Source organism: Hahella sp. CCB-MM4 (assembly GCF_002260525.1).
GTDB lineage: Bacteria > Pseudomonadota > Gammaproteobacteria > Pseudomonadales > Oleiphilaceae > Hahella.
In genome coordinates this window covers 346028-461370 of sequence record NZ_MRYI01000003.1, presented here as the reverse complement: position 1 = coordinate 461370, position 115343 = coordinate 346028, and the positions used below count along the sequence as shown (strand labels likewise).

General features: G+C 50.1%; 97 protein-coding genes and 1 riboswitch (2 of these 98 running past the window's edge). Of the genes, 48 read left to right on the top strand and 49 right to left on the bottom strand.

All coding sequences use genetic code 11. The features are described from left to right. On the top strand, positions 1-597 hold the 3' portion of the coding sequence (xdhC, locus tag BTA51_RS09170; RefSeq protein ID WP_094707130.1) for a xanthine dehydrogenase accessory protein XdhC. The gene continues 288 nt to the left of window position 1, outside the view; 597 of the gene's 885 nt are visible here — the last part of the coding sequence; its start codon lies beyond the left edge, outside the window; its stop codon occupies positions 595-597. Positions 598-747: 150 nt separating this feature from the next. Here xdhC and BTA51_RS09165 read toward each other — a convergent pair whose 3' ends face one another. Both BTA51_RS09165 and BTA51_RS09160 read right to left on the bottom strand, forming a co-directional pair. Beyond that, positions 748-1401 carry a TetR/AcrR family transcriptional regulator gene (locus BTA51_RS09165; protein WP_094707129.1) on the bottom strand — a complete coding sequence of 218 codons (654 nt, stop codon included), beginning with the start codon at positions 1399-1401 and terminating at the stop codon, positions 748-750. Between the two features lie 185 nt (positions 1402-1586). Continuing rightward, complete coding sequence (locus BTA51_RS09160) at positions 1587-1967, bottom strand: hypothetical protein (RefSeq protein ID WP_094707128.1); 381 nt, start codon at positions 1965-1967, stop codon at positions 1587-1589. A 70-nt stretch (positions 1968-2037) separates the two neighbouring features. Here BTA51_RS09160 and BTA51_RS09155 point away from each other — a divergent pair, with 70 nt between their 5' ends. The 5 genes from BTA51_RS09155 to BTA51_RS09135 all read left to right on the top strand — a co-directional run bounded on the left by BTA51_RS09155 (position 2038) and on the right by BTA51_RS09135 (position 13362). After that, positions 2038-2475, top strand: a complete 438-nt coding sequence (locus BTA51_RS09155; RefSeq protein ID WP_141215566.1) for a hypothetical protein — start codon at positions 2038-2040, stop codon at positions 2473-2475. A 393-nt stretch (positions 2476-2868) separates the two neighbouring features. After that, entirely contained in the window at positions 2869-4197 is a 1329-nt protein-coding gene (locus tag BTA51_RS09150; RefSeq protein ID WP_168188110.1) for a diguanylate cyclase, read from the top strand. Positions 4198-4591: 394 nt separating this feature from the next. After that, a complete protein-coding gene (locus BTA51_RS09145) occupies positions 4592-8428 on the top strand; it encodes a G8 domain-containing protein (RefSeq protein ID WP_094707125.1) in 3837 nt (1278 codons plus the stop codon). 221 nt (positions 8429-8649) lie between these two features. Next, on the top strand, positions 8650-9486 hold the full coding sequence (locus BTA51_RS09140) for an ABC transporter substrate-binding protein (protein ID WP_094707124.1): 837 nt from the start codon (positions 8650-8652) through the stop codon (positions 9484-9486). Positions 9487-9690: 204 nt separating this feature from the next. Next, complete coding sequence (locus BTA51_RS09135) at positions 9691-13362, top strand: hypothetical protein (protein WP_094707123.1); 3672 nt, start codon at positions 9691-9693, stop codon at positions 13360-13362. 129 nt (positions 13363-13491) lie between these two features. On the opposite strand, the gene BTA51_RS09130 is transcribed toward BTA51_RS09135, so the two are convergent. Next, on the bottom strand, positions 13492-14076 hold the full coding sequence (locus tag BTA51_RS09130; protein ID WP_094707122.1) for a cupin domain-containing protein: 585 nt from the start codon (positions 14074-14076) through the stop codon (positions 13492-13494). A gap of 141 nt (positions 14077-14217) precedes the next feature. Here BTA51_RS09130 and BTA51_RS29895 point away from each other — a divergent pair, with 141 nt between their 5' ends. Beyond that, positions 14218-14649 (top strand): hypothetical protein, encoded by a 432-nt coding sequence (locus BTA51_RS29895; protein WP_141215565.1) that lies wholly within the window; start codon positions 14218-14220, stop codon positions 14647-14649. Positions 14650-14666: 17 nt separating this feature from the next. After that, positions 14667-16115 carry a mannan-binding protein gene (locus BTA51_RS09125; RefSeq protein ID WP_094707121.1) on the top strand — a complete coding sequence of 483 codons (1449 nt, stop codon included), beginning with the start codon at positions 14667-14669 and terminating at the stop codon, positions 16113-16115. A 165-nt stretch (positions 16116-16280) separates the two neighbouring features. On the opposite strand, the gene BTA51_RS09120 is transcribed toward BTA51_RS09125, so the two are convergent. Beyond that, positions 16281-16889, bottom strand: coding sequence for a hypothetical protein (locus BTA51_RS09120; protein WP_094707120.1), 609 nt, complete (start codon positions 16887-16889; stop codon positions 16281-16283). Positions 16890-17496: 607 nt separating this feature from the next. On the opposite strand from BTA51_RS09120, the gene BTA51_RS09115 reads away from it, so the two are divergent. The 4 genes from BTA51_RS09115 (at position 17497) to BTA51_RS09100 (ending at position 21110) form a co-directional block, all read left to right on the top strand. Then, positions 17497-18177 (top strand): CatA-like O-acetyltransferase, encoded by a 681-nt coding sequence (locus tag BTA51_RS09115; RefSeq protein WP_094707119.1) that lies wholly within the window; start codon positions 17497-17499, stop codon positions 18175-18177. A 70-nt stretch (positions 18178-18247) separates the two neighbouring features. Next, positions 18248-18667 (top strand): DUF3574 domain-containing protein, encoded by a 420-nt coding sequence (locus BTA51_RS09110; protein WP_168188109.1) that lies wholly within the window; start codon positions 18248-18250, stop codon positions 18665-18667. 199 nt (positions 18668-18866) lie between these two features. Beyond that, entirely contained in the window at positions 18867-20294 is a 1428-nt protein-coding gene (locus BTA51_RS09105) for a pyridoxal phosphate-dependent aminotransferase (protein WP_094707117.1), read from the top strand. A gap of 3 nt (positions 20295-20297) precedes the next feature. Beyond that, entirely contained in the window at positions 20298-21110 is an 813-nt protein-coding gene (locus BTA51_RS09100; RefSeq protein ID WP_094707116.1) for a hypothetical protein, read from the top strand. A gap of 220 nt (positions 21111-21330) precedes the next feature. On the opposite strand, the gene BTA51_RS09095 is transcribed toward BTA51_RS09100, so the two are convergent. After that, positions 21331-22137, bottom strand: a complete 807-nt coding sequence (locus BTA51_RS09095) for an iron-containing redox enzyme family protein (protein ID WP_094707115.1) — start codon at positions 22135-22137, stop codon at positions 21331-21333. Between the two features lie 507 nt (positions 22138-22644). On the opposite strand from BTA51_RS09095, the gene BTA51_RS09090 reads away from it, so the two are divergent. The 3 genes from BTA51_RS09090 to BTA51_RS09080 all read left to right on the top strand — a co-directional run bounded on the left by BTA51_RS09090 (position 22645) and on the right by BTA51_RS09080 (position 25268). Next, positions 22645-22956, top strand: coding sequence for a hypothetical protein (locus tag BTA51_RS09090; RefSeq protein ID WP_094707114.1), 312 nt, complete (start codon positions 22645-22647; stop codon positions 22954-22956). A 195-nt stretch (positions 22957-23151) separates the two neighbouring features. Beyond that, on the top strand, positions 23152-24612 hold the full coding sequence (locus tag BTA51_RS09085; RefSeq protein ID WP_094707113.1) for a B12-binding domain-containing radical SAM protein: 1461 nt from the start codon (positions 23152-23154) through the stop codon (positions 24610-24612). Further along, on the top strand, positions 24609-25268 hold the full coding sequence (locus BTA51_RS09080) for a sugar transferase (protein WP_246840981.1): 660 nt from the start codon (positions 24609-24611) through the stop codon (positions 25266-25268). Before BTA51_RS09085 ends, BTA51_RS09080 begins: the two co-directional genes overlap by 4 nt. Here BTA51_RS09080 and BTA51_RS09075 read toward each other — a convergent pair. Continuing rightward, a complete protein-coding gene (locus BTA51_RS09075) occupies positions 25211-26251 on the bottom strand; it encodes an AraC family transcriptional regulator (RefSeq protein ID WP_094707111.1) in 1041 nt (346 codons plus the stop codon). The two genes, BTA51_RS09080 and BTA51_RS09075, sit on opposite strands and share 58 nt — an antisense overlap. Before the next feature lie 256 nt (positions 26252-26507). On the opposite strand from BTA51_RS09075, the gene BTA51_RS09070 reads away from it, so the two are divergent. The 6 genes from BTA51_RS09070 (at position 26508) to BTA51_RS09045 (ending at position 34804) form a co-directional block, all read left to right on the top strand. After that, positions 26508-28220, top strand: a complete 1713-nt coding sequence (locus tag BTA51_RS09070; protein WP_094707110.1) for an FAD-binding oxidoreductase — start codon at positions 26508-26510, stop codon at positions 28218-28220. 8 nt (positions 28221-28228) lie between these two features. Next, positions 28229-29935: a glycerol-3-phosphate dehydrogenase/oxidase gene (locus tag BTA51_RS09065; RefSeq protein WP_094707109.1), complete on the top strand. Its 1707-nt coding sequence runs from the start codon at positions 28229-28231 to the stop codon at positions 29933-29935. Next, on the top strand, positions 29932-31494 hold the full coding sequence (locus BTA51_RS09060) for an FGGY-family carbohydrate kinase (protein WP_094707108.1): 1563 nt from the start codon (positions 29932-29934) through the stop codon (positions 31492-31494). Before BTA51_RS09065 ends, BTA51_RS09060 begins: the two co-directional genes overlap by 4 nt. 147 nt (positions 31495-31641) lie before the next feature. Next, positions 31642-32226, top strand: a complete 585-nt coding sequence (locus BTA51_RS09055; RefSeq protein WP_094707107.1) for a cysteine hydrolase family protein — start codon at positions 31642-31644, stop codon at positions 32224-32226. Positions 32227-32237: 11 nt separating this feature from the next. Beyond that, complete coding sequence (locus tag BTA51_RS09050) at positions 32238-33395, top strand: iron-containing alcohol dehydrogenase (protein WP_094707274.1); 1158 nt, start codon at positions 32238-32240, stop codon at positions 33393-33395. Positions 33396-33538: 143 nt separating this feature from the next. Then, positions 33539-34804 (top strand): hypothetical protein, encoded by a 1266-nt coding sequence (locus BTA51_RS09045; RefSeq protein WP_094707106.1) that lies wholly within the window; start codon positions 33539-33541, stop codon positions 34802-34804. Positions 34805-34853: 49 nt separating this feature from the next. Here the strand turns inward: BTA51_RS09045 and BTA51_RS09040 are convergent, their stop codons facing one another. The 3 genes from BTA51_RS09040 to BTA51_RS09030 all read right to left on the bottom strand — a co-directional run bounded on the left by BTA51_RS09040 (position 34854) and on the right by BTA51_RS09030 (position 39568). Next, a complete protein-coding gene (locus BTA51_RS09040; protein WP_094707105.1) occupies positions 34854-35930 on the bottom strand; it encodes a hypothetical protein in 1077 nt (358 codons plus the stop codon). Positions 35931-36033: 103 nt separating this feature from the next. Further along, the gene (locus BTA51_RS09035) at positions 36034-37647 is read right to left on the bottom strand and encodes a D-arabinono-1,4-lactone oxidase (protein WP_094707104.1); all 1614 of its coding nucleotides are present in this window, start codon (positions 37645-37647) and stop codon (positions 36034-36036) included. A gap of 46 nt (positions 37648-37693) precedes the next feature. Then, a complete protein-coding gene (locus BTA51_RS09030) occupies positions 37694-39568 on the bottom strand; it encodes a carotenoid oxygenase family protein (RefSeq protein WP_094707103.1) in 1875 nt (624 codons plus the stop codon). Between the two features lie 542 nt (positions 39569-40110). Here BTA51_RS09030 and BTA51_RS09025 point away from each other — a divergent pair. Next, positions 40111-40509, top strand: a complete 399-nt coding sequence (locus BTA51_RS09025; protein WP_094707102.1) for a VOC family protein — start codon at positions 40111-40113, stop codon at positions 40507-40509. A gap of 44 nt (positions 40510-40553) precedes the next feature. On the opposite strand, the gene BTA51_RS09020 is transcribed toward BTA51_RS09025, so the two are convergent. Then, positions 40554-43262 carry an MHYT domain-containing protein gene (locus BTA51_RS09020; RefSeq protein ID WP_094707101.1) on the bottom strand — a complete coding sequence of 903 codons (2709 nt, stop codon included), beginning with the start codon at positions 43260-43262 and terminating at the stop codon, positions 40554-40556. A 357-nt stretch (positions 43263-43619) separates the two neighbouring features. Between BTA51_RS09020 and BTA51_RS09015 the strand changes: the two genes are divergently transcribed. Beyond that, positions 43620-44546, top strand: a complete 927-nt coding sequence (locus BTA51_RS09015) for a glutaminase (protein WP_094707100.1) — start codon at positions 43620-43622, stop codon at positions 44544-44546. Positions 44547-44564: 18 nt separating this feature from the next. Here BTA51_RS09015 and BTA51_RS09010 read toward each other — a convergent pair whose 3' ends face one another. Beyond that, positions 44565-45317, bottom strand: coding sequence for a GMP synthase (locus tag BTA51_RS09010; RefSeq protein ID WP_246840980.1), 753 nt, complete (start codon positions 45315-45317; stop codon positions 44565-44567). 20 nt (positions 45318-45337) lie between these two features. Next, positions 45338-46252 carry a MurR/RpiR family transcriptional regulator gene (locus BTA51_RS09005; protein ID WP_094707099.1) on the bottom strand — a complete coding sequence of 305 codons (915 nt, stop codon included), beginning with the start codon at positions 46250-46252 and terminating at the stop codon, positions 45338-45340. A 289-nt stretch (positions 46253-46541) separates the two neighbouring features. Here BTA51_RS09005 and BTA51_RS09000 point away from each other — a divergent pair, with 289 nt between their 5' ends. The 4 genes from BTA51_RS09000 (at position 46542) to BTA51_RS08985 (ending at position 51362) form a co-directional block, all read left to right on the top strand. After that, a complete protein-coding gene (locus BTA51_RS09000; RefSeq protein ID WP_094707098.1) occupies positions 46542-47912 on the top strand; it encodes a glutamine synthetase family protein in 1371 nt (456 codons plus the stop codon). A gap of 194 nt (positions 47913-48106) precedes the next feature. After that, a complete protein-coding gene (locus BTA51_RS08995; protein WP_094707097.1) occupies positions 48107-49510 on the top strand; it encodes an aldehyde dehydrogenase family protein in 1404 nt (467 codons plus the stop codon). 2 nt (positions 49511-49512) lie between these two features. Continuing rightward, positions 49513-50685, top strand: a complete 1173-nt coding sequence (locus BTA51_RS08990; RefSeq protein ID WP_094707096.1) for an iron-containing alcohol dehydrogenase — start codon at positions 49513-49515, stop codon at positions 50683-50685. A 386-nt stretch (positions 50686-51071) separates the two neighbouring features. Then, positions 51072-51362: a hypothetical protein gene (locus tag BTA51_RS08985; RefSeq protein ID WP_094707095.1), complete on the top strand. Its 291-nt coding sequence runs from the start codon at positions 51072-51074 to the stop codon at positions 51360-51362. 440 nt (positions 51363-51802) lie between these two features. On the opposite strand, the gene BTA51_RS08980 is transcribed toward BTA51_RS08985, so the two are convergent. Further along, the gene (locus BTA51_RS08980; protein ID WP_094707094.1) at positions 51803-52789 is read right to left on the bottom strand and encodes a response regulator; all 987 of its coding nucleotides are present in this window, start codon (positions 52787-52789) and stop codon (positions 51803-51805) included. Between the two features lie 427 nt (positions 52790-53216). On the opposite strand from BTA51_RS08980, the gene BTA51_RS08975 reads away from it, so the two are divergent. Both BTA51_RS08975 and BTA51_RS08970 read left to right on the top strand, forming a co-directional pair. After that, complete coding sequence (locus BTA51_RS08975) at positions 53217-53702, top strand: YajQ family cyclic di-GMP-binding protein (RefSeq protein ID WP_094707093.1); 486 nt, start codon at positions 53217-53219, stop codon at positions 53700-53702. A 108-nt stretch (positions 53703-53810) separates the two neighbouring features. Continuing rightward, complete coding sequence (locus BTA51_RS08970) at positions 53811-55385, top strand: MFS transporter permease (RefSeq protein WP_094707092.1); 1575 nt, start codon at positions 53811-53813, stop codon at positions 55383-55385. A 55-nt stretch (positions 55386-55440) separates the two neighbouring features. Here BTA51_RS08970 and msrA read toward each other — a convergent pair whose 3' ends face one another. From msrA to ribB, 3 genes are all read right to left on the bottom strand, one after another. Then, positions 55441-56061: a peptide-methionine (S)-S-oxide reductase MsrA gene (msrA, locus tag BTA51_RS08965; protein ID WP_094707091.1), complete on the bottom strand. Its 621-nt coding sequence runs from the start codon at positions 56059-56061 to the stop codon at positions 55441-55443. Further along, entirely contained in the window at positions 56058-56582 is a 525-nt protein-coding gene (gene msrB, locus BTA51_RS08960) for a peptide-methionine (R)-S-oxide reductase MsrB (protein WP_094707090.1), read from the bottom strand. Before msrB ends, msrA begins: the two co-directional genes overlap by 4 nt. Before the next feature lie 240 nt (positions 56583-56822). Next, on the bottom strand, positions 56823-57482 hold the full coding sequence (gene ribB / locus BTA51_RS08955; protein WP_094707089.1) for a 3,4-dihydroxy-2-butanone-4-phosphate synthase: 660 nt from the start codon (positions 57480-57482) through the stop codon (positions 56823-56825). Between the two features lie 106 nt (positions 57483-57588). Next, positions 57589-57732, bottom strand: a riboswitch (FMN riboswitch). A 189-nt stretch (positions 57733-57921) separates the two neighbouring features. Here ribB and BTA51_RS08950 point away from each other — a divergent pair. Further along, the gene (locus tag BTA51_RS08950; RefSeq protein WP_094707088.1) at positions 57922-58839 is read left to right on the top strand and encodes a hypothetical protein; all 918 of its coding nucleotides are present in this window, start codon (positions 57922-57924) and stop codon (positions 58837-58839) included. Between the two features lie 73 nt (positions 58840-58912). Here BTA51_RS08950 and BTA51_RS08945 read toward each other — a convergent pair whose 3' ends face one another. The 9 genes from BTA51_RS08945 to tssA form a co-directional block, all read right to left on the bottom strand. Next, positions 58913-59602: an SPOR domain-containing protein gene (locus BTA51_RS08945; protein ID WP_168188108.1), complete on the bottom strand. Its 690-nt coding sequence runs from the start codon at positions 59600-59602 to the stop codon at positions 58913-58915. Between the two features lie 281 nt (positions 59603-59883). Further along, entirely contained in the window at positions 59884-62580 is a 2697-nt protein-coding gene (gene tssH, locus BTA51_RS08940) for a type VI secretion system ATPase TssH (RefSeq protein ID WP_094707086.1), read from the bottom strand. 178 nt (positions 62581-62758) lie between these two features. After that, positions 62759-63907: a type VI secretion system baseplate subunit TssG gene (gene tssG / locus BTA51_RS08935; protein ID WP_094707085.1), complete on the bottom strand. Its 1149-nt coding sequence runs from the start codon at positions 63905-63907 to the stop codon at positions 62759-62761. Beyond that, a complete protein-coding gene (gene tssF / locus BTA51_RS08930) occupies positions 63871-65700 on the bottom strand; it encodes a type VI secretion system baseplate subunit TssF (RefSeq protein ID WP_094707084.1) in 1830 nt (609 codons plus the stop codon). Before tssF ends, tssG begins: the two co-directional genes overlap by 37 nt. After that, entirely contained in the window at positions 65700-66191 is a 492-nt protein-coding gene (gene tssE, locus BTA51_RS08925; RefSeq protein ID WP_094707083.1) for a type VI secretion system baseplate subunit TssE, read from the bottom strand. The genes tssF and tssE overlap by 1 nt, the downstream gene beginning before the upstream one ends. A gap of 39 nt (positions 66192-66230) precedes the next feature. After that, positions 66231-67730 (bottom strand): type VI secretion system contractile sheath large subunit, encoded by a 1500-nt coding sequence (gene tssC, locus BTA51_RS08920; RefSeq protein ID WP_094707082.1) that lies wholly within the window; start codon positions 67728-67730, stop codon positions 66231-66233. 89 nt (positions 67731-67819) lie between these two features. Next, positions 67820-69310, bottom strand: coding sequence for a type VI secretion system contractile sheath large subunit (gene tssC, locus BTA51_RS08915; protein WP_094707081.1), 1491 nt, complete (start codon positions 69308-69310; stop codon positions 67820-67822). Beyond that, on the bottom strand, positions 69310-69843 hold the full coding sequence (gene tssB, locus BTA51_RS08910) for a type VI secretion system contractile sheath small subunit (RefSeq protein ID WP_094707080.1): 534 nt from the start codon (positions 69841-69843) through the stop codon (positions 69310-69312). The genes tssC (BTA51_RS08915) and tssB overlap by 1 nt, the downstream gene beginning before the upstream one ends. Positions 69844-70026: 183 nt before the next feature. Further along, entirely contained in the window at positions 70027-71280 is a 1254-nt protein-coding gene (tssA, locus tag BTA51_RS08905) for a type VI secretion system protein TssA (RefSeq protein ID WP_094707079.1), read from the bottom strand. 382 nt (positions 71281-71662) lie between these two features. Here tssA and BTA51_RS08900 point away from each other — a divergent pair, with 382 nt between their 5' ends. From BTA51_RS08900 to BTA51_RS08885, 4 genes are all read left to right on the top strand, one after another. After that, a complete protein-coding gene (locus BTA51_RS08900) occupies positions 71663-72553 on the top strand; it encodes an alpha/beta fold hydrolase (RefSeq protein ID WP_094707078.1) in 891 nt (296 codons plus the stop codon). Positions 72554-72914: 361 nt separating this feature from the next. Continuing rightward, positions 72915-74807: a caspase family protein gene (locus BTA51_RS08895; protein ID WP_246840979.1), complete on the top strand. Its 1893-nt coding sequence runs from the start codon at positions 72915-72917 to the stop codon at positions 74805-74807. Between the two features lie 165 nt (positions 74808-74972). After that, positions 74973-76526, top strand: a complete 1554-nt coding sequence (locus BTA51_RS08890) for a serine/threonine-protein kinase (RefSeq protein ID WP_094707077.1) — start codon at positions 74973-74975, stop codon at positions 76524-76526. Further along, positions 76523-77371: an SDR family oxidoreductase gene (locus BTA51_RS08885; protein ID WP_094707076.1), complete on the top strand. Its 849-nt coding sequence runs from the start codon at positions 76523-76525 to the stop codon at positions 77369-77371. The genes BTA51_RS08890 and BTA51_RS08885 overlap by 4 nt, the downstream gene beginning before the upstream one ends. Positions 77372-77422: 51 nt before the next feature. Here BTA51_RS08885 and BTA51_RS08880 read toward each other — a convergent pair whose 3' ends face one another. Next, positions 77423-78799, bottom strand: coding sequence for a DUF1329 domain-containing protein (locus BTA51_RS08880; RefSeq protein WP_094707075.1), 1377 nt, complete (start codon positions 78797-78799; stop codon positions 77423-77425). A 237-nt stretch (positions 78800-79036) separates the two neighbouring features. On the opposite strand from BTA51_RS08880, the gene BTA51_RS08875 reads away from it, so the two are divergent. Both BTA51_RS08875 and BTA51_RS08870 read left to right on the top strand, forming a co-directional pair. Further along, positions 79037-79489 carry a DUF6586 family protein gene (locus tag BTA51_RS08875; RefSeq protein ID WP_094707074.1) on the top strand — a complete coding sequence of 151 codons (453 nt, stop codon included), beginning with the start codon at positions 79037-79039 and terminating at the stop codon, positions 79487-79489. 91 nt (positions 79490-79580) lie between these two features. Next, a complete protein-coding gene (locus BTA51_RS08870) occupies positions 79581-79832 on the top strand; it encodes a hypothetical protein (protein ID WP_094707271.1) in 252 nt (83 codons plus the stop codon). 103 nt (positions 79833-79935) lie between these two features. Here the strand turns inward: BTA51_RS08870 and lexA are convergent, their stop codons facing one another. Continuing rightward, complete coding sequence (gene lexA / locus BTA51_RS08865; RefSeq protein WP_094707270.1) at positions 79936-80529, bottom strand: transcriptional repressor LexA; 594 nt, start codon at positions 80527-80529, stop codon at positions 79936-79938. A gap of 347 nt (positions 80530-80876) precedes the next feature. On the opposite strand from lexA, the gene BTA51_RS08860 reads away from it, so the two are divergent. Continuing rightward, complete coding sequence (locus BTA51_RS08860) at positions 80877-82133, top strand: hypothetical protein (RefSeq protein WP_094707073.1); 1257 nt, start codon at positions 80877-80879, stop codon at positions 82131-82133. Between the two features lie 100 nt (positions 82134-82233). Here BTA51_RS08860 and BTA51_RS08855 read toward each other — a convergent pair whose 3' ends face one another. Beyond that, the gene (locus BTA51_RS08855) at positions 82234-82509 is read right to left on the bottom strand and encodes an acylphosphatase (RefSeq protein ID WP_094707072.1); all 276 of its coding nucleotides are present in this window, start codon (positions 82507-82509) and stop codon (positions 82234-82236) included. A gap of 155 nt (positions 82510-82664) precedes the next feature. Here BTA51_RS08855 and BTA51_RS08850 point away from each other — a divergent pair, with 155 nt between their 5' ends. Further along, a complete protein-coding gene (locus tag BTA51_RS08850) occupies positions 82665-83390 on the top strand; it encodes a glutamine amidotransferase (RefSeq protein WP_094707071.1) in 726 nt (241 codons plus the stop codon). Between the two features lies 1 nt (position 83391). Here the strand turns inward: BTA51_RS08850 and BTA51_RS08845 are convergent, their stop codons facing one another. Beyond that, positions 83392-83874 carry a DUF6231 family protein gene (locus BTA51_RS08845; protein ID WP_094707070.1) on the bottom strand — a complete coding sequence of 161 codons (483 nt, stop codon included), beginning with the start codon at positions 83872-83874 and terminating at the stop codon, positions 83392-83394. 249 nt (positions 83875-84123) lie between these two features. Between BTA51_RS08845 and BTA51_RS08840 the strand changes: the two genes are divergently transcribed. Beyond that, a complete protein-coding gene (locus BTA51_RS08840; protein ID WP_094707069.1) occupies positions 84124-84681 on the top strand; it encodes a hypothetical protein in 558 nt (185 codons plus the stop codon). A gap of 79 nt (positions 84682-84760) precedes the next feature. Here BTA51_RS08840 and pdxH read toward each other — a convergent pair whose 3' ends face one another. From pdxH to BTA51_RS08795, 9 genes are all read right to left on the bottom strand, one after another. Further along, a complete protein-coding gene (gene pdxH / locus BTA51_RS08835) occupies positions 84761-85399 on the bottom strand; it encodes a pyridoxamine 5'-phosphate oxidase (protein ID WP_094707068.1) in 639 nt (212 codons plus the stop codon). A gap of 168 nt (positions 85400-85567) precedes the next feature. After that, positions 85568-86164: a HupE/UreJ family protein gene (locus tag BTA51_RS08830; protein ID WP_094707067.1), complete on the bottom strand. Its 597-nt coding sequence runs from the start codon at positions 86162-86164 to the stop codon at positions 85568-85570. A 97-nt stretch (positions 86165-86261) separates the two neighbouring features. Continuing rightward, positions 86262-86879 carry an urease accessory protein UreG gene (gene ureG, locus BTA51_RS08825; protein ID WP_094707066.1) on the bottom strand — a complete coding sequence of 206 codons (618 nt, stop codon included), beginning with the start codon at positions 86877-86879 and terminating at the stop codon, positions 86262-86264. Positions 86880-86932: 53 nt separating this feature from the next. Further along, a complete protein-coding gene (locus BTA51_RS08820) occupies positions 86933-87616 on the bottom strand; it encodes an urease accessory protein UreF (protein WP_094707065.1) in 684 nt (227 codons plus the stop codon). Positions 87617-87629: 13 nt separating this feature from the next. After that, complete coding sequence (ureE, locus tag BTA51_RS08815; protein ID WP_094707064.1) at positions 87630-88250, bottom strand: urease accessory protein UreE; 621 nt, start codon at positions 88248-88250, stop codon at positions 87630-87632. 37 nt (positions 88251-88287) lie between these two features. Then, positions 88288-89991 (bottom strand): urease subunit alpha, encoded by a 1704-nt coding sequence (ureC, locus tag BTA51_RS08810; RefSeq protein WP_094707063.1) that lies wholly within the window; start codon positions 89989-89991, stop codon positions 88288-88290. A gap of 37 nt (positions 89992-90028) precedes the next feature. Continuing rightward, a complete protein-coding gene (locus tag BTA51_RS08805) occupies positions 90029-90334 on the bottom strand; it encodes an urease subunit beta (RefSeq protein ID WP_094707062.1) in 306 nt (101 codons plus the stop codon). A gap of 153 nt (positions 90335-90487) precedes the next feature. Continuing rightward, positions 90488-90790, bottom strand: a complete 303-nt coding sequence (gene ureA / locus BTA51_RS08800; RefSeq protein WP_094707061.1) for an urease subunit gamma — start codon at positions 90788-90790, stop codon at positions 90488-90490. Between the two features lie 142 nt (positions 90791-90932). Then, entirely contained in the window at positions 90933-91946 is a 1014-nt protein-coding gene (locus BTA51_RS08795) for an urease accessory protein UreD (RefSeq protein WP_094707060.1), read from the bottom strand. A gap of 559 nt (positions 91947-92505) precedes the next feature. On the opposite strand from BTA51_RS08795, the gene urtA reads away from it, so the two are divergent. The 5 genes from urtA (at position 92506) to urtE (ending at position 98417) form a co-directional block, all read left to right on the top strand. Next, on the top strand, positions 92506-93795 hold the full coding sequence (gene urtA / locus BTA51_RS08790) for an urea ABC transporter substrate-binding protein (RefSeq protein WP_094707059.1): 1290 nt from the start codon (positions 92506-92508) through the stop codon (positions 93793-93795). 107 nt (positions 93796-93902) lie between these two features. Then, entirely contained in the window at positions 93903-95567 is a 1665-nt protein-coding gene (gene urtB / locus BTA51_RS08785; protein ID WP_094707058.1) for an urea ABC transporter permease subunit UrtB, read from the top strand. 31 nt (positions 95568-95598) lie between these two features. Further along, a complete protein-coding gene (gene urtC / locus BTA51_RS08780; protein ID WP_094707269.1) occupies positions 95599-96825 on the top strand; it encodes an urea ABC transporter permease subunit UrtC in 1227 nt (408 codons plus the stop codon). Between the two features lie 136 nt (positions 96826-96961). Continuing rightward, the gene (gene urtD / locus BTA51_RS08775) at positions 96962-97720 is read left to right on the top strand and encodes an urea ABC transporter ATP-binding protein UrtD (RefSeq protein WP_094707057.1); all 759 of its coding nucleotides are present in this window, start codon (positions 96962-96964) and stop codon (positions 97718-97720) included. Between the two features lies 1 nt (position 97721). Further along, on the top strand, positions 97722-98417 hold the full coding sequence (urtE, locus tag BTA51_RS08770) for an urea ABC transporter ATP-binding subunit UrtE (RefSeq protein WP_094707056.1): 696 nt from the start codon (positions 97722-97724) through the stop codon (positions 98415-98417). 117 nt (positions 98418-98534) lie between these two features. Here urtE and BTA51_RS08765 read toward each other — a convergent pair whose 3' ends face one another. The 3 genes from BTA51_RS08765 to BTA51_RS08755 all read right to left on the bottom strand — a co-directional run bounded on the left by BTA51_RS08765 (position 98535) and on the right by BTA51_RS08755 (position 101195). Next, positions 98535-99110 carry a YceI family protein gene (locus BTA51_RS08765; RefSeq protein ID WP_094707055.1) on the bottom strand — a complete coding sequence of 192 codons (576 nt, stop codon included), beginning with the start codon at positions 99108-99110 and terminating at the stop codon, positions 98535-98537. A 165-nt stretch (positions 99111-99275) separates the two neighbouring features. Beyond that, positions 99276-100106, bottom strand: a complete 831-nt coding sequence (locus BTA51_RS08760; protein WP_094707054.1) for an MBL fold metallo-hydrolase — start codon at positions 100104-100106, stop codon at positions 99276-99278. Positions 100107-100346: 240 nt separating this feature from the next. Further along, complete coding sequence (locus tag BTA51_RS08755; protein WP_094707053.1) at positions 100347-101195, bottom strand: sulfurtransferase; 849 nt, start codon at positions 101193-101195, stop codon at positions 100347-100349. A gap of 169 nt (positions 101196-101364) precedes the next feature. Here BTA51_RS08755 and BTA51_RS08750 point away from each other — a divergent pair, with 169 nt between their 5' ends. Next, positions 101365-102363, top strand: coding sequence for a threonine/serine dehydratase (locus tag BTA51_RS08750; protein ID WP_094707052.1), 999 nt, complete (start codon positions 101365-101367; stop codon positions 102361-102363). Positions 102364-102491: 128 nt separating this feature from the next. On the opposite strand, the gene BTA51_RS08745 is transcribed toward BTA51_RS08750, so the two are convergent. The 5 genes from BTA51_RS08745 to BTA51_RS08725 form a co-directional block, all read right to left on the bottom strand. Further along, positions 102492-104414: an EAL domain-containing protein gene (locus BTA51_RS08745; RefSeq protein WP_094707051.1), complete on the bottom strand. Its 1923-nt coding sequence runs from the start codon at positions 104412-104414 to the stop codon at positions 102492-102494. Positions 104415-104739: 325 nt separating this feature from the next. Continuing rightward, positions 104740-105534 (bottom strand): ABC transporter ATP-binding protein, encoded by a 795-nt coding sequence (locus BTA51_RS08740; protein ID WP_094707050.1) that lies wholly within the window; start codon positions 105532-105534, stop codon positions 104740-104742. Continuing rightward, positions 105531-106427, bottom strand: coding sequence for an ABC transporter permease (locus tag BTA51_RS08735; protein ID WP_210404791.1), 897 nt, complete (start codon positions 106425-106427; stop codon positions 105531-105533). The genes BTA51_RS08740 and BTA51_RS08735 overlap by 4 nt, the downstream gene beginning before the upstream one ends. Before the next feature lie 119 nt (positions 106428-106546). Further along, positions 106547-107506 (bottom strand): ABC transporter substrate-binding protein, encoded by a 960-nt coding sequence (locus BTA51_RS08730; RefSeq protein WP_094707048.1) that lies wholly within the window; start codon positions 107504-107506, stop codon positions 106547-106549. Between the two features lie 140 nt (positions 107507-107646). Beyond that, a complete protein-coding gene (locus BTA51_RS08725) occupies positions 107647-108066 on the bottom strand; it encodes a hypothetical protein (RefSeq protein WP_094707047.1) in 420 nt (139 codons plus the stop codon). 268 nt (positions 108067-108334) lie between these two features. On the opposite strand from BTA51_RS08725, the gene BTA51_RS08720 reads away from it, so the two are divergent. Beyond that, a complete protein-coding gene (locus tag BTA51_RS08720) occupies positions 108335-110008 on the top strand; it encodes an AMP-binding protein (protein ID WP_094707046.1) in 1674 nt (557 codons plus the stop codon). Between the two features lie 115 nt (positions 110009-110123). Here the strand turns inward: BTA51_RS08720 and BTA51_RS08715 are convergent, their stop codons facing one another. Together BTA51_RS08715 and BTA51_RS08710 are read right to left on the bottom strand one after the other, a co-directional pair. Then, entirely contained in the window at positions 110124-111797 is a 1674-nt protein-coding gene (locus tag BTA51_RS08715) for an iron ABC transporter permease (protein ID WP_094707045.1), read from the bottom strand. Between the two features lie 13 nt (positions 111798-111810). After that, positions 111811-112839, bottom strand: coding sequence for a Fe(3+) ABC transporter substrate-binding protein (locus BTA51_RS08710; protein ID WP_246840978.1), 1029 nt, complete (start codon positions 112837-112839; stop codon positions 111811-111813). Between the two features lie 206 nt (positions 112840-113045). On the opposite strand from BTA51_RS08710, the gene BTA51_RS08705 reads away from it, so the two are divergent. After that, positions 113046-113621: a hypothetical protein gene (locus tag BTA51_RS08705; protein WP_094707044.1), complete on the top strand. Its 576-nt coding sequence runs from the start codon at positions 113046-113048 to the stop codon at positions 113619-113621. A gap of 290 nt (positions 113622-113911) precedes the next feature. Next, positions 113912-115240, top strand: coding sequence for an HD-GYP domain-containing protein (locus BTA51_RS08700; RefSeq protein WP_094707043.1), 1329 nt, complete (start codon positions 113912-113914; stop codon positions 115238-115240). A 12-nt stretch (positions 115241-115252) separates the two neighbouring features. On the opposite strand, the gene BTA51_RS08695 is transcribed toward BTA51_RS08700, so the two are convergent. Further along, on the bottom strand, positions 115253-115343 hold the final stretch of the coding sequence (locus BTA51_RS08695) for a hypothetical protein (RefSeq protein ID WP_094707042.1). It continues 929 nt past the right edge of the window; the window shows 91 of its 1020 coding nt (coding positions 930-1020); its start codon lies beyond the right edge, outside the window — the gene reads right to left on this strand; it ends in the stop codon at positions 115253-115255.

Genomic DNA, 115343 nt, shown 5'->3' with positions numbered 1-115343 from the left:
CTGCTGGAGTATATTCCTGGGTGCCGTTTTCGGGTCGCACTCTATGGTGCAGGCCACGTGGCAAAATCGTTAGTGACTATTCTGGGTGGCTTGCCGTGTAAAGTGTCCTGGTTTGATGAGCGATCTGATCAGTTTCCTCAGACCTATCCTGACAATGTGACTCCGATGATCTCCATGGCACCAGTGGCTTCAGTGAAAGATCTGCCGATAGGCAGTGATATGTTGATTTTGACCCATAACCATCAACTGGATTTCGAGCTATGCAAAGCTGCGCTGGATCATGGCGGTTTGCGCCATATTGGATTAATCGGCTCCGAAACCAAAGCGGAACGGTTTGCCATGCGCCTGGATAAAGCCGGATACAGTCAGGAGCAGATTGAGCGAATTGTATGCCCGGTGGGGTCTTTGGATGTGCCCGGCAAACTTCCCATGGAAGTGGCTGTTTCCATTGCGGCACAACTGATAGCCATTGAAAACGCCGGGGCGGAGACGCCGGTTCGGAGAGGATTGAGCTGGAATCATCTGAAAAACCAGCTTGGGACTCAGCCGGGAGCCCGGCAGAAGGGGTTAGCCGTCACTCTATCGAAAGATTTCTGACAGACACTGATACACCAATAAAAACACCTGTCGATATACACATAATAAACTTTCAAGCTGTCGAGGGTCCCCTAGTCCTCAAATCCTCGACAGCTTTTTTTCATGCGTTTTCTAGATCCATGTATTTTGTTTTAGATATTCGCGGGCCGATTATTGAGGTGATATTCCACAGCCCCGCAGAATGATCTGAGTCATGCTGTCAGCAATGTGTTCAAAGTCTTCATCCGACAGATCTTCTTTATCCATGGCTGCCCGGACCTGCACGCCGAAGTCCGCATAGTGCTGGGTAGCTCCCCAGATCAGAAACAGCAAATGAATCGGCTCAATCGCTGCCATTTTCCCCTTATCGATCCAGCTTTGAATGACCTGGGTTTTCAGTTTGACCCATTCCCGAAAGTCGGTCTGGAGATATTCCATAAGATAAGGGGCGCCATGAATGATCTCACTGGCAAAAATTCGCGATGCGGTAGGATTGGTCTTGGAAAACATGACTTTAGCGCGAATATACGCTGACATCGCCGTATAAGGGTCATCGTCTTCGTTGATCAAGTCAAAGCTGTTGTTCCAGAGCTCGACAATATCGCTCAGAACGGCCCCATAGAGGTCCAGCTTGTTCTTGAAGTAGTAATGGATATTCGCACGAGGCAACTCTGCACGCTCAGCAATACGCTTCATGGAAGCGCCTTTGAAACCGAAATCCAGAAACTCTTGTTCCGCCGCCGAAATAATCACCGGCTCGTTTTTCTGACGCACACGCCCGCCCGGTACCAGGCGCTTCATTTTTAGAATATTGGTTTCGCTCATAACGCTCTTATACCTATAGTGTGGCGTAATGGTATCCGAAGCGGGGCGGATGATAAAGAAAAGGCGGTGCCGGGTAGAATTAAGCGAAGGGTAGGGGAGAGTAATCTATATTCGAGGTTGTGGTTTGCTATCGGACGCAAAGAGAACGAACGGCCGGTGCTGAAGGTGCAGTGTAGATTGGCTTGTTATATGTTCTTGCACCTTCGAACACCTCTAGCTTGAACTTGTTCTTCAACAATCTCATTTACAAGATCTCTGCTCGGTTCAAATTTGAATACGTCACAGTGGCTCATATCGACAGGCTCTTGGTACCTGCCACGGCCAACCAAGTGGGCACATCCTCCGCCAATATCTCTGCCGTCACCATATGACTCACATTTAGCCATCGCCCTCCAGTATTCGGCCATCTCAACAGACTTCTTACAGCGGGCAAATGAATTGTCATTGCCGTACACAATTTCACGAGCTTCTTTTCTTATCGCATTGTATTCATCCGTTACAATACAATTCTCCGAAGAGTGTGATACCTGTGAAAACAGCAGTAAAAGGGTAACTAGATATTTCATACCAATACATGTAATAACGCGTAATCGATTCCAAAGAGTTCAACATAATACCAGACAAGAAGACAATGTTTTGAAAAAACCAAGTACTATGAAACGCTTAAAATATTCTTTGCTTTCAATGCTATTACTGGGTTGCTCAGATGAGGAATATGGCTTCAAGCCTTCTGATGATGTTCTTGCGAACAATTATTTTGAGCAATATCTGAAAGATGCTGGGATTCCGTATTCAAAGAATCCTGATGGATTTTTTCTTTCAGACAAAAATAACATCGAAAGAATGCGTCCTTTGGCCTCTAAAGCCAACGAGAAAGTATTGTCAACCAGTAGTGTACGCATTAGTGGTGAGTGTGAAGAATCTATAGTCATGTCGATGATTAAGGATACTGATTTGATCTACGACTGGAGTTCGGACGGTGATGCTGCTGTTATAAGGACGAACAAAGCGGATGCAGATAGGGCTAATCTCCTGGGGATTATAAGCATCGCTAAAAGGGATTGTACCGACTAAAAATATACTAAATGGCATTGATACACTCTTCACTGGCGGCTTATGCAGTTAACCATACTTAATGGAATCGTTGAGGAGTCTCAAGCATGCGAGAAGAGGGATTGCTTCTAATTCATGAGTTGTCTCTGGAAAAATTCCTGAATCCAATATAGAAACCTCCCCCTGAATTTAACGCTTTAAGTGTCTCTCCGGTGTAGGTCTATTCAAACATATAAGCCTTTCAATTGTTCATTTATTAATGTTTAATTCTATGAAATATAAGGAATATTACCTCTATTGTTGAGGGCTGAACGCATAATTTGCCGAATAGGTATAGACTTAATAAGGAGTTATCATCTTTGACGGATGCGCCAATGCGCTTCAATCGTCGAAAGCCCCTCGAGCGGTGGTGGTATGAGCAAAAAGCTAGAAGAAGAAAATAAAAGACTGGCCGGGCAGGTTCAAACGCTTCAGGAAACGCTTGACCATATCGGTGCTTATGTCTTTATGAAAGATACCGAGGGACGATATACCTTTGCCAATAAGCTGGTGTGTGAACTATTCGAACACACACTGGAAGAGATTGTTGGACAGGATGATTCAAAATTCTTTTCTCTGGATATTTCCGATGATTTGAAACAGAACGACAGGGTGGTTTTGGAAGAAGGCCGGACCATCGAGAACGTTGAACGTAACATCATTGCCAGTACCGGAGAGACGCGTTATTACATCTCAGTGAAAAAGCCACTGAAAGACAAGGATGGCAAGATTGTCGGTATGTTCGGGGTCTCCACTGATATTACCGATCGCAAAAGGATGGAAATGGAGGTCCGGAGAAAGAATGAGATGCTGGACAGTATTCTCAGTAATCTCGATGCCTTCGTTTATATGAAGGACAGAGAATATCGGTTTCTGTATGTGAATCAAAAGACGGCCGCACTGTTTGGAAAGGAGCCTTCTGAGATTATTGGTAAGACCGATGAAGAAGCCGTTTCAGCTGCGGGCACATCCGAATTTCGTGAGATGGACGAAAAACTGTTTCTCACTGGAGAGAAACAGGAAGGGGAAGAAACCCTGGAGCTGGCCAATGGTGAAACCAAGTATTATTGGTCAATCAAGATACCTTTAAAGGACGACCAGGGAGAAGTCTCCAGCTTTATTGGCTTTTCCACTGACATCACTGAACTTTCCATACTGCGAAACCGTTTGGAACAGCAGGTTCAGGAAGAGATTATTAAGCGGCTGAAGCATGAGCGACTGGCGATCACCGATCCTCTTACCGGCATCTATAACCGGCTGAAACTGGATGAAACTCTTGAGCATGAATTGCAACGGGCCAAACGCTCAAAACATACGTTTGGTATTATTCTTCTGGATGTCGATTACTTCAAAAGTGTGAATGATACCCACGGCCATCAGACCGGTGACCGCACGTTAATCGAGATCGCGAACCTGATAAAAGATAATGTCCGGGAGATCGATACGGTTGGCCGCTGGGGAGGCGAGGAATTCCTGATTGTCTGCCCTGAAACCAATCAGAGAGGCACCGTGAATTTGGCGGAGAAACTTAGGAATGTGATTGAACAACACGAGTTTCCCGTTGTAGCACATAAGACTGCGAGCTTTGGTATTGCGACTTATAAGAGTGGCGATACGATCAACGAAATGGTATCCAGAGCTGATGTAGCGCTTTATCGGGCAAAGGGAAGTGGGCGTAATCGGGTCGAGGTGTTTGGAAAGTAAATATTGTCGTCCTGAGTTCACTTTGTGAATGAATCCCGGTCTTACTCAAAAGACACCCAGGAAGCTTCTCATGTAGGGGCGGACACGCAGGTTCGCCCCTACATATTTAGGATGTAATAGAAAATCTGGCTAGTCCTTGAACACTAGCCAGAAAGGTATATCAACCTTCTCCTGTTTTCCCGATTCATTTGGGTGTCCATTTAAGACAGACTATCCCGTATCTTGGCGGCGATGTTTTCCTGTCTCTTTCCATCGTTTCATTTCTCTAAAGTCTATCGAACGACCGAGCTATTTTCGCACTCGATCAGACCCCCAGAGGGTTGACCTTCGCTGCTGCACAGGGAAATTGTGCTTCCTCCTTGTTGGTGGAAGTGTTGTACCAGAGGACATCAACTTGAATAACAATGATCTAACTATCGCATTATCTATTCGAAAAATTCTGGCTTTTCTGGCATGCAATGTATTGGCGGGCCAAGTGTATGCTGTGACTGCGTCGGGTGTTTCCACTCAGGTTCCTATCAATGGAAGTGGGTTTGAATTGCCGGACTTAGGAGCACAGGATTTTCAATATACCCCTGACGATGGGGAGTGGACCTATACCGGCGGAGCGGGTGTCTCCGGCAACGGTTCTCCTTTCACGAACTGCAACCCTGCAGCGCCGCAGGGGGAGCAGGTACTTTTCCTTCAGCAGACCGGTCGGGTTCAGAAAGAGGTCGATATTCCGCAGGATGGAGTCTATCGAATCAATTTCCGTGGGGCACAAAGAGGGTGTATCAATACGCCTCAAGGTCAGTCTGTTCGCGTTTCCGTGGCAGGGAAAACATGGGGAACGATCAAACCTGCGGGACAGGCCTACCAACTGCTTCACTCGGCCGTTGTATGGATTTCCAAGGGGCGATACACGCTTCAGCTGCAGGGCATGAATAGCGATGGAGATAACACGGCATTCATAGACGATGTGCAGTTGGAAAGGCTTCCATTATGGTCGGACGCTGAAACATGGATGGAAGGGACACCACCCGAGTTTGGAAGTGAAGTCGTAATACCGGCCGGCGCCACCGTGGTGATGGATAATGCCAATGCATCGAGTGTCATCAGAGTCAGCGGCATCCTGACAACTCCATTGAACAGGGACTTTTCTCTCAATGCTAACGAAGTGCATATTCTGAGTGGCGGGCTATTAGAGCTGGGCAGAGCCGATGCACCATACCTAGGGAAAGGAACTGTAACCCTGCAGGGGGATAATCCTGCGGCAGATTCAAAGCTCATTCACAGCAGGTCCGGTGGGCGGATAGAACTGCATGGCTCTCCGCAGAAATCCTGGACGCAGCTGGGAGTAACGGGCGTAATCGGCGATAACACTATTACGTTGAAGGAAGCGGTCAATTGGAAGGCCGGGGATCGAATTGTCATCGCATCCACCGACTTCGATATGAATCACGCAGAAGAATTTACCATCATCAAAGTCAGCTCTGATCAACGCACACTGACCCTGAATGAACAGATGTCCTATCGCCACTATGGTGAGCTTCAGCAATACAGTGATAACGGCCAGAGCTGGACGCTGGATGAACGGGCCGAAGTCGGTTTGCTCTCCCGTAATCTCACGATACAGGGGGATGAGGACAGTGAGCGCCTGGCCTATGGCGGCAATATCATGGTGATGAACGGTGCGGTTGGTCATGTCTCCAATGTGGAGCTGACCAGAATGGGGCAGCGAAAGAAACTGGGGCGTTATCCTTTCCATTGGCACCTGGCTGGGAATGCGTCCGGGCAATATATTCGTAATTCGAGTATTCACCATACCTATAACCGGGCTATCACCATTCACGGCACAGACAATGCGCTGGTGGCTGACAATGTGCTCTATGACAATCCCGGTCACGCGGTGTTTATGGAAGACGGCAATGAAACCGGCAATACCATTGTCCGGAACCTGGGATTGGTGACCCGGAAACCACCTGCCCAGTTTGCATTATTGCCCAGTGATACCACCAACGGCAGGCTGAGAAATGCCAGTGGACCCGCGACCTTCTGGATTACGCACCCGCACAATATCGTCAGAAATAACCATGCAGCAGGCTCTGATGGTTCCGGATTCTGGTTTGCGTTTCATCAGAATCCCAACAGTCCGGTGTTAGAGCCGGGGCTGAATCCCAATGTATTGAACCTGCCTGCGGGAGCTATTGATAACAACACAGCTCATTCCAGTTTTCACGGCTGGCTGCTGGGAATGGCGCCGATGCCGGGCGATATATCCCAGAGTCCGAATCTTAACAATGACTATATGCCCACGCAGGAGCCTGTGGTGAACGGCCTGACGGTCTACAAAAACTATCTGGGAATGTACTCCCGGGTAGGGGGCAACGGTCTGAAGAGTACCTATAACAATCTGATTGTGGCGGATAACTATGAGGGAGAAGCAAGCACCTGGGTGACCGATTACAACCGGGTTCTTTGGGTTGGCGCTTCGGGCAACTACGAATCAGTCGCTGGCTTGGGATTATCTGCTTCCAGTGGCGCTCAAGGATTGGTTGCAGGGCATATCCTTTATGACGGCCCCGTGCGGATTTGGAATTCCCACTTTACCGGATTCGAAAGGGAGAAATTCACTCTGTTTGATCAGTGGGGGGCCAATATCAAGTATTCGGGCCACTCTCTGCACAATACGACGGTTTCGCCAGACAGTTATCAGGTCCGCTATCGCAACGATTACGTCGGGCCGGTGTGGTTTAACGCGGCTATCTATGACGTCGACGGCGCCTTCACCGGCCAGCCGATGACCGCCATTACACAAGATCATCCCATCCTGGTGGATGGATATTCTCAACGTATACAAGCGGGATTGAGCGGGATGGAAAGCCAACGACGTTTCGCTTATGTGGAGGTTCGCCCATCTGATGAAATCTGGCTGCCGCCTCCCGCTTTAGTGAGTAGCCGTCGACAGGAAAGTACTTTTTTTCGTAGCGATGGAGCCCGCGTTACCGAAACCCGTAAAGAGATAGAAGGCGTCAGCCTGTTGCCTATGGTCGATGGAGCCTATCGATACAGCTATATCTTTCATGACCTGATTCCCAGCATTACCAGATTTGATTATCACAGCATGAGTGATGATGAGTACGTGACTTTGGAGTTACCCGGAGTACCCGCCAACGCTTCGGTTTATCTCGGTACCGCAGCGGGACAATATGGTTATGCGGGAAATCTGATTCCGTTGGGGTCACTTGGATCAGTGGCAGCGTTACGCGCTTTTGACGGCAATGCCTGGGCCTACGCGAATGGAAGCATGCATATCCGTTTTAAAGCCCCTGCGGGTGCGGATTTCCGTAATCCCGGCACTCTCGGATCATTATTTGTCTGCCTGAATCCCCAATGTGTTCCGGGGGCGAACAGGCCGTTACCTCCCAATATCTACGCTCTGAATAAGCAAGGGCCAGGCTCACGAATGTCGTTTCTGGAGTTATTGCGTAGTAAAGGTTTTGCATCCACATCCGAGCAAAACAGCGTGCTCTCATCTGTGAACGATAGCTGGCAGTTCGATTTGTCGGATTGGAACAATGACGGCTACATGGATGTGGCGGGGTTTAAGAAGCAGAACACCGGTACCGGCACAACAGAACTGCATGTTATGGACGGCAAAAGCGGTCTGCAGCGGTTTATTTTTCAATCCGGCACCGCACTGGGCTATATCAGTCCTAATGATGATATGGTTCTCAAAGACTATAACGGGGACGGCAAACCCGATATCTGGGCCGTCCTTCATAATCAGACCGGTAGCAATCGCACCGAGATTCATGTGATGGATGGAAACGATCCACAGAGGTTCCTGTTGCACGATGCGACAGCGTTAGGGCTGCGACCCAATACCGGCGATGAGTTTCTGGTAAGTGATTTTGACAGGGATGGCCGGCCGGATCTCTGGTATATCCAGAAGAGGGGAGCTTCCAATACAACAGAGGTACATATCCTGGGCGGTGCAGGCGGATATGATTCTTTTGTGTTGCATGCAGCGACAGGATTACATGTTACGTCGGAAGACTGGAGTTTTCGGGCGGCTGACTATAATCGCGATGGCGTGCCTGACTTGGTGGGATTCAAGCGCACGGGAGTTGCCAGTACGGAGATACACGTGTTGAACGGAGCCGATAATTTCCAGACTTTTCTGGTTCATACAGCCACGGAGCTACCCAAGGGCTCCCGGGATAATGTGTATTTGCTCAGTGATAGATAAGAGATTGAATTTCTGATGCTTAATAGGGCCTGCCAGTTGGAATAATCGTTCGTAGATTCCGACTGGTGGGACTAACCATGTATACCATGCTTTGTATTATTAAGGTCTATATATTAGTCTGAAAACTAAGCATGTAGTTTGATCCGCTTCTTGTGAATGAGCATCAAACTGCTGGCCATGGATTTGGTACTGATCAGGTAACAAAGCGTGGTAACCAAGCGATGAAGCGTGTCGGATCTTGGATTCTAATTGTCATCTGCCTGACCTTTGGAAAGGCAGCCCAGGCTGAAACCACCGGGTTGGAAGCGGAAAAGTTTGTGACTGTCGCCACTCTGACCAATAACCCTCCATTTACCTTCGATAAGTCTTTTGCAGAAGACCTGCAGCACGAAATTATCCCTCCGGGACTGGATTCTGAACGCCTCCAGGGATATAGCTGGGATATCCTGCGGGAGAGTTTTCATGCGATGGGATATACCATCAAGTTGTATATATACCCTTGGGTCAGGGCGTTCGAACAAGTTAAAGCGGGCAAGGTGGATGTTCTTTTTCCGACGGGGTTCAACCCCGAGCGTGCTGAGTATTTCCGCTATTCCGAAGAACCTATCAATCACGTCGATTTTTTGGTTTATGTCAATCTGGATTCCAGTCTGCAATGGGAAGGACTGGAGTCTCTGAATGGAAAAACCATTGGCGTTTTAAGCGGATGGAACTATGGGCTCAAATGGAAGCGCCAGATAGAGATTCTTAAATATGATATTCGCGAAATCCTGCAGGGATTCGGCATGTTGGACAAAGGCTATATTGATGGGCTGGCAGGATATGAACTTAGTTTTGATTATGCATTGAAACAGGCGAGCTGGAAGAATCGATACAAGAAATTGCCGATATTTGATTCCACAGATGAATTTGCCGTGGTATCCATTCAGCTTCCCAACGGAGAGCAGCTTCTCAACGACTTTGATCGTGGTAAGCAGTACATCAATGAGATGGGAATCTTCCACCAGATTAACTCAAAATGGCATGGGGTGTCCGAGTCTGAAATATCTGATCTATGAATTAATCCGGCGTTTATTTATGCAATTAGCATTGTGGATCTCCCCCAAGGAATCCCTGGGAGTTCCTCAAATCATCTTCCGTGTTATTTCTCTTCACACTAAAAACCCATACGGTCAAGCTTAAACGTAATAAGTTGTAACTAATGGGTGGATGCTTTATATTTGCCGGTTTGCTGACCAGTTGTTTGAGAACAGGGATTTTCCATGTTTGTGCTAGTTCGTTCTTGTCTATTCGTTATCGTTTTAATTTCATTGACAGCTTGTGGAGGCGGAGGCTCTGGAGGGGGAACTGTAGAGGATGCCACAGCACTGGTTAAAAGCCCAGAAGCCACAAAACTATACTATCAGTCGTTAGCTGAATCCTCTTATATCGGGAAGTCTGATCCTGCTCGGTTGGACGCATCCAGTCTTGTTAAATTCATGGACTATTTGTTTGATCCGGAAGACAACCAGGTTGATGTGATATCTTCAGGAGCAGAGCTTAACAGCCCGGGACAGTACGATAACCTGCCTGAAGTGCGCTCCTTTTCGACGCAAACACGACAACTTTTACTACTAGGCCCTGTAAGCGAGAGTCGCCAGACTTCATCATCAGAGGCCGCTAAAGCCGTTACCGCAAGTCAGACTGTGAACGAGACTTATTCATGTGCAGGTGGTGGATATGTTCGCTATCTAGGTAATCTGACCAATTCCGGAACCGGGGTGCTAGAAGTTAGTTATCATGCATGTGTCCGCAACAATGGCTTGGTTATAAACGGAAAAGGTCACCAATCTATTGAGTCGGATGTAACGAATAGACTTACTCTTTATTATGACGCGGTCACGTTTTCTGACGAAAATGGCGGGGCCACTTTGAGTGGATACATCACAACTGAAAATCCTGGACCTACCTCCAACACACGTGAAATCTACTTCCTCACTGTTACTGACTTTGAGTCTGGTGAACAGTTGGCATATCGAAACTTCATAATTGATAGTGACTCAGTTGGGGAGATCAATTTTTCCGGTGAGATGATGATCGATACTCTTGGATCCATTGCTGTTAACAGTAACGGACTCGTGCTGGACCAAACCGTGGGGTATCAGGGAGGAGAAGTTGAGTTCGCTAGTGAAGCTTCCAGCGGTAAAGTGGCCTTTTATGGTGATAGGAAAGTAGGTATCTATCTTGATGAAGACAATGATGATAGCTATGAAAAGGTATTGGGTCTAAACGATGGTTTCAATGCGGTCTTTTCCGGAGATATTGCCCCAGAGGATCTTAATTGGAATCAGGAGCTAAACTTTCCTCCCGTCTTTGAGACAGTTGGTATTACGTCTGATGGCAGTGGTTCTACCCTAGATACCTGGTCTGCAGAAGTGGGGAGTATAGTCGATTACGATGGCGATGATATTACTATTTTAGAGTATCGATGGTATGTAAACGATGAGCTTATGCAGGCTTCTATCAGTCATCAGTTTCCACCATACAAAGCGGCATTCGGGGATACTATCTCTCTTGAAGTTGTAGCTACTGATGGTAAGAGCACCACCACGTCGCAAAAGGTGACCGTATCGGTAGGTGACGCGCCTTTCATAGTTGAAATAGGAGAGTTCCCAGAAATTGTTGAAGCTGGGCAAACTATTTCCTTTCCGGCGAGAGTAACAGATCCAGACAATATCGCAGGACCCTATCCAGCGGTTCTGATATCTCCTCCGGAAGGGATGGCTATAGACTCAGATGGAATCCTGAACTGGACCGTACCTGAACCGGCATTTGGTGATATTTCCCGTTTTCGACTTAAGATTGAAACCATAGATGGAGTACGTATACAGGTTGAAAAGACTATCGTTGTCCAAGGCTCCGCGTCAGCAAAAACAATTGTAGCGGGCGATATTGTTGTACCCATCCGTAATCACTCCCTATTCGTTGGTAACTTTGATCAAATTCCAGGTAATGAAGTCCTTACCAGTGATAGCGCTGGACATTTGATGTTGATTAAAGAAGAAGAGGGCAATTACAAACCTTCGTGGATGTATCCCTATGGAATGAGTGATTTAGGGATAATTAATCAAACAGCATTATATGACAATGATCTGGATGGCTCTCCAGAAATTTATATGGCGACTGCGCATAGTGTGGTTTATATGGCCAAACCTGCTGATATTGCGAGAACCGTAAAAGACTATGGAAGTTATATTCCCAAAGCTATTGAAGTTGGTGATTTCAATAGCTCTGGTACCCCGCAAATCGCTGTTATTTATAGCGAAAGCAGATCCTCTGATTCGAACTGCTATCTTGAAATCATTGATGCCCACACAGGGAATAGGCTGTTTCATACGAGTATCGGGGAAAGAGCGACGGAAGTGGTAGCAGGGAACCTGGATGACGACGAGAATCTTGAAATTGCGATAAACAATGGTTGGGTTTTTGATGGCAGGAGCTATGAAACTCAATGGGAATACACTGAAGGTTTTGGCGACTATATAGCCTTGGGAAATATCGAGGATGGTGCTTCTGATGAGATTGTAGGTGCTAATAGGGATACTGGTGTTGCAGCTTTCAGTCTAATCAAAAAGCAGAAATTATGGGATCTGGACAGAGCATCGAATTGCTCAGTATTGGTGGCCAATATTGATGCTGACAGCTTGGAAGAGATTATTTTAGGGGACTGCGAGTCAAGTAGCATTACTGCCTATGATACCGGCACAGGGGTGCCCTTAGTTGATTGGCAATATTCCAGCATAGGGCAGAGAGTATACAGCCTCGTTTTGGGGGATATAGATAATGATGGGGACTCTGAGCTTCTATGGGGAACAGGGAAAACTGAAAGCACCCCGAATCAACTTGTAGTTGCTGAAGTAAACGGAAATACCCACGTAGAGATAAGCCAGAACACGACACAAATGGACAGACTTGTTGGAAATGGTTGGGCCTCCGTTGGAGGGAAAGAGAAGGCAGTGTTTACAGCTTCACCAATTGTTGATGATACGAAGGGACCACGGTTTGTACAATTGGATCACTCAGGAAGCTTCTCCGTGTCAGGAGAGTTCAGTCCCGATCAATCAATTGGTTACCGTGGAATTATTGTTGATTCAGACAGCAATGGAGACTCAGAGCTATTAGTTACTTCGCATGATGCAAACTATGGAGGGCTAACGCTACTCGATTTAAATGACTATGGAAGCATATGGTCGTCAGAGGTTGAGGAGAACTTTTTTGCTCGTCTCATACGAACAGCAGATATCAACGGAGATGATCATCCTGATGCACTATACGCAAATATAAATAAAATTAAGGCCGTTGATATATATCATCGTTCCGAGCTTTCTATAGAAATAGATCCAGTGGCTTATATTGCTGACTTTTATGTGACGGATATCACTGGTGATTCGGTTAAAGAATTCTTGATCGCAACCACTGAAGATGTTGAGGTCTGGGAGTCCGTCGATGGACATTATCAGAAGACGAGTTCGCTTGGTTTATCTTGTCGCAAGATCGTGCCTGTCAATGTTGATGCTGATCCCCTTATGGAAATAGGGTGTGTGACTGGAAACATAATATTCGGGCCTTCAAAATTGACAATCTATGATTTGTCATCGACTGGGTGGTATGAATTAATTGGCAAGGATTATGATCAGGCGATAGTCGGCATCAGCAGTGTCCCTGATTATCCCGGCGCTATTGCTATAGGTGCGCAGTACTATGATCGGGATCTTATTCACTTCCATAGTAATGTCTTTATAGATTCATTGATTACTGGCGAAACCTTGTGGTCAAGTCCTTCTATAGCTGGGCGAACAGATAGCACCTTTTTTAAATTCCGGAGCGCAGCCGAAGCAGATGGCGGACCGAGGTTAATGATGGGGGCTTACAATACGATGTATTTATTCCAGTAATAGACTTCCACCTAGGAATATAAGTGAATCTGTATGAGGAGTTGGGGGGGATAGCCAACTCCTATGATTGATAGTGGTGTACATCTATCCGGGTTACCTTTTTACAGCGCAATATTTGCGGCCTAGCAGCTAGTCATCACAAGACGAGATTGCTTCTGCAATCTCTGGATTGTAAACACCATCCACCAGAACAAACAGAATTCGACAGGTTTTGCCGGAGCGGTTAGCCCAGGCATGATTGGTTCCTCGCTGGACGACCACACTGCCGGGCTTTACCACGACTTCCGAGTCGTCAAGAATCAACGTCAGTTCACCTTCGATCACGATACCGTAGTCTATCGATTCGGTACGGTGCATCAGGGGATGAGGCGCGCTATGACTGGCAGTTGATGCTTTCGCATCACCAATCTCTGAAAAAGCCTCCTTTAACTCGGAAGCACTGCGTGTCGTCAACTCGTCACTGTCTGGAGGAATGTCAACAAAGCGAATTCGGGTACCATTCTTGGGAGGTGGCAGGCTGAGCGCACCGAGTGTTGGATCCTGGCCATTGTTAATCACCGCGGGAGTAGAATCCGTATTCCAAACCTCATGAAAGACGACACCGGGAATGGCGGTTAATTCCACACTCGTAGGCAAGGGGCCGTTGAGTGAGATAATGGCATTGCCTTCTTCATCATGACCGGTGACGACACGATGGATGGCAGGTAGTGTCATAGCGATAGCCCTTTGTAGTTAACCTGCAGTTTGTATACGGGTCCATATCTAAACCCCTAACTCTCAATGTTACATATCAGTGTGCAACATAGCATAGAACTCATAACGTAAAAGCTTTGTGACTGGCAATTCAAGAGCAGGATGTCATTTTCTGATTTTGACACTTTCTCGTTATCGCCTATATTTTATACAGCTAAAAGATGGATGGATGATATGGACGTTGATCATCATCGCTTTACGGACAATGCTCTCCCTGGCATCCGGCAACAGACGCAACCTGCACTGGTGACGAATGAGATGGGACCGCCTGCTGAAGGTTGGGGCCATGACCGTCAATGCTATTTTCCTGAAAGCTTCCCCAACTATCCTTTTAACTGTTCCTGTCCTTTTGACCATCGTCCTGATTGCGTTTCAGCTTTCCTCCAAAGTACAGCTATCAGGCTGATGCCAGCTAGTGCTTTTCATTTATTTCTCTCGGCGGCGGTTAACCGCTTGAAATCAGTATCGCAAGAATTGTCATTCCGAACGTTGGAGAAACCGGATTGGCATACCCCGGCAGATAGTACTGCCTAAATTTAAAGGAATAGAAGATGAAGACTATAAAACGGCATTTAAAAAGTGGTTTATTGCTATTATCGATTTCTCTGCTGCCCGTGTCCGCTTTTGCTGGTACTTCAGGCTGCCCGGTAAATTCAGAGTGGTTGACGAGTCCATCTTTGCCGACGGAAGTAAAGCAAAGTGGTTCAGATGGTTCTTCGACTTTTTGCGACTTCTATCAGTTTTCTACCCAAACATTCCTGTATCTGATGTCCCCGGTCAGCTCCGGGAATATGCGTAACTTTCAGGTACAGGCTGATTATCCGCTACTGGAATTCAATGACGATGGTACACCCGCAAATTCTTGCGATAGCACCATTGATGGACCGACATTGCGGATGAGTCTGGATAAGACTTCCAGCATCTCAACAGGACAGGCTGGGGGCGGGGCAACAATCTATGCCCAGGACGGCAATGTTGTCTATTACGACGTGAGATTTAACAAATCCCTCTGTGGCCTGACGGCCAGCGCTGTTGAAATGCAAAAACAGAATCTGATCAACTTTCCCTCAGGCACCATGGAATTAAAGTTTGCCTGGAAAAAGTTGTCCTCAAGTGAAATTTCATCGAACTCTTTTGTTACCCAAAAACAGTCCATTGGGGGCACCACGGTTACTCTTGGCTTATTGGGTATGCATGTCATTGTAGCGACCAAAAACCATCCTGAATTTGTTTGGGCGACCTATGAACACAAAGTAAATACTCCCGATTGTCTACCGTCCGGTATACAAACCAATACGAATTGGACCTTTGCTGATAGTAACTGTACTGCAGAGCTGCCGGATTCTGCCGAAGAGAGCAATTCGTGTAAGTTCAATCAACCTCCCAAGAATCAGACATCACCGACAGGCACACCGACAAATATCTGTCGCGTGCACCCTTATGGTACAGCCAGCGGCGATTTGAAGGCCGGCGAGAATATCTCTGATATCACTGAACAGAATGCCGATCTCTATGATCTGCTGAATCAATCCACCACCTCCTCAGCCATGAAGGTGCTGACAAACTATTTTAATGTTGGGGCATTATGGGTCAGCAACATCCAGCAGAGTTCTGGTGGAATTGGGGTACCGAATGAGCGCGGTTCGCTGCGCCTTGCGAATTCTGTGGCTGAAACCGATTACCAAGAAGTCGATATTACTTCCGATTTTGCCAGTAATTGCTTCGGTTGCCACAACTACATAGGGACTGGCCAGCAAGTTAGCAACAACATTACCAGCCAGGCCCTTAGCCATACATTCAAGGATATTAAAGTGGGGCAGGGGCAGGCGATTGATGTTACCGCTTCAACGGTCATCGGGAGTAATGCCAGTGCTTCTGGGATCTGTAGTGGTACCAAGGGAACTTGTGCGGAAACGGCCAGCTATCTGAAATGGAATGGCCAGTGGACGAATATCAATACCAGCGCCGGGTCCGTGTGTGGGTGTGAACTGTCTGAATAGCGAGTGGGCTAATTGGCTATGTGAGCGAAGGCCTTACTCTCATCAAAACTTTCAGCAAAGTTTCGGTGACAATTGTAAGGCCTTCCAAGGCTGTCAGTTCAATCTCATACTATTCGATTACACCATAGAAGTGTTACTCCAAAATGGGGTTACTCAATAATACGGTTACTCCATAATAAACTGCTGACAGGTCAGGGTGACATGTTCAGAAACCTGAATACGGCCGCCGGGCTCAACCGTGATAGTGCCGTAATTGTGCACCTGAGGGTCGCCGGGCATGATGATTAAAGGATTCTCTGCGGTAACAGTGATATTTTCGGCAACAAAGGCAGCGACCTTTCCGGGAAACATTGCGGCATTGATAAGAGGCTCGTAGTCTTTGACCTTGTTCGAGTTACCCTGCACGTATGCGACAGCTGCCTTTTTGATATTTTCATGCATCTCAGGCGAGACAGACTGACGGAACTCTTCGGTGGAGTTTGCTGCAGTGAGTTGATTGAGATGTTCTTGAGGGAGTGGTGGCGGGTAGTCGACATGTGAGTCATTATAATAATCGGGTATGCCAACGAGTTTGTTCATCTCCGCAATGGAGGCTACCGGAATGATTTTGGGTGGAATATGTGAAGCCAATGGGTCGGAGGACATATGGACCGGACCGCTTCCTTTCGCCAGCATATGTTCTTGGGTAAAGGTTGTATCAGTGGGTCCCATGCCCAGACGTTGATTCACTTCTGCGAAGGCCTTTGCCTCGGTCTCGGTTAATTTATCATTCATCTTCTGACTCCTGATGTTGTAAACAGGGTTAGGTTTCTTGTGCCTGTTCCATCATCAAAGGCGAATACCCTTGATGTTTCGTAGATGGGAAGCAGGCAGTGCTTAGAGAAAAAGAGTGGAAGGTGAAGGCTGCATCGCCCGCTGCGATGCGTTGGAGCATGTTGGGACAAAGGCGGTTACAACGAAATGAGCTGTCTTCGACGGATTGAGTGACGAGCGAATATTTGGCGGGAAGCCAACGGTAGAATATTACCGAGAGTCGAAGCTGAGCACCGCACTCCATGCGGATATCACCCCAGTATTAGTGATTGTTATTGACGGTATTTCCTATACTACGAATTTAGTTATAGACCAGGTTCCTGACGCCAACAAGTGAGCCTGGAGGGCGTAGAATTTGTCATTGTGGGAAAGAGGATGAGCAAAAGCTGTCTGAAACAGAACGGAAACTGGGCTAATATAAAATCATTCATCAGGTACACATCAGCTACATTTGTTAGCCAGTCGCAGCAGGAATAAAAATCTGAACTCTTAGTAGTTGTTCTTCAGCGGCGTTGTTCAGATGTAGAAGTTCAGAGTCTGGCCCCTAAAAGATCACGGAGGACATGCTATGGGACACTATGCGGCAACACTGAGTGACCTTCATCTTATTCCCCTTGATAGTGACAACCCGAATACATATGTATCATGGGCCAGATCATTTTTTAATGATCCCAGGTATATTCTGAATCCTTATCTTGATATCACTCTACATCTGGATATCACTAATGCCCGAAGCCGTTATGATGCTCAAAATGAAGGTACCTTTACGGCCTTTTTGTACTATTACCTCATCCAGGCTTTAAAGAAATACCCTGAATTTTTCTACCGGTATATTGATGGACAATGGCTACAGGTTTCAAATCCGGCCCTTTTTTTTCCTATCGCCCGAAATGAAAGAAAAAATAGATTCTATGAAGCTTTTATTCCGAATATCTTTCAGCTTACGTGGCCTGAGTTTTCCAAGGCATATCAGATAGAGGTCGAGAATAGTAAGCAACATCCCAGGCTGCTTGGCAGTCACTTGTTCGTCTACTCGCTATTTATCGGCAATCTGCCTAATCTCCAGGTGACGGGTCTAACTTTGCACGTGAATGATCGTTTCAGTGCACAGCCGTATTTCTATTTTGGAAAACGTTACCGACTCAACGAAAAGTTATTTGTCAGCCTGAGTATCAAGTTTCATCATTCTACCGTTGACCCGCATATCATTGATCTTCTGTTGGAGGAATTTCAGAGAGAATTTCAATAGTATCGGTGTCGCATATCCATAGCCCTAACCCTGGTACATGGGCGATACATACAAAAATGGAAGGATTCTCGTGAAAATACAGTTAACCATCTCTGCACTATTGATCCCATCATTATGCCTAGGTATGACTGCTTGCTCCTCTTTACCTGTGTCTCACTGTTTACCGGGTGAGAAATTGGAGTTTCAAGAGTCACTCTACTTTGGCACGGGCAAGCCGGATGGCGTTGTCACAGCTGAAGAATGGAATCAATTTCTAGACACCATAGTGACACCACATTTCCCGGAAGGTCTTACCGTCGTGTCTGCATCGGGACAATGGCAAAGCAGTAGCGGTGAGATCGTCAAAGAAGCAAGCTATGTTCTCACTTTGATTCATGCTGATACTGAGGAAAACGAGCTTGCGATCACTGAAATATCGAATGAATATAAAACCCAATTTCAGCAGGAAGCCGTTCTTAGAGTAAAAAATTCTACATGTGTATCGTATTAGTCAAGAACGATTATGACCTTTCCCCGAAAAATAGTACCAAATACTTGCATCGCGGGTTACAGCTTGAAAAGCCCAATTAGGCCGACTAACTTTTAAAGAAAACACTAAGGGATGTTTCGTTCCATCTGTTCGGGAAAAGTGCTGATCAATCTATGAAGATCTAACGTTATTTCGAAAGCTTCTAGGGATGGGCCAGTAAATGGAAACTTTAAAGTCTGTAGGAAGCAGAATAGGGAATTTATATGATGAGTTTGTAACCAGACATCTGAATCATGAGTCTGAAACCCTTCAGGAAATATCCAGGCTGAAGGAAAGCCTGGTCCATATCGATTTTTCATTTGGCAATCCCATCTGTGATTGTTTCCCTCCTGCCGCCAAGGCTGGTGCCAGAGCGTTTTACCTGAACACACGCAGTTATCCACGATCAAGAGGTATCGACAGGATAAGGGATACCGTTTCTCAATATGCCACCCAAGAACTGTTTAACGGGGCAAGAATCCTCTCAAGAAACAATGTCATACCCGGAATCGGAACGACGCATTTGTACTTTTCAATTGCGCGAGCATTTCTGAATGAAGGCGAGGTTTGTTTGGTGACAGCCCCGGGGTATGGAATATTTTCGTATATTTCTGAGGAAGGAGGTGCCTGCACATATTCACTCTTATTGAAGAAGAGTAATCGTTATCGATTTCTACCCACTGAACTCCGTATGGCCATTGAGGAAATCAACGGTTCGGGAAGGAAGGTCAAAGCATTTCTATTTATGAACCCTCATAACCCCACCGGAAATGTATATAGCCGTGAAGATGAGCTGATTGAGATCGGCAGAGTCTTGAAAGAAAAACATATATTGATCATTGAGGATATGGCATACATGGGGACTGAGTTTGATCAAGGACAATCAGTCAAACCTATCTGCCTTTACTGCCCTGAGCTTTTCGACCAGACAATAACCCTGCTGTCGTTGTCCAAGGCATACGGAATGGCAGCCATCAGAGCTGCAATTGCAATTTCCAGTGAAGAAAATATTCAGATTATCAAAACTGAGTTATCCAAAAGCGTCGACTCGGTCCCCATTCCCCAGCAGGAAGCTCTGGCAGCAACCTTTGCGGTAGACTTCAATATCAGTAGGGCTCGAATTCAGTTCTTATCGAAAAATGCAGAAGAGTATCAATATAGAACCGCTTTGATGGTGGCTATGATTGACGGGGTTGAGCATATTGATCATCGATATCGGCAGCGGGTTGTTAACGAAGTCACCGCAATCCTGGGAATGAGACTGTCCGTTGAAATTCTATCGGGAATCAACGGGGTGGAAGTGGAGATCATTCCAAGTTCGGGTTTCTTCCTGCCTGTAAGCTTTGCGGGGTGGAAGGGGTTGTACTTTGCTGGAAAGAAAATAGAAACATGTCATGACCTGATCATAGATGTTCTGGCTCAGGCCGCCAGAGTGTTGGTGCTTCCTGGTAGTGCCATGATGTGGCCCAATAATGATTGGGTTGTCAGAATGTCTCTTGTTCCAGAGTCTCTTGATGAGTCCGGTATTCCTCCCAGATCAAATATTATTATCGGTTTGAAACGCGTTTATGAAATAGGGAAGCAGTTATCTCATGGCTTGAGAACTTGAGTCATGGACTTTGAACGCCAGGTGATTTTTGCGACCCGTAATGAGAATAAACTTCGTCATTACCGGTCAATATTCGACAGGGTCGTTCCCCTTGTAAAAATAATATCAATGAATGATGTCGAAGCCATTGTCAGGAATTCAACCGGGGCAGAACGCTTTAAATTTCATGTGGAAGCAGAAAAAATGGTCGGCTCAGACGGCACGGCTTATGGTAACTCCCTGCGGAAAGCTTTAAACATCATAGAGCAAATCAGAAGGTTGAATATTGGCGATTTTTTAAATGCTACCGTCATTAGTGATGACTATATTTGCTATCTGGAATCGCTGGTTTGGGGGGTAGATCGCCAAACTCAAGAAAAAGGCATTTTCTTGAAGAGTCATGTTGGTGGTGAGTATGACACTTTTCCGTTTCCAGGATTGGATATTCGCCAATTTGTAGATTCCTTTCGAGTGGCTAGTGAACAGGGACGGATAGGGTTGAGTGATGGTGAATACGACACTCTACTTCATGAAAGGGCGATCTACTATATTGGTGAAATGCTGGAGAACAAACATCAGGAAAGTATTGCCTATTGTAATGTCCTGACTTTGGCAAGGGCTGCAGACAAACAGTTTTTTCAGTTCAAGGGAGAGCAAAAGGGCAAATTTATCTATCCCCCCATAAAAGGCCCATCAGGCTATGGTATGGCGATGGCGACACAACTGCCCGGTTTTGCTACTACAAATGCCAACCTTCCTTATAACGATTACCTTCAGAGCACGGCTGAATATAAATCAGTCATAAAGGCACGAGAAGTTTTACTTAATTCGTACTGATACTCCATCCGGTAAATTCTGATCTTTATTGCTGTCGTAACAGGTTCAATAGCCCATAGTTGGGCAGACCCTTTATGAAGCAAATGTAGATTCAAGGTCTGCCCGGATTCTCTTTATTGATCACCCAATTAATACGCTTCCTTAACAGTAAAGTAAGTTACGTGAAGGTGGTTTTTTGGCTATTGAAGCGACTGTAAAGAGATGCGAATTCCATTCTTGATCAGTGAATTTTTACCCGCCTATGAGATCCAGTCACTTCGTCAACTGGGTTGGTCAATTGCCCCTTATCATCGAACAACGGCAGGTAATTGATTCCAATCCACGAGTGCAACATGGCTCCCCATAACGACACCCCTTCGAGGGCTTTGCGTAATAGCACCTTAGCCCGATGAGACTCAGGGTCGAAAGCTAAACCGTCAGGGGAGGCCAGATATTCCAATCCCATAATGGAGTGATGTTCATCCGCCTCGACGTGAATATCGAAGTAGATATCCCCGGCATCCAGTTCATACATTTTAGGCGCAACAACTTTAAAGAAATCGTTAGAACAACGTTCGATACCGCTGTTGATTGTGACCAGCCATTTTTCCCGATCCTGCTCAACAGCAAGCTGATAGGCAAGATTGACGCAGGAATTGGTGTAGACCGAGGTAATGACCTGGCTCAGTTCGAGGGGGGATTCGATCAAGCCATGTTTCAACATCCAGTCTCTTAACAGCATATGATGGTCGGCTTCACCGAAGGCATGTTTGGAATAGAACGGCATCATCGGATTTTCGCGTAATGAGGTGAGTCCTAACATTAGACCTAACACCTTCGGGAAGGTCGCCGAATGGTAGTAAAGCTGTTCAGCAACGGGTTTGAATTCCCGGACATCTTCAATATTTCGTACCCAGTTGAAAAAGGGCATGGTCGTCACTGCTTCGCTGGCTTTGTACAAAGGGTCAACCAGCCAGGCATGCTGATGCCTGAGAGCGCTAATCTTTGCCTGATCTACGGTTTCATAGGGGGATTGGTTCGACTGCATGACTGTACTCCTTCCATTGATTCCTCCATCCTCAGAAGTGCCCGGTTTGATGCGATGTCCATTGCACCTAAGGATCCTTGGTATGAATTATCCTAGGCGAATCATTTTGGGAAAACCAGATACCCCAAAATGGGGCAGAGGGGCGAATATGTCACCTTTTTGAGGGCTCAAGATGATCTCAATTTATTGATTTAATGAGGAAGTGTCACCTTGGTGTGTGTGATTTCAGGCTAGTCGCCGGTTACAAAAATGCTGAAAAAATGAACAGACTGGATGAGAACGATACAGAAACTCTTGAGTATGAGCGGTTTTGTTTCGAAGAGTGGCTGAATGTTATGAATCTTATTCTGCAGGATTTCTGATTTATCTTTGGGCCACCAGTATTTTGCCCCTAAAGTGTTGTACCCGGTCACAGATATTTCGAATATCACTGTATTCAGATTCTGAACCGGGTAGTATTCGCATCGCCGGTTAGATAGGCGTTATAAACAGATTCGGAGAGCATTAATGTATTTAAGGACACTCGTCATTCTTTTGATCGCTTTGGCTAGCTCTTTGGCCCAGGCAGAGGAATGGTTTGCCATGGAGCGCCATGGTGATTGTTACCGCCTGGCCGACATGAATGACCACATATATGTTTTCAAGGGCACTAAGACTCCTGAAGAAATGGAAGAAAAACTAAAGGCTGAGCGGGTAGAGTATACGATTGAGCCATTAAAGCCCGGGATGGAAGGCGTCTTAAAAGTGAATGTACCACGTGAAAATATCGCCATGCTGATAGTGACGAAAAAGTACTGCAAGGTCATTAATGAGCACTAGGTAAAATCTTATATTCATGGAGCTGGAATTAAAATGTCAGCTCCCTGGATATCGAAGCTTTCACACCATCGATCACCGATCCATTCACCCACCGACCCATCCACCGACCGCTGCCACATTTCACCTCATTTGCTACGCACTTTCGCCAGCTTTGTTGATTAGAGTGAAACAAACACCCTGATCGGTAGACTTGAAGTGAAAATTAAAATGATCCTGCCGTCATTGACGGAAGCCGAAAGCCCATATAATCGACCCGTTAAGTACTCACTATTTCCGCCACTGGGGTTAGCCACTCTGGCTGCCTATTGTCATGAATGTGATGAAATAGATCTTGTAGACCAGCACGTCGAGAAGCTCTCGACGGATGATTGCCCGGATCTCGTTGTCATTCAGGTTTATATCACCAATGCGTACCGTGCTTACCAGATTGCGGACACCTATCGTAGTAAAGGTTGCTACGTGATATTGGGGGGCTTGCATGTGACCTCGTTGCCGGACGAGGCCAAACAACATGCAGACAGTGTTTTTATCGGTCCAGGTGAAGACACCTTTCCTGAATTCCTAAAAGATTTTCGGGCCGGAAAAGCCAAACCTGTTTATCGCTCAATAGAGCGCAGTCTGGATCACCTGCCTCCCGTCAGGCGTGACCTCATCAAGAGGCATCTGTACCTGGTGCCAAATTCAATTGTCGTCAGTCGAGGTTGCCCGTTTCACTGTAGCTTTTGTTACAAGGATGCCTTCTTCGGAAGTAAAAAGTCGTTCTATACCCAAAAGGTGGATGACGCATTGAGAGAGATTGAAAGGTTGCCTGGCCGCCATTTGTATTTTCTTGATGATCACTTGCTGGGAGATCGCAGGTTTGCATCAGCGTTATTTGATGGCATGTACGGCATGAACCGGGTCTTTCAGGGGGCTGCGACGGTCAACTCAATACTGAAAGGTGATCTTATTGAGAAGGCTGCCAAGGCTGGTTTGAGGAGCATATTTGTCGGATTTGAGAGTGTAAATGATGAAAATATGGCTTCGACCAATAAATATCAGAACATTCACTATGAGTACGAGGAAGTATGCCGGCGATTGAACGACCTGGGTATCATGATAAATGGAAGTTTTGTCTTTGGTCTGGATCATGATGGTCCCGATGTTTTTCGACGGACGGTAGACTGGGCTTTACGTCAAGGAATCACCACTGCCACCTTCCACATCGCCACCCCTTATCCTGGAACTGCTTACTATCAGGAAATGCAACAGCAGCGGCGCATTCTGCATTCTCAGTGGGATCGTTACGATACCCGACAAGTTGTTTTTCAACCTAAAGGGATGAGTACGGAACAACTCAAGCAGGGGTATGACTGGTCCTATCGTGAGTTTTACCGGTGGAAGAATATCGTCAGAAGTGCTTCAGCTCACAGTAACAGCAAGCACATGTTAAAGCATTTCTTTTACACGGCAGGTTGGAAAAAGTTTGAGTCGCTATGGACTTTGCTGATCAATGGTAGGCGTCTTGGAATGATGACGCCCCTTCTCGAAGCAATCCTGTCAAAAGTATCGAAGGCAGGGGAGGAAAGAGAACTAGGTGGGGGGAACACAGAAGGAAATAAGATAGAACAACCCGGCAAGAAAATCGACGTATTGGAGTGGGAGGGGCTTTCATGATGAGAAGGCTTTCACGGGGGCAGGTTAAACGCATGACTGACGTGGTATTGGCCATTGTGGCCGTTACGATGTTTTTACCCCTATGGCTTCTTGTTGGGCTATTAATATTGTTGGAAGACGGATCACCGGTAATCTTTCTGCAGACAAGGCTCGGAAAAGACAAGCACCCCATAACTGTCATCAAATTGCGGACTATGAGAGCAGGCAAAGTTACCCGTATTGGGAAATGGCTCAGATCCACCGGTTTGGATGAGAGTTTGCAATTTCTACCTGTTCTGGCTGGAACCATGAGCATTGTGGGGCCCCGGCCGCTCACGGAGGCTGATATACATAGAATAGGATGGGGCGGCGAAAAGCATGCTGACCGCTGGAAGATTTCTCCCGGCATCACTGGTATGGCCCAGCTATTCAGTGGTCGTGGTGCACGGGTTTCATTATACTTTGACCGCTATTATCTCCGCCGACAATCGTTGATTCTGGATGTCAGCATTATCTGTCTATCTTTTATGGTTACCCTGGTTGGAAAGAAGCGCGTGCAGACGATGATTCGAAACAATCGACGACATACCCAGGCAGGCTTATCGGGATTTATCCGCTCTCAACTATCGCGAAACTCCCCAGGGGTTGTCCCCTCACAGGATTTAAACCAGCGATGAAATGATCTGGGTTCGGCAAAGCCCAGTTGATAGGCAATATCTGTAATAGCCATTTGGCTGTGCTTTAGCAATTGTCGTGCGCTTTCCAAGCGAACTTCATCCAAGAGTTGCTGGTAGGTGTATCCGTGCTCATTCAGGCGTCGTTGCAGGGTTCTGGATGTTATATTCATCGACTCTGCCACCATATCCTGACGCGTAATGCCTTCCGATAGTTGCTGCTGAAGTCGTTGCTTGATTTCCCGGATGATGTCTGGTGTGTCATCCATCTCCAATGACTTGATCTGCTGGGTGGCATGCCCCTCCAGCGTCTTTCTTAATAGTTGATCCGGCTGTCGCAGAGGGATATCCAGCAATGCCCGCCTGAAAACCAACGCATCTATCTTCTGATCGTAAAGCACCGGGCAATGAAATATCTCTTGGTAACGCTGTTTATAAGTGGGAAGTTGATCGGCAGTGGGGGAAGATTTCTGCAGCAATAGCTGTTCAGGTGCTGCCGAATCATTGTTGGCCAGCCAGCGGCTGAAGTTCACCCAGGAGGCAAAGACATTGTCGACCATATGCGGACGAACTTCCGGATCGGGATAAGCGCAGTGCCAGCGAATCAACACCATGTCCGGATCGGTTTCCCAAGGCTCCAGGGTGGTCACCCCCATATCACCCACCAGCTTTTCAAACGGTGCTATGCGCTCGATGGCTTCGCCCAGGGTGGCACAACTCATGACAATGTAGCCCAGGACATTGTAGGACCCTGGCTGCACATAATCCCCACTGTTCAGGCCGAGCAGAGGATCATTGGATTGTTGTATGAGATTTTTCAGGATAGCCTGAAACTGTATACCTGTGATACCGCTTGAGCCTTCTGCCAGCCGGGCTCTTTCAACCGAGGCCGCTTTTAGTGCCTGATCGCAGTCCAGGCCATGATCTTCGGCAAACCGGAGGTATTGATTGACGGCGGCAACGGAGGCAAATCCCAGATTTTTCATGATGTCTCAGAGTTTGTGGTATATCTCATTCGTCGTCCGTTGTCGCGATTTGCTACCCGGACTGTCCGAATCTGACAGTGTATTTCCCGTCAATATTATTAACCTTGTAAGGATAGTGATCTTTTGCATCAGTGGAAACCTGGAGTTTAATCCCTGAACCCCGATGTAAAGAACAATGGATAAATAAGACATCAAACAAGAAATCAAATATGTACCTTGGTGCACGACATTATCAGTTAATTATTCGGAGAGTGAGATGAGACGCTGGAACGGTTGGGGAGATGAAAAGAACAGCATGGAACTGCCTGGTAACGGTGTGGATTTTCTGGCTGAACGAGTCGGCAGAGCCAATGCTTTGCCTGACGCATCTCTGCAGGAGGTGATTGATAAGGTTCCTGAATCCCGATTGCCGCGTCATCTGTTGGTTGATACCTCTTCGGAAGTTCGCGTGCGTCATGCGCGGGGGCAGAGTCTTCCGGACTGGTTGGCGATGCGTAGCGGTGATTTTGGCGTTTTCCCGGATGGTGTTGCGTTTCCTGAAACGACAGAGCAGGTTCGGGAACTGATGGATTTCTGCATTGATCACGACGTCATCCTGATCCCTTATGGTGGGGGAACCAGTGTTGCAGGGCATATTAATCCCTTCCACTCGGATAAGCCCATTCTGACTCTCGACATGGGACGCATGAATCAACTGCTGGAACTGGATGAAACCAGTCAGATAGCCACTTTTGGGGCCGGAACCCCTGGTCCTTTGCTGGAATCACAGTTGCGGGCCAATGGCTATACGCTTGGTCATTTCCCCCAGTCATTTGAACTTTCCACGGTGGGGGGCTGGGTCGCGAGCCGTTCCAGTGGGCAGCAATCCCTGCGCTACGGGCGAATTGAGCAGATGTTTGCCGGTGGTCGTATAGAAACGCCAATGGGAACCATGGAAATTCCAACGATTCCTGCCAGCTCTGCCGGGCCGGATTTGAGGGAAATGTTCATGGGCTCTGAAGGCCGCATGGGCGTGATTACAGAGGTGAAGGTGCGGGTAACGCCGCTGGCTGATCATGAAGATTTTTATGTGGTGGTGTTTCCCTCCTGGGAGCAGGCCAGGACGGCTGCCCGCCAGTTGGTCCAGAGTAAAATACAGCTCTCCATGTGTCGTGTCAGTAATGAGGTGGAGACCGAAACCCAGTTGGCATTGGCCGGACATCCGGGTCAGATTGCCTGGCTGGAAAAGTATCTGAGCTGGCGCGGGGCGGATGAAGGCAAGTGCATGATGACCGTGGGCATTACTGGAAGCCGAGCACAGTGCAGGGCTGCAAAATCTCAGTTCGGCCGAATCATCCGTCGGCACAAAGGGATCAGCACCGGGACCGTATTAGGGAAAAAGTGGGCCGAGAAGCGTTTCATGATGCCGTATCTGCGTGAAGCATTGTGGCAGGACGGCTATGTGGTCGACACACTGGAAACGGCAACAGACTGGGATAACGTCGATTCGTTGATGCGTGAGATAGAAACTAACTTGCGGACTTCGCTGAAGCAGGTGGGAGAAAACGTTCACGTCTTTACCCATCTGTCACACTTTTACAGTCAGGGCTGCTCCATCTACACCACCTATGTCTTCCGTACAGCGGAAAGTTATGCGAAGACTCTGGCCTACTGGCGCCGGATGAAGTCCACCACCTCCGAATTGATCGTGCATCGGCGCGGAACCATCAGCCACCAGCATGGCGTCGGCAGAGACCATGCCCCCTATCTTCCTGTCGAAAAAGGCATGTTGGGCATGAGTGCCATCAAGTCTCTGATCAGCACGTTTGATCCCAAGGATCTGATGAACCCGGGGACGCTGTTTCCGGTAGAAGGTATAGCAGAAGGGACGGAATTGGCGGCAGCCAACCCGGACGAGATAGAGCTCTCCGGTGGTACAGGCACAGGTAGCGACACGGGTTCAAAAACCGGATCTTCAGGGCAGGAGTAACAAGGACCATGACGATGTTGTCTGATCAGGATACATCCGCGTCCTGGAAACCGGGTCGTCGGGAGCAATTGGTTGATTTGCTCAAACAAACCACTACTGTATGGGATATTGTGATTATTGGTGGCGGTATCACCGGCGCCGGTATTCTAAGAGAGTGCGGCCGGCGAGGCTTGAAAGCCTTATTGCTCGAAAAGCATGATTTTTCCTACGGCAGTTCCAGTAAGTCCTCGAAAATGGTGCATGGTGGACTTCGTTATCTGGCTTCCGGACAACTTTCCCTGACCCGTGACTCGGTCAGAGAGCGGCAAAGACTGATGACGGAAGCTGAAGGGTTGGTGGATCCGCTTCGGTTTGTGATGCCCCATTATCGTGGACAGTTCCCTCCGGGTTTTTTGTTTGAACGGGTGCTGGATGTCTATGACTTGATGGCGGGCGCCCGTCAACACCACCGTTACCCGGCCCGCGATGCTGTGTATCTGGCACCGGGGATCAGGGAGGAAAGGCTGGCCAGCCTCAGCCAGTTCACCGATGCGGTGACCGATGATTCCCGGCTGGTGCTCAGAGTGTTGCATGAGGCACATATGAGTGGGGTTCAGTCCCTGAACTATTGCGCTGTTAAGCATGTATTGAAAAGTCGCCCTTCTGAAGCAGGCCAAACCCGGGTTAGTGGCGTGGTGGCGCAGGATATGATCAGTAACCAGGAACTGGAAATACCTGCCAAAGTGGTGATCAATGCCACCGGCGCCTGGGCTGACGAATTGCGGGTTGCCCAGGGAGAAGCGGCGCGAATGCGTCCCCTCAGAGGCAGTCATCTGGTAATTCCCGGATGGCGTTTCCCCGTAGGCTACTCAGTAAGCTTTTTTCATCCTCACGACAAGCGACCAGTGTTTATATTCCCCTGGGAAGGGGTGACCGTGATCGGTACCACGGATCTCGACCATCACCAGGATATGCGCGATGACGCCAGTATTTCCCAGGCAGAGGTCAACTATCTGCTTGGCGGTATACAGCATCAGTTTCCGGCACTTGGTTTGAATGAAGATGATGTGATCAGCTCCTGGTCCGGAGTTCGTCCGGTTGTCAGTTCCGGGGCGTTGAATCCCTCTGAGGAAAAGCGGGAGCATTCCGTATGGGACGAAAAAGGCCTGATCACGGTTGCGGGAGGCAAATTGACAACCTTCCGCCTGATCGCTCTCGATGTCCTGAAACATGCAGCGAAATACCTGGAAAATGAAAATCTCGGAGTGAAAGGAAACCACTCTAATGATGAGTCGAGAATCTTTAGCCGGGTAAACCGGGGAGAAGTGCTCAATCATCTTCCCAACGGACAGGCTGGGCGTTTGGTGGGAAGGTTCGGTTTGGCCGCCAATGAGATTGCCACCTGTGAACCTGACCAACTGCAGCCGGTACAGGGAACCCCAGCCTGCATGGCAGAGTTGCGCTGGAGCCTGGATAACGAAATGGTGATGCATCTGGATGACCTGATGCTGCGTCGAAGCCGGCTCGGGCTATTGCTTCCCAACGCTGGTGCAAGTGTATTGGATGAGGTCGGTCATCTGTGTCGATCAAAACTGGGGTGGTCTGAGTCGCACTGGGCCGATGAAGTCAGGCGATATGAAGACATTTACCGTCGGCATTTCAGTCTTCCGGGCGCGCCGGTTGATTCAACTGAAGTAAACGATCCAGCCGGTCGACGTCAGGAGATACCGGCATGAATGACAAAAGAACCTATGTGCTGGCCATCGACAATGGTACCCAGAGTGTAAGATCCATTCTGGTTGATGACCGGGGCAACATTGTTGCCAAGGGACAGCAGGAAATTGAGCCCTATTTTTCCGAAAACCCCGGATGGGCAGAACAAAAGCCGGAATATTATTGGGAGTCTCTGGAGCTGGCATGCCGAAAGATGTGGGCGACGACGAATATTGCGCCGGAACAGGTTTCGGCGGTGACTCTGACCACTCAGCGTGGGACAGTCATCTGTGTCGACAAGCATGGGAATCCTCTGCGTCCGGCGATCATCTGGCTGGATCAACGTCAGGCCGAGGTCAGTACTCCGATCGGCGGTGTATGGGACATTCTATTCAAACTGGCCAGGGTCGAGGATACTGTTAAACGATTCCGGGGCAATGCGCAGGCGAATTGGTTGTTGCAAAACCAGCCTGCACTCTGGAATCACACCCATAAGTTTCTGTTGCTATCCGGCTATCTGACCTATCGGTTGACCGGCAATTTCAAGGATTCTATCGGTGCCCAAGTCGGTTATATTCCTTTCGACTATAAGAAACTGAAGTGGGCCGGCCCCCGCGACTGGCGCTGGAAGGCTCTGCCAATCAAGCCTGAACAGCTGCCAGAGCTGGTTTCACCGGGGGATTCTCTGGGAACCCTGTTACCAGAGGCTGCGTTGATGATGGGCTTGCCTGCCGGACTTCCGGTCATTGCCTCCGCGTCTGATAAAGCCTGCGAGATTCTAGGATCAGGTGGTCATTCGCCGAATATCGGCTGTATGAGCTATGGCACCACCGCGACCATCAATACCACCAATCCCAAGTATGTGGAGGCCATTCCGTTTATGCCGCCATATCCTTCTGCGATTCCGGGTCGCTATTGCTCTGAAGTCATGATCTACAGGGGCTTCTGGATGGTGAGCTGGTTCAAGCGAGAGTTCGGATTGAGGGAGCAGCATATCGCGGAGGAGCGGGGTATCGCCCCGGAACAATTGTTTGATGATCTGGTCAATAAGGTGCCTCCCGGATCGATGGGCCTGATGCTCCAGCCATATTGGTCTCCTGGCGTCAGGGAACCCGGACCGGAAGCCAAGGGAGCGATTATCGGATTTGGTGATGTGCATACCCGTGCCCACATTTACCGGGCGATTCTTGAAGGGCTGGCCTATGCCTTGCGGGAAGGGAAGGAGCGGATTGAAAAGCGTTCCGGTGTCAAAATCGACAAACTGCGGGTTTCCGGCGGTGGATCTCAGAGCGATGCCGCCCTGCAACTCACGGCAGATATTTTCAATCTCAATGTGGAAAGGCCTCATACCTATGAGACTTCTGCTTTGGGAGCCGCCATTGATGCCATGGTGGGGTTGGGGGTCCATAAGGACTTTGAGCAGGCGATTAGCAGTATGACGCGGGTCGGGAAGGTGTTCGCTCCCAATCCGGTAAGGGTGAAAACCTACGAACGTCTTTACAGAGAGGTTTACCTGAAAATGTACCGGCAATTGCAGCCGTTATATAAAACCATACAGGAAGTGACCGGCTATCCCGAATAGGCCGATTATCAAGAGTAGGCTCGTTATCCAGAGCCGCCCCATCTTCCAGAACAGCCCCTGTAAGAACCCTGTTTGACATCAGACAGGGTTTTTCTTGTAAAGTCCCGGCGTTAGAATGCTGCATCGTTCCTGAGATTGGTCGGTACTATGTTTCATTCTTCCCAACCCGCATTGATCCTGATTGATGTGCAAGTTGCCATCGACAGCTATTCCGAACATCCCCGCAATCACCCGGATGCAGAACAGAAGATGCATCAGCTACTACAGCTGTGGCGGGAGCGGGAGTTGCCGGTATTTCATGTTCGCCATGCCTCTAAATTCCCCGGATCTCCTTATCATCCGGATAAAGCCTCCCATGCTTTCAAACCGGAAGTAGCACCTCTGGATTCTGAATCCATTGTCACCAAAAGTGAAAACTCGGCCTTTATCGGCACCAACCTGAATTGTCTGCTCAAATCTCAGGGTATTTCTGAATTGGTGATCTGCGGTGTATTGACCAACAACTCTGTCGATGCCACCGCCAGGGTGGCGGCCGGTTACGGCTATACCTGCTACCTGGTTTCTGATGCCATGGCCGCCTGTGGCATGACACTGCTCAGTGGTGACGTTGTTGAGGCAGAGAAGGTGCATGAGATCTTTCTCAGTAACCTGCATGGAGAATATGGAACCGTTTGCTATTCCGGTGACATTTTGACTAACCTCTCCGAATCATCAAGATCATTCGACAGCTGATGGGAAACACTATGAATTTTGAGTTCGCGACTGCCAATCAAATCCTGTTTGGAAACGGAGTTATGAAGCAGGTGCCTGGGCTGGCTGCACAGTATGGACGCAAGGTATTCCTACTGACCGGTAGCTCTCCGGAACGCTGTGCCGGACTGATTGACGCTCTCCAGGACAAATCGCTGGAGTTGACCATTCATGGTATCGGCAAGGGAGAGCCGACGGTTCGGATGGCAGAACAAGCGGTTGAACAGGCACGGCTTGCCGAAGCCGACGTGGTCATCGGTTATGGTGGTGGCAGTGTCCTGGATCTGGGCAAGGTGGTGGCTGCCATGCTGACCAATGACGGCGAGTTGATGGACTACCTGGAGGTGATCGGGCGGGCTCAGCCGCTGGCCAATCACAGTGCTCCCTATATCGCGATCACCACCACGGCGGGGACGGGCTCTGAGGTCACGCGAAATGCCGTACTCGACTCGCCGGACCACAAGGTCAAGGTCAGTATGCGAAGCCCTTATATGCTCCCTGCGGTTGCCGTAGTCGATCCGGAACTCACCTGGTCGATGCCTGCTCAGCTGACCGCCTGCACCGGGCTGGACGCACTGACCCAGGTAATCGAACCTCTGCTCTCGAATAAATCCAATCCGTTGACGGACAGTCTCTGCCGGGAGGGGATTCGCCGGGCAGGACAGTCATTGCGCCTGGTCTACGATGAGCCCGGCAATTCCCAGGCCCGTGAAGACATGTCATTGGTCAATCTCTTTGGCGGGCTGGCGCTGGCCAATGCCAAACTCGGAGCCGTTCATGGTTTTGCCGGTCCTTTGGGGGGAATGTTTCATGCCCCCCATGGCGCCTTGTGCGCAAGGCTGCTTCCGCTGGTTATGGAGTGCAACCTTCGGGCTTTGCAGGAAAGAACACCGGATTCGCCGTATATTGAGCGTTTTGACGAAGTCGCACGGTTATTGACCGGGAATCCATCTGCCACAGCCGAAGACGGTAACACCTGGATTCGGGAAATCTGTGAGCATATGCAGATCCCGCCCTTGTCCTGCTATGGAATGTCGGCGGAACATGTTGATGAGGCGATCGCCAAATCCAAAAATTCCAGCAGCATGAAAGGAAATCCGATTGAACTGACTGAGGCAGAGATGAAAGACATCCTGAACAGGGCTTTATAGCCGTTCTGGGCCCATAATAATTTGCTTCATATTATCTATTTCTCATTAATTTATTTGATTCAGTGTGAGGGATACCCGGCCGATAACCTGAGAAGGACTTATGTGTCGTTTCAGGATCCATAAAGGAATTGGCGGAGTATCCCATGATTATCGAGTCGTCCCAGGTCAACTATCAATCTTTGCAGGATCAACGGGAAAGTGTTGCTGTCAGCAGTCGTTTGTCGATTGGCCGTCAGCAGGCGAATTCCAGTGATCTGGAATATGAGGCGAGAGAGCTTGAATCGGTTCAATTGTATTCACGGGTAACCGACGGCGACAGAACGAAAAATTATGCGCAACAACGTCTGGCGAGGGAAGTCGTGTCCCTCGAACAGTCTTCCTATGAACCGGCGCAGCCCGATTTGCGCAGATCTGAAGGTGGCAATGCCTCGGTGACGTTTTCCCAATATCGCTACGTCACAGAAAGCCAGTCATCGCTGATCACCTCCTCGGGGGTAATCACTCTGGATGATGGCCGAAGCATAAACTTCAATCTCTATGTGGAACGTGGCCGGGAAACGGAATTGGCGGTTGAACAGACCCTGAATATTCAAGGGCGTCAGCTCACTGATCCACTGGTGCTGAATTTCGCGACGGATATTCTGTCTTTGGACTCCAACACATTTTTCTTTGACCTGGACAGCGATGGCGATCAGGAATCCATTGCCGCGCTGGGGGCGGGAAGCGGGTATCTGGTATTGGATGCCAATCAGAATGGCGAGGTAGATGATGGTTCTGAACTGTTCGGCCCACAGACCGGTAGCGGGTTTGGGGAGCTGGCCAGATATGACAGTGATGGCAATCGATGGATTGATGAAGCTGATCCGGTGTTTGAGCAGTTGCGAGTCTGGGTAGATGCGGGCACTGAAAATCAGCGGCTGGCGACATTGAGCGAAGTGGGTGTGGGTGCTATCTACCTGGGCGCGACCGGGGACCGTTTTGATCTGGTCGATGGACAGGGCAGGATACTTGGGCAGACGAAGGCGGCCGGAATAATGCTCATGGAAAACGGTGAGGTGAGAACGGTCCAGGAATTGGATCTGGCCGACCAACGTGGGCAGGCAGCCATGACAGATCAGGACCTGCAACTCAGTAATGCGGACCTTCGTCAGGCATCAGGCTTTTCCGAAGTGGCGGCACGGTTGCGGGAGTTAAGAGAGCGGCAGGAGAGACAGCTTGAAGCTATCGGTGAAAACTCCAAATTTGTCTCTCCCTTGCAACAGCTCATTGAGAAATTAGAAGCCTTGAGGCAAAGAGTGATGGAACAGCTGAAAATGACGGCTGAAATAGAAGAGGCCGCTGTCTTTGCCAAGACCTTCAATCGTGATGAGCTGACCTATCAGTTGGTGCGCTCCAAGTTGAAATCCTGATTTGTCAGCAGACATCGTCGATTGATCATTTAATTGCCAAGGTTGACCCTTACTGATCACAATAGGCCTCCCCTGCAAATTCCATGAGTCCCTGGGGCAGTGTGACTTCCTTCTGCAATTGTCCCCAGTGATAGACCTTGATATTGAAGCTGGCCCGCATGGTTTTCATGACAGGCTTTTCGGCATTGAAAACGATTTGCGACGGCATTCTTGCATCGTAGAAATCTGAAGGTTCTGACTGAGCATGGATGACCAGCTTTCGAGAAACCTTATTCAGCTCAATATCGAGAAGGCCCCGGCAGGTGTCGAGGGTTCGTTTCACCCCCAGACCTTTAAATGTCGGAAGAAAGCTGACGACTTCGTCCTCTGATCTGAATTGACCGGCCCAGACTTCAATGGCGTTATTTTTGGCAGTGCCGCCTGACAGTAGTAACTGGTACTGACCGGTGACTGCCAACGCATACATGTAACTGCCATATACTTCCTTGTCATACCAGCCCTTGTCCACATTGGACCAGCCAAAGCCCGAAAGATTCTGCCCGTCGTCAGAGTAGGTGTATTGAGTCGGTGTCTTGATCGTCCAGACAAACCAGTGAGCCCCCAATCCAGGAAGCTCCGATAGGATTCTGAACGGTGATTGAGCCGGATTTAACGTTGACCAATAGGGAGTATGAACTCCCACCCAACTCATATGGAAGTTAATGTCTTGCAGAGTTAACGAGAGGGTATTTTCGTCTGCATCCACGATACCCGGGATTTGAAAATGAAATGAATTACCCTTTGCGCCCGGGACTTGTTCAACAATAACCTCATCAGAAAAATATTCGTAGGTCTTGGTGATCCCCGCCTTACTCGAATAGGCGAAGTGTACGTAACCTCCCAGACTCTGTTGATTAGAATCGGGAGTGATATAGGTTTGCAGGGTGACTTTGAAATAACCATGATCGGGATCATTGAGGTTATAAAACCACTGTTCACTCCATGGACTTCCTGAGGGTGGGTGAGGGGCCAGATCGTCGTAACTGGTGGCGTACGCAGTATTCAGAGTCGTCATCAGGCAAAGCAAAGTAGAGATTAGATAAAAAAAAGTAGAGCTCTGATAAGAAAAAGCAGGGAGGACTTTCATGGAATGCTCCTGGGCTGATAAGGAAGGAGCGCCGTCGCAATGATGACGGCGCTTATCAGAGTAATGTCATGAATGCTGGCGTAGTGGTGACGCCAGTACGGAATTATTTACAGATCCGCGCTTCAGAGTAGTAGGCACCTGCCTGGCAGCTGGTTCCTTCGCTACAGTTTTCATCCGTCTGGCAATAGCATTCGCCACGTGCATTACAGCCGGGAGTCAGATAGTTTTCCAACGGATCCTGGCCGTTGACGCGTTCCCAGAATGGGTTGGTAAATACGTTGTATGGGTCGACCTCCTGCTTGAAAGAGAGAAAGTCATTCCATCTGGGATACCGGGAGGGCATATCTTCGAAGATGGCGACGGAGTTTTTGCCCCAATGTGGCCGGGCACCGTATTTTCGGATCGACATCTGTTCGATTTCCAGGTTCACGAAGTAGTTCTTCGGAACGGCTTCGCCGGCTTTGCGCAGGGTATATTCGATACCGAGATAAGCACTATCCCGGCCTGAATTCATTCCAAGATAACTGGGAGAGGCCTTGCCGAAGCGGAAATAGATGCCGTTCAGAGGGAAGCAGGTTTGGGGTTGTGCGGCAAGAATACGTCTGACGTCCGCGATCCAGTTCGGTAGCTGCTCAATGGGAATGGCGACTTCCTGCAACGCGATGGGGAGCTTGTCCCAGATGCATTTTTCCGGATCCTTGCAGGTGAAATATTGCATACGGTCGGAAGGACCGATAGGGTGATCCAGGACTTTTTTGCTATCGGAATCCCGGTAGTAGGACTTGGCTCTGGCGTCATAGCGAACTTTGGCCGCCAGGCACTGCAGACCGGAGCCGGGGAATTCATGTAGTGCATCAAACAGGAGTTTGAAGAAAAATTCCTGGATGTCTGACACGTCAGCCTGGGCGTTATACGCGTTACCTGCAGAAGACAGCGGAACGGTATTATATAGTGTTGTGGTGTAGCGGCCGATGCCTGGGAACCAGGCGATATTGGCAGAGTAATTCTGCCTGGCGATATCCAGAATAATGTTTTCCAGTCCTGTATCGTCCCGATACCCTCTCACGTCAGCCCGAACTTTAAACGCCGGTTCCAATTGTATGGTGGCTTCTACCACGACTCCGAGCACACCGAGATTAACCCGCGCAGCATTGAGCTCTTCCCCGGTGAGCACGCGGACATCACCCAACCCGTCCACTATTTTCAATTGGGTCACGTAGTCGGCAATCATATTGGAAGGTTTCGCCAATGTGGAACCGTGGGTGCCGCTTCCTAACATTCCGCCGATAGTGAAGGTGCCCAACTCGGTGACCATATTGACTGCCAGGTCCTGTTCCCGCAGGAATTCGTTTAGCTTGTTGAAGCGCATTCCCGCCTGAACGGTGACCGTGCGGTTGCCCGCGTCAAAGTTGACGATTTTGTCCATGTTTTTCAGTGTGATCTGGTCCTGTCCATCCCGGGTACAGGCGGCATCGATCTGGCTCGCAAATTTGCGGTTTCCGGTCATGACGGTGCGGCCTTCCGCCAGAGCGGCTTTTACGATCTGCTGAACTTCCTCTATGGTGCCGGGATCATAGATGGCTCCCGGATGGCATTCATAGGTGTCCTGGTAGTTACTCAGTGTTTCAGTGGATTCTTCATTGGCACTGATGCCGATGGATAATCCCAGTACTGCTCCTGCCAACAAAAGTCCTGTTGCTATTATTTTTGGTTTCATTTGTCACTCTCCTGAGTTGTTGATGCAACTTCCTTGAAATCCCGTCTCAGCTGTATTGGGGCAAAATGTGGTTCTCGATGATGTTCTGTACCTCCCTGGAGTGTTTACTCATTTTTCCGATGAGAAAGTCAGTCAGATCCGATTGATAAATGCCACTGGGGCGTGGACCGATCGTTTCGACCCAGAGAGCATGATTGGTGGTGGCGAAATTCAGATTTGTACTGCCCAGAACTCCCACAGGCCCCTGGGCCAGGTTTTGGGCGTCGAATATCCATATTTCTTTTCCATTACCCCGACCATCGGTGGGGTTTTTTCTGACAACGGCAGTAAACAGATAACCTTCGTCCTGTCCGGTGCAGCCAACCTTGTTCATAAATTGTGGTGTGCGCATGACGCAGTCTTCCGGAAACTCGTAGGCATCGCTAATGGCCATCGCGTCGCAGTCAAAGTGCAGTAATGCCGATGGCTGGGCAAGTTCCGGCAGGGAGCCGTTGGTAAAAATACGGTTGGGGTAGTTTCGGTAGGCATAGGCCACTCGTGAAGGAAGATGCTCAGGACGGAAGCCGATGGCAGCCCAATAAATATGTTTAAACTGCTCAGGAAACTGGAAATGCCCGCGATAGGCCGGGTCGTTCATGTCCCAGCAGCGCATGTCCCGTACGACGGCGAAATCTTCTTTGATTTCTTCTGCGGAGAACCGGTTAACCTGAATACGTGCCCGTACCAGGCCCCCGACGTCGACTGGGGCGGCTGGATATCCTGAAATGGATTTGTCGACCCAGCCGCCAAAATGAAGACGGTCCAGATGCATTTGTGGCTCGGACTTGTCCATGGCCCCCATGTACTGACCGTAGAGCGTAATTTCCCCATCGCTGTCGTCGTAATTACAGACGATATCTGAGGTGTCGAAATCCAGTTCAATATAGTCCGCCAGCACGCTATCGCTGCCAGGCATCAAATCCGATTTTCTGATCACCCAGACCGGGGTGCGGTGACGCTGCGGCTGTACCGTACGAATGCCCAGTATGCGTCCGTTTTCAACAAAAGCCGCTGTCTGGAAGATCAGAATATGATCTCGTGTAACGCCCAGGGAATGGCTGGTGGCCGAGATGTAAGCATTGTTGCCCTGACGGTCATACACTTGCCAGGATTCAAATGGTCCATACTGATCCCAGCGAATCAATTGAATAAAGCCGTTCTTCGTTCCGGTTTCGCCTGTATTGCCACCATAGTTGATGGTGAAGCATTCGCCGGTCTCCAGATCAAAATGGGGGTGGCCGGTAGTGCGTATCTGGGGGAACAACCATTTCTCCGGTGTCATCCAGTCAATGGCCGGCGGCAGGCTGGAGCGCCATTCGTCCATGTTGCCGATCTGGGTGACCAGTTCCAGAGTATTGGCATCAAATTCATAAGGGGGGCCGCCCTCGTAACTCAGGGCAAAACGATTATTACCCATATAGTTGGGAGCCGTATTGCAATAGTTCATAAAGCCCATGTTGGAGCTGTAATACACGGTGCCACCCAGTAGAGCGAAACGATCCAGCAATCCGGTGGCATGTTCCTGCATGATCGCAGAAGGGGTGTTGATCATTTTCCGCATGAAGCTGACACCCTCTGGACCAAAATCAAAGCGGGTCAGTGCGCCTCTGCCGTTGGGGGTGAAATGATTTTTCTCCAATGGAATACCTTCAGCCATGAACACATGTCCGGTGATATCCAGGGGAAGGGTGCCGCTGATCAAATCCATGGTTCCTGAGGATGGGGTCAGGTCGGCATCCATGATGGATCCGGGAAAGGTGGACCCTGAAAAGCCGGATCCGGCGATTGTTGGTTGACCGGATAGCAATTGGCCGCTGGCAAAACTGACATTGGGTAATACTGAAAGTGCACAAAACGATTTGACAAATTGACGTCTGTCCATGTCATCTCTCTCCAGAAATTCCGTTATTTTTATGTGTGTATCCCCGTTTTACTGTACTGGGAGACCCGTTACGACACAGGGAGACCAGTACTACACAAGGATATAAGTTACTGTACAAGGAAATAAGTGGTACAGCCGGAATTCAGTCGCTCTGAAAACTATCGACGATCGTCAGCGGGAACTATGAGTGCTATGACTGCTGTCGATACGATTTCTGATATATGGATCATACAACCAGAAAGCACCGACAACGCACCGGGAGGGTGGAGGTACTTGTCTACATCACGATTTATATCGGGAGCAAGGTGGGTAGGAATACGTTCCATCCTGGCTGAACTCACAAAGGCGGCGCCTTTGTACTTACGACTCACTCCATGTCTCCGGAGAAACTGACAGCCCGAAATTATATCAGGGCTAACTCCAGATGTTTATCAGAATAGCGGATAAACGCAATAAGACAAAGCTATTTGAGAAGTCTACGCCGGTAAGGTTAAATGGTGCACATTTCGTGATTCTCAATAACCTGTTGGCATGGGGTACCTATGAATATCAGCCATCTTGATCATTATGTTTTAACGGTCATGGATATCGATAAGACAGTAGATTTTTATCAGACTGTGATGGGCATGGAAAAGGAGATCTTTGGAAATGGGCGTGTGGCGCTCAAGTTCGGTCACCAGAAAATCAACCTTCATACCTATGGCACTGAAACTGAACCCAAGGCCGGAAATGTACAACCCGGAAGTGCGGACATGTGCTTTATTTCTGCCATATCTCTTGAAGAAGTGATGAGCCATCTGGCTGAACATGGCGTTGAGATCATTGATGGTCCTGTGCCGAGAACCGGTGCTATGGGGCCGATCACGTCAGTATATTTTCGCGACCCTGACCTGAACCTGTTAGAGGTCTCTACCTATGACACCAAAAGGAAGTCCCTGTAGGACTCGTGACACCAAAAGAAAGTCCCTGTAGGACTCGGTAAGGTTTAGTTTTCCTCCACCTCCAGCAGACTGATCTCCATCACGACTTCGTCAGTGTTGGCCTGGATTTCAGCCATAACGGATTCTGCCATGTTGAGCCGGCCCGCCTTGGCATATTGCTCCAGCTTATCGAACAAATTGCTGAGCACTGTCATGGCCAGGTTACCGCTGACCCCTCTCAGCGCATGAGCTTCGTTTTGCAATACCTCTGAATTGTGGTCTTTCAGGGCGTTGAACAGCCGCTGCTTTTTAAGGGCCCAGTGTTCCAGGTATTGTTGGATTTCCCTGATCAGGACAGAGCGTTCTCCCCAGAGTCTCAGTCCTTTCTCTATATCGATGGTGTGTAGTGGATCGATCGTTCGGGTCTTCACTGAGGTAAGTGGCTTGGTTGTATTAATGCCCAGGACTCGGGCTATTTCGTATGATAACTCTCCAACTTCCACCGGCTTGGCGGCAAACCCGTTCATGCCGGCGTTTCTGGCCGCCAGTTGGTCATCCACGAGGACACTGGCTGTTATGGCAATGATCGGTGTTTCCTTCAATTTTTTGATTTTTTCCGCCTGTCGGATTGCCCGGCAGGCGGAAAGACCGTCCATCACCGGCATTTGAATATCCATCAGGATGACATCAGGGGAGTCCTGCTCCCAACACTGAAAAGCCTCCTGTCCGTCTTTGGCCGGGATGATCTGATGACAGCCTTTGCTGAGGATCAGAGTCAGCAGATCAATGTTCTGTTGAATATCATCAACCACCAGTATTTTCAGCGGCGGTAGCTGGGTGCTGTGTTCTGTCTCCTGCTGCTTTGCTTCTTCACCGGGTTGCAGTGGAAGGGTAAATTCAAAGCAGGTCCCCACATCGAGCTCACTGGTCACCTGCATGCTGCCTCCCATCAGTTCCACCAACTGTTTGCTGATGGTGGTCCCCAGTCCACTGCCGCCGAAACGCCGGCTTGTGGATGCATCCGCCTGGGTAAACGGATCAAAAATATGTTCCAGTTGTTGCGGTGTCATACCAATGCCGGTATCCGCAATCTGGAACAGCACGTGGTTTTTATGGGAGGGTTCAATGGTCACATCGATCCGGCCATGATCGGTAAACTTGATGGCGTTTCCGACGATGTTGGTCAGGACCTGCCGGATACGGTCGGGGTCTCCTATATAATATCCCTTGATTTCAGACGAAATGGACACACACAAATCCAGCCCTTTCCGGGAGGCCTGCAGTGCGAGGGTGGATATCACCAGATCCACTTCCTGGGTCAGGGAAAAATTGGTGTGGTGAATTTCAAGCTTGCCTTTATCAAGCTTGGCACTGTCCAGAACGTCATTCAGAACCCGGAGCAGGGAGCGGGCAGAACTACCGATGGTGGAAATAAATTGGTGCTGTTCATCGGATAAAGGCGTTTCCATCAGCACATCGCTGAAACCAATAATGGCATTCATCGGCGTGCGAATTTCATGGCTCATATTCGCCAGGAATGCGGCTCGGGAGATGGCAGCCTGCTCGGCACGTTCCTTGGCGCGTATAAGATCCTGTTCCATTTCAATGCGCTTGGAAATATCCGAAATAAACGCCACAAAGACATCTTCCTTCGGTAACCTGACATGGCCGATGGCGAGTCTGACAGGTATTTTTCGGCCATCCCTGTGGCGCGCTTCGACTTCTCTGCCGACGCCAATAATGTTGGCTGTTCCGTTTTCCAAATAGTGGCCGAGATAGTTGTCATGCTCGCTATGGTGTGGCTCCGGCATCAGGCAGCGGACATTCTGGCCTTTAAGAGACTCACTACTCCATCCCAGAATACTCTCAACGGCCTGATTGGCCCCGATGACGATACCACTACTGTTAATGGTCACTATGCCGTCCACTGCGGTGTCCATAATCGCCCGTAAACGGCGCTCGTTAAATCGGGATTCCTCGGAAATGTCTTTGTATTTGAGAATTAAACTGATGGCCAGAGTCAGCAGAATGATGAAAAAGGCGGTCGAGGTAACACTTACAACCAGGAACCAGGAGGAATCATTAGCGGGAATATTCGCCGGCATTAGCTCCGGTTTGATAAAGCGGGCGGCGGCCATTCCCGTGTAGTGCATGCCTGAAATTGCCAGTCCCATGATGCAGCCGCTGATCAGGTTCAGCCGGATAGTGTCGAGTTTCTCTCCCCAGGCGTTTTTCATGCCAAAGCGGATGCGTACTGAAAAAATGGAAAGTAGGATGGCGACCACGATGGACAGAAAGAACAGGTAAGGGTCGTACCGCAGAAGAGCCGGCATGGTCATGGCTGCCATACCGGTATAATGCATGACGCCAATTCCCAAACCGAACAGGGTGCCTCCGATGGCTAACTGGCGAGGCTTCAACGATCTTCTGATAATCAGGTTCAATGCAATCCAGGAAGCGCCGATACTGGGTAACATGGAAATCAGGGTCAGTAAGGGGTCATAGCTGACCGACATATCCATTTCAAAGGCCAGCATGCCAATGAAGTGCATGGTCCAGACACCTCCTCCCATGGCAAGACTGGCAGCGAAGAGGGTTGATTTTCTACGTTGCCGGGATATGAGATCCCAGGATCTGGAAGCGGTCTGGTAGGCAGTAAAGGAAGCTCCGATGGCCATAATAACCGAAAGCGTGACCAGCCAGGGATTGTAGCTGCCCTGCATTAGCGCATCAGTATTGGCGGGTATCTGAAATTGTGCTGTCAGCCAATTCATGAGAGGAGTGTGGTCTCCTGAAGATTTCTAGACTCCCGATACTGCAAATTTTCGGAACGTTGAGCAGGTTCCTCTTGTCGCAGCCAGATGAAAAAATAAGTTCAATAAACACTCTAAGACTAGTGCATATCCCGGTGTATTAAAAAAATTAAGGCTGTAATGGACAATGCAGACTACCATCAAGTGCATATCGGTTTTGTTTGGGTCTGCTGATAGACTTTCACGTGCATAATTCTGAAGAAGGGGATATAAGCCTTTTCCACCATTGTCGCGGTGATTCACTACTATATATTCGCCCGTGTTTGAATCGGCTTCCGGAAGCCGCCCAGCAGTAACATAACAACGATAAGAGGCGCCATGAATCTGTCCAAGTCTGACATGCCTGAGATCCTGGAGCGAATCCACAGTGAAGTGGTTCTACATTATGGGGAGGGGAAAGTGGCCAATTATATTCCTCCGTTGTCCCAGGTGGACCCACGCCAGTTCGGTATGGCCATTCGCTGGGTGGATGGAGAGGAACATAGTATTGGCCAGGCAGACAAGGCGTTTTCGATTCAGAGTATCTCCAAGCTCTTCGCTCTGATGCTGGCACTGGACATCGTCGGCGATGACCTGTGGAAGCGGGTGGGCAGAGAGCCTTCGGGGATGCGGTTTAACTCGTTGCTGCAGTTGGAAAATGAATCAGGCATCCCGCGTAATCCTTTCATTAATGCCGGTGCTATTGTGGTGACGGATACCATCGTTTCTCACAGTGCCTCTCCGGTGAAACGGCTTGAGCAGTTTATGGCTTCCCTGTCCGGCAACCCCGATAATCGTTATGATCCTGCGGTTTACAATGCTGAGGCGGCCACCGGGTTTCGTAATGCGGCTATCGCCAATCTTCTGAAGGCAATGGGCAATCTGGAAGGCCAGGTGAATGAAGTTCTGGATGCTTACTTTAAGCAGTGCTCGATGACCATGTCCTGCCGGGATCTGGCGCGAGCGACTGAATGTCTGGCCAACAAAGGGAAATCCACGTTCCGTTCCCATTTCCATGGCGAGTTAATGGATAAGCGTATTAATGCGCTGATGCTGACCTGTGGTTTATATGATGCTGCCGGAAACTTTGCCTATCAGGTGGGTCTGCCGGCCAAGAGCGGAGTGGGTGGCGGTATCGTGGCGATTGTCCCGGGGCATTGCTCTGTGGCGGTCTGGTCTCCGGAACTGGATGCCTATGGCAACTCGGTGTTGGGGCAGCGGGCATTGGAACTGTTGACGACATACACCAACAGTTCCATTTTCTGACGACGCTGAGGAGTCCCTTTACTGCCCGCAGGATTTATTGTCTATTGCTTCGGCAATAAAATTCAGTATCCATTGAGCCGCTTCATTTTTATCCGGCGCCTGCTGCAGGGAGGCAATTCCTTCACTGAAGGTTTTGTTTCCCAGGATTTGTTCCCGCTTTTCCATCAGCCCTTTGGAGTAACCGGCGCTGAACTCCGGGTGTCCCTGAAAGGTCAGTGTGTTGTTGTCGATCTGGACAATATCATTGGGACAGAAGCTGTGTCCTGCCAGGCATTTTGCGCCGGGGGGAAGCTGTGTTACCTGGTCCTGATGACTCACCAGCAGATCCAGCTTGCCAAGATGTGGCTGCATCCAATTCTGCGGTGCTTCCACATTCGCTCTGTGCAGGCCGACTCCCCAACCTTTATCAGACTTAATCACTTCGCCCCCCAGGGCTTTCGCCAGTAGCTGATGGCCAAAGCAGATTCCGACGACAGGTCGGCCTGAGTGATGCAGGGTACGCGCCAGATCGAGTGCCCGGTGAATCCAGGGCTCGTCATCGTAGACACTCCACTTGCTCCCCGTAAACAGCCAGGCATCGCATTCGTCAGGTGACTCGGGAAAGTCCATTTGCGTCAGATCGTAGTCCCGATACTGTAGTTCCGGTGCAACTTCACCAAACAGGTTTCGGAACATTTCCGGGTAGTCTCCGAAATTGGCCTGCAGATCAGGCATGACATGATCGCACTGCAGTATCCCTAGCCTGAATGAATAGGGGGGTTGTTTCTTCATGATCACCCTCATATTGGCTGTTAATCCCGTTTCTGAAACTGGGAGCGAATGTGTTCGAGGTCACCGATACGGTCCGTCAGCTGGTCCCATTTCCGGTTGCTTAGAGCGGCCACAAAGGTTTCCATCATGGCGCTGATCGACGTCAATGAATCCCAGTTGGACGGGGCTTCGACATGAGCTACCAGTACATGCTGGGCAACCCTGGCGATGGGGGATAACCATTGGTCGGTGACAAGAATGACGCTGGCGCCACGCTTGGCGGCTTCTTCGGCGAAAACCACAACTTCTTCCTGGTAACGGCGGATATCAAACACCACTACGACACAGTTCTTGTCCATATCCAGCAGGTATTCCGACCAGGAAACCGGCAGGCCGTTGATGTGGCGAACTCTGGGACGCAGCGCCCGCAAGTGCATGTAGGTCTGCTTGGCAATGGCATCGGTAAAGCGTCCACCGATCAGGTATACCTGTTGGTTAACGTCTTCCAGCAGGGCCAGGACGCCTTCAAATTCATTTTGCGATATAGAGGCCATGGACTGCCGTATGTTGTTGCAGATGGCATCTATATAGATGTTCTGAAAGTCGGTTTTGTCCCTGACTTTCTGTATATCCGGGTGGCGTTTGGCTAATGGTGATTTGAGTCGGGCATCCAGTTCGTTACGTAACTCATCCTGAAACTGGGGGTATCCGCTGAAGCCCAACTTGGAAATAAACCTCAATATTGTGGGATGACTGACTTCGGCTCGCTCAGCAAAGCGGGCGAGTGAATCCAGGCCTACGACGGGGTAGTTGGTCAACAGCAGGCGCGCTGCCTTTTTCTCGGAGGGGGTCAGGGTTTCCAGTTTACGGTGAATCAGCTCAGCAATCGACAGGCCGTCTTCCCGAACAGTGTTCTCTGATTCGGAGGTTTCTGGGGGAGGGGAGTTTTCTGTCATGCTACGCTACGTACCGAAGATTTATTAATTTGGGTATGTACAAATATGTACATTTAGGAGATATTATATATCACGTGTGTACAATATTGTACAAAATAATCGGCAAAAATAATAAACCGGTTCTTGACGGGCAATAGAGAAAAAATACCTGACTCCCTCGCCGCACCTGTGGAATGGGATGGACTGAATCGGTCACTGATGCAGTAATTGAACTGAATTCTGAAACTGTGAGTTTACGGAAGCGGATTGTAGCTGTGAAGCGACCATTGCAATGACAGGAGAGAATAATATGCAGCCCAGAGATGTGAAAACCATCGCTGATGCCAAAAAGATTATTGAGGAACGAAATGCCCAACATGTAAAGGTGGGTGTGTTTGATGTTGATGGTATCCTGCGCGGAAAATACATGAGCAGGAAAAAGTTCCTGTCGGCGTTGGAGTCCGGTTTTGGTTTTTGCGATGTGGTACTAGGCTGGGACTCCAATGATCAGCTGTATGACAACACCACTTTCACCGGCTGGCATACCGCTTATCCTGATGCCTGGGTTCGTGTTATTCCCGATAGTTGCAGGGAAATTCCCTCTGAAGACAATATTCTGTTTTTCCTGTGTGAATTTGAGAACCGTGCGGAAAAGATCTGTCCGCGTGGATTGCTGAAGCGGGTACTGGATAAAGCTGACAGCATGGGGTTCACGGCCAGTGCTGCCTGTGAATTCGAATTCTTCATGTTCGAGGAAACTCCCCATTCAGTGCGTGAAAAGAACTACACCGACCTGAAGAACATTACACCGGGCTTTTTTGGTTACTCGGTGCTGCGCAGTTCTGTAATGGGTGATTTTTACAAAGACTTCATGAGCTACTGTGACAACTTCGATATGGGAGTGGAAGGCCTCCATACGGAGACCGGCCCAGGGGTTCTGGAGGCAGCACTGACTGTCGATCAGGCACTGGCTGCGGCGGATAAAGCAGCACTCTTCAAGACATTTACCAAGGTGTACGCACAGCGCCAGGGCTGGATGGCCACTTTCATGGCAAAATGGTCCAAAGACTGGCCGGGCCAAAGCGGCCACATGCATATTTCATTGCAGAACAAAGACGGCAGCTCGGCTTTCCATGAGGAGGGCAAAGATGAGCACAACATGTCGGATACCATGCGGTATTTTATCGGTGGCCAACAGGCATTGATGCCTGAACTGCTGTCGATGATCGCCTGTACGGTGAACAGCTATACCCGCCTTATTCCCGGGTTTTGGGCTCCGACGTCGGCTTCATGGGGTATTGAGAACCGTACCTGTGCCTTGCGGGCAATCCCCGGTACACCTAAGTCGCAAAGGGTTGAATACCGGATTTCTGCAGCGGACATTAACCCCTATATTGCCCTGGCTGCCGCATTAGGTTCTGGTTTGTGGGGGATTGAGAACAAGATCGAACCTGATGCTCCGATAGAAGGAAATGCCTATGAGAAAACGTTCAGTAAAGAACGGGATCTCCCCAGAACCTTAATGGAAGCAGCCGGTCGATTACGTGAGTCAACCGCAGCGAAAGAGCTGTTCGGAAGCGAATTTGTTGAACATTATGCGGCTACCCGTGAGTGGGAAGAGCGGGAGTTTCGTAAGGCCATTACCGATTGGGAGATGCGCCGTTACTTCGAGATTATTTAGTAGGTTCAAGGTATCTAGCAGGTTGAAGGTATCTAGCAGGTTGAAGGTATCTAGCAGGTTGAAGGTATTAGACTGGATTTAATACAGAACTGGGCGAAGCCATTGCTCGATGTGGTTTCGCCCTGGGTGCTTTTTAATACAAACTTTAAATCAAATTCATCACAAACTTTATATCAAACGTCGTGGAGTAAACCATGAGTGAAATGGCACGAATAATCAGTCCGGTTGACGGATCAGTGTTCGCCGAAAGACCTTATGTTTCGGCGGAGGAAGCCCGGGAAAGTGTCGCTAAAGCCGCAACAGCGCAAAAAGCCTGGCAACAGGTGTCACTGGATGAGCGTATCCGTATTCTGAATGCGGCCATCGATATCCTGGCGGAGGAAACCCAGGACCTGATTACCGAGCTGGCCTGGCAAATGGGGCGGCCGGTATCCCAGGGAGCCGGAGAGGTGCGCGGCTTCAGTGAGCGTGCCCGCTATATGCTGGAAATTGCCCCCAGGGTATTGGCACCGATCGAGATGCCGGAGAAGGAAGGATTCAAGCGCTATATACGTCGTGATCCGGTTGGGGTGGTGATGGTAATTGCTCCCTGGAATTTCCCTTACATGACCGCAGTGAATTCGGTGTGGCCAGCACTCGTGGCCGGTAACGCGGTAATTCTGAAACATGCGCAACAAACTTTATTGTGTGGTGAGCGAATCCAAAGTGTGCTTGAAAAGGCCGGGCTGCCGGAAGGTTTGTTCCAAGTTCTGCACATGAGTCACCAGACCACATCCGATCTGTTGAAGTCTCCTGAAATCCGTTTCGTGAACTTTACCGGGTCCGTGGGTGGAGGTCTCAGTATTCAGCAGGCTGTTGCAGAAAGCGGCAACTTTGCCGGTACCGGTCTGGAACTGGGAGGCAAGGATCCTGCGTATGTCCGCGCCGATGCGGACATCGCCGATGCCGCAGTCAATCTGGCAGATGGGGCATTCTTTAATACCGGGCAGTCCTGCTGTTCCATAGAGCGTATTTATGTCCACGAAAGTGTGTACGATGAATTTGTCGAGGCATTGGTCGAAGAAACCAAAAAACTGATGCTGGGTAACCCCCTGGAGCCGACAACGTCACTGGGGCCACTGGTAAAAGCAAGTGCCGCTGCCTTTGTCCGTGGGCAGATTGAAGAAGCCGTTGCGGCCGGTGCCAAGACCCTCATTAACCCTGCTGATTTTCCCGCTGATGAAGAGGGCAGCCCTTATATGGCTCCGCAAATCCTGGTCAATGTGAACCATGATATGCGCGTGATGAAGGAAGAAAGTTTTGGTCCGGTGGTTGGCGTTATGCCTGTCAGCTCGGATGAAGAGGCAATTCTTCTGATGAACGACTGCGAATTTGGCCTGTCCGCCTCCATCTGGACCCGTGATCTTGAGGCGGCAGAAAGTCTTGGCGCCCAGGTAAATACCGGAACCTTTTTCATGAATCGATGTGACTATCTGGACCCATCGTTGGTATGGACAGGGGTCAAGAATACTGGGCGTGGCGCGTCTCTCTCTGAATTGGGGTACGACGCACTGACCCAGCCTAAAAGTTTCCACCTTAGATTGCCTTCTGGAGCCTGATTATGAGTTCAGCACAAACCATTACTGCCAACTGGGGAATTCCCAATCGAATGCTGGTGGGTCCGGGGCGGTTGCAAGAGCTGCCGTCCTTATGTGAGGAGCTGGGATATAAGTCGCCTTTGCTGGTGACAGATAAGGGACTTAAGGATCTTCCCATGATCACTGAAACTCTGGCATTGCTGAAAAATGCCGGGCTTGGTGTTGACCTGTTCGCCGATGTTGCCGGTAACCCGGTAGAAAGCTCTGTCAGCGCGGGGGTGGAAGTCTATCGTACGGGCCAGCATGACAGTGTTATTGCATTTGGCGGCGGTAGTGCTTTGGATGTGGGCAAAGCCATTGCGTTTATGTCCGGGCAGACCCGTCCGATATGGGATTTTGAGGATATCGGCGACTACTGGAAGCGGGCGGACGTTAACGGTATTGCCCCGGTGATTGCCGTACCGACGACGGCGGGAACAGGCTCTGAAGTCGGGCGTGCTTCGGTAATTTCCAACGAGCAAGAGCATCGCAAGGTCATCGTGTTCCATCCCAAAATGCTACCGGTAGCGGTCATTCTGGACCCGGAAGTGACAGTTGCACTACCTCCACCCATTACGGCTGCAACAGGTCTGGATGCTTTTATTCACTGTTTTGAAGCCTATTGTGCACCCGGATTTCACCCGATTGCCGAAGGCATTGCCTTGCAGGGGATGCGTCTGATTGCGGAAGCTCTGCCGGTAGCTTATGAAGATGGTGCTGATCTGGTTGCCAGAACTCACATGTTAGCGGCTGCCAGTATGGGAGCGATCTCGTTCCAGAAAGGCTTGGGAGGTGTGCATGCCATCGCCCATGCGGTTGGTGCCATGTATAACACTCACCATGGTCTTACCAATGCGATCCTGTTGCCCTATGTGATGAAGCATAATCAGAGCGCCATCGAGCATCGCATGACTCCTGTTGCTCAGGCGATCGGTCTGCAGGACACGTCTTTTGAATCTGTCTTGGCGTGGGTGCTGGAATTCCGCAGGCAGCTGGGAATTCCGCATACGCTTCGTGATATCGATGTTGCGGCCGATCAGGCGGAGGCCGTTGGTGAGCTCGCTGCTGGAGATCCTTCCGCGGGCGGAAATCCTACTCCGGTCAATGCCGAAGATTTAACCCAGGTATTCAGGAATGCGGTAAACGGCATTATTTGATAACCGAACCCTCGGTAGAGTTTTGACCTCACTTCTGTGGGGTCTTTTTTTAGGCAATAAAAAAGGGCAACCCAAACGGGTCGCCCTAAATAAACCTTGTGGGACAAGATAACAACCAACCTCAGTGAGGGCCCAAAAAGCAGCAGGGGTACTACACAACCCCCTGCTCTAAATGGGGGATACTACTCAAATCCACGATTTAAATATTAATAGACGAATCCCTGATATTCAGTTGTTTCTACGTAAGCTGTTGTTAGTCTTTTGTAAAGTTATCAGGTAGTTGGACTAACATGTATCAGATATGTATGTTGCACATTGAGTTCTTTCTGGCGCTAATCACTGGAACAAGCTGCTTGAAGGAAAATTAACTGGCTATTTTGGGGTTTATGAAAAAAATACTTGGAACCTATGACAGCGCCAGCTGCGTTGCAGCGCTTTGGATGCTGAGTTTTATGCTGCCTGTACCGATGAAATACGGGATCGTCGAGCATTCCATGATGGGCTGGATCAGTATCCTGATATTCATCCTGGTCGGGGTGACTCTTAGCTTATACAGAAGAGGCAGAATTGTGGATGGAAATTGGGCTGTTTCCGACCTGATCGCCTATTTTCTGGTGCCGGGAAGTCTGTTTACATTCACCACAGTTGCGGTACTGACCAACAAGTTGCGGTACTGACCAACAAATAGTGGGGTAGCGGGATCCCAGTGGAAGTTTTTGGAGATAAATAAACAAATGGGGCAGCAAACTACGCCACCCCGAACTCTGTAAAGAGAATGGAAATGAAACAAAAGGCAAGGAAACTGTGAATAGCCACTTAAAAGAAGCAAGGGGTTACTACTAAGATCCCCCTTGCTTGTAAGTGGGGATACTACTCAAATCCACAATGAGAAGTTTAGGAAAGTCCGACGGGAGATTCAGTTGTGTTTGGGTAAGCTGTTGTGGTGTTTTGTAACGATCAGGAAACTCTGTGTGCGGGTATTTGCTGATATGTGCCGATAATCTCTGATAAGTTGAGAATTACTGAGATAAACGAAGAAGCTGCTATAGGCCAAGAAGGCTAAGAAATAGAAAGAAGAAAGGCCCCGAAGCATGATGTCCTCGGGGCCGGGAAGGGCTTATTCGGATTCTTCTGTTTCCAGAGTCACTTCAGGCCAGTGGCTGATGGAGATGGTCCCTGTGTCGAAGGCATATTGCAGCTGTTTCAGGGCCACCCTTTCCACTTGTTGGGCATTGGGCATCGCTGTACTGCCGTCTATGCCGATAATGCTGGTGCCGGCCTGTACGGATATAAATCCGGCTGTGGTCTTAAAGGCCTTGTGGTTGATGCCATCATGAATGCGTCGGAAACAAGTGCTGGTGCACTGATCGAGGGAACTGAACTGACTGATGATCGCCAATTGGTTCTCTGAAATTCGGCATACGGTGTCCAGTGGCCGTGTGAGGTGACGTAACCTGCGTGCCACCCCGTTCGCAACCTCTTCCACAATGGCAGGATTATATTGCTTGCGGATAGACTGCCAGTTACGAATGCCGATCAGAACGTAGCTTGCCGCACCGCCGCGGGATTCCGTCTGTCGCAGCATATCAGCCAGACGCTCCCGAGCCAGCCTCTGATTCCCCAGGCCGGTAGAGAGATCCAGTACATTACGTTCCTGCAGTTCTTGGTTGTTATCCATCAACAATTGATTGGCAAGCAACAGGGTGTTCTGCATGTCCGAAATACGGTCTGCTGCAAATACCCGGGGCAGCAACTGTTTGTTCATCTCGGACTTATTAATAAAATCATCCACACCGCGATCGAAGGCTTCGGAAAGAGCTTCAACGCCTTCTTTGGCTGTCAGCAGAATGATATACGTGAAATGGTTGGTGGCTTCGTCAATCTGGCGAACCCTTTCTGCCAGTTCCAGACCGTCCATTTCCGGCATCAACCAGTCGGCGATCAATACACTGACGGGCCTTTGCTCCAACATGGTGATTGCAGAAGCGGCATTGTTGGCGATCCGCACATCGCGGTAGCCGGAATTTCGCAGGGTTTTTGTAATAATGGCGCTACTGAATTTGGCGTCATCCACAACGAGAATGGAAAGGTCTAAGTTCGGCATGCGTTTAATTTTCCGATCCGATTTATGATTATTTGGACTTCCTGGCATTGAATTTATGGGCCTCATTTGTACTTCAAGTCAGGCTATCGGCTTCTTACCCTCCATTGGTTGCCTCGGTTTTGCTCTCTCAATAAAGCCCAGCAAACAATGCCAAAAAGTACAGCCTGACTTCCAAAATGGCAATCATAACGGTTTGTGGTTTTTTTTCTATGAGCCATTCGGCGAAAATTATCGGTTTGATAAAATTTGTAACTGTTTTACAGTTGCCCGTTGTGGATGAAAGACACAACCGGAATAGTTTTAAGTGTGGATGAAAGACACAACCGGAATAGTTTTAAGTGTGGATAAAAGACACAGCTTGAGACCTTGATGCTGTAATTGAAAGACGCAATTTAAGAATTGATGAAAAAGACCCCCAGGAGAGATCATGCCCTCATTTGATATTGTTTCTGAATTCGACCGTCATGAATTGACCAATGCGGTGGATCAGGCTAACCGTGAATTGGAAACCCGTTACGATTTCAGGGGCGTGGAAGCATCATTCGAGCTGACTGAAAAGTCTGTAGATATGCAGGCAGAACAGGATTTTCAACTTGAGCAGATGTTCCTGATGCTGACCACCACCATGTCCAAGCGCAAGGTGGACCTCCGAACCCTGGGTGAACCCTCAGACACCAAATCCGGCAAACTGGTCAAGCGAAGCTATCCGTTGAAAGAAGGTATCGACCAGAAAGCGGCCAAGGACATGGTGAAGAAGATCAAGGAAAGTAAGATCAAGGTTCAGGCCTCTATCCAGGGCGACCAGGTCCGGGTGAACGGCAAGAAGCGTGACGATCTGCAGGAAGTCATGCAACTGCTGCGGGCTGACGAGAGTATCGAACTGGCTCTGCAGTTCACCAATTTCAGGGATTAAGTGGACCCGCCCCGGATCACCGGGGCATTGCTGCTACTTAAACAGAGCTACACCTGAACCAAGCTATACCCAAACAGAATCCAACACCTCCAGAATAAGGCTTCCACATTGTCAGAATCTGCCAGCTGGCGCGATAGTCTGCGTTTATACAAGGACAAACGTCTCCTTACTATTTTTCTGTTCGGAATATCCAGCGGCTTCCCCTGGGTGATGATCGGGTCGGCCATATCGGCCTGGCTCAAGGAAGCTGGATTCTCCCGCTCTGAAATTGGTTTCTTTGGCGTCGTATTCGTGGCTTATTCGGTGAACTTTCTCTGGTCGCCGCTGGTTGACCGGGTGCGTCTTCCCTTGGGAGGAAGATGGCTGGGGCAGCGCCGAAGTTGGATATTCCTGACCCAGGGAGTGGTGGTGGCCTGCTGCCTGCTGATGTCACAGGTGGATATTCTCTCCCAGCTTGCGCTGGCGAAAAGTATTGCGTTGGCTTTGGCGCTGTCTGCTGCGACCCAGGATATTGCTATTGATGCCTATCGAATAGACATCATGCCGGAGGGGGACGGGCGTCGAATGTCGGCAGCATCCGCCATTACCACAGCCGGTTGGTGGACCGGATATGCCGGGCTCGGAGCTGTACCGTTCCTGTTTGTTGGTGACCGGTTCAGTTGGGCGGACAGTTACCTGTTGATGGCTGTGGTGGTGGTACTGCTGATGGTTTGTACATTACTGGCGAAAGAGCCCCCGTCTAATCGTGAAAAGGAGCAGCAAAGCGCCCAAAATCGATATCTCTCAATATTTGTTCAACGCAGTGAACGTGCAAGCCTCGGATTGGTCGGGCTGATCGGACTAGCCATAGTCATCGGTATTTGGGCGATCCTGGGGCGGCCGGGATTATCGTTTTCATTTCCAGGCATTGAGTGGGCAATTGTTTCGCTGGAAGTGGCCATTGTTGCCTGGGTTCTACGAACTCTGTTGAGATGGGAGCGAGAGGGGAGTGCGTCAGTCTATACCGGAACATTCAAATGGCACCACAAGACACTGGGGTGGCTGCTGTCCACCTTTTTGGAACCTTTGGCAGAATTCTTCCGCAGAAACGGCGTAAAACTGGCGGTATCCATTCTGCTGTTTATCTTCCTGTTCAAAATCGGTGAGGCCTTTCTCGGACGTATGTCGATCGTTTTTTACAAGGAAGTCGGGTTCTCCAATGAAGAGATCGGTCTGTATTCCAAAGCGACCAGTTGGTGGGTCACCATCCTGTTCTCAATAGTCGGAAGTATGGTCAATATTCGTTTCGGCTTGTTCAGGGGGTTGTTGATCGGCGGTATCGCCATGGCGGCGAGTAACCTGATGTTTGCCTGGCTGGCGATGGTCGGCCCTTCCACTGATCTGTTGCTCGCTGCAGTGATCGTTGATGGCTTCACTTCTGCCTGGTCCACGGTGGCCTTTGTGGCATTTCTTTCGGTGATGTGCGACCGGGCATTCACGGCCGCACAGTATGCGCTGATGGCTTCTCTGGGAACGCTGGGTAGAACTTTATTGGCAACCTATAGCGGAGTGCTGGTGGATTGGCTGGATGGAAATTGGGCCGTATTTTTCGTCATTACTACGCTGATGATTATCCCCAGTCTGGTCCTGCTGCTACTGCTTCGCCAGCGATTGGCAAAGGTTTTGGATCAGGTGAAGCAGTAGTTCTGCGAAAGCCGGTTTTGCTTCTATTTGCTTCTAAGAGCACCAGCTTTCGGCGTCAATGATTGGGCGTCCAGCCGGCTTTGTCTCCCCAAACCTCTTCCAGGCGGGCGTCACGTCCACATCCATACCGGTAGAGCTTGTAGCGGATGGGATTCTTTTTGTAGTAATCCTGATGGTATTCCTCAGCTTTCCAGAATGTGCCGGCAGCACTAATCTCTGTTTGAATCGGGCCTTTTAAAATACCGCTGTCCGCCAGTGCCTTCCTGCTGGATTCTGCCATCATTTTCTGCTGATCGTTGAGATAGAAAATCACTGAACGATATTGATGTCCACCGTCACAAAATTGGCGGTCTTTGGCCAGTGGATCAACCGAGTGCCAGAACACCTCCAAAAGTTGTTCATAGCTGACGATATCCGGGTCATAGCCTACTTTAACAGCTTCAGCATGACCGGTGCCTCCGGCGGAAACCTGTTTGTAAGTGGGATGGTCCACATGGCCTCCGACGTATCCTGAAATGACATACTCCACCCCTGAGACCTTTTCAAAATCTGATTCAGTACACCAAAAGCAGCCACCGGCAAAAATCGCTTCTGAAGTCTCCGCCGCTTCTGTGACTGAGGCAGTGAAAAGCAGTAGAACCGGGAAGATGGCTGAAAAAATATGTTTAAGATTCATGAACGTAACTCCGGTAAGGTTTCTGAGGCAGGGACAAATCGAAGAGCAACCCCATTGTTACACCAGCGCTGTCCGGTGGGCTTGGGCCCATCGTTGAATACATGCCCCTGATGTCCGCCGCAGCGGGCACAGTGATACTCGGTGCGGGGGATCAGCAGCTTCCAATCCCGGGAGGTTCCTGTATGGCCTGCAATGGGTCTGAAAAAACTGGGCCATCCGGTGCCGCTGTCAAACTTGGCATCGGAGCTGAACAGCGGCAGGAAGCAGGCGGCACAGACATAAGTACCTTCACGCTTCTCCTTATTCAGTGGGCTTGACCAGGGGCGTTCAGTTGCTTCTTCAAACAGGACATCGTATTGCTGCCTGGTCAGCAGCTCTTTCCATTCGGTCTTGGCTTTCTGGATAGGGGGGAAGTCTCCGGAACCGGTATTCTGGGGGGCAGTGGCCGCGCTACCATTTCTTCCAAGGGAAAGTGCGACGACTGTGGAGATGGCTCCTCCGATGAAAATTCGCCGGTCCATAATCTGTCTCCAGGCAATGTATGTAGTAGGTTGGACAGCGAAAGATAAAGAAAATTCCCTGGAGCGCAGGGTAGCGAGGTAGAGCGGTTTAATTAACAAAGGATGTTAGGTGAGAAGACGCTAAGATGAGAAAAGTATCCGAGCAAAAAAGCATACAGGTGAAACAGCATACAAGTGAAAAAGTGCCCACCGGACTCTTCTGAAGAGTTGAATAGTAGGCACTTCTTCTATTTGAGGTGATTAGCCTGTCTGGCCGAGAATATCTTCTCGGTACCGGACCAGATCTTCAATCGTGAGTACCGGCATCTCATGTTGTCTGGCAAATTCTATGATCTCGGGCAACCGTGCCATGGTTCCGTCCGGATTCGTCAGCTCGCATAACACCCCGGAAGGTTGCAGGCCTGCAAGACGCATCAGATCCACAGTGCCTTCGGTGTGTCCTCGTCGAGTGAGTACTCCTCCCGGTTGGGCTCTGAGGGGAAAGACATGACCGGGATGGGCCAGATCCTCTGGTTGGCTGTCACCTGCAATGGCGGTACGGATAGTGGTAACCCTGTCTGCGGCGGACACTCCGGTGCTGACGCCTTTTCTGGCTTCAATAGAGACAGTAAAGGCGGTTCCGTTTTTACTGGAATTATGTGTGACCATCATGGGGAGCTGCAGGCGCTTGATAACCTCGTCGGTCAGGCATAGGCACACGATCCCGCTGCATTCCCGGATAAGCATGGCCATTTGAGATTCCGTTATGGATTCGGCAGAGAAAATCAAATCCCCTTCATTTTCACGATTTTCATCGTCGACCAGCAGTATACCCTGGCCGTGACGAAGGGCTGTGAGGGCGTTCTCTACCCGAGTCGTGGGATTGCCAAAGGAGGCGAGTAATGATGTTGGCTGATTCATGGTGTCTCCTGAATGAGTTGCCAGAATCAGGGCGTTGGGAAGCCGGCCTGTAAAGGCTGGCCAATAGGCGTACGAATGCCGGGGACCAAGTCCAGGCAATATGAAGCCTTATCCTCTCCCATCCGGACTGTGACCGTCGGCTCCGGCTTTTCACCGGATCTGCTGACCCTGTCATATCGACAGGCGCTCGCGGGCTCGCCCGTTGGGGCATACCGCCGGTAGGGAATTTCACCCTGCCCTGAGAATAAGTGGTTAATGTCTCGCTTCTGAGAAGCCGGGGAAGAATACCCTATTGGAGAATTATCTGACAAGTCGACGTATGTGCCGAGCGATGAAATATGTCAGATATTGCCAGTCACTGACTGAGCCGCTTAAAAACTATGATAGGCTTTCCGGAAAGGAGCTTGATACCGCAACCGAATGATAGGACATCACATAAATGGATAAAGACGATAGATATGCTGCTTTGTATTCAGGGGTCGGTAGAAACAGGGTCGCTTTGATATTCCACGTGCGACTTGGGAGCGCCACGGCCTATCGGTCCTGGTTACAAAGAACCGGTTCCCTTACGGGGGTTCGAAGGCTGCATCAGGTAAAAGTGGATCCTGCTCCGCGAGAGGGTATGTGGATTGATGAGGTGGTGATAGTTGAATGCCGCTGTGCCGATGTTGCAGTGACTTTTCTGGCTGATTATCTGTCTGAACTGGAAGAGGCTTGTGATGAGCTTGATGTTTTAGCTGTCGTGCCGGAGCCCAGGGCTGTTTTTGCAGCGGTGAAGGTCATTTCATGGCTGACCAGGAAATTAAAGGGATGCAAAGACGTTGGTGAGCCGGGGAACCGTTGGAAAGCTGATGATACCGCCGTATGGCCGGACCATCATCAGATGGAGATTGCCAGAGCGCAGAATCTGGATGCACCTCTTTATGTATATAACCTCAACAAGTACCGGCCTGTGGCCCGCTATGACCATGGGGCCAGTCAGTATAAACAGGAGAGTCAGTATAAACAGGAGAGTCAGGATAAGCAGGGGAGCCAGGATAAACAGGACAGTCATGATAAACAGGAGAGTGGAGAGGCTGCTTACGATCGTTATGCCAAAACAGCGGGTTTTGAACTATTGCGTCGAGGTGCTTATCCGGTCTATGGAGGAAAGCCGATAGGTTTCCTGCATGGTGGAGTCGGTAATATGCTGGCGGACCAGTGGGACAAATTCATATTTGTTCGATATCCCAGGCGCCGGGACTTGTTGTTTATCATTGAAAGTGCCGAGTTTCACCAGGGGGAGTGTCATCGGGACGCCGGCTTGGAGCGAGCCGTGGTGCTTATGAGCAGTGAAGCTTCATCTCTCGGAGAATAAGCTTCACTGTCGCATTGGTAAGTTGATTGCCAATAAGCAAGGACTTAGCTCTGGACATAAGTCAGGACTTAACTCAGAGCCCGGCAAACATTTGACCGGCTTCTCCATGAAGAGTCACCACAAAGGCATCACTGTTAGTCACCAGTTTGTACCTGTCCACCATGATGCTGGCTTCCCCTTTGGAAAGGTAAGGGCCGATAATGACAGAAAATCTGGGATTGTCAGAACCGGTTTTCGGTACAACGGCATAATCAAATCTGGGATCAAGCGTGTTTTTCCAGCGTTTGGCCCGTTCCTCATCAGAAAACAGTCCTACCTGGGCGGCAAACTGTTCTACCGGCGCAATGGCTTCCTGTTTAACCGTTTCATCGGTGGCGACAGGAGTGCTCTGTTTGTTCTCTGCAATGGTCGATATGTCATCTGCAACGGGACTGATAACCGCATCAATCTGTGGAGAATCGATGGCGATTGTGTCACTGGCCGGATCTATCGAGGTAATCGCTTCTTCGACAGTCACAATATCGGTCGGCTCAGACTGGTCGACGCTGGCTGTCAAAGGAACTAACGTTTCTGATGCATTCATGGTTCCGTCCTGGATCCTGTATGAGTCGGCAACATCATTTATCAGCGAAGAGTCTTTGGCGGAAGGTGTGGATATGACATTTCCTACAAAGATTCCGCTGCCAAAAAATATCAGCGGTACCAAAAGCAGGCTGAAAAAAAGGACGTACAGTTCTTTGCGCGATACGGTAATCTGGTCCATAGCAATCTTCCAATTCATTAACCAATGAGTCCCGAAAGGTGTAGCAATGCTTATACCAACTCCTTAAAGCGGTTGATTTTTAAACAAAATATTCGTCCTGATTATTTTGTGCAGCCAGTTGGGAAGCATACGTGTCAATTAACCGGCACTTACATTGAGTGGTTTGAAAGATACAAAAAAGGGTGCCTGCGGCACCCTTGGGATTTACTTTATTTGAACCCAATTAACTTTAGAGATCGCTTAGTGATCCCTATGTCGGGTTCTTCTCAGTGAAGAAAGCTTCAGGCTGTTGCTGCCGCTTTGGCTTCGCTGTTGAACAGGTAAGTAAAGCTGCCTTCTTCAGTTGCACCGATATGGATGTGCTCAATGTGCTCTCCATTTGCCAGTCGGCTCAGACACTCTGTAGAAAGCTCCGGCAATACGGTGCGGTTGAGGATATGTTCGATATTCCTCGCGCCGGTATCAACCTCTTGAGAGCGGGCTACGATGTTCACCATAACGTCATCGTCAAAGGTAAACTCTGCGCCGTAGTGCTCACGTACCCGTTTTTCGATGCGGTTCATATTGATCTTACAAATTTTGATCATGTTGTCGTCATCCAGCGGGAAGTAAGTGATGACGTTAGCACGCCCCAGGAACGCTGGTTTGAAGTGCTTAAGTAATTCCGGACGCATGCTGTCGAGCAGTACTTCAGGATCAGGTCTTTCCTCAGACTGGGCACAGATGGCACGAATGGCTTCTTCACCAGCGTTGGAGGTCATGATAATGACGGTGTTTTTGAAGTCGATATCGCGACCTTCACCGTCCTTGATCGTTCCCTTATCGAACAGGCTGTAGAACACATCCTGCACGCCTGGGTGGGCCTTTTCCATCTCATCCAACAGGATGACGGAATAGGGCTTACGGCGTGCTGCTTCTGTGAGTACACCACCTTCGCCGTAACCTACATACCCTGGAGGAGAACCAAGTAGCATGGAGACTTTATGCTCTTCTTTGAACTCTGACATGTTGATAACCGTCAGGTTCTGTTCGCCGCCAAACAGGATGTCTGCCAAGGCCAGCGCAGTTTCGGTTTTACCTACACCGGAAGATCCGACCATCATGAAAACACCGATGGGCTTACGCGGATCTGTCAGTCCGGCGCGAGAAGTGCGGATTGCCTGAGCAATTGCCTCCAGTGCGTGGGATTGTCCGATAACCCGTTGTTCCAGTTGTTGCTGGAGGTTAAGGATGCCGTTGATCTCATCTCCCATCATTTTTCCGACGGGGATACCAGTCCAGTTGGCAACAACATCCGCCACTGCCTGCCCATCCACGTGAGGCAGCATTAACGGCTGCTCACCCTGGGCGGCGATCAACTGTTCGACCAGGTTCTTGAATTCGTTCTGCAGTTCGACAACGGTTTCTTCCGGGAGGGCGTCTTCAGACTCAGGATCGGTCGTTTTGGCCTGGTAATCCAGCTCTAGTTTGTTGCGAACTTCGAGGATCTTTCCGATGACGTCTTTTTCCGCTTGCCATTGAGTTTCCTGCAGGCCGAGCGCTTCCTCTAATGCCAGTCTTTCTGCACGCAGCTCGTCCAGGGCTTCCTGGTAGGCTCCGGTGGAAACATTCTCCTGAGCGATCAATTCCAGGTTGGTATCGATCTGCTGGATACGCCGACGGGTATCTTCAATCAGGGATGGGGTGGCACTCTGGCTCAGTGAAACCCGTGCACAAGCGGTATCAAGCAGGCTTACCGCTTTATCCGGCAGCTGACGCGCCGGGATATAACGAGCGGAAAGTTTTACCGCCTGGATGATCGCATCGTCCGAGATTCTGACACCATGGTGGGTCGCCAGAGTCTTGGAGATACCGCGTAACATATCAACCGCCACTGCTTCAGAAGGCTCTTCCACTTTGACGACCTGGAAACGACGGGTCAGGGCAGGATCACGTTCGAAATACTTTTTGTACTCAGCCCAGGTGGTCGCGGCAATGGTTCTCAACTCACCACGAGCCAGAGCTGGTTTCAACAGGTTGGCGGCATCACCCTGTCCTTCTTTTCCGCCCGCACCAATCAGGGTGTGAGCTTCGTCAATGAAGGTGATAATAGGAATAGGGGAAGCTTTAACTTCCTCGATAACCGACTTCAGACGCTCTTCAAACTCGCCTTTCATGCTGGCGCCTGCCTGCAAGAGACCGAGGTCGAGAACGTGGATGGCCACGCCTTTCAGAGGATCGGGAACATCTTCGTTAGCGATTCGCAACGCCAATCCTTCCACGACTGCCGTTTTACCGACACCGGCTTCACCGGTCAGGATAGGGTTGTTCTGACGGCGACGGGTCAGAATGTCGATACACTGGCGGATTTCGCCGTCGCGTCCCAGAACCGGGTCGATTTCATTGTTGCGAGCCCGTTCTGTCAGGTTGATGGTGTATTTCTGCAATGCACCGCCTGCAGCCGGGGGAGCTTCGGGGGCGCCACCTGCTGCACCACCGGATTTGAAATAGGCGCGGCTTTCGGAGGATTGACCTGTCACAGCTTTTACCACTGAAGGAATTTTCTCCAATGGCACATCTTTCAGGCTTTTGACTGAATGCAGAAGTTGGGTCCGCATAGTGTCATGAGCCATGATCGCCGCAAACAAGTGGGCTGAACTGATGAAGTTAACGCCCATTTCCACGGAAGCGATCAGCCATCCGACCTTCAGTGCATCCACCAGGCTGGGAGAGAACGGCACCATATCCCGGGGATTGTCCCGGTGAAAATGGCTGACCGCCTGCGCCAGGTCTTTGCTGACTCTGCCGATGTCGACCCCCAATTGCTCGAAGGTGCGGTCAAGATCACTGTCACTTTGTTCCACTATTTTTAACAATACGTGCTCAACTTCCAGGGCACTGTGGCGTTCCTGTTGAGCGAGACGCAGGCCGTCTTCCAGCGCTTTCCGCACAACAGTGGTTGTGGGGCTTATCAATTGACGGAGGTTCAGTTCGATCATAGCGAAGCCTTTTTCATTTTCTTAATTCATACAGATCGGTCGATGCAACTGCCACATGTGTACCCGGTGCAAGTCCGGTGTACAGCTGTATACACTGTCAGTTTTCTGGGTAAAGCGTTGTTTTATTGAATATTCCTTTAATCGGGCCGGATATTGGTCCGTTGTGTTCAAAAAAGCGTCAGCCGTGGTTGATAGCGGCTTCCAGGCTGCCACCACTTTCCAGCGTTCTCTGCATGGCGTGGCGGGACACAGCAACATCGATATACCTGTCATCAGGATCGTCCCCGTGCAGCCGGGTATTCCACCCTAGCAATGGAGGGGTGGCCTTAAATGCCAATCGGCTGGTCGGCAGCTTACGTTGTTTCACCTGAAGAGCTAAGTCAAAGTCTAGTGCAACACCGGACATTGTTCGAATCAAGCTATACATGGAACCCAGCATCTGGGTGCCGGAAAGCAGGTTCAGAAAGCTATCGTAATCGATGTCCTCGAACTGCACGGTGAACCGGTTCTGGATAGCCCAGGTTCGCTCGCCTAGAATTGCCTGCTGACCAAGAATGTGGTTGCGAGCCCCCAAGCGGAAATCGCCGACTCGGGTCCGCACATCCTCCGGCATCAACTGCCATTGTCCCCTGAACGGGAGAATTTTGACTTTGAGCCCGAAATGATGGGCGATCGCTTTTTCCAATGCGGCCGGAGAACAGACTCGTCTGCTCATGAGGCCGGAGGTATTCAGTTCAGCGCCGTTGAATTCATAAAATCGCGCCTGCTTTTTCGAGGCTATGCCAAGCAATCCTTTCAGCAACTCCGCATGCCGGTCGCGATTGTATTTTGGATCCAGGCGCTGGTTTGCCTCAAATACCAGAGGAATACGGTATTTTTTCCAGGCACGGTAATAGAGAGTCAGGGTGCGGTGATCCAGCATGTCAAAGAAATGCTTCATCGCAGAATCTTTATGACGCATGCGCTGGAGAATCAGTTCCCGGTAATGGAACGGCAATACACCCCTGGAGCCCACAAGGCCCCAGAAGTTCACCTGAACATCCCACTGCTGCCGATGGGCCAAAGCGTTTTCAGCGCCGCGGGTTACTTTCTCCACCGGTCTGGCTTCAAAAGACATGCTCGGGTTCATGGAGAACCTGAGAGGTTCCTGGCTGGGAGGATAATAGCTGCCCACAGGTGCCTGTTTGGATGGTTCTCCATCCCTGTAGTGCTCAAGCAGGCGTACCAGTTGAAAGAAATCATAGCGCCATGGAGAGCGCATGATTCGCTTAATCAATGGGTTGACCTGGTCTAGATTAGAGGTTGATTTCCGATCCTGGGCGGCCATTTCTTCAGTATATCCTGTCGTCCTTTCACTCTGGCAACAAGCCGGGTAAAGGTATTGATAGAGCAGTATAGGGCAAAAAATCTTTCCAGTATTGAAGCGAACAGAAATGTACTGTTACCCGACATCAATGTTTCATCAAAGGTCACTTCTATTTCCACTCCGCGACACACAGTCGTTTTACCGCCAAGTGTCACAGGCGCGGTCATGGGGCTGGTTTGTACTTTGACCAGTGCGGCAATCAGTGCTCTTGACGCTGCACTGTCCTGAAAGTCATAGAGTGACAGCAACTCTTTCAATACTTCTATTGCGTTGGGGCTGTCGAGCGAAAGGTAGTTCAAGGCCAGGTGGGAGACCAGACGCCAGCGCGCACCGTCCCTGAGTGGCGGTCTGATGGTGGGCGTCAGGTGGGTCAGGGTGTGTATCCCGTCCAGGGTGACACCAATATCAAGACACTTGAATTGTGGCTGACCTCCACCGAACGGCAGTTTCTCCGGGGTATTGCGGTTAAAGCAATACATATCCAGAGACAGGGTTTCGTCGGTAAGCTCCGCCGGGGAAAAATTCAGGTCCACCAGCGATATTTCCATCTCACTGCCTGGCTCGTTACCCAGTTCTCCGCCCACTTTCGGATACCTTTGAGCGTGCCAGAAGTGCTGCGTTTCCCGATTGATATCGAAGTGCGTCAGACCATAAAAAGGACGATAGTTCTTTTTATTGCCGTCACCGGTCAACCCTTGAACCTTTTCTATGGAATAGGTTTCAAAGTTATCCGGGTAGCGGGCATCGGGAATAATTGTGTAGCTGTATTGCTCATGCTCCAGACTGATAGGTTCCGCCCGATGCTTGAACAGATTGATTATGGGAGTACATCCCAGCGCGAAATTGTCAGCGCTCAGGTTACGTTCCAGCTCGGTGTGGGAGCGGTCCAGATAAAAATAGAATTCCAGGGTGGAACCGAAGCCTTCTTCCAGATAGGGCTTCAACCCTTCAACATCCAGAAACAGGAACTTTTCAGGAAACACCATATATTCGGTGAGAAGGCGGTAACCGGGGAATGATTGATTGGGGCAGGGCAACAATGCCTCTTCCTCAGCAAAACCAACCGGTTGCAGACACTGTGGTCCGAGAAGCCTTGGCTGAGTGTCGTCAGGACCTTTGGTCATGACCACCTGAACACAATGATTCAGGAGGAGTTCGTACAGGGCGTATGCGTAATGTGACTGACCCCGAAGGAAGAATCGAATCTTGTCAGTGCCCAGTTCAGCCCAATCCACATCTCCGGTAAAACCTTCAAGCCGGACATGGATGACCGATGAGGCCCGCTCTACTCGCTGAGAACCCGGAGTCACAAAAGGGCGCTCTTTCAGGGCCGCTTTGGTGACGGAGACCGGGAGGATATCGAGTTCGTACCCGGTCATGAAGCTGCAGACTCGTCCCTGGAAAGGTTCACTTTCCAGCCGGGCATGGCGTTTGACCTTAAGGGGGCCGTCCAAGTCCTTTGCCGGTTTGAACTGTACCACCGTCATTGACGGAATAGGGCGCAGGTAGTGAGGGTAGAGCTGATCCAGCAGGGCATCCGACAGTTCGGAAAAATCATCGTCCAGGCGGTACTGGATTCGTGAGTTCAGATAGGCAACCCCTTCCAGCAATCGGCTGACATGAGGGTCTTCCACCACATCGCCTGACATGCGCAGCCGGCCGGCGATCTTGGGATGTATGCGTCCAAATTCGGCCCCTGACTGGCGTAGGAAGGCCAGTTCCTTTTCGTAAAACGGCAGTAAATCGTCACTCATCAGCGAGCCTCCTGCACGTTAACGATCGCTGAGATAGGTTCCAGCGAGGAGTCAAAGGTCACTTCTTCCGGTGCCGGCTCCGCATAAAGAATGGCTTCAATGCGGAACTTCAGGCTGGTGTCCTCACTCCATTGATCATCCAGGGTAACCACCCTGACAGATTTAAATCGTGGTTCAAACATGGCGATATGCTGCTCAATCGTCCGGCAAAACTCGTCTTTCCCTTCAGCGCTGAGGAAATTGATCGTGTGCAGGTCGGGCAGTCCGTAGTTAATCAGCGAAATATCCAGTTCATGCATGTTATCCGGCGCAGAAATCGCGCGGAAACGTGTGTTCAGTAAGTCTTCCAGATCTCTTCTGACGGATTCCCTCAGTTCATTCAAAACCTGATGCCGGTTTTTTTCCGGTTCAGTTTTGAGGTCCGGGCGATCATCCATCAGGCGGTCCAGGATTGATGGTCGTAATTTCTGGCTTTGTGTGAGTTTCGCCATGAAATATTCTCTAAACGTCCATTAGTCGGGAAGCGGCAATCAACTGGCCGCAGTCACTTCAGTGGTCAGGTGCAGCTCCGAAACCAACCGATCGGCCTGATAATGCGGCCGAAGATAGATGGCTGTGGCGTAGGAGCCCGGTTTGTCGGGTATCTCTTTTACAGTCACCGAAGCCTCGCGTAGCGGATGCCGGGCCTGCAGATACCAGTCTGAGTCTTCCTGGGAGGTCACATACTGGGACAACCAGGCCTGTAACTGACGCTGGCACTCCTCGGCGCGTTTTACTGAACCGATCATATCCCGCGTCATCACTTTGATGTAGTGGGCGAATCGGGAGCCGCAAAGTACGTGCTGCAGCAATGAGGACAAACGGGCGTTGTTGGTGGCTTTCTTGTCCCGGTATTGCTTGGGAAAGTGCAGAGTCGGTGTGCTGTAAAACACTCCCATGGGAACATCGTAACATTGACAGAGAGCGATGAAACCCTGTTCGCTCAATGCTCTTTCCCGCTCATCGGAAAAAACGCACTCCACCACTGGTTTAAACGCGATATCGTCGGCATCGGTATTAAAGCTGTCAACAATCATGCTGTCGACGGTGCCGCCGGCCTGGTGATCCCGCAGCAACCCTCTGATGTGGGAAAACCAACCGACATCAGTAAATTCGCGAACCAATACCTTGGCCAGGGCGAAATTGGCATATCCCCATAGATAGTTCCGATCATTCGCCAGTGCTTCACGCTCGGAAAACATAATGCCGCCGTGGGCACTAACGGTCAGTTCGTAAGGTTTGCGCATCAGTACCCGGGGCAGGGTTATGCCCAGAAAACGGGTGTCCGGGTGTTCCCGCAGTCGATTCCATTCAATGTAATCAGACTCCCCAAACAGCTGCTTGAGGTTGATGGGGTACCCCATGCGCTCGAAGTTTTCCATCTCAAACAGCTGCGGAGCGGCGTTGACAATGATCGGTGAAAAAGCGGCTGCAGCGATCTCTGCCAGATGCTCAAGTGTTGGGATGTCGTTGTAGCGGTGTCCCTCATAGGGCTTGTGCGACACCTCAAAATCGGCAATAACGACGCCGTACGGTTCACCGCCCGGCTTGTCATATTCTTCACTGTAAATCTTCTGGAACAGTTGGCTTTGGTCGAACTCGATGGCCCGATTAACGTCTTTGGTGACTTCTGCCCAAGTGATATCCAATACCCGGATCTTCACCATCTTGCGTCCGGTAGAAAAGACTACCAGGTCAAAAAGGCTGCGCCAGGAGCGTTCCAGTTCCTGATACTTGCGGTGATGAAGGATTTTATTGAGTTGGCGGATAATCAACTGGTCGATCTGCGCGACTGCTCTCTGCAACCATAGAGTCAGCATGTCGGGATCCAGTGGCGCCAGGGTTCCTTCACCGGAGTATCTTTGTACGAGTGCTTGAGGAAGCTGAATGAGGCTGAGGATTTTCTTCAGGCGGCGCAGTTCCTTTTCTGGAATGTCCGGCCCTGTCATCGATGAGTTTTGGGGCTTGGATGACTTCTCTTTTGCCTGCATATATTCAGCATTACCAGGAATTCAGTGTGGTGTGATGATAGGTAAAGAGTTGGCGGCACGGGGCCACCAACTCCAACAAGAACCAGAAATCAACCGCCTTTGGGGATTTCTGCTACCAGACGCAGAGAGGAAGTCAGTTCTTCCATTTGCAGCCAAGGTCTCAGGTGCGCAACGGCACTGTAAGAACCAGGTGCTTCTGGGTTTTCCTTCACTTCCACTTTGGCTTCTGCCAATGGGAACTTGGCTTTCATTTCAGGGCTGGCATCCGGATTACTGTTGGTGTAAGTGTTAATCCAGTTGTTCAACCAGCGCTCCACGTCTTTAGCCTCCATAAAGGAACCAATCTTGTCGCGTGCCATTACCTTCAGGTAGTGAGCGACACGAGAGGTTGCCATGATGTAAGGAAGACGCGCGGAAATGGCCGCGTTGGCAGTAGCGTCGGCTTTGTCGTATTTCTTCGCCTTCTGTGCGGTCTGTGAACCGAAGAATACCGCATAGTCGGTGTTCTTGTAGTGCAACAGTGGCAGGAAGCCTTGTTTGGACAGTTCGAATTCGCGACGTTCAGTAATACCTACTTCGGTAGGACATTTCTGATCTACGTCACCATCATCGCTGACAAACAGGTGAGAAGGCAGGCCGGTTACTTTACCGCCGTTTTCAGCGCCACGGATGGCCACGCACCAGCCGTGCTGTGCATATGCCTGGGTCAGGGTGGTACCCATGACATAGGCTGCGTTCATCCAGGTGAACTGATCGTGATCTACCTTGGCGGATTTACCGGTTTTTGAATCAATCGGCAGTTCTTCGTAGTTGAAGTCTTCCACGGATTTACCGTTCATGCCGTAAGGCATACGGGACAATACGCGTGGCATAACCAGGGTAACAAAACGGGAATCTTCAGAATCCCGGAAGCTTCTCCAGGGAATGTATTCCTGAGTCTCGAAGATTTTCTCCAGATCCCTTGGGGTGGACAGTTCGGTGAAATCGTCGAAACCGAACATCTGTGCACCGGCGGCGGAAATGAACGGGCAGAATCCGGCAGCGCTGACGCCTGCCATATTTTGCAGCAGTTCCACATCTTCTGGGTGGTTGGAGAATTCATAGTCACCGATCAGGGCGCCATAAGGCTCACCACCGGCAGTGCCGAATTCTGCTTCATAGACTTTCTTGAAGATCTGGCTTTGGTCGAATTCAACGGCTTTGTCCAGATCCTTGTATAGTTCGCGCTTGCTGAGGTTCAGCATGCGGATCTTCAGGCCAGCTCCGGTTTCAGAGTTCATCACCAAGTGATGCATACCACGCCAGGAGCCTTCAAGCTTCTGGAACTTTTCGTCATGCATGACGGCAGCAAGCTGCTTTGACATCAGTGCATCGATTTGGTCTATAGCCTTGTTGATAGTGACGGTGAGGTTGCGGTCCCATTTCACCATGCCTGCACCGGCCTGTTTGGCCAGGTTGGCAATCAAATCTTGAGCCTGTTCTGGAGCGGTCTGTTTAGTGGCAGTAATCGCCATATCCAACAAACTGCCGGCTTCCTCTTCTCCAGCGGCTCCTTGGCTTTCTAATTCTGCGTCGCTCATCAGGCGTCTCCTCCATCATCTTCTTGTTTCGGGCTACGTTCTTCTACTTCTTTGCTTAATACGGCCATTTTATCCGCATCGGACAATACTTTTTCCAGTAGTCCTTCCAGCTCTTCAGAGCGGTCGGCTTTGCTCAGCAGGTCACGCAGACGGTTACGTGCTTCAAGTAATTCCTTAAGCGCAGGAACCTGCTTAACCAGATTTTGTGGTTCAAAGTCTTCGATTGAGTTGAACTCCAGGTTAACGGCAACCTGCTTGTCAGGGTCGTCTGAAGTTTCATCTTTGACTTTCAGATCAAGGGTAGGGGCAACCTTTTCCATGATCTCGTTGAAGTTGTCACGATCGATATTGACGAACTTGCGTTCTTTCAGTGATTTCTTGGCATCCTGGTTATCACCGGAATAATCGCCCATGACGCCAACTACAAAAGGCAATTCCTTTTTAACCTCGGCACCGCCGGTTTCAACATCGTAAGTAATGTGTACGCGTGGTTTGCGTACCCGATTAAGTTTGTCCTGTAGGCTGTCAGACATTTCTGCCTCCCCTTTGTATTGGTGATCGTTGGATACTAGCTGGGTTAATTATAAATGCCACCGACAGAACCCGGAAGTCAGGCGTAAGTGGCATAAGTACCCGTTAAAGCGTTAAAAGTTTCAGGAATCCCTCAATTAAAGCGAAAAACTCCGTTTATGGGTGGTAAACCCAAGCAATTAGCCCTAGAACCCACTATGTGGGTCGGCTTCTGAACCCCATGCAGAATCTCCGGAAGATTCCTGTGGTGAAGCAGACGGTGTTGGTGCCGGAGTCGGTCTGGCGGTTTGAGCCAACTGACCGACCGGTGTGGCGTCTTCACCGATCTGTATTCCAGTCATAAGAGCATAGTGCATTCGGGCGCCTTCGTCAGGTATTAACTCCCTCAATAGATCCTGCAAAGACAACTTCGCCCAGTTTGCCGTACGCTCTATGGCGCCGCATAACGGAGAGTGCGGCTCCGTAGTCCGGAAAAAGTTAGCAATTACAAGCAGTTGGTTGATGGCATCTTCCCGATTTCTGATGGGGCCGGTCGCCACTGCCACTCCGTTGGTGTTGGTCATAGCCGTCATTCCCGCTGCGGGTGCATTTTCAGTTCCCTGAGGCTCGGTTACCAGGTCCTGGCTTGCCAGTTTGCTGCTCAGTAATTGTCGATAGAGGTCTTTGACTTCCTCCAAAGCATTACGGATACCGCTCACGGGAACCGTCACATCGCTGGCATCGGCATCGCGGCATTTCTGGTCTATCACTTCTGCCAGCTCTGCCCAAGTGGTCATAGCCTCTTCGATGGTGTTCAAATACTCTTCAGCTGTGGCCGGGTCCACCATGTTAACCTGTTGATGGACGGCTTCTTCGCTGATTCCCAGATCCTGGATTTTGGTGGCTCTCTCGTCCAGATCATTGATCTGCATGGCTTCCTGCAGCCGTCCGTAGGCGGTAACACTGATCTGCGGGTCGCTATCAGGAAACAGGGGGGTGTTTTTTATCGGCAGAACCAACGTGCCGGTACCATCTTCCCCGTTGAGTGAAATTAAGGGGTAAACCCGGGTCTCCATGCCGTCCTCATCAGGTTGGGGGTGCATGTCGTCCCAGAAATTGTCCACCAGAGCGCGAATTAGCTGGAATCCTTCGAGCAGACCAGCAAAGCCGTGTAGTTTCAGAAGTGCTTCTGCCAGCCAGGCAGCGACTTCCAGATCCTTGGAGCCCCTTTTCAGGATATTGGGTGCCAGCCGGCGGATTTCTCGCCATTGTTCAAGTAAATCGGATTCTACATTCGGGTCAAAGCGGGCGGCTTTGGCCAGTGAGACGATTTTTCGGCGAGCCGCTTTGACGGTCGAGTAGTCTTTGTCACCGTTTTCCCTGAGATCCGGGCCGGCAGGACTGTCGTCGTCAATCGGTTTAAGAAACGGTTCGATTTCTATGATGGGTTCAGATGCCATAATGCATGGGCCTCCGGGTCCTTAAGGCTTTATGTTCGTCATTCAGAAGTGTTGTGGCTGTAAGGTATGTTGTCCTGGAAGCCTGCATTTAGAATAGTCTAACCTACTAAAAATTATGAAAATTTATACGTATAGCGTTCATCATGCAACTGTTGAATCAGGAGATGGTGTGATTTCTCCCTGGATTCGGGTGCAGACGCAGGATAACGCAAAATGTAGGGGTGATTGGTGACACAAATCATTAGCCCCGGGTACAGTAATATTTAGCCTGCTGGCCTTGTTTTCAACCTGGGGACCTGCAGAATGCAGGCAATGTGAACTATCGGCTGATCTCCAACACTCCGGCCGCGGGCCGCCTGATGAATTTACAGGATACATTTAATTGTTTGAAAGAATAGCAGAAACCTGGGGCATCTCTAGTTGTCAGGTGATATTCGCTTTATCGCTTTTGTTCGGAATTTCCGGCTGCCAGACCACTTCTGAGGAGCGGATTAGGTTTGAAGGTGACTCCTTGATGTTTGAGGGGCGTTTCTTCGAGCATCGTATCGGGCTCAGGAATAGTGAGGCGGCCAATGATAATGAGGGGGCAGTTGTGGTGGTCATAGAAGGTGATGGCCGTCCCTGGGCTGCGCCGGGCCGGTTGTCTCTTGATCCTACATCACCGGATCCTCTGCTGCTTCACTGGTTTGATCAATGGCCAGGCCGCGCTATTTATGTTGGCAGACCATGCTATTTTGGAGCGAAGGAAGTCTCTCCCCCGGAACCTTCGGTCGAAATAAAGACCGGGTTTCGGTTGACCGGATGTGACCCCTACTGGTTTACTCTCGGTCGCTATAGTGACCCTGTTGTACAAAGTATGGTCGAAGCCATCCAGGCCGGTTTAAAGACAGATCGACCTCTAATATTGATTGGACATAGCGGTGGCGGCACGTTGGCAATGTTATTGGCCGGTAGGATGTCGCAAGTCAGGGGCGTGATCACGCTGGCCGGGAACCTGCAGGTGACACGCTGGCAGGAGTCTCACAGTTATACCCCTTTATACGGGTCGCTCGATCCGGCGAGTGAACCTGTTTTACCAGCTAAAATTCTTCAATTACATTTGGCCGCGAGTAGAGACAACGTTATTTCGCCTGACTGGATAGAGCATGAGGCCGCTAGACAACATGCCGATTTCCTCCTGTGGGAGGGGGATCACAACGATACATGGAAGCAGAAATGGCCTGAAATCAATGCATTGGTGCAGGATATGATAGAGCGGCTGAAGTCCGGTTAATTCCTTTATTCATGCTTCTTTTACGTATACTTACAAAGCCTTACCAGAAAAAATTACGGTTTTGAGACCTGAGAAACGCTTTACGGAGTACCAGTTACATTTTCAACGGGCCATAAGGTCGTATCACGGCTAAACTCTAGATAAGTGAGTCGACACTGTCTGGCACATTGGGAAGCCGGATACATCGGCGATATGATGCATCGATGACGAAAGTCGAGTCTAAGGTGTCGACCTTGGAGTCGAATAAATTGAAGTCGAATAAAAATGAACATGTCGGGATCAGCCTGGCAACTTTTTCAGGATGACCCCGGATCAAGTATTTCAGGATGAACCTGGATCAAATTCAAAATGGTGGATGACCATGCAGTTTGTGAAAGATCTTAAATTGCCTGCGGCACAGGCCAAGCAATTCAATCAGGTGGCGCATGATAATAAACGTATCAGGACCGCTGCACTTTTAGTCGGACTGTTCGGTTTGTCCGCCTGTTCCGGTCCCACGGTGCAGGAGTCTGCTGACGGTGCTGAGAAGGCAGACGACCTGATGGTGGTTGACTGTCTGTTACCAGGCCAGGTCCGCCAGTTGGGGGCGAACGCCCGATTTTTGACAGCTCGCCGACCTGTGAAAACTACCGCGTCAGATTGTGCTATCAGGGGAGGCGAGTATACCGCCTTTGACCGGGCAGACTATGCCACGGCCCTGAAAGTCTGGCTGGACCAGGCGAAGACCGGCGATCCGGAAGCGCAGACGTACGTGGGCGAAATTTACGAAAAAGGTTTGGGGTTGTCGCCGGATTATGAAGTCGCTGCCATCTGGTATCGCAGGGCGGCTGATCAGAGCTTCACCCGTGCCCAGATCAACCTGGGGAACCTTTACGAGAAAGGTCTAGGGGTAAAGAAAAATCCTGTTGAGGCATTGAACTGGTATCGCAAGGCGTCTGGGCTGGAGAGCGATAATCTTCAGTATGCATCGACCATTATTGCCAACGAAGTACTGCAAACCGAGTTGTCCAGCCTGCAGGGCAAATATTCCGAACTGGAAACGTCCCAGCAGCAGACCAAAGCTCAGCTGGAAAAAGCCCGTAAGGACGCTGCCGATCTGGCGAGCAAGCAGGAGCAGAATAATACCCTGGCAATGGTGACGGCGGATTCAATGGTGCCGCCGCCTGCTATTCAGATTCTGGATCCCCCTATTTCCCTGACTCGAAGCGGCCCTACTGCATTGCTCCGTAGTGCCGTCAGCACCAAGGAAGTGATTGGGAAGGTGGAAAGCCCGATTGGCGTTCGAAACTTCACGGTGAATGGTGCTCCAGTGGAGCTGGACGAATATAACCTCTTCTTCGTTTCGGTACCGGTCACCGGCGCCCGGACGAATGTGACACTGCAGGCCAAGGACGTAGAAGACCAGCAGGTCGGGTTCGAGTTCACCATGTTCCTGGACCAGAACACCCCGGTGAAATCCAAGCATATCAGCTTTGATGCCGAGTCCCAGTCTCCCGAATTCGATGGTGTGAGCTTTGGGCGGTACTATGCTTTGGTGATAGGAAACCAGGACTACCAGCACTATACGGATCTTGAGACCCCCGAGAACGATGCCCGGGAAATTGCCGAGTTGCTGAGTAAGCATTATGGTTTCACCACTCAATTGGTGCTGAACGCCAACCGGTATGAAATTCTGTCTGCGTTGAACGACATGCGCGACAAGTTGACCGAGAAAGACAATCTGCTGATCTATTATGCCGGTCACGGTGAGCTGGACTCGGAAAATGATCGTGGATATTGGCTGCCTGTTGATGCTGAGCCTGGTAATACCGCAAACTGGTTATCCAACGTCTCCATCTCAGATCAGTTGAATACCCTGCGCGCACGTCACGTCATGGTCGTGGCGGATTCCTGTTATGCCGGTACCCTGTCAACCGCGTCAGTTGCCCGTCAAGGCGCGTTGACCAGTGATGAGGTTCAGAAGGAATGGCTGGAAGTGATGCTGGAAGTCAAAGCCCGTACGGTAATGACCTCCGGTGGTGTGCGTCCGGTGCTGGATAGCGGCGGTGGAACCCACTCTGTGTTCGCCCGCTCCTTTATTGAGGCTCTGAACGGAAATCAGTCCCTGCTCGACGGTAACCGCCTGTTCCTGTCAGTGTTGGGGGATGTGCGTAAGCGCTCCAAAGAGTTGGGTCTTGAGCAGATTCCTGACTACGGTGCCATCAAATACGCTGGACACGAAGCGGGAGAATTCTTCTTTGTTCCTGCCGGTTGATACCGCCTGAAGCCAATATTTGTAAGAGGCCCGGCAAATGCCGGGCTTTTTTGTGTACTCGTTCAATAGGTTCTATTGGCTCCTTGGGCTGGCTCAACGTCGACATTCATATACAATGAGTGATGACAGAATCTATTGATGCCAGATTAAGGATTGCTACACCTCATGACAGATACCCAGATTTATGAGCCGGAAACGTCGGGATCGAAATCTTTCGGAAAATATAAAGTTGTAAAGGAACTGGGCCGTGGCGCTATGGGCGTTGTATACCAGGCTTTTGACCCGGACTTTGAACGAACCGTCGCCATAAAGATTCTGTCCCCTGAGTTGCTGAGTCATGATACCAGTGGCGAATACCGGCAACGCTTCAAAAATGAAATGAAGGCTGCGGGCCGACTGTCACACCCCAATGTCATCAATGTTTATGATGCGGGGGAGCAGGACGGGGTGCCGTACTTTGTCATGGAGTATGTGGATGGTATTGAGCTGAAACAGGCTCTGGATAGCGGTGAAAGGTTTGAACTGCCCCGCACCCTGAGGATTATGAAGGACATCCTCAACGGGTTGAAATATATCCATGAACACGGCATTACTCACCGGGATCTCAAGCCCGCTAATATATTTATCACCCGCAACGGTTCGGCCAAAATAACGGATTTTGGTATCGCCAAACTGGAAAGCTCGGAACTAACCCGGGTGGGCACCATTATTGGTTCCCCCAGATATATGTCGCCGGAACAATGCCAGGGGTTGCCGGTCGACACCCGCAGTGACCTGTTTTCTGCCGGTATTATTTTCTACCAGTTGCTGACCAACGAGCATTGCTTCGATGCCAACAGTCCAACTGCCATCATGCAGAAGATTATTCATTCAACGCCGGAAGCGCCGTCAGTGCTCATCCCGACGCTACCCAAACCATACGATCAGGTGGTGTTCAGGGCGCTGGATAAATATCAGGATAAACGTTTCCAGAATGCTGCTGAATTTATTACATCGCTTGATGACGCCGCTGCCGGTAAAACCAAGCGTGGACCCAGTAAGGTTCCCAAATTGGTTGGGGCATCAGCGGGGGTGTTGCTGGGAGCGGCTGCCGCCGTATTCTTTATACCGCAGATATTGGAAAAACAGGGGGTAACCACGCCTTCGGGGGAGACATCCGAGCAGAATCTGGGTTTGCCTTCGCCAGAGAAATTAAACGTTGGCGAGAAGACGCCCAAAACGGGCGAGCAACTAGCTAAAACTGACGTGACAAATAATGGTGTAGCGAACACTGCAACTGGCGAGACCGGTAGCCCCGATGAAACCAAACATCAGGGTAACGTGGCGACAACAACCTCATCTTCCACCGAGTCAGTATCAAGCAGTGGTTCACCCGAGAATATCGCCACGGCGGAAGTGGGCTCCACATCAAATCTTCCGCCGGAGTTGTCTGCTAAAGTGGATAAGCTTTTGCGGGTGGCGAAGGTCCATCAATTGCAAGGTCGACTGGTGACGCCGTCCGGCTCTAGTGCTTATGACGCCTACCGCATAGTGCTGGATATTGATCCGGAGAATACTCAGGCCATCGCCGGAATGGAAACGCTTGAACGGACTTTGGTGGATAGAATCCAGGAATTGAAACAGAACGGAAACGGTGACCTGGCGCATAATCAAGCGGTCGCGGGCGCGAAGGTGTTTCCTCAGAATAAGGAGCTGGTGAGGATGGCGGCGGCGCAATGAGCAAAGCATTCGCTTCTAAGGAAACACTATCTTTAAAGGACAAAGTCGTTGCAATTACCGGGGCGGGCTCTGGCATTGGTGCAGCGTTGGCTGATCTGTGCATGAATTCCGGGGCGATAGTGGCGCTTTCCGATATCAAACCTGACGGTGCCGCTGAAAGGCTCAAAAAATCTGGTGCCAGGGGCGTGGTTGAGCAACTTGATGTGAGTTCCCGCGACGATGTTAATGCATTCGTCAGGCAAATTGAGGAGCAATTCGGCAGGATTGATATGATGATCAACAATGCCGGGGTTGCTCTGTCCGCCACCGTCGCTGAAATGTCGGTGGAGGATTTCAAATGGGTGATGGATATCAACTTCTGGGGAGTCGTTCACGGAACACAGGCAGTGCTGCCGGGCATGCTCTCCAGGGACTCCGGAATGATCGTGAATATCTCCAGCCTTTTCGGACTAATCGGAGTTCCGACCCAGTCAGCATACAATGCCAGTAAGTTTGCGGTCCGCGGTTTTACAGAATCTCTTCGCTGTGAGTTGGCTGAAACCAATGTCAAAACGTTGTGTGTACATCCCGGTGGCATAAAAACCAATATTGCTCGAAATTCACGCTTTTGCTCCGGTATAGACGGAGGAGTGGATAAGAGTAAAGCGGTTCAGGAATTTGACCGGGTCGCTCGGGTATCACCGGAAGAGGCGGCACAACAAATTATCAGCGCGGCATTAAAGGGGAAAGATCGTCTGTTAATCGGAAATGATGCCAGAGTATTGGATCTGGTTCAGAGAGGCTTTCCTGTCGGCTACAGCCGGGTATTGCGGAAGTTTATCAATCTAGGAAAGAATAGAGAGTAAAGAAGAGGCAACATAGCGGGAATTGCCTCCCGCTATGTGTTTTAGGGTTCCCTAACGTTTGGCTTCCCGGCGGACAGCAGACGTTGAAAAGTCGTTCAGCCGAAACCCGGGCTTAAAGTTGTAAGCGTCAGGTTCTTCATTATCCAGACCTTCCACCAGATAGCGGTCGCTCTTCAAATCGTAGACGACTTCCAATGCCGTCCATACCAGGGGCTGGTCATAGTAGTTCATGGCGTGACCTTCCTGTACCCGCCACAACTTGCCGTCTTCATCATATTCTTCGGTGACGAGGACCTGCCAGGAATCTTCATCAAAATAGAGCACCCGTTTTGAGAACAGGTGTTGAATGCCGACTCGTAGGTTGCCTTCAACCACCCATACCCGGTGTAACTCATAACGTGCCAGATCCTGGTTAATATGGCCCGGTTTTATGATGTCGTCATATTTAACGCCCTTGTCGTTCAGACGGTAAGAGTTGTATGGCACGTACATTTCCTTCTTGCCCACAATCTTCCATTCATACTGGTCTGGAGCGCCGTTGAACATGTCGTACTGGTCAGTGGTTCGCAAGCCGTCGGTGTTGGGTAAGTCCGAGTCATAGGCCAGGCTGGGAGAACGGCGAAGGCGCCTCTGTCCGGAGAAATATTGCCAGGCTTTACGAGGAGAACTCACCTGATCAATCGATTCATGTACCAGACTGATATTTCCTGCCTGCTTTGGTGGAGATAATGTCAGGACCTTCAGATAGAAGAACTTGTTTTCCAGTTTGCGTGCGTCCAACTCTTCCTGGGCGTAGATAAAGATAATGTCGCGCTCAGTCATAATGGGAGTATAGGACCCGCCGGAGGTGACGGCTGCGTATCCGGTCCTCGAAGATGCTTCGTCTCCCCGGTAGCGAAGTACATGGTTCCAGAGTATTTCCTCAGCCGACTTGGGAATCGGAAATGGGCTGGATACTGAACCTCCTTTCACGCCGGCTCCAAGGTCCAGCAAGGTTGCCTCCCGGGCATTCTTCTTGATGGCCTTGTAAATGTCCTCAGAGTACGAAGCACTGCGACGGGATGGGTAGACATTCATCTTGTAGGTAGTGGGATATTTCTTCAGCAGGGTCTTATGGCCTTCTGAGAGTTTATCCTGTACTTGACCGAAATTTTTGGCATCAATGGTCATGACCACTGAATCGTTGGCATAGGGATCGACGTAGTTTCCGCCAGGAGTATATCCGGCGGGTGGCTGTGTGATGCCTCCTGTCCATGGAGGGATGGTGCCTTCGACATTACCGCCTCGTTCACCGCCTACGGGTGTCAGTTCCGAATCGAGTCTTTTGACTTCCTGTTCAGAAATTTTAGCCAGGACACTGGAGGATCCCACTCCCAGTGAAAGGATAAATGCAAGGCTGGATACACGTAGTTTCAGGTTGGCATTCATAGTTGTGGTATACGCTCGCGTATTATGGGAATTATAAAATACTCAATAAGTGAATATGCGTTCGAATATTAGCTTTTAACATTACCTTAGTTGAAATAGCTATTTGTGCAATTTTGTAACGTTTTGGTAAAAAAGCGACCGATAGAGAAAACGATGTCCGTTTTCTGTATGATGAAAAGCTATTAAGATTTTGTGCTTTCAGCGTAACTTTCGATGTAACTATAGGTGGCTGCAACGGTGAATTGGTCCTCTTTCATCAATGAAAATTTGTATTTTGCTCGTATGCAATTGGATCAAATGTCACAGGCGGATTCGAAGCCAAAGCAAATAGCTGCCGAAACAGCTGCTATATTGTTTCTTGAGAGAGCTTATTACGGTTTTCTTAATGAATTGGCTCATAAACGTAGAATTAAAGAGACCGTTGCTGATATCGAGGACCTGGAATCCCGGTTGGGGATTGAGTCCGCGGAAGTCAGAGCCTTGAAGTTGCTCGCTGCAGAGGGAAAATGGTTAGAGCAGTTATTAAGTCTGATACAGCGTTGTCGCCAGCCTCGTAAGGAGGTTCGGCCAGAAGATAGCAGAGTCATTGCGGTAAGCTCCGGCACAGGGGATACAGTGGATCTGAACACTTTGCTTGCGGCGATGAAGCAGAGTTTTGAGGAGCTGCGGGAAACAAGTACCGAATGGTAATGAGACTGATCGTCTATCGCCGGGAGGCCGGCAATTGCAGTCGGGAATCAAACCCGGAGCCACACCGGAAATCGAATTGTTGGAGAGAAGAATGTCTACAGGTAGTTATTTTGAAATTGTGCAACTGGCTAATGGTGATTTTGCCCTGCAGCCGGCGGGAGGCAGCAGTAGTGAGCATCTGGTGAAGATTAGCTTTGGTGCAGACGCCAAGGCATTTCTGGCTGATAAAGATGTTGATGTGGCTCATGCCATGATTAAAGCGGCGATTAAAGCTGTTGGTAACATGCGTGAAGAGGCTCGTCTGAAATCCTCTATGGAAGAGCCTTCAAAGACCGTTCACTAAAAAGATACGAGCGGAGAAGAAAAGAGAGGGAGTCCCTCTCTTTTTTTTTCAAATCAGTTCTTTTCTACAAACCAATTCTTTTCTACAAATCAATATTTACAGATCAGCGTCGAATGATTCCGACACCCAAGCCCTCGATTTCAAATGGCTCGGAGTTCGCATCCACTTCTATAGGGGTAAACTCTTCGTTTTCCGGGAGTAAAACCACTTTTCCTTTTAATTTCTGGAAGCGCTTTACGGTGACTTCGTCGCCGATTCTGGCCACGACAATCTGACCATTGTGGACGTCTGTCGTTTTATGGACCGCCAACAGGTCGCCGTCCAGAATTCCGGCATCCTTCATACTCAATCCTTTGACGCGCAAAAAGTAGTCAGCAGAAGGTGTGAAAAAACTATTCGGAACCTGGCAATAGTCTTCAATATTTTCCTGGGCCAATATCGGATAGCCGGCAGCTACCTGGCCAACAATGGGAATGCCGTCGAACTCGGGTTCAGGGAGCCTGATACCGCGGGAGGCGCCCGGAACCATCTCGATAGCGCCTTTTTTGGCGAGGGCTTTCAAATGCTCTTCAGCAGCGTTGGCGGAGCGGAATCCCAGCTTGTTTGCTATTTCTGCACGGGTCGGCGGATAGCCGGTCTCTCCAATGTGTTCCTTGATCAGATCAAGAACCTGTTCCTGGCGTTTGGTCAGTTTTATCACGGTTGCTCCCAAGTTCAGCAGGTCTAATTTACTGCATGAATATCCATGGCTGTTAATGTATACAGTATGTATTCGTTGATGTAAAGCTAGAACACTGAATTTCTAGTGTTTTTAAGCTCTGAGTAACCTGTTGGAGATCAAGCGGCAAACTTCTCCAGCCGGGAAGTGGATTTGGATGTCCGGCACAGGAAAGTTGTAAAGGAATATCGAAGCTGACACTGTCATTTCCCCTCCGGATTGCCTATATTTATAGGCACCTCAAAGAGTTGGGCGTAAGTCCTGATTCTGTATAAGAAGAACGTCGAATAATTGTTCAATCAACATCCCTTAAAAGAGTTATTTTCATGCGGTTCGCCCAACTAGCTACAAGTTTGTCTGTCCTTTTGTTTGCAACCTCCAACGCACTGGCCATTGATTTTCTCTCCCAGTTTGGCCTCGAAGGACGGTATTTTCAGGAGGAGGGCGATGCAGGTCAAAGCCAGGAAAATGGTTCGGCCTGGGCAAAGCCTGAGCTTTATTTCGAATGGAACGATGGCAGCGACCGGCTGACGTTTGTTGGTTTTTACCGGCATGATGAGAACGACGATGAGCGTACTCATGGTGACGTGCGCGAAGCGAACTGGCTGCACATTGGAGATTACTGGGAGACCCGGTTCGGGGTAGGTAAAGTATTCTGGGGCGTCACAGAATCCCAGCACCTGGTAGACATCATTAACCAGACTGACCTTGTTGAGAGCCCTGATGGTGAGGAGAAGCTGGGGCAACCCATGCTCAAGTTCTCCACGGCCCAGGATCAGGTGGTATTGGATTTCTTTGTTTTGCCGTATTTCAGGGAGCGGACTTTTTCAGGACCTGAGGGACGGCTTGGCCTCCCTTTTTCCGTAGATGTGGACCATGCCCGCTATGAAGCAGATGAGGAAGAGGAGCATCCAGATATTGCCATCAGATACGCCATTATCGGTGATGATTTTGAAGTGTCTTTGTCTCACTTTTCAGGAACAAGTCGAGAGCCCAATTGGCGTTTTAATGGCGATTATGCCAATCCCAAACTGATACCACGTTATCCGCTAATTGAACAAACCGGTCTGGTAATGCAAATGATAGCGGAAGGATGGTTGTTCAAGTTTGAAGGTATTGTTCGTTCAGGCTTTGAGAACACAGAGGGTGAAGAGAAGCGATACGGAGCGGTGACAACAGGGTTTGAATACACCCAGGCTGGTGTCTTTGGTACCGACGCAGACTTGGGGTGGATTATGGAAGGCCTTTGGGACGAAAGGGGAGAAGAGGCGACTTCCTTCCTTGAACATGACGTTTTTCTGGGGTGGCGTTGGGCTCTCAACGATATCGACTCCACAGAAGTTCTGTTTGGAGCCATTTATGATCCCGAGACTCACGAACAGTTATATAGTATCGAAGCCAGCCGTAGGCTCTTTGATGTTTTTACCTTGAATATGGAAGTCCGTGCGTTTGAGGGTGGAGATCCTTTGCCAACCACTACCGCTGAGCGCCTGCAGGCATATGCTGATCCCGATCCTAATAATAAAACCGGTGCGCTTCAAAACGAAGACTATGTACAGCTTGAGCTAGTTTACTATTTCTAAGTCATCAACCTGTCTTCAATGAGCCGGTTTCTTATTTGATTCCGGCTTATCTATCGCTCAGATACTGCTCTTCCTACCTGATTGACAACACCTCTACGAATCATCCTGTGGTGAAGTCTTCAGGTATGGAAATGCTGCTTATTTCCACGACTTCTACGTCTATCACTCTCGCCAGCTCAGGGCCTTCATGAAGCCATTCCAGCAAACGGTTGACGGCTTCATTTTCTCCGTGTGCATGCACTTCCACGCGTCCGTCGGGAAGGTTTACTGCGCTTCCTGTAATACCCAGAGAGATGGCCGTCTGCTTGGTGGACTGCCGGAACCATACCCCCTGGACTCTTCCGGAAACTATTGCGCGGACGGATTTCCTGTTCATTATCCTGTATCCCGTGACAAATATATGAACCTATTTTTACTACAGACATGATCAGGTATCTAGCGGATTACGTAATTCATGTACGGGATGGAGGATCTACAGCTATCTGATGGAACAATCCCGTGTCAGAGGATCAATAAAATAAGGCGACCGATGTGTCCAAACCAAAGCTCTTACTAGTGTTGTGTGGCGACACTTTTCCTGCGATCAGGGAACAGCACGGGAATTTTGATCACTGGTTTATCCAGGCAATGGAAAGGCCGGAGATGGAGATCGTTGTCTGGAATGCCCATCAACACCATGATGTACCGGATATTTCATTCATCGGTGCAGTATTGACCGGTTCTCCTGCCATGGTGACAGACAGAGCGGGCTGGTCAGAGGCTTTATCCGGCTGGGTGCTTGAATGCATCGGCTTGGGAATCCCGGTGCTAGGTGTTTGTTATGGCCACCAATTATTGGCGGATGCCCTTGGCGGCGAAGTGGATTTTCAGCCGGGGGGACGTGAAATCGGCAGTCTGCTGATTTCCTGTTCATCCGCTGCCGCAGACGACCCCTTGTTCAGCAAACTGCCGCAAAGCTTTTTTGCTCAGCTCACTCATGCACAGTCCGTAACAAAAATGCCCACAGGAGCAGTGCTGCTGGGAAGCAGTAGTCGGGTGGGGTGTCAGGCGTTCAGATACGGTGAAGCTGTGTGGGGGGTACAATTCCATCCTGAATTCAGCCGGGATGTGATGGCTGCTTACATCAATATATACAGTGGTGATATGTCCCAGCGGCAGCGTCTGACCGTGGAGGAGCATCTGCATGATAGCCCCGAAGCCAATCAGTTGCTGGGGCATTTTGTGGACTATTGCTTAACGTCGGAATCTTCCGGATAAATCACCACCAGTATTTGCCATAGAGTTCCGGGTTTGCCCAATGGTCAGCATTGTTCCAGGTGCGTCGGGGATTATAGGTGTCAATGTCATAGCTATAGCAACACAATGATCTGGCCTGGTGATCAAACGCCATCACCTTTCTGAAACCAATTCCAATTAGTGTGTTGAAATCCCACTCTTCAGTTAACTGATGATCAATGAAGACCAAGACGTGAGGAACCAGGAAATTACGCAGTGAGGTTAAAAGAGCTTTGCCATCCTCCACGGAGAGCTTTTCCAGGTAGTCGCTGATAATCACTGTGTCGGGAACTTTTTTGTCCAACCCCAGGTCCCGATGGTGGGACAGGTGATTCAACCTGCAGCCGGATTGCTGTTGGTATGTTTGAATGGACGGTGGTTCGGAGGCCCCTATGGTCAGGATTTGGCTTGGACGGTGTGCGTTAAGCCAATCCTCCAGGAGGTTGTTCGGAGTAATGTCGGGCATAAGTGGTAACCAAAAAAAAGCGCTGATCCATCAGCGCATTGACCTTACAGAATCTTTGTAAGTATTTAAAGCAGGATAAAGACGAAATGAAAAGAATCTGAATTGCTTCAGATAATAACAAGTTTAGTTGACGGACACTGGTGTGTTAGATGCATTATCAATTAAACTCAGGCGCTTATGTACGTCTGGAAATATCATCTCGAAAGCTTCTTCAGTATCGGATGTAACTTATTTAATTATGGAGTTTTTATGAAAAAGACAAAAATATTACAACAAGCCTTTTGTGGACTATTGTTCATGTTTGCAGGTTGGATGGCGCATGCAGAAGTTGCATTGACGGAAGAAGTTGTAGACCGCTGGATCAAGTCACAGGAAGCGATCATGAAATGGGGCGAAGAGCACCAGGAAGCGCTTGACGATCTTGATCACGATGGATTTCCTGCGGATGTTGCGGAGTTTGTCGCGCCATTGAAGAAATCCGGTCTTTATTCGGAAGCTGAAGATGTTCTGGAAGAGTATGGCTTCGATACGCCTGAAGACTGGGCGGGAGTGACACTGCGAATTATGCACGCTATGGGAGCTGTTCAGATGGAAGCCCAGGCATCAAATTTCGATGCACAGGCTCAGATCGATCAGATTAAAAATGATCCAAACATTCCCAAGGAACAGAAGGATGCGATGCTGAAGATGATGGAAGAAGGTCTGGCCATGATGGAAAGAGCAAAGAATGCTCCCAAGGCTGACGTCGAGGCTATCCGTCCTCAGGTCGGTAAACTGATGGAATTCTTCAATAGCCAGGGCCAGTAGTCTTTCATCTGGTTTTGGCTTGGATCGTCTGGCCTTGTCTAACATTCAATGCCGGACGATCCGAATCTCAGATTCCAGGTTACGGTTGTAGCCTGTTGATTCCCCAGCCTTCGCCGTCGGGCAGATATTCAAAGCGGTCATGCAGCCGGTTAGCCCGCCCTTGCCAGAATTCAAATCTTGTCGGTACGACTCTGTACCCTCCCCAAAAAGAGGGAAGGGGCACTTCACCCTTCTTAAATCGGTTTTTCATTTGTTCAAATGCCTGTTCCAGCATCTGTCTTGAACTGACTCTACTGCTCTGTTGGGATGCCCAGGCGGCCAGTTGGGATTCGTGGGGCCGGGAAAGGAAGTAGCGGGTGGCTTCTGCCACAGATAACTTGGTGGCCTTGCCGGTGATGCTAATCTGGCGTTCAAGAGGAAGCCATGCGAAATGCAGACTGACATTGGCGTTTTCGGCAATATCCTGAGCTTTACGGCTGCCAAGATTGGTGTAAAACAAAAATCCCTGTTCGTCTGCGTGCTTGAGCAGTACGACACGTTGTCTGGGAATGCCTTCTGAGTTAACGGTTGCCAGAATCATTGCGGTCGGATCTGCACTCAGTTCGGCCTCGATGGCAATGTTCATCCAGGTTTTGAACTGTCTGAATGGATTCTCGTCCAGATCGGAAATATCCAATCCTCCCTGTAGATACTCCCGGCGGATGTCTTCTAGATTCATACTTGCGGATTGTCCCAATAGCTAACCTAACATAGCCATACTATATCCGATGAAAGCCGTTCAGGCAGGATGAATTAAAGAAAAACCGTTGTGAATCGACGGTTATGGCGGGAAATACGTACCTGGAACGCTTTGGTTTGCTCCAGGTACGTAAAGGATATGAGAAGGTCAGCCCAGTAACAGTGATATTGAACTCACGGCGGCTGTGGTGAGTGCTGCACCCGCCATGGTTTTTCTGGCAGCCACTTTATGGCGTAACCAGGTGGAGAGAGCAAGGCCAGCCAGTTGCAGGGTGAGGGCACCGGACATCATGCCGATCATATACCAAAGACTGCTCAGATCGGCTGGTTGCTCTGCTACATGGGCCCAACCATGGCAGGAGGCAAACAGAGCGATAAGAGGAATGGCATAAGCCAGCCGAAAGCTCTGCTGCTTGCTACTGAAAAGCACAAGTGCGATCGCCACCAATGACGCGACGATAAGCAACTCTGCGTAGGGAATGGTGATACCGGCAAAAGCCATCAGACCACCACCGAGCATGCCAAGGCTGAATGTTGCCATGGTGGCCATACGTGCGTTCAAACGAGTGGCAATAAAGCCGAGCGCGATCATGGTTATCAGGTGATCAAGGCCAAAAAATGGGTGCTGAAGACCACTGGTAAAACCTTGAACAGTCTCGTGGCCCGGGTGAGCCATGGCTCCGGTGGAGCAGACTGAGAGTACGACCAGTGCAATCAACCGGTGATATTTGTTGAGTATTTTCATTACGTATTACTCCATCATGAGATGCAGGAATTAAAATTCCAGGCGATTGTTGGATGGTGAGGTTTCGGTCGGCACATGAATCATTGAAGCAGCCTGATCAGGCTGCGACCTCCAGCATGCCACGGTCTACGATGAAGTCGATGATGGCTTCCAGGCCTTCGCCATTCTTCATATTGCTAAATACAAACGGCTTGTCGCCGCGCATTTTCTTTGCATCACGATCCATTACTTCCAATGAGGCCCCAACTAATGGTGCCAGATCGGTTTTGTTGATAATCAGCAGGTCGGACTTGGTAATGCCCGGTCCGCCTTTGCGGGGGATTTTGTCACCCGCGGACACATCGATCACATAAAGGGTCAGGTCGGACAGTTCCGGGCTAAAAGTCGCGCTTAAGTTGTCTCCGCCGCTTTCCACCAGCACCAGGTCCAACCCTGGATGACGTTGCGTTAAAGTATCAATGGCAGCCAGGTTCATCGACGCGTCTTCCCTTATGGCGGTGTGCGGACAACCGCCGGTTTCAACGCCCATGATTCGATCCTCTGTCAGGGCCTGGTGACGTATCAGAAACTGGGCGTCTTCCTTGGTATAAATATCGTTGGTGACCACCGCCAGATTGAAGCGCTCGCGGAGCTTCTGGCACAGGGCTGAAACCAGGGCGGTTTTGCCGGAGCCCACTGGTCCGCCGATGCCGACTCTTAATGTCTGTTTGCTCATATCAATTCTCCTGCACATATTGATTCTGATTATTTGTCATCAGGCTTCAGGGATCAGGACCTGAACAACCTGGAATATTGCGTTTCATGCAGAGCACAGGCCATAGTCCATCCAGGAAGTGAATGACCCATCTGCTCATCGGTCAGGCTGAGCCCGACATCCACACTGCGCTCGATAACAGGCATCAGTTCCCCCAGGATTTTCTGCGCCTGGGATTGACCAAGAGGGAGCGTCTTGCCTGCTACGGTGATCTGGTTCTCCAGCCAACTCCAGCAGAATCCGGTAACGGCGGTTTGAGTATCAATCTCCCAATGCCAGGCGGCCAGTGACCAGCCAAGTAACAGGGAAGGTTGAACGTCGCCATCAATGGAGATGTCGAAGTAGGACTGGGGATTGATGCTGTGTTGCTGGAGAACCTTCAGCATGGCTTTGCCCACCTGTCGATCCTCATCCAGCAATTCCTGGGTTTCACGGCTGGCCAGGCTCCATTGATTCCAGAACAACAGCATTTCCCGATCATGTGCTGCCAGGGCATTGATCATTCGGGCCATTACCGGAATATCGGTGTGGCTGATGTTGTAGCGGAGGATGTTGGCGATCCAGTCGCTGATTGCTTCCGGTGAATCGACGCCGCCTTCCTCGATAGCCCACTCCAGGCCTTGGGAATACGCGAAAGCGCCCACCGGTAAAGCTGGACTGATCAGGTTGAACAGTCTGAGCATGGGAATCGTATTCATCGCCGATTAAATCCTAGTGCTGATGCTCATGATTGTGGTGCTCCTGGCCATGACAGTGCTCTTGACCATGACGGTGTCCGTGACTGTGCTCGTGACCATGACTGTTCTCGTGACCAAGATTGCGCTCATGTGAATGCTCCTCATGTGAATGGTGCTCAGAGTGCCCGTGATGATGCCCATGGGCATGACCCCCATGTTGACCATAAGCGCCGTTTTCCGGCTGGAACGGTGCCTGTTCCGATGTGACCTCCAGACCATACAGGCGGCAGAGATCTTCAAGTACATGATCGGGCTGCATCCTCACCCAAAATTCTCCGATCTGTAAGGGAACATGCCGGTTACCCAGGTGGTAGGCGATTCTGGCAAACTGCATCGGCTCTTGTGCCCGTGCGGTAACGACTGACTCCTGAGCTGCCACTACCTTGACGAACTCTCCGGTGTCGGTCACCAGCAGTTCGCCGTCGAGGAGGCATTTACCTCTCTCCAGAAACAGCCCGACTTCCTTGCCGCAACGGCTTTGGGTTTTGAAGCGGCCCCGTTTGCGCTCGTCATAGGTCAGTTCAATTTCCGCTGCGATTTCTAATGTCGGTTCGCCGGTCTTACTGGCCGTCAGGCGTTCAATGACTTTTAACATCGTGTTACCTCTTTTGGAGCTCTCCAGAATTCATTGCCTAAAATAGGAAATAACGTTGCGCAAGGGGTAATACCTTTGCCGGTTCGCAAACCAGTAATTCGCCGTCGGCCCGCACTTCGTAAGTCTGCGAGTCCACCTCCATTCTGGGCATCAGGTCATTTAGCAGCATGTCCTTTTTCGTAACTGAGCGGGTATTACGACAGGCGGCAACCATGGACGTCAGGCCCAGAGAGCCCTTGATGTCATTTGCCAGGGCAGCCTGGCTGACAAAGGTAATCCTTGTTTGTGGCAGCGCCCCACCAAAGGCCCCAAACATAGGACGATAATGGACGGGTTGAGGGGTAGGGATGGAGGCGTTCGGGTCGCCCATCGGAGCAGCGGCGATCATGCCGCCTTTAATGATGACGGCCGGCTTGGTGGCAAAGAAAGCGGGTTTCCACAAAACGATGTCTGCCAGTTTTCCGACTTCCAGGGAACCCACTTCGTCAGCAATACCGTGGGTAATGGCCGGATTGATCGTATATTTGGCTACATAGCGCTTGGCCCGGAAGTTGTCGTGTCGGTCGGAGTCCGGTGACAAAGGGCCACGCTGGACTTTCATTTTGTGAGCCGTCTGCCAGGTACGGGTGACGACTTCTCCCACCCGTCCCATTGCCTGTGAGTCTGATGCGATCATACTGAACGCACCCAGGTCGTGAAGAATATCCTCGGCGGCTATGGTTTCCTTACGAATTCTGGAATCGGCGAATGCGACGTCTTCCGGGATGTCGGGGTCCAGGTGGTGGCATACCATCAGCATATCCAGGTGCTCGTCCACAGTGTTGATCGTGTAGGGGCGAGTTGGATTAGTCGAAGAGGGTAATACGTTGGATTCGCCACAGGCCTTGATAATGTCCGGAGCATGGCCGCCACCGGCACCTTCGGTATGATAGGTGTGAATCGTTCTGCCTTTGAAGGCCGCCAGGGTGTCTTCAACAAAACCCGATTCATTGAGGGTATCGGTGTGAATCGCGACCTGAACATCATACTTTTCTGCAACGTTCAGGCAGTTATCGATTGCCGCAGGCGTGGTTCCCCAGTCCTCATGGAGCTTCAGACCCATGGCGCCGGCCACAATCTGCTCTTCCAGACCCCCTGGAAGACTGGCGTTGCCTTTGCCCAAAAAACCCAGATTCATGGGAAACGCATCGGCTGCCTGCAGCATCCGGCTCAAGTGCCAGGGACCTGGTGTGCAGGTGGTGGCATTGGTGCCGGTTGCGGGTCCGGTTCCTCCACCAAGCATGGTGGTGACGCCGGACATCAGGGCTTCTTCGATCTGCTGTGGGCAAATGAAATGGATATGGGAATCGATACCCCCTGCGGTAGCGATGGTTCCTTCGCCCGCAATCACTTCGGTTCCGGGGCCGATAATAATATCGACATGATCCTGATTATCAGGATTGCCGGCCTTACCGATGGCAGCAATTCTCCCGTGTTTAATGCCGATATCGGCTTTTACGATTCCCCAGTAATCCAATATCAGGGCATTGGTGATGACTGTGTCCACCGCATCTTTGCTGGTCGCCTGGGATTGTCCCATGCCGTCGCGTATCACCTTGCCGCCGCCAAATTTTACTTCGTGACCGTATTGCGCGTAGTCCTTTTCGACCTCGATCCAAAGCTCAGTATCACCTAGCCTGACTCGGTCACCAACAGTAGGACCGAACATATCCGCATAGGCCGCCCGGGAAATTTTTGCCATTGTCATGTCTCCTGAATTCTTTTGTGCAGATACCGGGCTAGAGTTTGCCCATGATTTCTCCGCGGAAGCCGTATACTTTTCCTTCCCCTGTGATACCGACCAGTTCAACCGTCCTTGTCTGACCGGGTTCGAAGCGGACCGCGGTTCCGGCCGCTATATTCAATCGATATCCACGGGATTTCGTGCGGTCAAAATCAAGCGCGGGGTTGGTTTCAAAAAAATGGTAGTGAGAACCAACCTGAATAGGACGATCTCCGGTATTGGTGACTGCCACCGTCACAGTGGGCAGACCTTTGTTCAGTTCTATATCGCCAGGAACGGACTTTATTTCTCCCGGTATCATGGGATGCTCCTTTGTCGTTATCTGCAACAGCCCTATGTTTATCTATCAGGGCAATGGCCCTATGTCAGTGAGGGCAATCTATAGCGTCAGCCAGGGCAATCGAAAGCCTTTAGCCAAGGCTTGATAGCCGTTAGCCAAGGGAATCGATAAGCGTTATGGAATGGGGTTATGGACGGTGACCAATTTGGTACCGTCGGGAAAGGTGGCTTCAACCTGAACTTCCGGGATCATTTCCGGGACTCCTTCCATCACGTCATCCCGGGATAGCAATGTCCTTCCGTAATCCATCAGGTCAGCGACGGTACGTCCTTCGCGGGCCCCTTCGATAATTTCCATGCTGAGTAAGGCAATGGCCTCGGGGTAATTCAGCTTTAGACCCTTCTGTTTTCTTCTTTCCGCCAGGAGGGCTGCGGTAAAAAGCAGTAACTTGTCTTTTTCTCTGGGGGTTAATTCCATTGAAGAATCCTCATTATGTTCTTCTTTGCGGTGCTCCAGGTGGATAACCGAAGTAAATAAACGAACTAAATAGATCGGGCTAAATAGTCAGTTGGCTTTTTCATTCTTTTGTCTGTGCCATCTTTTGTTCCATAATCCTTGCTCAGGTCGCCCAGATTCTTGGAGGACAGGCGTCGACGCCAAGGATTTGTGGCCTTAACAGATGCCAGGCTTCCATAAACAGGGCTTTAATGGGTTCTGACTGCTGTCCCAGAGCCCTGAGAATGATGAGGTCGTCCCTGCGAGTGGCGGACCACTGTATTGGGGACCTGGATATCTCTATGGCAGACAGGGCTGGCGGTACACTACCTGAAATCACAGAATCCAGATGATCTCTTAACGCTTCCAGTGCCGCCTGACTATCTTTGATATATCCGGCAAATAACGAACCGTAGACCGGATAATGATTCAGTCCCCAAGGGGAGGTGAAGTTAGCCCCAGCATCCTGCAAATGAACTCTTTCGTGGAAATAGGGCAGGCCGTTTTTCACAATATTCAGCTTCTGGATAAAGCATCCCCGCCTGAATGGTGCATTCGTGGCGGGGCGACCCATGGCGGTGATATCCCAAAGGAGAAAGGAACTGTCGGAAGTCGTCGACAAGGTCAGATTCTGCTCCCCGTTTGCACCATCATAGATAATATTCTCCTGGGGCAGCCACTCGATATGTGCGTTATTGGTGCACTCTATGTTGATGTCCTGCTTTTGGGCGTGACCCTGTTGATCAGTCCGATAAATCTTTCCGGCGGAAGGGGTGGTGATGAGTAGTTTTGCCTGTTCTTCCAGGTCAATATCAATCTTTAAATGATCCCCGCAGACCAAGCCCCCCGGGGGATGCAGCAAATATAAGTGAGGCCTCTCAGTACCTTCAGGATAGAACGGACGTTGAATACGCAGCGGGCCTTCGTGGCGGGCCCGGGAAATGCTGGTTCGACCCTGGTTGGCGCAAGCTGATATCTCAAGTCTGGCGGGCCAGTTTCTGGCGCCGGTCGGTTTCTGGTTGTTGTCGCTTGTCGTACTCTCGGTCCGGCTTGCCGTATCAACAGGGTCTCGAGTGCAGGGGACGGCGTTTAGCGTCTGGTTGTCATCTGTGGTCTGTACCTGTTCGGATATATTCATTGGCGGTGAATTCTTCTTGTTCGGCAACGGTATGTTCTATCAGTCATAGATCAGCGAATAAAGGAACCCGATAGTGCGCTGGTGTCGTGACATTGGTCTTGCTGTAAGTCTTGTTGCCAGGCTAATCGTTCTCCTGACTATTCCGCTAACGATTGGCCTGACTATTCGGCTAACTAATCGCTTGACCATATAACAACTAGCGAATCGCGTGCCAGAATGAGGCACGGCGGCCCGTGACGCTCATCGATATGGCTGAACCCCTTTAATTTACTGGACTTAGTGAATTATCGGCTTGCACCGAAATGGGACTGTCCCTGTTCCTGGGAATCATTATCTGCGAAATGATCTTTATCAAGGCACTAAAATGAAGCGGACTGGAAATGGGTGTGCTCTTAACTGGTGCGTTAGGCGCTGCCTGGGCGTTGCGATCGTAGGCGATATCAACGTGAAATTTTTGTAATACTATGAATTTTAAAGGAAAAAAAGTGCATGGAATAACCTGTGCTGTTTGTTAGGCGGGAGAAACTCACACAAAACAACCAACACCGGAGTTCCAAAAATGAAAAAATATACTAAAAACATCGGGGTAGGATTTACCGCGCTGGCGCTCTCCATCGGCGCATCCCTGGTTCAGGCAGCGGATACCATCAAGGTAGGTGTGTTGCACAGTCTCAGTGGAACCATGGCCATCAGTGAAACCACTTTGAAAGATACCGTGCTGATGCTGATCGATGAGCAGAACAAAAAGGGTGGCCTGTTAGGAAAGAAATTAGAACCCGTGGTCGTTGATCCCGCATCCAATTGGCCGCTGTTTGCTGAGAAAGCCCGTGAACTTCTGGAGAAAGATAAAGTTGACGTGGTGTTTGGATGCTGGACTTCTGTTTCCCGCAAATCCGTACTGCCAGTCTTCGAAGAACTCAACGGTCTGTTGTTCTATCCTGTTCAGTATGAGGGTGAAGAGTCTTCCAAGAATGTATTCTATACCGGCGCAGCTCCCAACCAGCAAGCCATTCCAGCCGTCGACTACCTGATGAATGAAGTCGGGGTTAAGCGTTGGGTACTGGCTGGAACAGACTATGTCTATCCGCGTACCACCAACAAGATTCTGGAAGCTTATCTGAAGGCCAAAGGGGTCGCTGCGAAGGATATCATGATCAACTACACACCTTTCGGTCATTCCGACTGGCAGAGCATCGTATCCGATATCAAGAAATTCGGTTCAGCAGGCGCCAAGACCGCGGTAGTCTCGACGATTAACGGCGATGCCAACGTACCTTTCTATAAGGAACTTGCCAACCAGGGCATTTCTGCTGAAGACATTCCAGTTGTCGCGTTTTCTGTAGGTGAAGAAGAATTGTCCGGACTGGATACCAAGCCACTGGTAGGCCACCTGGCGGCATGGAACTATTTCATGAGCGTCGATTCAGATGTAAATACGGACTTTATTGATTCCTGGAAAGCCTTTATCAAAGATTCCAAGCGGGTAACCAACGACCCGATGGAAGCTCACTTTATTGGATTCAACATGTGGGCAGAGGCAGTGAAAAAAGCCGGTACCACTGACGTCGATAAGGTTTCAAACGCCATTATCGGAGTCACGGTTCCTAATCTTTCCGGCGGTTATGCCACTATGATGCCGAACCACCATATCACTAAGCCGGTACTGATTGGTGAAATCCAGGAAGACGGTCAGTTTGAAACCGTATGGCAAACTGCTGGTGCGGTCATGGGAGATGCCTGGTCAGATTATCTGGAAGGCAGCAAGGATATCACGGCAGATTGGACCGCCCCTCTGGTATGCGGTAACTATAACGTTAAAACCGGTAAGTGTTCAGGTCAGAACTACTAAGCCTGGTGTGATTTAAACACCTGAAGGCGACCTCACGGAAGAGGTCTTTGCCGATTACGGTCAAGACTCTCGACAACTCCAAATCACAACATATAAAGAGAACCATTATGCGCATGTCGTCGGTATGGCTTACACGTCTGCTGCATGTCACTGCCGTTATTTTTATTCTCACGGTAAACACCCTGTTATTCGCCCGCAATGTCATGGCGGCAGTTCCTGACAGTGAACTTCTGACTCCCCTGGCTGAACTCAAATCTGCAAACTTTTCCAAGAAAGAACAAGTGGTTACCGATTTAAGTAACCTGGATGATGATCGGGTCATTCCCATTTTGAGCGGCATGCTGGAGGGCGACCTCTATTACAGCAAGAACGCGGCGGATGTATTTGTCGTGCTCAGCTCCATTGAATCGGGGTATCAGGCATTCAATGTCATGACGGCTGAGTCCACGCCTGATATCAGTAAACGGGATTACAAAAAGATCAGTGTGAATAATTCTCTGCGTAGACTGTTACGCGAGACGCTGGCCTCTTTGCAGCTCCGTTCCTCGAATCTGGATACCAGGATTGAGGCTGCCCGGGCCATGATGAAATCTGATGACGAAGGCAATATCAAGCCTCTGCGTCAGGCTTTGCAAAAAGAGCAAAACGAGACTGTCCTGCACTTGCTCGCGGTATCTGAGGCAATGCTGGTGGCCCGTCATGGTGAGAGCCAGGAACGGGTGGCCGCGATAGGTAAGCTTAAAGGTGAATTGTATCCGGAAGTGCGTTCGTTATTGGCGGGATTCCTGATACAGCGTAACGGTGAATTCCAGGAACCGGATGCGGATGTCCGCCAGGCCGCTGCCGATGTGCTCGAATCCATTGAGGATCTGGTTGCGTTCAATAAAGGGATTGAGAATGTCTACTTCGGCATCAGCCTCGGGGCGGTGTTGTTACTGGCGGCTGTTGGTCTGTCCATCACGTTTGGCGTTATGGGTGTGATCAATATGGCGCATGGGGAAATGATCATGCTGGGGGCCTATACCACCTATGTGATCCAGCAGTTAATGCCCAACTATATTGACTATTCATTATTCGTGGCGATTCCGGCGGCGTTCCTGGTGTCCGGTGCCGTTGGAGTGGTCATTGAGCGGGGAGTCATCCGTCACCTGTACGGCCGCCCACTGGAAACCCTTCTTGCCACATTTGGTATCAGCCTGATCCTCCAACAGGCAGTGAGAACAATTTTCAGTCCTCTAAACCAGTCGGTGACAACACCCGCATGGATGTCGGGATCGCTGGAAATCAACGGGGCTTTATCGCTGACTTATAACCGTCTTTATATCATTCTCTTTAGTCTGGTGGTGCTGTTTACTCTGGCGCTGCTACTGCGCAAAACCCTGTTTGGATTGCAGATGCGTGCTGTTACCCAAAACCGGCGGATGGCCAGTTCCATGGGGATTCGAACCGGTTGGCTGGATGCCCTGACGTTCGGACTGGGATCCGGTATTGCAGGTATCGCGGGAGTCGCTTTAAGCCAGTTAACCAATGTGGGTCCCAATCTTGGGCAGGCCTATATCATCGATTCATTCATGGTGGTGGTGTTCGGCGGGGTTGGTAATCTGGTTGGCACCTTTGTGGGGGCAATGTCTCTGGGGATTGCCAACAAACTCATGGAACCTTTTGCTGGTGCTGTGCTGGCGAAGATTCTGGTTCTGGTGGTGATCATCCTGTTCATCCAGAAATATCCGCGAGGCCTGTTTGCACTGAAAGGCCGGGCAGCAGAAGACTGATGAAGAGGGGGGATGAAAACGAGTGATGAATATGAAACTAGGACCTGTGACCCAATTTCTAATGAACGACCGTGCCGGCAAATACCTTCTGTCAATCCTGTTGGCGGTTGCGGTGTTGGTGCCTTTGATGAATCTGACCGTTCCGGAAGGTTCGGCGCTGCACGTGTCCACTTACACCCTGACATTGTTGGGTAAGTATCTTTGTTACGCATTATTGGCGTTGGCGGTAGATCTAATCTGGGGCTACTGCGGTATCCTGAGTCTTGGGCACGGAGCTTTCTTTGCCCTGGGTGGTTATGCCATGGGGATGTACCTGATGCGCCAGATCGGGGAGCGGGGTGTCTACGGCAATCCACTGCTGCCTGACTTTATGGTTTTCCTTAACTGGCAGGAGCTGCCCTGGTACTGGTCAGGATTCAATAACTTTTTCTTTGCCATGGTGATGGTGGCGTTGGTGCCGGGATTTCTGGCCTTTGTGTTCGGTTGGCTTGCCTTCCGCTCCAGGGTGACGGGAGTGTATCTCTCCATCATCACCCAAGCGCTGACCTATGCTTTGATGCTGGCATTTTTCCGTAACGACATGGGCTTCGGCGGAAATAATGGGTTAACCGACTTCAAAGACCTGCTTGGTTTTAACCTGCAGTCGGATTCTACCCGGGCAGTGTTGTTTTTCTCTTCCGCAGTAGCTTTGATGCTTGGTTATATCCTGTGCCGCTCCATCGTGCTTTCCAAGCTGGGGCGGATACTGATTTCCGTGCGGGATGCCGAAGCCCGTACCCGTTTCCTGGGCTACCGGGTCGATAAATTCAAGCTGTTTGTTTTTGTCGTCTCATCAGTCCTGGCCGGAATTGCCGGCGCCCTCTATGTTCCTCAGGTGGGAATTATTAATCCTGGTGAGTTTTCTCCTATCAACTCGATTGAAATCATCATCTGGGTAGCAGTTGGAGGGCGCGGCACCTTATATGGAGCAATCGTCGGGGCTGTACTGGTGAACTATGCCAAGACCTATTTCACCGCCGCATTCCCTGAACTCTGGTTGTTCTTTTTAGGCGCTCTGTTTGTGATCTCGACCTTATATTTGCCCCGTGGTGTCGTAGGACTGGCGGCAGATTTGTTGGAAAAGAGGCGAAGCCTCGGAGCTGGTGGGGGTGCTTCGGTTCAAGCCGAACCGGAAACGCCAGTGGAATCTCCTCAGGCTGCCGTGGCTGACGATTCCAAGTCATCCAAAGAATCCGAAATCGAACTATCAACCAACTAGGGAGTATTAGTTAAGAGCCCGCGATCAGCTAAGGGCTTTCGATCAACTAAGGGCTTTTGATCAACTAAGAATTTTCGAGCAACTATGTGAACTCGATCAATCAAGAACTTCAGGCGAACGGATAGGGCATAACCCCATGCAAACGAAGCACATACCACAATCATCTATTCTGTACCTGAACGGTGTTTCTGTCAGTTTTGATGGTTTTAAAGCACTGAACAGCCTGTCTCTGGATCTCAAACCAGGTGAGTTGAGAGCCATCATCGGTCCCAACGGGGCCGGTAAGACTACCATGATGGACGTTATCACGGGCAAGACCCGCCCGGATGAAGGCGACGTCATATTCAACAATTCGATAGACCTGACCCAACATGATGAAGCTGCTATCGCCAATATGGGGGTGGGGCGGAAGTTTCAGAAGCCGACAGTAATTGAATCGCTGACGGTGTTTGAGAACCTCGAATTGGCGTTGGCCGGTGGACGGGGGGTGATCGCTTCCCTGTTTCATAAGCTACAGACAAAACAGCGGGAGAGAATCGATGAGATTCTGACGCTGGTCGACCTGACCCAACGGGCAAACGAGCAGGCGGGGGCACTGTCCCACGGCCAGAAACAATGGCTGGAGATCGGCATGCTGTTGATCCAGGAACCTGAGTTACTGCTGATTGACGAACCCGCCGCCGGGATGACAGATGTTGAGACCGAGAAAACCGCTGAATTGTTTAAGGAAGTCTCGCAAAAGCACTCTTTGGTTGTGGTCGAACATGATATGGACTTTGTTCGTGCCCTGGAATGCAAAGTGACAGTATTGCATGAAGGCCGGGTACTGGCTGAAGGCAGCCTGGATCAGGTGCAGAAAAATGAACAGGTAATCGAAGTATATTTGGGGCGGTGACATGTTACAGGTAGCAAATGTAGATTTATATTATGGAGCCAGTCAGGCTTTATATGGCGTCAATCTGGAAGCTAAGCCCGGTGAGGTCACCTGTATCCTGGGACGCAACGGTGTGGGTAAAACGTCGTTGTTGCGGGCATTATCCGGTCATCAGTCGATCAAAAACGGGGATATCGCTTGGGAGGGAAGTCCGCTCAACAAGCTCAGTCCCAGTGACCGGGCTCGCATGGGCATTGCCTATGTGCCTCAGGGCAGGGAAATATTCTCCCAACTGAGCGTACTGGAAAATCTTAAAACCGGATTTGCGGCGCTTCCCCGCAGCCAAAGGCATATTCCCGAGGAAATCTTCACACTGTTTCCCGTTCTCAAAGCGATGCTGAAACGCCGAGGCGGTGACCTCTCTGGAGGGCAGCAGCAACAATTGGCCATCGCCAGGGCTCTTGTCACCCGGCCCAAACTACTGATGCTGGATGAGCCGACTGAGGGAATCCAGCCTTCTATCATCAAGGATATTCAGAACGTCATTGCCAAATTGCGGGACCGCGGAGAAATGGCAATTGTCCTGGTCGAACAGTATCTCGATTTTGCCTACGAACTGGCGGATTCCTATGTCGTGATGGACCGGGGCAGTGTGGTGCTTAGTGGAACCGGTGAAACCATGGACAAGGAAGAAGTTCGTGGCTACATGACCGTGTAAGGCAGGGCTCGATAGTTAAGGTCGGGCGCGATAACCTTCACTCGACAACTAGGGTGCAGCTCGACGACAAGGGGATATATCCCCGGCCCGTCATCGTGGCCGGGGAATGGTCAGGAATTACTCGGTTTCAAATGTCAGATTAAAGCTGACGGGTACCGCAATGCTGATGGAAGGCAGTTTGGCGATTTCCTGCAGTTTCTTCACGCCGTCATTCAGGGCGAAGTCTGCAGCGTTGATCACCAGAGGCTGAAGTGTCGAGACGACGACCTGATTATCGGAAACTCGATTGATCACCACGTCCGCGGATACCTCTTTGCTGACATTATGCAGCTCGAGGGTGCCTTTCAGGTTTGTTGTTATGGTATTACCCGGGGCAGTTTGCTTGATCAACGCGGGGTCCAGCTGGACACTGTAGGTTGCTTTCGGGAAATGCTCAGTCTGGAACAATTCCTTCTTCATGCGTTGGTCCCGGATATCGATATTGGTGGCAACGCTGCCCAGGTCAATTTCAAGTACTGCCTTACCGGCATCGTTGATGCTGCCTTCAAGTTTGCCGAAACGATGCACTTCTGCAATATCGGTAGACTTGATGGAAATGAAACTCAAACGGGATTCGTCGTTATTCAGTTTCCAGCTCGCGAATACTGAGCTGCTGATGCAACACAGACCAATTAATAAGTACTTTGCTTTCATTTATTCACCTCAATGTGATTTGGGATTGGTTGCCCTTGTTTATGCGCAGAATGATAGACTTCTGCGCAGGGGCGTCAACTCTACCAAAAAATGAGGCAGCTAAATAAAGAAATGGTAATTGCTGATGTACTGTTTTGTTTGGGGCAGGTATATATGAGAGCCCTTTTATGTAGGCATCGAGGTTTGCGCATCCTGGTGACAAGCTGCTTGCGTTGTCAGTGTGTGTGGAAATTGGATCGTTTCACCGTCCAGGGGAATCAACAAACGACCCTGGAATCCTTCACGCTTTCGGAGATCCTCAAGCTCTTTTCTTGTCACCGGGCAGTGGTCCAGGGCTTCCAGGTGATTTGCCACGACGCTTCCTGCGCTCATTCGGGTGATCGTCGATACGTCTTTTGCGCCCATGATGATATCGTCGCCAATGTCGAATCTGGCTCCTCCAGCAGGCATCACAATGATTTCCGGCTTTTTCTCCAAAACGCATTTTTTAACCGGCTCGGTCAGTATGGTATCGCCAGTAATATACAACGTAGGCTCGTCGGGTAGCTCCAGCAAGTATCCGTGACCATGGCTCATCATCCGTCCCACCAGGCCTTTGCCGTGCAGGCAGGGAATCGGGGTAATGCTTCCGGACAAAAAGCCTTGTGTCAGTTGTTCATTGATCGGATGCACCTGTAATCCCTTTTTGCTGAGAAATTCTGCATCCTCCTGCATACAGAAAACGGGGATATTATGGGTGCGAAGCCATTTGACTGCTGCTCTGTCCAAATGGTCAAAGTGGCCTTTTTGACAGTGAGTGATCAGGCAGTGGGTGACGTTTTTCAGTTGCTCTGAACTGCCTGACGGTAGGTCAACCAGCGGATTCCTGCGTCGATTGCGCGTCGCATACTTTAGTGCGGGAATCGCTCCTTTAGGCGCTAGCATCGGATCGACAAGGATACGATAGTTTCCGGTTTCAACGATGATTGTGGCGTTTCTCAGCTGTGTGATTTTCATTCCCGACTCCTCATTTTGGTAAGGACCATTCTATGGAATGAACGTTGTCGTCAGGATGGGAGTAAATGACACATATATTGCGTATCAGGACATAGAAGAACGATGTGTCGTTATAACTGTCTGGAAGGGTTGCGTCATACCGGCACAAGTCACCGGCTGCCGTTCATTGGCAGCCGAAACCTGCACAGAAAAGTGATTGTTATCTAGAGTGGCTAGACGAATGCCTTGATAGATCCCGGATTATTCATTGTCTACAGCGACAGGTCGATTGCTGTCGGTGATCCAGTCACTCCAGGAACCGGCATACAGAACCGGCATGGGAAGGCCAGCCAACGTGGCAGCCAGAATATTGTTGCACGCAGTGACGCCTGATCCGCAATAACAGACGATTCGCTGTTGGGCATCGAAATCATCAGGAAGCGAAGACTGTAGACCTTCGCGAAGGGTTTCAGCCGGCTTGAATTGACCGCCCGCGTTCAGGTTGTTGGTAAAGGGGTGGCAATAAGCGCCGGGGATATGTCCTGCTACCGGGTCTATCGGCTCGACTTCGCCTCTGTAACGCTGCTCGCCTCTGGCATCGATCACAACCAGGTCTGGGGCGTTGATTTGTTCCAGCAGCTCTTTAGCGGAAATAACCATCTTTTCATTTGCGGTGAAGGGGTATTGTGAGCCTTCAGGTTCAGGGATGTCATCTGATACGGGATAGCCTGCTCCAATCCAGGCGGACCAGCCACCGTCCAGCACGCTGACATTTTCATGGCCGATCCACTTCAGCATCCACCATAATCGGGCCGCATAGGCGCAACCGGCGTCATCATACGCAATGACATGGGTTGCCGGGGTGATCCCCCACTTTTCCAAAGTGGCTCGCCAGCTGTCGACATCAGGAAGCGGATGACGGCCTGTGACACCAGGAATGACGGGAGCTGAAAGATCTTTATTAAGATCAGCGTAGATAGCTCCAGGGATATGTCCCCGCAGATAATCCTGCCGGCCTTTGTCCGGCTGATCCAAGGCAAAGCGGCAATCGACGATAAGAAGGCTGGGGGCCTCCAGGTTTTCGAGACAATGTTGTGCGGTCGTCAGCATTTTGCATCCCTGATACTTGAGTTTATTCGGCATTATTGATGGTTTTCACAGCCCGGGACACTAATGAAGAGTAAGCTTCACGTTCCAGTGCTCATTGATTCCAGTGCCCATTGATTCCAGAGCCATTGAGGTTCCAGCAAAAAAAATATAACCACACTAGGATAGCCTAATGACCCAGGAAGCTACAGTCGACATAAGGGAAGTTTTAAAGGCCCGGCAAACGGTTGCCAGAAACCTTAAACCGACCCAGTTAATCCGCTATGAGACTCTGTCCCGTCTTATCGGAGCGGACATTTATGTCAAACACGAAAACCATCATCCTTCCTCAAGCCAAAAAATCCGGGGAGCCGTGAATCTGGTGTCCGAGTTGCGCCGGAACGGTGTAACGGAACTGGTAACCGTTGCTTCCGGGAACCATAGTGTGGCCATTGCCTGTGCCGCCAATATGTTTTCCATGCGGGTAAGGGTGGTGGCAGGTCAGGGCTCTAAACCTCTGCTGTTGCAACGGTTGAAGGATATGGGAGCTGAAGTGAGTGTCAGTGGTAACGGATTTGCCGAGGCTCTGCGGTTGGCGCAGGGAGTCGAGGCTCGTACCGGTCATTACTTTGTGCATCCTGCGGAAGAAAGCCAGTTTATCAGTGGGTGCGGTACCGCTTGTCTGGAAGTGCTTGAAGAACTGCCTGATGTGGACGTGATGATTGGCAGTCTTGGGTTTGGTACCTGTCTGTCCTCCACAATTGCCGTGACATCGGCAATCTCTCCCAAAGTGAGGGTGATCGGTGTGCAGGCCGAGCAGGCGCCTGCGGCCTACCTGTCCTGGCAGAGAGCCGGTATTGCCCGTCAGGAATCTGAAACATTTGCCTCTGAGCTTGCGGTGAACACAGCATATTCACTGCCATTTTCAATCTACTACCGAAAACTTGCGGATTTTCTGCTGCTTACTGAAGAGCAATTGCATGAAAGCGTGGCGCTGGCGGCCTATCATTGCCGGCAGTTGGTCGATGCCGCCGGTGCTGCTCCGATCCTGGCCGCCTATCATCTGAAAGAGAAACTGGCTGGAAAAACGGTGGTTCTTTATATGAGCAGTAGCTTCGCCTCACCAGATGAATTGGAGCAGGCCTACGCTCTACCGGCCTTTCAAACCGGTATGCCGACAGATGATTTTTAGGCGCAGAACAGTCAATGGGGTAGTGGGTAAAGCAAGATCTTGTAAGAGGAATATCCAGTAATAGTAAATCCGGCAACAGGAAATCTGTTAGTTGGAAACCAGACAGCAGGAAACCCGATAGCAGGAAATCAGCTCTTCACCGTTTCCAGGGAAGAGTCCTGCTGTAGCAGATGGGTAATTTCATCTGCGGACACCGGATGACTGAAGTAATAACCCTGACCGATGTCGCAGCCCAGTTGGGTGAGTAGCTCAAGGGTTTCGCGGGTTTCAACGCCCTCGGCGACTGTTTTCATATTAAGGTGATGAGCCAGGCTGATCATGGTATCTACCAGCGCCATATCCCTTCTGGACTTGGTAATATCATCCACGAAGATTTTATCAATTTTCAGTGTGTTGACCGGCAGACGCTTCAGATAGTTAAGAGAGGAATAGCCAGTGCCGAAGTCGTCTATCGAGGCGTTGACCCCCATCTTTTTGAGTTGTTGCAAGGTCATGATGGCCTCGTCCATGTCATTCATGATGACGCTCTCGGTAATCTCAATTTCCAGACTGTCCGGTGGTAGATGATAGCGGCTGAAGAGGTGATCCACCGTGTGTAAAATCCGCTCTTTCTGGAAGTGTTGCCCTGATATGTTGACCGCTATATCAAACGGGGTGTGGTAAAGTTGTCGCCATTGTGTCATTTGCCTGCAAGCTTCCTCTAACACCCAGTTTCCAATGTCCACGATAAATCCGTGTTCTTCGGCTGCGGGAATAAAATCCATGGGTGAAATGACTTGCCCCGAAGGTTTCTTCCAGCGTATCAGCGCTTCGACACCAATAATGCTCCTCGTTTTTAAATCCACCTTGGGTTGGTAAAGCAAGTGGAATTCCTGGTTGTCGATGGCACGTTTCAAGCTGTTGCGGATGTTCATGCGATGACTGGTGAGCAGCTCCAGTTCCCGGGCAAAAAACTGCACATTGTTTCTGCCTTTGTTTTTTGCATGATACATCGCCATATCCGCTTTTCGGATCAGGGTCTCGGCGTCGGCCCCATCGGTGGGGTACAGAGCGATTCCGGTAGAAGTTGTCAGATGCAGCGTCTGATCTTTGACTTCAAACGGTTTCTCGATGATCAGTCGTAGCTTCTCTGCAGCCAGGCTGGCCTCAAAGGAACTCCGGATATTTTCAAGAAAGAGGATAAATTCATCGCCACCGTAGCGGGCCAGTGTCGATTTCGGGGGAATGTCTTCGTGTAACCGTTTGGCTACGGCAACCAGGAGCTCGTCGCCAACCTCCAGTCCCAGTGCCTCATTGATATATTTAAAGCCATCGAGACCGATGAACAGGATGGCATGTTCCTCTTTCTGCGCACCGCCGCCCTGGATAGCATGATTGATGCGGTCATAAATCAATGCCCGGTTGGGTAGTCTGGTCAGGTCGTCATGATAGTTCTTGTGGATAGCCTGCTGCTCACGTATCCGGATTTCAGTAATGTCACTAAAGCTCCAGACCCTTCCCACATTCCGTCCTTGATGGTAGCGGGGGTTGGTATTGCATTCGATGAAGCGCCCGTCGTTCATTGATAGTACGCAATAGCTGGGTTGGTCGGGATAGGTTTGGTTGAAAGTCCAGGATTGCTCGAACTCTTCCGGATTTCTCACCAGAAGCATCAATTTGTCTTTGATGGCTTTGTTGCTGATGACGATCGTGCTTTGACTATCGTCAAGGGAAAACATGGAGAGGAACATGTCGTTCCAGGTAACGGGATTGTTATTCTCATCGATCACTACGATGCCGTCATATGTGGCATTCAGGGTTGCGTTGAGCAGTGAAAGAGAGTGTTCCAGTTCCAGCTTGGTGTTTTCTGTCTGTTTCAGGTGGTAGGTAAGTTGCTGAAACCGCTTATTGAGTAGGCTACTCGTATCCTGGAGTTTATACCTCAGGTCCTGCAGTTCGCTTTCTGACGAAAGGTAGGTCTTTTCGACGGCCTCTATAAATGGTGTGAGTGATTCAAGATCAGCCCCGTCGGGCAACAGTTCTTTTATCTGCTTCTTTAATAATTTATGCATACAGTTCTGTTTTTGGACGCCAGTCAGGCGTGTTGACCGAAAATTTAGAGCCTGTAAGCTTCCTGCAACAGCGTGGCAATCCTAGATAGAAGACCTGGATAGCCATCTTAAATCTAGAAAGCCATCTTAAATCTAGAAAACCATCCTAATTATAGAAAGTCATCTTAAATCTAGAAACTAACCTTAAATATAGCTAAGGCTTTGGAGTGCTGCCTAGTGGTTATTTGTTAAATTTGGGAAAAATATACCAATTTATAGCGGGGAAGGATAGGCGGCTGGGAAGGATAGGCGGCCGACATAGCCGCCTGAGGAAAAAGGAATATGCCTAGCCTAACAGGAGTGCATCGTCAGCGAGAACTTCACCCCGCTTACGCTCAAACAGATTAAGAAGATCAGCCACCGTGGTGGAGGCACGTTCCTCGCCATGAATATCGAAGATAATCTGGCCTTCATGCAGCATCAGGGTGCGATGCCCGTATGACAGAGCCTGCTGCATGCTGTGGGTAACCATCATGACGGTCAGTTGATCAGCCTCGACAATTTCTGCCGTCAACTTCAGTACGTAGCTGGCCGTCTTGGGGTCCAATGCCGCCGTGTGCTCATCCAACAGAAGGATTTCAATGGGCTGAAGTGTGGCCATCAACAAACTCAGAGCCTGTCGTTGACCTCCGGAAAGTAGTCCGATTTTATCTTTCAGACGGTTCTCCAGACCCAGTCCGAGGCTGGCCACCAATTCTTTCAGCTCTTTGACCTTGCTTGATTTTAGCGCAGGTCGAAGGCTGCGGCGTTGTCCCCTTGATAGTCCCAGTGCGAGATTTTCTTCGAGGGTAAGAGATTCACAGGTGCCCATTTTGGGATCCTGGAATACGCGTGCGACTGACTTTGCACGTTTGTGTGTCGGCCAGCGGGTGACGTCCTGGTGCCCGATAATAATACGACCCATTTCAGGGGCGATTTCACCGGACAGGGCGTTCAAAAGTGTACTCTTGCCGGCGCCGTTGCTGCCGATAACGGTGACGAACTGACCCTGGGGGATGTTCAGATCAATGCCTCTGAGAGCATGTACTTCAAGCGGAGTGCCGCGACCAAAACAAACATGGAGATCCTTAATACTGATCATTTGGTCACCCCACTTTTACGGAACACGGATCTCTTGGCTCCAGGCAGGACAATAGCAAAAGCCACCAGAGCCGCGGTAATCAAATTGAGATCCTGAGCCTGGAGACCTAAAAAGTCTGCGTTGAGTGCGGCGGCGATGGCCAGACGATACAGAATGGAACCCAGAATACATCCCAGTAACGCCAACAGGATGGTTTTGGGTGGCATTACTGCTTCTCCACCAATCACGGAGGCAAGACCAACAACAATAACACCGACTCCCATGGTGACGTCCGCTGCCCCCTGAGATTGGGCAAACATGGAGCCGGCCAGCGCGACCAGTGCGTTGGAGATTGCCATACCGAGCATGATCATGCCCCCGGTGTTGATTCCCTGGGCTCTGGCCATATTGCGGTTAGCCCCGGCTGCACGCATCCCAAGACCTGTTTCTGAGGTCAGGAACAAGTACATCAGAGTAACGACTATCAGTACCACCACAGCAAAAGCCAGTGGGGTTGAGTAGTAATAGGGTAGTCCCAGACTCTCGAAGGGAGTCAGTACTGTTTCTTCACCCAGTAACGCCGTATTCGGCTTGCCCATGATTCTGAGGTTGACTGAGTACAGTGCAATCATGGTCAGTATGGAGGCGAGCAAATGCAGAATGTTCAGTTTGATGTTCATCCAGGCGGTCAACCAACCGGCACAGCCACCGGCGAGCATGGCAGCCAGCGTAGCCAGCCATGGATTGACGCCACTGACAATCAAGGTGGCTGAAACTGCTGCCCCAAGGGGGAAGCTGCCATCGACTGTCAGGTCTGGAAAATCCAGTACTCTGAATGAAATAAAAACACCGAAAGCCACCAGCGCAAAAATCAGCCCGGTTTCAATGGCGCCTAAAAAGGCAATTTGACTCAAAACATCCTCCAAATGTGTCTTGGATTTGAGGTGAAGATGTAGGGTTAGGGATATTTCTGAAAGGCAAAGCGGGTCGCATGGGGCAGACGGTGTCTTGCTTCATGCGACCCGAAGAAAAATCAGCTTTCTACGATTTCCTTGGCTTCATCAAGCAGCTCTTTGGAAAACGTCACGCCCATTCTCTCTGCTGCACCAGGATTCAGGTACAGCTCAAGTTTCTCTACCTGCCCAACAGGAATCTCACTCGGAGCCTTGCCGGACAGCACTTCAGATACAATCGCACCGGTTTGGCGGCCGACATCGTAGTAGTTAAAGCCGTAAGCTGCAATTGCTCCGCGCTTCACAGTGTCAGTATCAGCTGCAATGACGGGAATTTTGTTCTGCTCGCCCACTTTGATGACGGCTTCAACAGCTGAAATGACAGTGTTATCGGTTTGCAGGTAAATGGCATCAACCTTACCGATCAGGGATCTGGCTGCATTCAGGATTTCAGAGCTTTTGGTAGCGGCCGCTTCATGAAGCGTAATGCCCTCTGGAAGCTCTGTTTTCAGGCGGTTCACCATGGAGACCGAGTTGGCTTCTCCCGGGTTGTAGATCGTGCCGATATTTTTAACCCCCGGAAGGATCTTTTGGATCAGCTCCATGTGCTTCGCCAGAGGCAGCATATCGGTGGTTCCAGTTACCATGCCACCAGGGTTATCCAGTGATTTCACCAGTTTGGCACCCACAGGGTCGGTGACTGCGGAAAAAACGATAGGGGTATTACGGGCTGCAGCGGCTGCGGTAATCGCAGACGGTGTGGCGATTGCGACGATAACGTCCGGTTCTTCACCGGCAAATTTCTTGGCGATCTGGCTGGCAGTTGTCGGGTTACCCTGGGCGCTTTCATACATCCACTTCAGGTTTTTACCTACGACATAACCATGTTCGGCCAGTTCATCCTGTACACCCTGACGACAGGCATCCAGAGCGGGATGTTCGACGATCTGGGTGATGGCAACAAACTTATCTTCTGCCTGGGCGTTGAATCCTGCCAGGCCCAGCATCAGCAGGCTCGCAGTAAATACTTGTTTAATCATGGAGTTTCCTCATTTCTTATTGATATCCGCAGATCTGGCCGCGGCCTACCTGGTTTTTCAGCCCGTTGTTTTTTACTTTTCCGATTTTGCTTTATTTCTTTTGCTCGATTTCGCTGACGCATTCCTTTATGGGATCTGCGTTAACCGGTATTGGAAGAACTGTTTGGCGACTGGGGGTGATCTTCCACCTGCAAATCAGAGTTAAGGTAAATCTGTCTCCTTGAGAACCCCTGGAATCCTATAAAAAGGGTGTAGCCGAACCCCAGCAGAAACAGGAGCGATATGATGAGCAGAGAAACATTTTTGGTCAAGTTGGCATCTATACCAAATTGAATGGAAGTGACCAGTATTGAAAGTTGTTCGATGAACAGGTAAGCAGTGACCAAACCGCCGGCAAGACTACTGACGATCTGGCTGAATACGATCATGGCTGCCGGAATCTTAGCTTTGTGGTGACAGTGGCTGCAGATAAATAGCTCACTCAGCTCTGTTTCGTGCTCGTCCACGACGATCGGTTTGAGGACACCTTTTTTACATTTTCTGCAGAGGTATTTGGTCATGTTGTTTGGCCCGATTGTCGCGGGAAATTAATTTTTCACCAGCATTATAGTGATGCTCGTGGCAATATCTATGAAGCAGGACGTTAATTCACGCGGATTTTGGTTTTCCGGAATGCGCAGCCACTGCAATACCGTTGAATCCGCGGGTTTTGTGTGCTTTGATTTTGCGAAGTACGCACAGTACGTGGCATTACTAACAATGTAAACTTTCGTTAATAAAAGGCTCGAGCAACCATAATTTCAATAAGAGAGAAGGCTAAAGTACACAATGGAGCTACACACCCATATACCAACCCCACTTCAGCGGCTCTACCATTGGGAAAAATCCCGCCCCAGCGATGTTTATATGACCCAGCCAATGGGGGAAGGACTTTGTGAAGAGTTCACCTGGGCCAGAACAGCTCAGGAAGTCCGCCGGATGGCCAATTACCTGAAGTCACTGGATCTTCCTGAAAAATCCAAAATTGGGATCCTCTCAAAGAATTGTGCCCACTGGATCATGTCAGATCTGGCGATCTGGATGGCCGGCCATATATCGGTCCCTCTGTACCCGACGTTACATGCGGACAGCGTCAAACAGATTCTGGATCACAGTGAAACCAAGGTGCTTTTTGTCGGTAAGCTGGATGACTGGGATACCATGAAGGATGGCGTATCCTCTGAAATGCACTGTATTTCATATCCGTTAAGTCCGCCTAACGATTTTATCGGCTGGAATGAAATCGTTGAAAAAACCTCGCCGATGAAAGAAAGTCCCGAGCGTTCTCACGAAGAGTTGGCGACTATTATATACACCTCTGGCTCTACAGGGATGCCAAAAGGGGTTATGACTTCCTTCAATTCTTTCTGTGTTGGCGCTGAAGGTGCTGTGAAAGAGTTGAATATCAGCCGCGAAGACAGAATGTTATCTTATTTGCCCCTGTCTCATGTATTTGAGCGGTTCTGTGTGGAATCAACCTCCCTTCAAATCGGCTTTCACGTTTATTTTGCGGAAGCCCTGGACACTTTTGTTCAGGATCTGCAGAGAGCCCGTCCAACCGTATTCATTTCGGTGCCGCGTTTGTGGACCAAGTTTCAGGCAGGTGTACTGGCAAAAATGCCGGAAAAGAAACTCAACAGAATGTTGAAGATTCCCCTGCTGAACAAAGTGGTGAAGAAGAAAGTTCTCACAGCCCTGGGGCTTCAGCACGCCAGGATAGCGGGCAGTGGTTCTGCACCCTTGTCCCAGGACATTCTGAACTGGTACCGCAATCTCGGACTTGAGCTATTGGAAGGCTACGGCATGTCTGAGAACTTTGCCTATTCACATATCACCAAGCCTGGTCGAACCCGCGTCGGCTATGTTGGTGAACCGATGCCTGGTGTTGAGCAGCGTATCAGTGGAGAAGGGGAGGTTCAGATCAAGAGCCCCGCCAATATGATGGGCTATTACAAGGATGAAGAAAAAACTGCCGAAGCATTCTCTGATGATGGCTGGCTGAAAACAGGGGATCGCGGGGAAATTGACGAGATGGGGCGGCTGAAACTGACCGGTCGCACCAAGGAGCTGTTTAAAACGAGCAAAGGGAAGTATGTGGCACCAGCTCCGATTGAGAATCGGGTGGTATCTCTATCGAGGATCGATATGGCTTGTGTTGCCGGTGCCGATTATCCTCAGCCATGCTGTCTGGTGATGTTGTCTGAAGATGCCTATCCAAAGCGCAGCGATCCGGAGTTTCAGAAGGATTTGGAGGCAGAGCTGATGACCAAGCTGAACGACATTAATGCTTCCGTGGATCCCCATGAACAACTGCAGTTTATGGTGGTGGTCAAAGATCAGTGGACGATTGAGAACGAGTTTCTGACACCCACCATGAAGATGAAGCGCAACGTGATCGAAGATACCTATAATCCTCTGATGGAAGAATGGTACGCCGCGCGGAAAAAAGTTATCTGGCAATAAGCCTGGTCACCGAAAACGCACCGAGAGGTGCGTTTTTTATTGGTTATCTAAGATCACTTCCTTTGGAGGTGCTAATCATTCTCTGGAGATGCTAATCGTTCTTTGAAGGTGATCATCATTGCCCGTTATTGCTGGCTTTATTCAGCAGCAGGACGGGGAGCAGGCCCACAATAACGATCATGAGAGCAGCCAGGGCACTTTGCTCCAGTAACTCATCAGAGGCATACTGATAGACAAATGTGGCCAGGGTTTCGAAGTTAAACGGCCGCAGGATCAGGGTGGCGGGTAATTCCTTCATGCAATCCACAAAGACAATGATCGCGGCTGCCAGCAGACTTCGTCTCAGCAACGGCAGGTGAATTTTTCTCAAACTTGTCCAGGGGCCGTGTCCCAGGGTTCTGGCAGCCTGATCCATGGTTGGGGTGATTCTGGCCAGGCCACTTTCAGCGGAGCCCAGAGAGACCGTCAGGAAGCGTGCAGAATAGGCATAGAGAATTGCTACAACGGTTCCACTCAACAGCAGGCCCGTGCCGGTACCGAACCAGGCTTTGGCCACTCCGTCGAACCAGTTGTCAAATCGCCCTAATGGAACAATAACACCTACCGCCAGTACGGCCCCGGGCATGGCGTAGCCCACGGATGCCAGCCTGACCATAGTTTTATTGAACTTCGAAGGGGCGATGCGTTGGGAGTATGCCAGCAGAGTTCCCACGATGATCAGAATCAGCGCAGCCAGCGAAGACAGCTTGAGTGAGTTCAGCGCATACTCGACAAAGTCATTGGTCCAGCTTTGCTCGAAGTAGAGCACCGCATAGTAGGTAAGCAACCCCGCGGGTACCAGAAAGCCCGCCAGTATCAGCAGGAAACAGAACGTCGCCGCGGCGACAGCGTACTTGCCGGAGAGCCTGGTTGGCTCCAGTGGACGCACTTTGATGCCGGTTTGATAGGTTTTTACCTGACGCCGACTGGAGCGTTCCAGATATAGCAGCAGTAGGGCGATACCCACCATTAGTCCGGCAATCTGCGCAGCGCCACCCAGGTTACTGAGATTCAGCCAGGTATCATAGAGCCCTGCTGTCAGGGTTTGTACGGCAAAGTAGCTGACGGTGCCGTAATCATTCAGCGTCTCCATAAGCGCAAGGGCCAGGCCGACTGCCAGCGCGGGGCGGACACCGGGAAGAATCACCTTGAATAGGGTCTTCAAGGTTCCTGCTCCCAGTGAGCGGCTGGCCAGGATGAGGCTCTCGGACTGTTCCTGCAGGGCTGCCCGACATGTCAGATATACGTAGGGATACAACACCAGGGAGAACATCAGGATGGCACCCCCCAGGCTTCGAATTTCAGGGAACCAGTAATCTCTCGGAGAAGACCAGCCGAACAGAGCCCTCAGTGTTGCCTGAAAGGTGCCGGAGTATTCCAGCAAATCCGTGTATACGTAGGCGATCACATAGGCAGGCACCGCAAATGGCAGCAACAGTGCCCAAGAGAATATCCGGCGTCCGGGAAACCGGTAGTGTGCCACCAGCCAGGCACTGGTAAGCCCGAAAAAGGTGGAAAGAAGACCGACACCCAGCATCAGCCACGCGGTGGTGGTGAGATAACGCGGCAGCACCGTATTTATCAGATGCGGCCAGATATTCTCATCCGGAAAAAACGAAAGATAGAGTACTGACAGCAGCGGAATCAGAACGAGTACTGCGAGGCTGCAGGTCAGCCACCGCCACCATCGGACCGGGTCGGCCTGATGGTGGGTGGATGCGTCAAAATCAGGAGCCGTGATGGCTTCCATTCAGATTGACTCCTTAACCGTCAAAGTCGACTTTATCAACCAGCTTGACCGCCTGTTCCCGATACTTGGCAATTTCATCCAGGGAGATCTGGTCTGCTGTAAAGCTACCCCACGAAGATACCAGCCCTGAAGGTTGTACACCCGGCTTGACTGGATATTCATAGTTCTGCTCTGAGTACATTCTCTGAGCGAGTTCACCGGACAGGAATTCCATCAGTTTGATCGCATTAGCCTTGTTGGGAGCCGCTTTGGTCAGTGCAACACCGCTGATGTTTACATGGGCGCCACGGTTGTCCTGGTTGGGGAACAGAATATTGGCCGAGCGTGCCCATTCGCTCTGGTTTTCGTCAGTCAGCATGACCCCGTAATAGTAGCTGTTGCCCAGCGCCAGGTCACAAATTCCTTCTTTGATGGCTTTCACCTGGGCCCGGTCGTTCCCCTGGGGTTTCTGAGCCAGATTGGCCTTCACGCCCCTTAACCATTTCTCAGCTTCCGCTTCGCCATGATGGGCGATCATGGAGGCAATCAGGGCGATGTTGTATTGATGCTTGCCTGAGCGGGTACATACGCGGCCTTTCCACTCCGGCTTGCTCAAGTCCTCATAGGAAATCGCTTTAATGTCAGTACGTTCTTTAGAGGCATAGATATTTCGTACCCGCAGGGTCAGGCCGAACCAGAGATTTTCCTTGGAGCGGTATTGGGCGGGAATGTTGGTGTCAAGGACTTTGCTTTCCACTGGCTGAACCACATCAGCTTCGACCAGTTCCTGGAGTCGGCCGATATCGACCGTCAGTACGAGGTCTGCCGGGCTGTTGGCACCCTCGGTCTTCAGGCGTTCAGCAACACCTGTTTTGGTGAATACCACGTTGGTCTCAATCCCCGTCTGGCGGGTAAAGGTATCCAGAATCGGGCGGATCAGAAACGGCTGGCGATTGGAATAGATATTAACTTCGTCGGCAGCCATTACCTGCTGGCCAGAGACAAGACCAGCGGTCACCATCAGCAGACGACAAGCCAGACGTTTAGCGAAAGGGACCTTCATAGTAATTCCTTAGCGATATTGCAGAGAGGATTATTAAATAATGTGTATAAAAATATGAATGATAATAATTCTCAGTTTATGAGCGAGATTGTCAAGCGTAATTTGGCTTTAGGCATTGGATTCAGTTCGAGAGATCCTTACTTTTTCGATAGAATGGCCGTTTTGGTTTTCTGGATCTGGGTTGACTTTGAGGAGATGCAATAACAATGAAGTCTATTGCAGGTGGTGTGGTGGCCGCTTTGTTGGTGCTGGTTACCGGATGTTCTACGACCTATTCGCACTTCGGACGTTTTCACGCGGAAAACTCTGCCGGGGAGGCGAGGGAATTCCTGCTGGAGTGGGAAACCACTGAAGGGATGGGGGGGGAAGCCAGTTCAAACTTCACTCTGAAAACTCAATGTAGTGCCAGGACATTGGTGTTTATGAGCCAAATGGATCAGGAAAAAGGGTGTATAGCAACAGATGGTAGTGAAGTGCTATTGTGCGCACAGCCGGATCTGGATCTGACAATGGAGGGTCGGCCTGTCACCAATGGGAGCATGCCATGTGGCAGTATTCGCGGAGAGAATAACATCACCCGACCGGAAAACTTCGGCAAGACAGTAGAACTGAATATTTTCTGCTTTCCTGCGGAAACGACAGTCGATTCCGGTGAGGAAAAACAAAACGTGGACTATCTGAAGGCCTCGGTGGTTCCTTATGTGGTGGCTGTTAAAAAAGTGGTGAAGGGAAGCGGGGAGGATAGACCGCCCGTGCTGAATAGCAAAGCCTGTCCAAACTAACCTGCTTTATCCTGATTCTGAGATGTGCTCATTTTGGGTGTGAACCTGTTCACGGAGTGTGTGCAAATTTGTCCGCGTTTGTACACACAGTAAAGAAAGTCTGTCTTTATGTTACCCAATCACTTCAATTTGTAGTGGAGCCTTGAGAGCGGTCGTGGAAAATGTAAGTCAATAGAAAAAGGCTTCATGAGGCTTCAGTTTAAAGAGAAAGAGGAAGGCTTGAGGGACGCGAAAGACTTTCGGATTGTCACTTAACTTGCTTTAAAGCTTGAATTCAGAGGTATTTAGCGGTGGCTGCACAAAGTATCAAAATGTCGGTGTCCGAGCTGTCAATCGGCATGTTCGTGGCAGACCTCGACAGACCCTGGTGTCAGACTCCTTTTCCATTGCAAGGGTTTTATATCAGGAGCAGCGATGATATCCGCGCCCTGCAGTCATATTGTCGTCATGTTTACATCGACCGCCCGCTGGCCCGTACAGGGTATGAACAGCTGGAAACCCCTTCTGGAATGCAGGCCCGACTGAATGATCTGATTCAATCCGGCAGCACGCATGCAGAGCACCGGCTCAGGGTTCCTCATACGCCGATTGTGATACGCCAGCCTATTCATTATGAAACCAAGGTTAGCCTCAAAAAAGGAATTCGCCAGGCGCGTCGATTGATCAAGGACATTGATCAGACATTGGGCCGTATTCTGGAAGAAGTGAATGCGGGCCTTCCTGTCGATATCACGATGACAGAAGATCTCGCTCAAAGTATGACTCAGAGCGTGATCCAGAATCCCGACGCCTTGTTATGGCTTTCCCGGGTGCAGCGTAAAGACGAGTACAGCTACTCCCACGCAGTGTCAGCAAGTATCTGGGGATTGGTTCTTGGTCGTCATTTGGGGCTTGCTCCCAATGTTCTGAATACTTTGGCATCCGGACTGTTATTGAGTCAGATTGGTAAGGCCAGACTGTCTGATGACCTGCTGAGAGACAATCACTACCTCACAGCAGAAGAGTTCAGGGAGTACAAGACATACGTTGATGAAGGTGTCGCCATCCTTAAATCGGATGCTGCTATCCCACCCCAGGTCGTGACAATTGTTGAGTATCATCGTGAGCGCCATAACGGATCGGGATTTCCAAAGGGTGTGAATGGCGACAAGATTCCACTGCTGGCCAAAATCGCCGGAATAGTGGACTACTATCAGGAAATGATTGAGCCTCGCCCAGGAGTGGAGCCGATGAAGCCTTCAGAGGCGGTGGCACGGCTGTATCAGGTCAGAAACATCGAGTTCCAGGAAGATCTTATTGAGCGCTTCATCAACGCTATTGGTGTATACCCCACGGGTACTATGGTTGAACTAAGTAACCATCAAATTGGTGTGGTGCTGGCCAATAACCCCGAAAGAAAGCTCTGGCCAACCGTCATGGTATTGATGGATGAGCATGAGCGGCCGCTCAAAAAAGGGAAGGTGGTGAACTTGCGGGAGTACAATGACAAGAAGAAGCGCCAGGAAGACTATCTGCAGGTTTCCAGAAGTCTGCCGTTTGGCGCCTATGATATTAACCCCGCGGAATATGTGCTTCCTGAAGTGATCGGGCGCTGGCGGGCGAAAAGCGTCCTGAGTTAGTGTTTTGTTTGTTTATCGTAGCCGCACCCTGAGAGACTTTTTGTACCAGCGATAGTCGCCCTTTAGCTTGATATTCGCAATGATTGACGTTTCTTGGCCGGAT

Coding starts and splice junctions, on each gene's coding strand:
- BTA51_RS09090 (WP_094707114.1), top strand. CDS start 22,645: ATGTATTTAAGGACACTCGTCATTCTTTTGATCGCTTTGGCTAGCTCT.
- tssC (WP_094707081.1), bottom strand. CDS start 69,310: ATGAGCGACGCAGAATTAGAAAGCCAAGGAGCCGCTGGAGAAGAGGAA.
- BTA51_RS09165 (WP_094707129.1), bottom strand. CDS start 1,401: ATGAGCGAAACCAATATTCTAAAAATGAAGCGCCTGGTACCGGGCGGG.
- BTA51_RS08860 (WP_094707073.1), top strand. CDS start 80,877: ATGCGGTTCGCCCAACTAGCTACAAGTTTGTCTGTCCTTTTGTTTGCA.
- BTA51_RS08975 (WP_094707093.1), top strand. CDS start 53,217: ATGCCCTCATTTGATATTGTTTCTGAATTCGACCGTCATGAATTGACC.
- BTA51_RS09070 (WP_094707110.1), top strand. CDS start 26,508: ATGAGACGCTGGAACGGTTGGGGAGATGAAAAGAACAGCATGGAACTG.
- BTA51_RS09055 (WP_094707107.1), top strand. CDS start 31,642: ATGTTTCATTCTTCCCAACCCGCATTGATCCTGATTGATGTGCAAGTT.
- ureE (WP_094707064.1), bottom strand. CDS start 88,250: ATGTTAAAAGTCATTGAACGCCTGACGGCCAGTAAGACCGGCGAACCG.
- BTA51_RS09135 (WP_094707123.1), top strand. CDS start 9,691: ATGTTTGTGCTAGTTCGTTCTTGTCTATTCGTTATCGTTTTAATTTCA.
- BTA51_RS09100 (WP_094707116.1), top strand. CDS start 20,298: ATGGACTTTGAACGCCAGGTGATTTTTGCGACCCGTAATGAGAATAAA.
- BTA51_RS08845 (WP_094707070.1), bottom strand. CDS start 83,874: ATGCCCGACATTACTCCGAACAACCTCCTGGAGGATTGGCTTAACGCA.
- BTA51_RS09080 (WP_246840981.1), top strand. CDS start 24,609: ATGATGAGAAGGCTTTCACGGGGGCAGGTTAAACGCATGACTGACGTG.
- BTA51_RS08715 (WP_094707045.1), bottom strand. CDS start 111,797: ATGGAAGCCATCACGGCTCCTGATTTTGACGCATCCACCCACCATCAG.
- ureA (WP_094707061.1), bottom strand. CDS start 90,790: ATGGAATTAACCCCCAGAGAAAAAGACAAGTTACTGCTTTTTACCGCA.
- BTA51_RS08985 (WP_094707095.1), top strand. CDS start 51,072: ATGAAAAAAATACTTGGAACCTATGACAGCGCCAGCTGCGTTGCAGCG.
- BTA51_RS08840 (WP_094707069.1), top strand. CDS start 84,124: ATGAAAAAGACAAAAATATTACAACAAGCCTTTTGTGGACTATTGTTC.
- msrB (WP_094707090.1), bottom strand. CDS start 56,582: ATGGACCGGCGAATTTTCATCGGAGGAGCCATCTCCACAGTCGTCGCA.
- BTA51_RS09115 (WP_094707119.1), top strand. CDS start 17,497: ATGGGACACTATGCGGCAACACTGAGTGACCTTCATCTTATTCCCCTT.
- BTA51_RS09125 (WP_094707121.1), top strand. CDS start 14,667: ATGAAGACTATAAAACGGCATTTAAAAAGTGGTTTATTGCTATTATCG.
- BTA51_RS08755 (WP_094707053.1), bottom strand. CDS start 101,195: ATGCTGACGACCGCACAACATTGTCTCGAAAACCTGGAGGCCCCCAGC.
- urtA (WP_094707059.1), top strand. CDS start 92,506: ATGAAAAAATATACTAAAAACATCGGGGTAGGATTTACCGCGCTGGCG.
- tssH (WP_094707086.1), bottom strand. CDS start 62,580: ATGATCGAACTGAACCTCCGTCAATTGATAAGCCCCACAACCACTGTT.
- tssF (WP_094707084.1), bottom strand. CDS start 65,700: ATGAGTGACGATTTACTGCCGTTTTACGAAAAGGAACTGGCCTTCCTA.
- ureG (WP_094707066.1), bottom strand. CDS start 86,879: ATGAGCAAACAGACATTAAGAGTCGGCATCGGCGGACCAGTGGGCTCC.
- BTA51_RS08750 (WP_094707052.1), top strand. CDS start 101,365: ATGACCCAGGAAGCTACAGTCGACATAAGGGAAGTTTTAAAGGCCCGG.
- ribB (WP_094707089.1), bottom strand. CDS start 57,482: ATGAATCAGCCAACATCATTACTCGCCTCCTTTGGCAATCCCACGACT.
- BTA51_RS08870 (WP_094707271.1), top strand. CDS start 79,581: ATGTCTACAGGTAGTTATTTTGAAATTGTGCAACTGGCTAATGGTGAT.
- pdxH (WP_094707068.1), bottom strand. CDS start 85,399: ATGAATCTAGAAGACATCCGCCGGGAGTATCTACAGGGAGGATTGGAT.
- BTA51_RS08745 (WP_094707051.1), bottom strand. CDS start 104,414: ATGCATAAATTATTAAAGAAGCAGATAAAAGAACTGTTGCCCGACGGG.
- msrA (WP_094707091.1), bottom strand. CDS start 56,061: ATGAATCTTAAACATATTTTTTCAGCCATCTTCCCGGTTCTACTGCTT.
- tssC (WP_094707082.1), bottom strand. CDS start 67,730: ATGCAGGCAAAAGAGAAGTCATCCAAGCCCCAAAACTCATCGATGACA.
- tssB (WP_094707080.1), bottom strand. CDS start 69,843: ATGTCTGACAGCCTACAGGACAAACTTAATCGGGTACGCAAACCACGC.
- BTA51_RS08705 (WP_094707044.1), top strand. CDS start 113,046: ATGAAGTCTATTGCAGGTGGTGTGGTGGCCGCTTTGTTGGTGCTGGTT.
- BTA51_RS08795 (WP_094707060.1), bottom strand. CDS start 91,946: ATGAATATATCCGAACAGGTACAGACCACAGATGACAACCAGACGCTA.
- BTA51_RS09010 (WP_246840980.1), bottom strand. CDS start 45,317: ATGAAGAAACAACCCCCCTATTCATTCAGGCTAGGGATACTGCAGTGC.
- BTA51_RS08890 (WP_094707077.1), top strand. CDS start 74,973: ATGACAGATACCCAGATTTATGAGCCGGAAACGTCGGGATCGAAATCT.
- BTA51_RS09065 (WP_094707109.1), top strand. CDS start 28,229: ATGACGATGTTGTCTGATCAGGATACATCCGCGTCCTGGAAACCGGGT.
- BTA51_RS08885 (WP_094707076.1), top strand. CDS start 76,523: ATGAGCAAAGCATTCGCTTCTAAGGAAACACTATCTTTAAAGGACAAA.
- BTA51_RS09095 (WP_094707115.1), bottom strand. CDS start 22,137: ATGCAGTCGAACCAATCCCCCTATGAAACCGTAGATCAGGCAAAGATT.
- BTA51_RS08895 (WP_246840979.1), top strand. CDS start 72,915: ATGCAGTTTGTGAAAGATCTTAAATTGCCTGCGGCACAGGCCAAGCAA.
- BTA51_RS08725 (WP_094707047.1), bottom strand. CDS start 108,066: ATGACCAAATACCTCTGCAGAAAATGTAAAAAAGGTGTCCTCAAACCG.
- BTA51_RS08830 (WP_094707067.1), bottom strand. CDS start 86,164: ATGAAAATACTCAACAAATATCACCGGTTGATTGCACTGGTCGTACTC.
- BTA51_RS09060 (WP_094707108.1), top strand. CDS start 29,932: ATGAATGACAAAAGAACCTATGTGCTGGCCATCGACAATGGTACCCAG.
- BTA51_RS08740 (WP_094707050.1), bottom strand. CDS start 105,534: ATGATCAGTATTAAGGATCTCCATGTTTGTTTTGGTCGCGGCACTCCG.
- BTA51_RS09050 (WP_094707274.1), top strand. CDS start 32,238: ATGAATTTTGAGTTCGCGACTGCCAATCAAATCCTGTTTGGAAACGGA.
- BTA51_RS08730 (WP_094707048.1), bottom strand. CDS start 107,506: ATGATTAAACAAGTATTTACTGCGAGCCTGCTGATGCTGGGCCTGGCA.
- BTA51_RS08945 (WP_168188108.1), bottom strand. CDS start 59,602: ATGGACCAGATTACCGTATCGCGCAAAGAACTGTACGTCCTTTTTTTC.
- urtE (WP_094707056.1), top strand. CDS start 97,722: ATGTTACAGGTAGCAAATGTAGATTTATATTATGGAGCCAGTCAGGCT.
- BTA51_RS09075 (WP_094707111.1), bottom strand. CDS start 26,251: ATGAAAAATCTGGGATTTGCCTCCGTTGCCGCCGTCAATCAATACCTC.
- BTA51_RS08855 (WP_094707072.1), bottom strand. CDS start 82,509: ATGAACAGGAAATCCGTCCGCGCAATAGTTTCCGGAAGAGTCCAGGGG.
- BTA51_RS09130 (WP_094707122.1), bottom strand. CDS start 14,076: ATGACACTACCTGCCATCCATCGTGTCGTCACCGGTCATGATGAAGAA.
- BTA51_RS08765 (WP_094707055.1), bottom strand. CDS start 99,110: ATGAAAGCAAAGTACTTATTAATTGGTCTGTGTTGCATCAGCAGCTCA.
- BTA51_RS08995 (WP_094707097.1), top strand. CDS start 48,107: ATGAGTGAAATGGCACGAATAATCAGTCCGGTTGACGGATCAGTGTTC.
- BTA51_RS08820 (WP_094707065.1), bottom strand. CDS start 87,616: ATGAATACGATTCCCATGCTCAGACTGTTCAACCTGATCAGTCCAGCT.
- urtD (WP_094707057.1), top strand. CDS start 96,962: ATGCAAACGAAGCACATACCACAATCATCTATTCTGTACCTGAACGGT.
- BTA51_RS08990 (WP_094707096.1), top strand. CDS start 49,513: ATGAGTTCAGCACAAACCATTACTGCCAACTGGGGAATTCCCAATCGA.
- BTA51_RS09020 (WP_094707101.1), bottom strand. CDS start 43,262: ATGAATTGGCTGACAGCACAATTTCAGATACCCGCCAATACTGATGCG.
- tssA (WP_094707079.1), bottom strand. CDS start 71,280: ATGGCATCTGAACCCATCATAGAAATCGAACCGTTTCTTAAACCGATT.
- BTA51_RS09120 (WP_094707120.1), bottom strand. CDS start 16,889: ATGAATGATAAATTAACCGAGACCGAGGCAAAGGCCTTCGCAGAAGTG.
- BTA51_RS09015 (WP_094707100.1), top strand. CDS start 43,620: ATGAATCTGTCCAAGTCTGACATGCCTGAGATCCTGGAGCGAATCCAC.
- BTA51_RS29895 (WP_141215565.1), top strand. CDS start 14,218: ATGTCATTTTCTGATTTTGACACTTTCTCGTTATCGCCTATATTTTAT.
- BTA51_RS08880 (WP_094707075.1), bottom strand. CDS start 78,799: ATGAATGCCAACCTGAAACTACGTGTATCCAGCCTTGCATTTATCCTT.
- BTA51_RS08760 (WP_094707054.1), bottom strand. CDS start 100,106: ATGAAAATCACACAGCTGAGAAACGCCACAATCATCGTTGAAACCGGA.
- BTA51_RS09140 (WP_094707124.1), top strand. CDS start 8,650: ATGAAGCGTGTCGGATCTTGGATTCTAATTGTCATCTGCCTGACCTTT.
- tssG (WP_094707085.1), bottom strand. CDS start 63,907: ATGGCCGCCCAGGATCGGAAATCAACCTCTAATCTAGACCAGGTCAAC.
- BTA51_RS09040 (WP_094707105.1), bottom strand. CDS start 35,930: ATGAAAGTCCTCCCTGCTTTTTCTTATCAGAGCTCTACTTTTTTTTAT.
- BTA51_RS09035 (WP_094707104.1), bottom strand. CDS start 37,647: ATGAAACCAAAAATAATAGCAACAGGACTTTTGTTGGCAGGAGCAGTA.
- urtC (WP_094707269.1), top strand. CDS start 95,599: ATGAAACTAGGACCTGTGACCCAATTTCTAATGAACGACCGTGCCGGC.
- BTA51_RS09000 (WP_094707098.1), top strand. CDS start 46,542: ATGCAGCCCAGAGATGTGAAAACCATCGCTGATGCCAAAAAGATTATT.
- BTA51_RS08950 (WP_094707088.1), top strand. CDS start 57,922: ATGGATAAAGACGATAGATATGCTGCTTTGTATTCAGGGGTCGGTAGA.
- BTA51_RS09045 (WP_094707106.1), top strand. CDS start 33,539: ATGATTATCGAGTCGTCCCAGGTCAACTATCAATCTTTGCAGGATCAA.
- ureC (WP_094707063.1), bottom strand. CDS start 89,991: ATGGCAAAAATTTCCCGGGCGGCCTATGCGGATATGTTCGGTCCTACT.
- BTA51_RS08720 (WP_094707046.1), top strand. CDS start 108,335: ATGGAGCTACACACCCATATACCAACCCCACTTCAGCGGCTCTACCAT.
- BTA51_RS08805 (WP_094707062.1), bottom strand. CDS start 90,334: ATGATACCGGGAGAAATAAAGTCCGTTCCTGGCGATATAGAACTGAAC.
- BTA51_RS08980 (WP_094707094.1), bottom strand. CDS start 52,789: ATGCCGAACTTAGACCTTTCCATTCTCGTTGTGGATGACGCCAAATTC.
- BTA51_RS09160 (WP_094707128.1), bottom strand. CDS start 1,967: ATGAAATATCTAGTTACCCTTTTACTGCTGTTTTCACAGGTATCACAC.
- BTA51_RS08710 (WP_246840978.1), bottom strand. CDS start 112,839: ATGAAGGTCCCTTTCGCTAAACGTCTGGCTTGTCGTCTGCTGATGGTG.
- BTA51_RS09025 (WP_094707102.1), top strand. CDS start 40,111: ATGAATATCAGCCATCTTGATCATTATGTTTTAACGGTCATGGATATC.
- BTA51_RS09005 (WP_094707099.1), bottom strand. CDS start 46,252: ATGACAGAAAACTCCCCTCCCCCAGAAACCTCCGAATCAGAGAACACT.
- urtB (WP_094707058.1), top strand. CDS start 93,903: ATGCGCATGTCGTCGGTATGGCTTACACGTCTGCTGCATGTCACTGCC.
- tssE (WP_094707083.1), bottom strand. CDS start 66,191: ATGGCGAAACTCACACAAAGCCAGAAATTACGACCATCAATCCTGGAC.
- BTA51_RS09105 (WP_094707117.1), top strand. CDS start 18,867: ATGGAAACTTTAAAGTCTGTAGGAAGCAGAATAGGGAATTTATATGAT.
- BTA51_RS09030 (WP_094707103.1), bottom strand. CDS start 39,568: ATGGACAGACGTCAATTTGTCAAATCGTTTTGTGCACTTTCAGTATTA.
- BTA51_RS09150 (WP_168188110.1), top strand. CDS start 2,869: ATGAGCAAAAAGCTAGAAGAAGAAAATAAAAGACTGGCCGGGCAGGTT.